Below are 115,343 nucleotides of genomic sequence, written 5' to 3' on the forward strand. Positions count from 1 at the left end.
GTTTGTCCTGACTGCGGTGCTACTGACCCCAGCACAGTTCCCGAGTGTTCTGGGCGACGACTTCCCTTCGGCGTGCCACTCGCTCGGGCTCGACCCGCGCCCCGACGGATACGGAATGGTCCTGGGGCAGGACGGGGGCGGTGCGAGGTGGACCGTGGTGATCGACGACGTGTCACTGGTGGCGGTGGCCATCGCGTCCTGGGACTGCGGTATGGAGTACGACCTGTCGCCCGACGACCGGTCGATCGTCGCCTCGCTGCCGGGATGGCCGCTCGACGTCGCTGTTGCAGCGCCGGGAGTACCCGCGCCGCACGACCCCCAGGGCCTGCCCGACGGCGGCCCCGCACCGCTCTCCCCACCCGGGTCCGACACCTGGGGCCCGGCACAGCGGCGCCTGGGGGCCGACGAGATCGCGTTGCAGTGGGCGCAGTGGCGCGAGCAGATCGGAGACGACGAAACGTTCGTACCCGTTGACTCGCAGGAACCCCGGGACAGCGGTGGTCCCGGGGACAGCGGTGGTCCCGGGGACACCGCAGCGAGGGCGCCCGGCCCGGCCCGCCGTGTCATCGACGAGCTGAAGGCCTATCTGGACGCACCGCCGCCGGTCGGCCGCATACGGTCGGCCTTCGCTCCGGGCGGCGCCCGTACGCTGCGCGCCGACGGCCCAGGCTGGTCGCTGGTCGCCAGGACCGACGACATCGCGTTCGTACTCCTCGACGACCACCCCGGCGACGTCGTACCGGTGGGGCGGGGGCCGGCGCTGCCCGCGCTGCTCGACGCACTGGAGAAGCTGGCCGTGCGTCCCGCCTGAGCGGGGCCGCACCCGGCCGCTGCACGGTCGGGCCACAGTGCGGCACCGCACCACCGCTCCTGTGACCGTGCGGCGCCGCACGGTCACAGGAGCGGCCTGGATCAGCGCCCTATCTCCTTGCGGGAGATCCTGCGCAGCCTCCTGCGCTGGCTGGGGTCGAGCAGCAGGTACGCCACGACGGGCACTCCGATCAGGACGAGCAGCGCCGGAAGAAACCCGATCAGCGGGATCAGGATGATGCCGGCGACCACGCCGCCGACGGCGATCATTGCGGGCTTGGACATCGACGCCTCCTCAGCGGCTGATGCCGCTCTCTGTCAGTGAAACGCACGAGCGTGCTCTGCGGTTCCGCTACGCCGTGCGCAGTGGCGCCCCGACCTCGTGCATGTGGGTCAGAGCCTGCCGGTAGGAGTCGACCAGGGACGTCTGGGCGTACGGCATTCCCAGCGAGCCGCAGTGCGCGCTCACCAGTGACTGGGCCAGCCGGAGGTGGGGCCGGGGCATGCTCGGGAAGAGATGGTGCTCGATCTGGTAGTTCAGTCCACCGAGGAGCCAGTCGGTGAGCACACCGCCACGCACGTTGCGCGAGGTCAGCACCTGGCGCTGCAGATGCCCCCAGCGCTCGCCGTCGGGGTCGGGCATCTCCATGCCCTTGTGGTTCGGGGCGAAGGTCATGCCGAGGTGCAGCCCGAACAGCGCGTGGTGCACCAGGGCGAAGACGACCGCCTTGCCGGGGGACATGACGGTCAGCAGGAGAGCGGCGTACCCGGCGAGGTGCACCAGGAGCAGCAGGCCTTCGACGGCGCGCTCACGGCCCTGCTGCCGGCAGCCGTCCTCCTCCGCACGGGAGAGCACCGTCTGGAATCCGTAGATCTTCAGGGCAATGCCCTCGAGGAGCAGCAGCGGGAAGAAGAGCCGCGCCTGATTGCGGGTGAGCCAGCGGGAGAGGCCTTCTCGTTCGGCCGCCTGCTTCTGCGTCCACACCATGACCCCGACGCCCACGTCCGGGTCCTTGTCGACGTGGTTGGGGTTCGCGTGATGGCGATTGTGCTTGTCGTTCCACCAGCCGTAACTCATACCGAGCAGCAGGTTGCTGTGGAAGAAACCGACGGCCCGGCTCACCCTGCGGTCGCCGGATATCTGCGCGTGTCCCGCGTCGTGCCCGAAGAAGGCGGTGCGTGACCAGAGGACGGCCAGCGGGAGGGCCAGCAGGAGGGTCCACCAGGAATCACCGACCAGGACCATGCCGGCGATCGTCGCAGCGAGGGTCAGCAGGTTGACGCCCATGCTGAGGATGTACCAGCCGGTGCGCCGTTCCAGGAGCCCCTGCGCCTTCACCGCCCTCAGGAGCGGGGCAAAGTCACTGCCCGTCTTCTGCTCGGGTTCCGCGAGCATCGAGGGGGTCTGTGGCATGTCGGTCTCCGGTCTGTTGGCCCATGCGCTGACCTCATGAAACGTACGGTTCCGGGGTTGCGGGGGCCATGGCGCCACCACCCGGCCGCCACAGGGGGACAGCCCCCCCCCCCCCGACGGCAAGGTGGTGCTACCTGTACCGTGCGCCGGAGCATGCCGCGCCGCGCGGTTACGGCGTTCACCGGCGGGCCTGCGATGAGGTACCCTCGGCGATCCCGACCCACAGTAGTCAAATTTGAGGAATGCGCTATCGCTGTGCAAGGACTCCCCACGGCAACGCTCTCCGAGATCGCCCAACTCTCCCGCTGCTCCGCGGTCTTCCTGCCTGCGGACCCGGCACGTACCGGGCGGGTCGCCTTCTGGCACCCCGGTGGCAGCGAGCCGCCCACGAGCCCCGGCTCCATGGAGGAGCTGCTCGTCGTCGGCGGCGACGCACGTCCGTACCGCGTACGGACGATGATGCTGACCGTACAGGAAGCCCTGCCTGTTCTCACCCGTGCCCGTACCGGGGCGCACACGTCAGCGGCGGTCGCTTTCTGGGGATCGGCCGCACTGCTCGCCCTCCAACTCGCCGCGCGCGGAAGGCTGCTGCCAGGGCTCAGCGCCGGCGGCTACGAGGCCTGGCGGGCCGGTCCACTCGACGGCGGTGACCTCACGCGGGTACGGGAACTCGCCGCCGCGATGCCGCCCACCGCCCACGCGGCGCCCCTGGACCCTGCCGCGGACCCCGTATGCCTGCCCGCGCCCGAGGAGTTGGTGCGTGATTTCCTCGACGCCGTCGCGGACGCCCTGCCCCGGACGCCCGCCGCCTCCTTCGCGGCGGGGAGTTCCGCTTTCGCCGCGGCCGAGCCGCGGAAACTCCCCGAACAGCGGGCCTGGGCAGCCGATGTGGCAGCAGGCCAGGACACGGGCGTGCGCATCTCCCTGCGTGTGGAGGTGACAGGACTGTCCACCGCGGCCACGGAAGCCGGCGACGGGCCCGCGTTCAGAGCCGTCCTCCAGATGCACGGCGCAAGCGATCCCGCCCTCACAGCCGACGCGTCGGACGTGTGGTCGGGCACGGCGGCCGGCTTCGGCCCGCGTGCCCGGATGGACGCCCTGCTCGCCCTGCGCCGGGCCGCCCGCGCCTGGGCGCCGCTCACACCACTCCTGACGGCCGCCGTGCCCGACTCGGTCGAGCTCGCCGACGAGGAAATCACCGAACTGCTCGGCGACGCGGCGCAGGCCCTCGCCGCCGGTGGAGTTCGGGTGCACTGGCCGAAGGAGTTCTCCCGCACGCTGACGGCGCGCGCTGTCATCGGCACCGACGATGGCCCTCAACCCCTCCCTGGCGGCGGCAGTCGCTCAGCACATGCGGAGGAGCGCCTCCCGAACGATCTGCCGTCCGTGCTGCAGGCCGATACCCTCCTCGCCTTCAACTGGCGTTTCACACTGGGTGGTCAGCAGCTGAGCCATGCCGAACTCGACCGGCTCGCCGAGGCGAGCAGACCCGCCGTACGGCTGCGCGACCGGTGGGTGCTCATCGACCCCGACGAGATGCGACGCGCCCGTGAAACCCGGGACACCCGGGGCCGCGCTGTCGCACCGATCGACGCACTGGGCGCGGTGCTCACCGGTACGACCGAAGTTGACGGCCGGCAGGTGGAAGTCACCGCGACAGGCCCGTTGGCGCACTTGCGGGACGAGCTCGGGCGCCCGGAGGACTCCGGACAGAAGGCGATCGGACAGCCCGCCGCGCTCGAAGCATCCCTGCGCGACTACCAGTTGCGCGGACTGAACTGGCTGCACCGGATGACCGCGCTCGGTCTCGGCGGCTGCCTCGCGGACGACATGGGACTCGGCAAGACCATCACACTGATCGCACTCCATCTCCACCGCCAGAGCGACAAGGAATCCGCAGGGCCCACCCTGGTCGTCTGTCCGGCCTCCCTGATGGGCAACTGGCAGCGGGAGATCGAAAAGTTCGCGCCCGGCACTCCCGTCCGCCGCTTCCACGGTGCCTCGCGGAGCCTGGAGCGCCTGGCCGACGGGGAGTTCGTACTCACCACCTACGGCACCATGCGGCTGGACGCCGGGCGGCTCGCCGGGACCTCCTGGGGGCTGGTCGTCGCCGACGAGGCCCAGCACGTGAAGAATCCGTACTCCGCCACGGCCCGGCAGCTGCGGACCATCGGCACACGCGCCCGTGTGGCGCTCACCGGTACCCCGGTGGAGAACAACCTCTCCGAGCTGTGGGCGATCCTCGACTGGACCACACCCGGCCTGCTGGGCAAGCTGGGCGGATTTCGCACACGCTACGCTCAGGCCGTCGAGGGCGGAAAGGATCCGGCGGCTGCCGAACGGCTGTCCCGCCTGGTCGCACCGTTCCTGCTGCGCCGTCGCAAATCCGATCCGGGTATCGCACCCGAACTGCCGCCGAAGACGGAGACCGACCGCACGGTGTCACTCACCCGGGAACAGACCGGCCTGTACGAGGCCGTGGTGCGGGAGACACTCGCGGAGATCTCCACCGCCGACGGCTTCTCCCGGCGCGGCCTCGTGGTGAAGCTGCTGACGGCGCTGAAGCAGATCTGCAACCACCCCGCGCAGTACCTCAGGGAGGAGGAGCCCCTCGTCGAGGGGCGCTCGGGGAAGGTGGAGCTGCTCGACGAACTGCTCGACACCATTCTCGCCGAAGGCGCGGGCGTACTCGTCTTCACCCAGTACGTGAGAATGGCACGGCTCATCGAACGGCATCTGGCAGCCCGCGGGGTACCCACTCTGCTGTTGCACGGGGGGACCCCGGTCGCCCGGCGACAGGAAATGGTGGACCGCTTCCAGGGCGGTGAAGTGCCCGTGTTTCTCCTGTCGTTGAAGGCGGCGGGTACCGGCCTCAACCTCACACGTGCGGGACACGTGGTGCACTTCGACCGCTGGTGGAACCCGGCGGTCGAGGCCCAGGCCACCGACCGGGCCTACCGCATCGGACAGACCCAGCCGGTCCAGGTGCACCGGCTGATCGCCGAAGGGACCATCGAGGACCGGATCGCGGACATGCTCGACCGCAAGCGCGAACTGGCCGACGCGGTACTCGGCGCCGGAGAGGCCGCGCTGACCGGGATGACCGACGCCGAACTGGCGGACCTGGTGGAACTGCGAGGGAGTGGACGATGAGCGGTATAGACGCACCGGAGCGCACCTTCGCCGCCCTGGCACCGGCACCGGGCCGCGGCTTCGCCGGGACCTGGTGGGGCCGGGCCTGGCTGAAAGCCCTGGAGGAGACGGCTCTCGACGGCCGCCAGCTGAAGAAGGGCCGCAGATACGCCCGCGACGGCGCCGTCGGCGCGGTGTCGGTACGGCCGGGCCGGATCACCGCGATCGTGCAGGATCCGGACTCGGCGCGGTACCGCAGCGATGTGCTGCTGCAGCAGCTGAACGATCCGGAGTGGGACAGATTCCTCGACATGGCGGTCGAGAGCGCGGGGCACATCGCGGCGCTGCTGGACCGCGAGATGCCACCGCACCTGGTGGAGGACGCGGCCGCGGCCGGGGTCTTCCTGCTGCCGGGGGCAGGTGATCTGGAGCCGGAGTGCTCCTGCGAGTCGTGGGACCACTGCCCGCACACCGCCGCGCTCTGCTACCAAGTGGCGCGCCTCCTCGACGAGGACCCGTTCGTGCTGCTGCTGATGCGCGGCCGGGCCGAGCCGGAACTGCTGGACGAACTGCAGCGGCGCAGCACGGGCCACGCGGCGGCGCCGGGCAGCGCCGGGGCGTGTGAGGAGGGGCGCGAGCCGGGGGGTGTGCGGGCCGACGAGGCGTTCGCCGCTGGGAACGCGCTGCCGCAGCTGCCCGCGCCACCGCCGGTGCCTGATACGCCGGGGCTCCCGCCCTCCCTCGAAACGGAGGCCGGTCCCGCACCGGGCCTCGATCCCGGCGCACTGGAGTTCCTGGCAGCGGACGCGGCCCGCAGGGCGGCGGCCCTGCTGACCGAAGCGCTTGCACCGGGCCATGAACAGAGCCCGGTGCAAGAGACGTTGACGCCGCAGCAGGACGCGGTCCGGCTGGCCGCAGCGGCCACCGACCCACGGATCTCGGTCCGCCTCGCCGTGGGATCGGGGCGTGAGCGCGCCGAGCTCGCGCTCGCCGTCCGGGCCTGGGAGTGCGGCGGCCCTGCGGCGCTGTCCGCACTGGAGGAGCGGTGGTCACCCGGCGCGCAGATGCTGGCACGGGCACGCGCACAGCTCGACCAGGCCTGGGAGCAAGGGACAGGGCCGCGATTCAGCATGGCGGGCAACCACTGGACCGTGGTGGGCTCCGATGCCCAGCTGCGCTACGGACGGGACGGCCGCTGGTGGCCCTACCGCAAGGAGAGGGGCCGCTGGACGCCTGCCGGACCTGCCGACCCCGATCCCGCCGCGGCGCTGGCCACGGTGACGGACGCGGAGTGACAGGCCACGAGGCCTGATCGGCACGTGGTACGGCGGGGCGCCGCACCACGGAGGGGGGCGGGCCCGCGGACACCGGCGCGCACGGGCATGATCGTTGCGCGCCGGGAACACGGTTCCGGGCACCCGCCCGACCGGGCGATTGAACAACCCTCCTGACCTGCGGCAACGTAGTTCAGGCCGGTTCAGGGGGAGGCGGACGGCGGCTGTACTCCACTCCCCTGTCCCGGCCACTGTTCCGCAGTTCGGTCCGCAGCGCCTGAACGGGAGAGAGACATGATCCGCAACGGAGCGAAACGCGCACTGGCCTTCGGCGGGGTGAGCGCCGCCCTGCTCGGCGCCACCGTACTGGGTGCGGCTCAAGCTCAACAGCGGCGGCATCGGGTACGTCAACGCGGTCTACCTCAAGGGCAACGTACCGAACCACTGCTGACAGGCACTGCCTCTCACCGCCCCTGAGACGACGACGGCGCCTCCCGTTCCGAAGGGAGGCGCCGTCGGGCGCGCGTCGCCCCGCTCTTCATTGCGCCGCTCCGGGCCTGTTTCGTCAGGCTGCTTGACAAATTAGTATCCAGGGCGCCGCCGGGATGCCGCCCGGCGGCGCCCCCTCAGAGCGGAGAAGCCCGATGACTGCACCCGAAGGCCCCCTGGTCGTGGGGGTGGACTCCTCAACGCAGTCGACCAAGGCGCTGGTCGTGGACTGCGCGACCGGGGACGTCGTCGCGCGGGGCCAGTCACCGCACACCGTCACCGGCACCGGCGGCGCGCGCGAGAGCGACCCCGAGCAGTGGTGGCAGGCGCTCTCCGAAGCACTCCAGCAGTGCGGGGCCGCCGCGGGACGGGCCAAGGCCATCGCGGTCGGGGGGCAGCAGCACGGCCTGGTGACACTGGATACGGCCGGCCGGCCGGTGCGGCCGGCGATGCTGTGGAACGACGTCCGCTCCGCGCCGCAGAGCGAGCGCCTCATCGGTCAACTGGGCGCCGACACCTGGGCCGAGCGCACCGGGAGTCTCCCCGGGCCTGCCATGACCGTCACCAAATGGGCCTGGCTGCTGGAGAACGAACCGGACGCCGCCCGTGCCACGGCGGCGGTCCGGCTGCCGCACGACTACCTCACGGAGCGGCTCACCGGACGGGGTACGACCGACCGGGGGGATGCTTCGGGCACCGGCTGGTGGGCGACCCGGACGCAGGCGTACGACGAGGAGATCCTGCGGCTGGCCGGCCTGTCCCCCGCCCTGCTGCCGGAGGTCGTGGACCCTTCGAAGGCAGCGGGCAGTGTCCGCCGGGTGCCCGGTCTGCCGCTCGCCCCGGGTATCGCGGTGGCACCGGGCACCGGCGACAACGCCGCCGCCGCGCTCGGCCTCGGGCTGCGCCCCGGCCGCCCGGTGCTCAGCCTCGGTACGTCGGGCACGGTGTACGCGGTGTCGCAGCGACGGCCGGTCGACCCCTCCGGCACGGTCTCCGGTTTCGCCGACGCACGGGGTGACTGGCTGCCGCTCGCCTGCACACTCAACTGCACGCTGGCCGTCGACCGGATCGCCGCGCTGCTCCACCTCGACCGGGACGCGGTCGAGCCGGGCGGGGACAGTGTGATGCTGCCCTTCCTCGGTGGCGAACGTACCCCCCATCTGCCGCACGCGGCAGGCCTGTTGTACGGCCTGCGTCATGACACTACGGGCGGGCAACTGCTCCAGGCCGCCTATGACGGCGCGGTCTACGCCCTGCTCGACGCCCTGGACCGGGTCCTGGACGAGGACGCCGCGCCCGACGAGCCTCTGCTGCTGATCGGCGGCGGGGCGCAGGGAACCGCATGGCGGGAGACCGTGCGACGGCTCTCGGGACGGCCCGTCAAGGTACCCCTCGCGAAGGAACTGGTCGCGATCGGCGCTGCCGCGCAGGCGGCCGGGCTGCTCCTCGGCGAGGACCCCATCGCGGTCGCACGTCGCTGGGACACCGCCCGGGGTCCCCGGTATGCGCCGCTGCCCCCGGACGAGCCGGCCCTGCAGCGGATCAGCACCACGCTCTCGGACGCGGGCTCGCTGTTGCGGCGCGAGGAGCACCGCGGGTGAGGCCCCGGGCCGCCGCGCGGAGCAACTGCCGTTCCCCACAGGCGTTACGGCCCCTTCCACCCCTGCCGCATCTGCCCGTACGGTATGGCCCGCGGGACTCGTGCCGGTCGACGGACACAGGGAGTCGGAGAATGCCGGGGGAATCGGATCCAGGACTGCGCCGCGACGCCGTAGGGCTGCGCGAGGTGCTCTTCCAGAGCATCACAGCCATGGCACCTGCGGCGGCGGTCGCGGCGTCCATTCCGTCCGGTGCCGCGTTCGCGGGCGGAAGCCTGCCGCTGTCCGTACTGGTGGCACTGGTGGCCTGCCTGTTCACCGCCTCGTGCGTGGCCGAACTGGCACGGCAGCTTCCCGCGGCTGGTTCGGTGGCGACGTACTCCGCACAGGGGCTCCACCCGGCGGTCGGGTTCCTGGTCGGCTGGGGTTATGTCTTCGTCGAGGCGCTGGTGCCCGCCCTGCTGCTCCTCCAGCTCGGCTTCACCACGGCGGGCACCCTGCACCAGGAGTGGGCTTCGTACCCGGCGGACCTGTGGTGGCCGTGGTCCCTGGCGGGAGCGGTGGTCATCGCGGTGGCCGGGTTCTACGGCGTCCGGGCCTCGGCCCGCTTCGGCACGGTGCTCGGCGTCTTCGAGGTGCTCGTCCTCCTGGTCTTCGCTGTGCTCCTGATCTGGAAGGCGGGGGACGCCAACACCCTCACGGTCTTCGGCACTTCCCACACCGCGCATGGATACACCGGGGCCGGCGGTGTCTTCGCGGGGTCCGTCTACACGGTGCTGGCCTTCTCCGGCTTCGAGGCGGCCGCACCCCTCGCCGAGGAGACACGCGACCCGGGGCGCACCATGCGGCGGGCGGTGCTCGGTGCGGCCCTGGCGATCGGCGTGTTCTACGTCCTGACCACCTACGCGATGTCCGTGTACTTCGGTCCGGACCGGTTCGCCGGGTTCGGAGTGTCGGGGGCGGCCTCCTGGGAGGGCGTGGCGCGCGCGTCGTTCGGACTCTTCTGGGTGCTCCTCTTCCTCGCCGTCGTCAACTCGACGATCGCCAACGCCAACGCGTGCTCGAACGTGTCGACACGGACCGCCTTCGCCCTCGGAAGGATCGGGGTGTTCCCCCGCCCGTTCGCCCGTGTCCATCCGCGCCACCGGTCCCCCGTCGTGGGCGTGGCCGCGCAGTTCGCCGTCGCGGTCGCCGCTGCGCTGGGGCTCGGTCTCGCCTACGGTCCGGTGACAGCATTCGCCCTGCTGGCCACGGTCATTGTGACGGTGGTCATCGGTGTGTACATCGTCGTGAACCTGGCCTGTGCCGGATACTTCCTGCGGCGCAGGCGCGATCTGTTCCGCCCGGTGCCCCATCTGCTCTTCCCCGTGCTGGGCACGGCCGCCTTCGTCCCCGCGCTCCTGACGGCCGCCGGCATACCCGCCTTCGACTTCGTCTCCCCGCTGAAGGCGCCCGTCTCGTACGCCGGGCCCGCCGTCGGCGGCTGGATGCTGACCGGTGCCGTGGTGCTGGCCGTGCTGGTGCGCAGATATCCCGGGCGGCTGGCGGAGACGGGCCGGGTCCACCTGGACGGACCACCGGAGCCTGCTGCCGGATCCCAGGACTCCGAACGGGTCAACTCCGTGAACACGACGGGCGACACGACCGATGAGACAGGAGAGGTACGGCGATGACTGATCCCCGCATCCTGACAGTGCGTCCCCGCGAGGGCGAGTACGCCTGGACGTTCGGCGGGGCGGCCCCGGTGGCGCGCGTCGCTCCGGGCACCGTCCTCGATCTGTTCACCGAGGACTGCTTCGCGGGGCGGGTGCGTTCCGCGAAGGACCTGGTGTCCGAGGTGTGCGAGTTCCCCTTTCTCAATCCGCAGACCGGCCCCTTCCATATCGAGGGCGCCGAGCCCGGCGACACGGTGGCCGTGCACTTCGTGTCGGTCGAGCCCGCCCGCGACTGGGCCGCGTCGACGACCGTGCCGCTCTTCGGCGCACTCACGTCCACCCACGCGACGGCCACGCTGCAGCCCCCGCTGCCCGAGGTCGTGTGGATGTGGGAGCTGGACCGGGAGCGGCGCACCTGTCTCTTCCGGGCGCGGGACAGCGATATCGAGATCCCACTGCCGATGGACCCGATGCACGGCACGGTGGGGGTCGCGCCGGCCAACCTCGAGGTGCGCTCGGCACTGGTGCCCGACGCGCACGGCGGGAACATGGACACCCCCGAGATGCGCGCCGGTGTCACCTGTTACCTCGGGGTGAATGTCGAGGGCGCGCTGCTCAGCCTCGGTGACGGGCACGCCCGGCAGGGCGAGGGCGAGACCTGCGGGGTGGCCGTGGAGTGCGCGATGAACACGGTCGTCGTGGTCGAGTTGCTGAAGGGCGTGACGACCCCGTGGCCGCGGCTGGAGTCGGACACCCATCTGATGTCGACCGGCTCGGCACGCCCACTGGAGGACGCCTTCCGGATATCGCAGCTGGATATGGTGCAGTGGCTGGTACGTGACTACGGGCTGTCCGAACTGGACGCGTACCAGCTGCTCTCGCAGGCGGGCGAGGCCCCGCTCGGCAATGTCTGCGACACCAACTACACCTGTGTCGCGAAGATCCGCAAGGAGTGGCTGCCGGCCGGCGAACCGCACCGCGGGCTGCACCGCCATCTCAGGGAGACCGCAGCGGTCCTTCCCCGGCCCTGAACCCACCGCGACCGCACAGCCGCAGACAGATCCCCCACGCGAGGAGAGCACCATGGCACACACCGGATCAGGCCCCAGCCGCAGACGGCTGCTGCAGAGCGCCGCGCTCGTCGCCACCGCGGGCGTCCTGCTGCCCGCGACCCGGGCGGACGCCGAGAGCGCGGCGGACACCGACTACCCGAGCGCGCACTGGACACCCGCTTCGACCGCCAACTACACGGTGTCCAAACGCCCCTCGGCATACACGGTAGACCGTGTGGTCGTCCACGTCACCCAGGAGACCTTCGACAACACGCTGAACATCTTCACGGATCCGGCGAAGGCCGTCACCGCCCACTACGTGGTGCGCTCGGCGGACGGGTACATCGCCCAGTGTGTACGGGAGCACGACATCGCCTGGCACGCCGGGAACTGGGACTACAACACCCGCAGTATCGGCATCGAACACGAGGGCTGGGTGGACAAGCCCGAGTACTTCACGGACGCCCTGTACGGGAAGTCCGCCGCGCTCACCGCGTCCGTCTGCGACCGGTACTCCATCCCGAAGGACCGCACCCACATCATCGGACACGTGGAGGTCCCGGGCACCGATCACACGGACCCCGGCCCCCACTGGGACTGGGTGCGCTACATCCGCCTGGTCAACCAGGCCTGACGGGACGCTTGCCCGGCACCGCCGCCGGGGTGACGATGGGCTGTGTCCCGCGTCCCGTGCACCGGGGCCGGGGAGGCCGAGTTGACCGACACATGGGTGGCTCTCGAGGCGGGCGCCGATCCGGCGCGGCGCCGCAGGGCGCTGCGGGGAGCGTACGAGTCGTTCGCCGCAGCTGGACGGGTCGAGCGCCCTGTGCGGGCCGTGGTGGCGGATTCCTGGCGGCGCTCGGCCCGCGCCCGGGTCAGCCGGGACGGGACGGCGCACGTCGAGCTGTCCGACGACGCTCTCGCCGCATACCGGGACAGCCATCCGCTGGCCCGGGTGATGCCGCTGTTCCGTGAGCTGATGGGCGCCTACGCGATGGACGGCCGGCACCTGCTGGCGGTGTGCGACGCGCACGGCCGGCTGCTCTGGGTGGAGGGGCACGCGACACCCCGCGGGCAGGCGGCCCGGATGAACTTCGTGCCCGGGGCACGCTGGGCGGAGGCGGCGACCGGGACCAACGCACCCGGCACCGCCCTCGCCCTCGACCACCCGGTCCAGGTCTTCGCGGCCGAACACTTCCAGCGCCCCGTCCACCCGTGGACCTGCGCGGCGGCCCCGGTCCACGATCCGGGTACCGGGCAGCTGCTGGGCGCCGTGGACGTCACCGGCGGCGACCGGCTGGCCCATCCGCACAGTCTGGCCTTCGTCGGTGCCGTCGCGCGAGCAGCCGAGTCCCAGCTCGCACTGCTGGCGCCGCCGCCCGCCGCGGGGGCCGTACAGCTGTCGGCGCTGGGGCGGGACACGGCCCTGCTCGTTGCGGACGGCCGCAAGTGGAGGCTCAGCCGGCGGCACAGTGAGATCCTCACGCTCCTCGCCCAGCGTCCGGACGGTATCAGCGGGGACGAACTGCTCGTCGAGCTGTACGAGGACGAGGCTGTCACCCCGGTCACCCTGCGCGCGGAGCTGTACCGGCTGCGCGGGCTGCTCGGTCCCGGGCTGCTGCGGTCGCGTCCGTACCGGCTGGCGGATCCCGTCGACACGGACTCCGCGGGAGTCGCACGCCTGCTCGCCTCCGGTGCGGTGGCCTCGGCGATGAACGCGTACGCCGGTCCGCTGCTGCCCCGGTCGCAGGCACCCGCGGTGGTCCGGCTTCGCCGCCGGCTCGCGGACCAGCTGCGGGCAGCGCTGATCGAACGCGGTGATCCGGGCCTGCTCGCGGACTGGGCTTACAGTCCCTGGGGCGAGGACGACCTTCCCGTCTGGCGTGCGCTCGTCACCGCGCTGCCCGCCCGGCAGCGGTCGTCCGCGCTGGCACGGGTGCACGAACTGGACTCCTGGCAGCGTTCCTGACCTGCCCACTCCCCCGGCTGCCTCGCCCGTACTGCGCGGACACCCCAGGCTCCTTACTCTCGGTTGATACAGCGACCGCATGGAGTGTCCGCTCGTGACCGGACGCCCGAGCCCGAGGAGTCCGTATGCCTGAGCTGTTCATCGGCGGGTCCTGGATGGCCGCCGCAGACGGGGGGCTCCGCGAGATCCGCTGCCCGGCCGACGGCACTCTGGTGGCGACCGTCGACGAAGGGGGAGGGCAGGACGCTTCGGCGGCGATCGCCGCGGCGCGCGATGCCTTCGACCACGGGCCCTGGCCCTCCACCCCGGCCGCCGAGCGGGGCGCGCTGCTTCTGCGGGTCGCGGCCCTGATCGAACGTGACCAGGACGCGCTCGCCCGCGCCGAGTCCCTGGACACCGGGAAGCGGCTCGTGGAGAGCGAGTACGACATGGCGGACATCGCCAACTGCTTCCGCTACTTCGGCAACCTGGTGGCGTCCGGGGGCTCCGACCGCATCGTCGACACCGGGGATCCCGGTATCGACAGCCGGGTCGTGCACGAACCGGTCGGCGTGTGCGCGCTGATCACCCCCTGGAACTATCCGCTGCTGCAGACCGCGTGGAAGGTCGCGCCCGCGCTCGGCGCGGGCAACACCTTCGTACTCAAACCGAGCGAGCTGACCCCGCACACGGCGGTCCTCCTGATGCGGCTGCTGGCCGAGGCCGGGCTGCCCGGCGGGGTCGCCAACCTCGTCCTGGGCACCGGGCCGGAGGTCGGCGCACCCCTCAGCGAGGACCCGAGGGTCGACATGGTGTCGTTCACCGGCGGGCTCGTCACCGGACGCCGCATCATGGCCGCCGCCGCCCCCACAGTGAAGAAGATCGCCCTGGAACTCGGCGGCAAGAACCCCAACATCGTCTTCGCCGACGCGGAGTACGAGAGCGCGGTCGACTACGCCCTGACCGCTATTTTCCTCCACTCGGGCCAGGTCTGCTCCGCCGGAGCACGGCTGCTCGTCCAGGACGAACTGCACGACAGGTTCGTGGAGGACGTGGTCGCCGGAGCGCGGGCGATCCCGCTGGGCGGCCCATTCGACGAGAGAGCGCGGACCGGCCCGCTGATCTCGGCGGCGCACCGCGAGAAAGTGGAGGCGTACGTGGAGGCGGGCATCGCCGAGGGCGCGGTCCTGCGGTGCGGGGGTGCGCGACCGGACGACCCGGCACTGGACCAGGGCTTCTACTACCTGCCGACGGTGCTGGACGAGTGCACCGCGGGGATGAGCGTGGTGCGCGACGAGTCGTTCGGCCCCGTCCTGACAGTCGAGCGGTTCCACGACGAGGACGAGGCGGTCGCCCTCGCCAACGACACGGTCTACGGGCTGTCGGGCGGGGTCTGGTCGCAGGATGTCGGCCGGGCGCACCGGGTGGCGTCCAGGATGCGGGCCGGCACCGTATGGATCAACGACTTCCAGCCGTATGTGCCGCAGGCCGAATGGGGCGGGATGAAGCAGTCCGGGTTCGGGCGTGAGCTGGGACCCGCCGGTCTCGCGGAGTACCAGGAGGCCAAGCACGTGTGGCGCAACCTGTCGCCGAGTCCGCTGAGGTGGTTCGAATGAGTGGCAACAGCACCGGAGGCGCGCCCGAGCCCGGCGGCCCGGCCAGGACACAGAGCCAGGACGACGACGACTCGCTGTCGGCGTTCGGCTACAAACCCGAACTCAAGCGCACTCTCGGCAACTTCCACACCTTCGCCGCCGGGATCAGCTACATCTCGATCCTGACCGGTACCTTCCAGCTGTTCTACTTCGGTATCAGCTTCGGCGGACCGGCCTACTGGTGGTCCTGGCCGATGGTCTTCATCGGCCAGCTGATGGTGGCCCTCTGCTTCTGCGAACTGGCCGCCCGGTACCCCGTCGCCGGCTCGGTCTACAACTGGGCGAAGAAGCTCGGCGGCCCGCACGTCGGGTGGCTCGGCGGCTGGATGATGCTGACGGCCACGATGGTGTCGCTGGCCGCCGTGGCCCTCGCCTACCAGATCACGCTGCCGCAGATCTCCTCGGTGTTCCAGTTCATCGGGGACGGCAGCGGCAAGACCGACGCGGCGAAGAACGCCGTTCTGCTGGGCAGCGTACTGATCCTCTTCACCACCCTGATCAACGCATTCGGCGTCAAGCTGATGGCCCGGATCAACTCCGCGGGTGTGATGGTCGAGCTGATCGCGGCCGTCGTCCTGGTCATCCTGCTCGCCGCGCACATCACCCGTGGCCCTTCCGCGATCACCCAGACGTACGGCATCGGCCACGGGCAGACCCTGGGCTACTTCCGCGCGTTCCTCACCGCTTCGCTCGCCTCCGCGTATGTGATGTACGGCTTCGACACGGCGTCCTCGCTGGGTGAGGAGAGCATGGACCCGAGCCGAAACGCCCCCAGGGCGATTCTGCGGGCCCTGTTCTTCTCGTTCCTGCTCGGCGGCCTGATCCTGCTGTTCGCGCTGCTGGCCGTGCCGGACCTGACCTCGAAGAAACTGGCAGCGGACGGACTGCAGTACGTGGTCCTCTCCACGCTCGGCTCGACCATCGGCCAGATCGTGCTGTGGTGCGTGGTCATCGCCATCACCGTCTGCGAACTGGCGGTGCAGGCCGCGGGCATCCGTCTGGCCTTCGCCATGGCGCGGGACAACTGCCTGCCGGCTTCCTCGCTCCTCGCCCGGGTCAGCCCACGCTTCAAGACTCCGGTCCTTCCGGCGATCATCATCGGGATCGTCGGCATCGTGATCCTGGTGATCAACATCAACCAGCCGCAGATCTTCTCCGTGATCACGAGCATCGCGATCATCATGATCTATGTGGCGTATCTGCTGGTCACCACGCCGATGCTGATCCGGCGTCTGCGCGGCACCTGGGAGCCGGCGGAAGGGCGCTTCTCACTCGGCCGGTTCGGGCTTCCCATCAACATCCTCGCGGTGCTGTGGGGCTTCGCCATGTCGCTCAACCTCGCGTGGCCGCGCAATCAGGTCTACAACGCGACGGGGCCGCACCACTGGTACCTCCAGTGGGGTGCCTTCGTCTTCATCGGCATCGTCGGCGGTGGCGGATTCGCCTACTACTGGTTCGTCCAGCGCAAGAAGACCGGCGTACTGGACGCGCACCGTGCCGTCATGGAAAGCCCTCAGCCGCCCACGGTATGACCCCGGACCCTCCCCGGCCCCTTTCACCGCCCCCGCGGTATCCCCTGATCTGGAGAGCAGCGATGTCCGAGCAAACGTCCGAGCGCGCATACGACTACGTAGTGGTGGGCGGCGGTACCGCGGGCGCGGTCATCGCCGCCCGGCTCAGTGAGGACCCGGCCGTCACCGTCTGCGTACTGGAGGCCGGGCCTTCGGACGCCGGCGACGACAACGTCCTGCGGCTGGACCGGTGGATGGCCCTGCTGGAGTCGGGATACGACTGGGACTACCCGGTGGAGCCACAGGAGAACGGCAACAGTTTCATGCGGCACGCCAGGGCCAAGGTGCTGGGCGGGTGCTCGTCGCACAACTCCTGTATCGCCTTCTGGGCCCCGGCCGAGGACCTCGACGAGTGGGGTGCGCTGGGGTGTTCGGGCTGGAGCGCGGCGGACTGCTTCCCGCTCTACAAACGGCTGGAGAGCAACGACGCGCCCGGTGACCACCACGGCCGTTCCGGGCCTGTGACCATCCGTACCGTCCCGCCGGACGACCCGTGCGGTACGGCGCTGCTCAACGCCTGCGCGGAGGCCGGTATCCCCCGCACGCCCTTCAACACGGGAACGACAGTCGTGCGCGGGGCACACTGGTTCCAGATCAACGCCCGCGCGGACGGCACCCGTTCGTCGGCCTCGGTCTCCTATCTGCACCCGGTGCTCGAAGGCCGGCCCAATCTGGAGATCCGGACGGGGCTCCAGGCCAAGCAGCTGCTCTTCGACGAGAACCAGCGGTGCACCGGCGTCGAGTACCTGGAGCCCGACACCGTGCACAGCGGCTCGGTGACGGCGCGCCGTGAGGTGATCGTCAGCTGCGGGGCCATCGACTCTCCGAAACTGCTGATGCTGTCGGGCATCGGCCCGGCCGGGCACCTGCGCGAGAACGGGATCGGCGTGCGGGTGGACTCCCCCGGCGTCGGCTCGCACCTCCAGGACCACCCGGAGGGCGTGATCATGTGGGAGGCCAAGCAGCCCATGGTCACGTCCTCCACCCAGTGGTGGGAGATCGGCATCTTCTCCGACACCGAAGCGGGCCTCGACCGGCCGGACCTGATGTTCCACTACGGCTCGGTGCCGTTCGACATGAACACCTACCGGCGGGGTTACCCGACGACGGACAATGCCTTCTGCCTCACGCCGAATGTCACCCGGGCCCGCTCCATGGGCACGGTGAGGCTGCGTACACGCGACTTCCGCGACAAACCCCGGGTCGATCCGCGCTACTTCACCGACGAGCACGACATCCGGGTGATGACCTACGGGCTGCGGCTCGCACGGAAGATCGTGGCCCAGCCCGCGATGGCCGGATGGGCGGGGGCCGAACTGGCGCCGGGGCCGGCCGCGCAGTCCGACGAAGAACTGTTCGCGTACATCCGCGACACCCACAACACCGTCTACCACCCGGCGGGCACCGTCCGGATGGGAGCGGAGGCCGACCCGGACTCTCCGCTCGATCCGCAGCTGCGGGTGAAGGGTGTCACCGGACTGCGGGTGGCCGACGCGTCGGTCATGCCGTTCCTGCCGACCGTCAATCCCTGCATCACCACCATGATGATCGGCGAGAAGTGCGCCGACATGATCAAGGGGGGCTGAACCGGCGGGCCCGGTGCCCTGCGGGCGCAACGTGGTTGCAACGTCAAGGTCCCTAGCCTCGGCTCCGAGCGCCGTCCAACGGCGGGCGGCGCGGATTCCGGGAGGCCACTGACATGACCCGTTACGCAGCGCCGGGCACCGAGGGTGCGATCGTCTCGTACGAGTCGCGCTACGACCACTGGATCGGCGGGGAGTTCGTCCCGCCCGCCCGAGGGCAGTACTTCGAGAACCCGAGCCCGGTCAATGGCAAACCGTTCACCGAGATCGCCCGTGGCACCGCCGAGGACGTCGAACTGGCCCTGGACGCAGCACATGCGGCCGCCCCGGCGTGGGGCCGGACTTCGGCAGGCGACCGTGCCACCGTCCTCAACAGGATCGCCGACCGGATGGAAGCCCATCTGGAGGAGCTCGCGGTTGCCGAGACCTGGGAGAACGGCAAGCCTGTGCGGGAGACACTGGCCGCCGACATCCCACTCGCCGTCGACCACTTCCGCTACTTCGCGGGCGCGCTGCGGGCTCAGGAGGGCACCCTCAGCCAAATCGACGATGACACGGTCGCCTATCACTTCCATGAGCCCCTCGGCGTGGTGGGCCAGATCATCCCGTGGAACTTCCCCATCCTGATGGCCACTTGGAAGCTCGCTCCGGCACTCGCCGCGGGCAATACGGTGGTACTCAAGCCGGCCGAACAGACCCCGGCCTCCATCCACGTCTGGATGAGCCTGATCTCCGATCTGCTTCCCGCCGGTGTGGTCAACATCGTCAACGGCTTCGGCTCGGAAGCCGGCAAGCCCCTGGCGTCCAGTCCGCGCGTCGCGAAGATCGCGTTCACGGGCGAGACCACGACCGGGCGGCTGATCATGCAGTACGCCTCCGAGAACATCAAGCCGGTCACGCTCGAACTCGGCGGCAAGTCGCCGAACATCTTCTTCGACGACGTCTGGTCGGCGGACGACGACTTCCGCGACAAGGCGCTCGAAGGCTTCACGATGTTCGCGCTCAACCAGGGCGAGGTGTGCACCTGCCCGTCGCGCGCGCTGATCCAGCATGGCCACTACAGCGAATTCCTGGAGGCAGGCATCGCCCGGACCCGGCAGATCCTTCCGGGGCACCCGCTGGACACGGACACGATGATCGGCGCGCAGGCCTCCAACGACCAGCTCCAGAAGATTCTTTCGTATCTGGACATCGGCAGGCAGGAGGGCGCCAAGATCCTCACCGGCGGGCAGCGGATCGACTACGACGGTGAGCTGGCCGGCGGATACTACGTACAGCCGACGATCTTCGAGGGCGACAACAGGATGCGGGTCTTCCAGGAGGAGATCTTCGGCCCGGTCGTCGCCGTCACGTCCTTCTCGGACTTCGACGACGCCGTCAGCACAGCGAACGACACGCTCTACGGACTGGGCGCGGGCGTCTGGACACGGGACATGAACACCGCCTACCGGGCGGGCCGTGCCATCCAGGCGGGCCGGGTCTGGACGAACTGCTACCACGCCTACCCCGCGCACGCGGCCTTCGGCGGGTACAAGCAGTCCGGGATCGGACGGGAGAACCACCGGATGATGCTCGACCACTACCAGCAGACGAAGAATCTCCTCGTGTCGTACTCGGCGAAGAAGCTGGGATTCTTCTAGACACCAGAAGAGGGCGCCTGCCCCGGCGTCTCACCCGTCAGGCGCCCTCCCTGGAGCACAGATCCAGCCACGGGGTGGAGTACGTGGTAACTCTCGATTCCTCCCACCGCTACCCCAGCTCTGACCGCCTGTTCCGGGGCATTTCCGGGCCAAGACCTGCCTCAGGTGTCCTCTGCACTGCGGTCCTGCCCCTCCCACCCTCGCATCGACTCCTCAATCACGCTGTTGGCGTGCCGAGCATGCACGCTTCCACTGTCGCTACGTCAGCCGCGGCTTGAGCGGCTCGATGAACGGCGCGCCGTCCTTGTCGGTCATGAGGTCGCGGTGAGCCGCCCTCTTGTCCCCCGGCTTCGGGGAGGTTCGGGCACGCGATGCCGTCGCCATCCCGGTCGAGTGTGTCCGCTCGCAGCACCGCCTGGGCGTCGGCCTGGGTCTTGAACGCGTCGCAGGTGACCACGTGACCCTGGTGCAACTACGCAGCGACGTCGAACGTGAGCTTCGGGGTCCGTTGTCACTGCACGCGGTCAGCATGATCGAAGCGATCATACTGACCGCCACGGTGGAAGTACGACGCCCCGGTCGTAGCCGGCTGTCCGGGCCCTTGTGGATGGTGCGTGGCTGGTCTGGCACGGTCGTAAGCCGATCATGTCCGAAACACCGCGACCGTTCCGTTCGCCGGATCGACCGCATACACCTTCCCCGTAGTGTTGTTCGCGGCCAGCGCCCCGAACTGGCGACCCGTGCCGAGCGAAGCTCGACCCAGCAGCGTGCTGCCGTCGGCCACCCCGAGGCCGCCCGGCGCTCCTACCTTCTGGTTTTGTTGTGCGACGAAGATCCTGTTGAAGTTTCTCAGCACGGTGAGCGTGTGCCCATGGTTCCCGGGGGCCTTTGAACTTCCGCAAACTGGTGCTTGCCCCGTGGCCTTCGTCCCGACGATCCGGTCGATGCGGGCCCCCGCACCGCCGCAGTTCGCTCCATTTCCACCGTCCAAGTAGACGTAGACCGACCCTGCAGCGGGGTTGTAGACCACGGAGTCGGGAGTGTAGGGCGTTCCCCACGGGTCGTCGATCGCTGTTGAACTGTCGTCGCTCAGGTTGATGGCGATCGTTGTTGCGACGCCTTGCCACTGGCCCGATGGATTCGCAGGGTTCGGCACGCACCTCCTGGCGAGGAGGTAGACGAGGTTGCGGCCGGGATCGACAGCGGTGATGCCAACAGCGGAGAATTGAACGAGGAAGTTCCCGGCGTTGGTGCCGCAGGTTCCCTTCGTCGCGAAATCCGCTGCGATCTTGGCCTCGTGGGTCTGCGACGAGATGGCGAAGATGCCGGTGGTCGCATTCTCACCGCTGCCGAAACCCTGCTTCACGAGATATACCGCGTGGTGCACGGAGTCAAAGGAAAAGGAGGGAGTGGCTGCAACTCCCAGAGCGGGCAGGGTGATTGCCTTCGCCGACGAGCTTCCGGCTGCGATGTAGGCGACCGCCGAGGTACTTCCGGCACCTCCGGCGACATAGACCTCGCCGTTCTCGGGAGAGACGGCCAGACCAGTGACGGTCGTCGCAAAGCCGCTGACGTGGGTCACTTGATCGGCGTTCTTCGTTTCGATGATCGCGACGCCGCCCGCACCCCCGACGTAGACCCTCCCCGAGTCGGGGTCGACGCCGATGCGGGTCGGGCTCGACACAGCGCTGGACACATCAATCGGTTCACCGATCACAGCATCGGTCTTGCCGTCGATCACGGTCACGTCGTTGCTGCCTTCAGCTACGACATATACGCGATTGGCCTTCTCATCGACCGTGAGATCGGTCGGATTCGCGCCCACCTTGATGGCATCCGGTCCGCTCTCCGTCGGCGTGGAAATATCATTCAGCGTGAACGACGATTTTTCACCTCGACCGCACTTGTTCTCCTCGCCGACCACCACCGTGTTGTAGCCCGGTGCGCCGGAGAGGAACCCATCGTCTTGCAGGTCATCGGCTGTCCCGTAGTGCCCGTGCTTCGCACAGAAGGACTCTTCCGCTGTGCGCAGGGTAGCCGCGTCCGCGGCGACCGCGCTCTTGTGGCCCTTGTCGCCGATGCCCCTGACGGAGAACACCACGATGGCGGCGAGGACGCCAAGGATCACGATGACCACGAGCAACTCGATGAGTGTGAAGCCGTCCTGGCTTCTGACGCGCAGTGAGAACCGGCGATGGTCCGATGGCATGGCAGTCGGGGCTTCCTTCAATCGATGGGTCACGTTCAGCCCGAGCACACGCGCGAGCCCTTGCCGCGTCACGGTGTTCCCCGTCGCACGGGTTTGACGTCCTTCGGTCCCGGCAGGTCCGGGCACGCGATGCCCTTGCCGTCGCCGTCGAGGTGATTCGGGTCGACCGGTTCGAAACGCAGGACGGCCTGCGCGTCCGCTTGGCTGGCGAAATCCGAGCAATCGTAGGCGTCATTGCCGTAGCGCAGGAAGATGCGAGCGTCGAAGGGCCGCTTCCGCTGCGGGCAGAGCGCGCTGCGCGTGTCGCCAGGACCGCAAGTGAAATGCTGTGCGGTTTTGCGTACCGGCTTGGTGTCGCGCGGCTCCGGCAGTCCACGGCACGCGACGCCGCCTCCGTCATCAAGGTGGTTCGGATCGCTGGGGTTGGTCCGCAGCACCGCCTGGGCATCCGCCTGACTGGCGAAACTGATGCACGTGAAGGCGTCGCCGTGGATGGCGTACTCCTTGGGGTCGAACACCTTGCTGTGCGGGCAGAGCGCGGTGCGCTGGGTGCCCGGCGTGCACCACGCGGGGTCGGACTTCTGGGCTGAGGCGGTTCCATCCGACCCACCGCGCACAAGGGCCACGACGACGAGCGTCACCGCGACCACCGCCAGCCCCAGCCCGCCCCACCTGATCGTGCGCGAGCGCGTAAGTCTGCTCAACAGTGCCATTGCATGCCTCTGCCCATCGTGCCTGCCAGCCCCTCCCATGCGTCCCGCAGCGGGCCGACGACACTGGCCGTCGGCCCGCTGCGGGCTGGATACGTGCATTACATCCACAGCGGGCATGGTTGTCAATCATTGACTACTGGGTCGTCAAGTGCGCACCATCTAGGCGTGCGAGGCACCGTCACGCCGGGAAACCACGGCAGATGCCCAGGAGTTCCAGGACACCTGCCCCCTCCACCGGCAAGGTGCCCGTGCGGCAGTCGCCGCCAACCGAATCTACGAGGAGTAGCAGATGCAACTCAGATCCAGACGCACTCGGAGTATCCCGAACTCCGGCTTCACCGCGATGCGCCGGGTACGGAACGTGTTCGCGGTGGGTGCCCTCGCCACGGCACTCATCGCCGCCACCGCACCAACCGTGTTCGCCTCGACGGACTCGCAGGTCGGCATCGCGAACAACATGTACCCCGCGGTGAAGGACATGAAGGGCGCGATCGAGTCGGGCGGGTCGTTCACGCCGTTCACGGCGAATGGCGCGTCGCAGGTCGGTGGGTTCTGGAACAAGCCGGCGATCGATACGTCGACGATGCGGGGGATCACGTCGGGAAGCCTGCGTCAGCAGCTGAAGGGCGCCGGCCCCTACACGACGTGCGATCCGTCGTCGTCGAACAACTGCGTCAATGGGCCGCTGCACATTGACGCGTTCCTGTCGGCGGACGAGACCAACGTCGACGCGGTCATCCCGACGGCGGATGGCGGGACGTGCGCAACGGGCGGGAGCGTCGAGTGCAACGGCGCGATCTTGAGCAAGCACCCGGTGGCCATCGGGCACCTGTCGATCTACAGCTGCAGCGGCAGCTGGGCGGGGTCGACTCACGGTGATGACCCGTCCAACAGCGGGACGCCGCCGCTGGCGTCCGGCGCGGACGCCAATGGCAGCGGTAACGGCAAGGCCCAGTCGCCCCGGTGTGATGCGTCGCCCGTCTCCGGCGGCGCGCCCACGACGATACCGGGGGTGGTGAGCTGGCTCGCGACGAGTGGGCACCGGATCGCGGTCGCCGACCCGGCTTCCGCGCCGTTCGGCGCGGCGTCCAAGCAGGCGTTGATCCAGAACGGGTTCTCGTGGACCACCAGCGGGGCGGGTCAGAACGTGTTCACCGGAAGCGCGTGCGACAGCGCGGGTACGGCGTGCAAGGTGCGCCTGGAGTCAGGAATCAGTCAGGTGCGTGGCGCAGTGACGGCGAATGCCGGCGGGAACACCCAGCTGGGTCTTGTCGCGAAGTCGAACGTCATGCACGTGAGCTGGACGTCGAGTTCACTGAACGGCACCACAGGCAATGACCCCAACACGTGGACCGACGTCGACCCGAGCGCGTACTCCGCCTACGGAGACATCGAGCAGTACGGCGTCGCCCTGACCGGCGGCAAGGCGGGCGCAGCGACCGCCTGGGGCGACCTGTTCAACAACACGTGGGACAACGACACCACCATCCAGTCGACTCTCGCCGCCTACGGCTACTAGGCGGTCCGGAGCACTGGGCAACGGACCGTCGGCCAGGCGCACATCGCTCGCCGGCGGTCCCGGCTCACCGATCCGTGGCGGCGGTCCCGCTGTCAATCGGCGGCAGAGCCGTGGAGGTGCGCATCCAGCGGCGACGCCTACTCCCGGTCATCTCCCGTCCAGGCGCAGAAGTCGTCAACCGCTGACCACTGGAGTACTATCTCGGCACCTCGGCATGCAAAGTACCCAAGAGGGGCACCACGCAGCTGCGCAGGCATTCCGGGACATGTGCATACTCCCACCAGCAGGAAGCTCTCACGGCAGCCGCCAAACTGACGTCGGTCTACGCCACGCCACCCGGCCATGAATGCCGACCGGACCGGCAACTACCCGCACAGCACCTTGCCCATCGGCGGTCGTACTGCCGAAGTGCGTTACGCGCGGCGGTCACGTGGACGCCGAGGGGAGGGTGACGCGAGCGTGACGTCAGCCGGTCTTGACCGCCGGCCGCGCCGAGTCGACGTCGACGGCGTCGAGAAACCGCCGCGCGGCGCGGACGTGTTCCAGCCGCCAGGCATAGATCGCGCCGGTGAGGTAGTCGCCGGTATGCTCCTTGGCGCACAGCGACTGCTCGATCTCGTCGATGACGACCCGTTGACGCTCGACCAGGCGAGCCGGGCTGGTGTCGCGACGCCGGAGCAGCAGAAGCTTGCTCGTGAGCTCGGCGCGGACGTCGAACAGCTGGACCACGGGTTCGCTGAGCCACCGGCTGACCGCCGTCTTCGCCGAGCGGGTGGTGGCGTAGATCATGCGCTGCGGTCCGCGATCGCTTTCCTCGGCGCCGACCGGCGTGATCAGTCCGCGCTCGACCAGCCGCGTGATCGACCGGTAGACCATGGGTCGCGATACGTACCAGAACTCACCGATTTCTGCGCCCTCCGCGGTGAGGGCTGCGATGGCGAAGCCGTGGCTGGGGCGTTCGGCCATGAGTGCGAGCACGATCCACTCGGCGAGTGGCAGATCAGGTTGTCCCATGGTCACCAGGGTAGAGGGTCGTCGGTGATGGTTGCGATGCGCCCGAGCCTGGAGCCGGAAGGGCTGAAATAGTGACCGGATCCCAGGTGGACAGACCGATCTGTCCGGCAGGCGGTCGCGCGATGGAACAGTCTGCGGTGCCCACGCGGCTCGCGGCGCTGTGGGCCCCGGAGCGCCATTGCGGGTTCGCCGGTTGCCCGCAACCGGCCCGCGACTGACGTCCGGCCCGGGTGATTATGGTCGGTGGCGGACCGTTGTGAGCGGCGCACCCATCGCGTACAGATCACTCACGCTCTCGTACCAGTGGACGACAGGAGCGCCGACGAGGATGGCGGCGATGGCGCCGGCGGCGAGGAACACGCCGAAGGGGAGGCGGGTGTGCCGGGTCGCTCGCCCGGCCACCATGAGGGCGATGCCCACCAGCAACCCGGCGACGCTGCCGGCCAGCAGCGCGAAGACGAGATACCACGGACCGAGCCAGCCCAGCCCGGTGCCGAGCAAGCCGGCCAGGCGCACGTCGCCGAATCCGAGCCAGGCCGGCCGCACCCAGTGCAGGGCGAAGAAAACAGCGAATGCGCCCACTCCGCATGCCGCGGTCACGCCGAGCCGGTGCCACTGGCCGGTAGCCGCCGCGGCCGCGAGCAGACAAGCGGCGGTGAGCCCGAGAGTCGGGTATATCAGCCGCCGAGGGAGCAGGAACTGTTCGGCATCGCAGGCGGCCAGGGCCAGCAGCCCCGCGGTGAAGACGAGTTCGGCCGGCAGCGCTTCCGAACAGCCGAAGCGCAGTGCCTCGGCGAAGAACAGAATCGCGGTGAGCGCTTCGATGAGCGGGTAGCGCGCGGGGATGGGAACCTGGCAGGCGCGGCAACGCCGGCCCAGCAGGAGCCAGGAGACGACAGGGATGTTGTCGCGGGCCGCGATCGGCGTGGCGCATCGTGGACAGGCGGAGCGGGGCCGCACGACCGAGCGGCCGGACGGCACCCGGGAGACCGCGACATTGAGGAACGACCCCACCGCGAGCCCCAGTAGACCGATAATCATGACAAATATGGATGGCATGGCCGCAATGGTGCCGTACCGCGCATGCCGGTCGCTACCGGCATCCTGCGCGTGGTCCGGACTGGAACTCCAGGCCTCTGCGACCCTCCCCGCGACCGACTCCACAGCCCCCAAGGCGGTTCAGGCCCAAGGGAGTTCCGGCGATGCCACAGGCCGCCGACTGCGGTTCGTCAGGTGGCGCTTGCGATGCCACCTGACGAACCCGGCCGCAGACGGCCGCCAGGCGGGGGCGTCCGGCGAGAGTCGCCCCATTAGGGGTCCTTGCAGTACGCCCGCCCGGGTCGCGCGGCCTGACACCGCGTCTCGCGGCGTCGCCGAAAAGCCCAGGCAATTCCTCCCCCAAGGCCTTGAGGGTCAGATGGGACCCCCATCCTGGGCTCTCCTGCGCCTTGCGATACACGGCACCGGCCCACGCGACCTCACCGGACGCTCATAGCGCAAGGCCCCCTCAGGCGCAGGGCTTGCCGGGCGTCGCCGTGATGTCATACCCGGCGCCACCGTCCTTCAGGGTGACGGTGTACAAGGTGGAAGCGGTGGACAGGAACCCACCGCTCACCAGCTCGTCCATGGTGCCGTACCCGGTGTGCCCGCCGGCGAGGTACGCCTCTTCCGCAGTCTGGACCGTGGACTTGTCGGTCTTGCACGCCGAGGCCTGACCCTTGTCGTTGATGCCGCGGACGGAGAAGACGACAACGGCGGCCAGGATGCCGAGGATCACGATGACGACGAGAAGCTCGATCAGGGTGAAGCCGGCTTCCGCCGTCTCGTTGGGTGCACGCATTCGCTGGCGCAACCTGCCTTGCAGATACGTGAACATCTCTCTCCTTCTACGGCGTGCGGCGCAAGCAACTCTAAGCAGTAGTAACAACTTGAGTAATCAGCAGCAGACTACCCAGTGAGCGGTGGGCTCACAAGGGGCGAGTGTCCGACGCCTGCCGCGGAGATGACGCGGAGGCGGCGCAGTGGCGTGCTGTAGTATCCGGCTGACTAATCAGCAGCTGACAGTACTGCGGGATGCACTCGTGGCGAATGATCAGCCGTTGTTCTGGATGCGAAAGGGTGGGTTCCTTGGCGAATCGCCGGCTTCTCCGGCGCCGCACGGCGGCGACAAGCCCTGCTGGCGAGGACGGCACCCTGCACGACGGGGCGCGAAGCGCGGCGCATTCTCCGGCCCCGGCGGACGAACCGGTCCGGGCCGAGACGTCCGGCGCGGAGCAGTCGTCGCCCGCGGGTAAGGAGCGACCCCGCATTGGGGAACTCCTGGTGCAGCGCGGGCTGCTCACCCCTGCGCAGGTGGACGAGGCGCTCCTGCAGCAGTCGACGTCGGGCAAGCGACTCGGCGCGCTGCTGGTCGAGCTCGGCATGGTCGACGAGCGGTCACTGATCGAGGCGCTTTCGATTCAACTCGGCTTCCCAGTAGCTGACTTGCACCAGAGCGAACCTGATCCCGAGGCGGCCGCCCGGGTGCCGGAGGCGCTGGCCCGCTCGCTGGGCGTCGTCGCGGTGCGGCGGGCCGATGGCACGCTGCTGATCGCAGCGGGCGACCCGGGTGACCCGCGCGTACTCGACGAGGTCGGCCGGGCCGTCGCGCCGGATCGGGTTCAGTTGGCGATCGCGGCTCCCTCGGACATCCGGCGCTCGATCGACAGCACCTACCGGGCGTTGGCCGGAGTCAGCAGCCTGGTCGAGGCCTTCGAGGCGACCGAGACCGGCCGCAACGCCAACTCCGGTGCCAGGGTGGTGAGCGAGGACGCGCCGGTCGTACACCTGGTCAACCTCATGCTGACCCAGGGCCTGCGCGACCGGGCCTCGGACATTCACGTCGAACCGCACGCCGACCGGGTCCGGGTCCGCTACCGCATCGACGGCGCGCTGCACGACGTGCTGAGCCTGCCGGAGAACATGGGCCCGTCCCTGGTAAGCCGGATCAAGATCATGGCCAACATGAACATCGTCGACCGGCGGCGCCCCCAGGACGGCCAGATCGCCACCGAGATCGACGGCAGGTCGGTCGACATCCGGGTCGCTACCACCCCCACCATCTGGGGCGAGAAGGCAGTACTGCGGCTGCTCGACAGCAACCGCACACTGCTGCGGCTGGCCGAGCTCGGCATGCCCGCCGCCACCTACGAACGGTTCTCGTCGCTGCTCCGCTCCCCCTACGGCATGGTCGCCTGCGGCGGACCGACCGGCAGCGGCAAGACGACCACCCTGTACGCCACGCTCGGTGAGCTGAACCAGAGCGAGCGCAACATCACCACCATCGAGGACCCGGTGGAGTACGTGGTCCCCTCGGTCAACCAGATCCAGATCAACGACCAGGCGGGCGTCTCGTTCGCGACCGGGCTGCGCTCGATCCTCCGACAGGACCCGGACGTGATCCTGGTCGGCGAGATCCGAGACGCCGAGACCGCGCGGATCGCGGTCGAGTCCGCTCTCACCGGCCACTTCGTCCTGTCGTCCATCCATGCCGCCGACGCCTGCTCCGCGCTGCACCGGTTCGCCGACATGGGCATCGAGCCGTTCCTGATCACCTCCACGGTCGCCGGGGTGGTCAGCCAGCGGCTGGTGCGGCGGATCTGCGACCAGTGCCGCGAGCCCTACCAGCCGGGCGTCGACGAACTGGCCTTCTTCGCCAAGGCCGGCGGGTCGACCGACACGGGGTTCTGGCAGGGCCGGGGCTGCAACTTCTGCTCCCGGACCGGCTACCAGGAGCGGATCGGCGTCTTCGAACTGCTCGTGATGAGCGACACGGTCAAGCGGCTGCTCGTCGAGCAGGCCCCGATCGACAGCCTGCGCAGGGCCGCCCGCGAGCAGCACATGGACAGCCTCCTGGACGGAGGCGTCCGACTGGTGGAAGAGGGGACCACGACCATCGCGGAGATCATGTCCAGCGTCTACGTGGTCTAGGCCGTGTCCGTAAAGTCGCGCCTGGCGTGCGACGGGCAACGACGCGACTTTGCGGACACGGCCTAGACCCGGCTGCTGGATACCGCTCCCCCACACTGACGACGCGAACCTCTGACACCGGAATCCCAGGAGGGCACCGGCATGGCCACCTTCAAGTACGTCGCCGTCGGCCCGGACGGGAAGCGGGCCACCGGCGTGCTCACGGGCTCCAGTGTCGACGGCGTGACCGACAGTCTGACCCGGCAGGGCTACGACGTGCAGTCGGTCAAAGCCGCAGGCCGCAACCTGCTGCAACTCGAACTCACCGCGGCGAAGGTCAACCTGGTCGAGCTGAGCAACTTCTCCCGTCAGATGGGCGCCTTCATCAAGGCCGGAGTGCCCATCCTGGACGCCCTGGAAATCATCCGCGCCGAGACCAAGGACAAGAAGCTGGGCAGGATGCTCGCGGACGTCATGGACTCGCTGCGGTTCGGCGAAAGCTTCGCCGCCGCGATGGCCGCGCATACCGCGGCGCTCCCGCCGTTCTACATCTCCGTCCTCCGCTCGGCAGAGGCGACCGGTGAACTCGACGTAGTGATGGCCCAGTTGGCCCGCTACATCGAACGCGACGTCGAGGGCCGGCGCAGTATCCGCTCCGCCCTGACCTATCCGATCCTGGTGATGGGACTCGCCGTCGCCGTCGTCCTCGTCCTCGTCATCTTCGTACTGCCCCGATTCAAGGTGTTCTTCGAGTCCTTCCACGCGGAACTGCCGCTGCCGACCCGGATTCTGCTGAGCTTCACCGACTTCGTCACGGCCTGGTATCCGGTCATCGTCGGCGTACTTGTCGTGCTCGTCGCGGCAGTGCTCGCCGGTTTGCGGACCGAGCGGGGGCGGGTACTGCGCGACCGCTTCCTGCTGGCGACGCCGGTGGTCGGCGACGTGGTCCGCTTCATGGTCATCGAGCGGTTCTGCCGCATCCTGACCTCGATGATCAAGGCCGGGGTGCCCATCACGGAAGCGCTCAGCCTGGCCGGCTCGGGCGCCAACAACCGGGTGTACGAACGGTCCATCGGGACGGCCCGGACGGAGATGCTCGAAGGCGGCGGCATCTCCCGGCCGATCGCCCGCACCAAGCTGTTCCCCGGAGCGGTCACCCAGATGATGCGCGTGGGGGAAGAGACCGGGACCCTCGACGACCAGCTCGAGAACGTGTCGGAATTCTACGAGAAGGAACTGCAGCACAAACTCAAGCGGCTCACCAGCCTGTTCGAGCCGACCGTGGTGATCATGATCGGGGTTGTCGTGGGATTCGTGGCGGTCGCCCTCATCTCGGCGATCTACGGCGTCTACAACCAGGTGAACGTCCAATGACGGGCCTGGTACGCCAGCCACGGCGCCGCCGCGGCGAAGAGGGCGAGACCTTGGTGGAGGTTCTCGTCGCCGTGGTGCTCATGGGTGTTGCCTTCGTGGCCATCCTCGGAGGCATGGGCACCGCGATCATCAGCTCGGTGACGCAGCACAAGGTGACCAGCGCCGACTCGGTCATCCGCAGCGCCGCCGAGAAGGTCGTCAGCGACCCGTACGTGTCCTGTGCCCATGATTACGAGACTCCGACGCCGCCGTCCGGATACACCGTGAGCGTCTCGATCGAGTACTGGGACGGGGTGGGTGCGTTCGGCCGTCCCTGCCCGACGGCCGATACGGGGGTGCAGAAGGTGACGCTCACCGTGCACCAGACCGGCCCACACCCCGTCAGGGACGCCACCCTCGAGGTGGTCAAGCGGGAGTCGATGCTGTCATGACGACTCAACGACCCACCGTACGCTCGGAGTCGGGGTTCACCCTGACCGAATTGCTGGTCACGATCGTCATCGTGGGCATCATCGGGGCGCTGCTGCCCAAGGCGATCATCCTCGGACTGCAGTTCACGGCGGGCACCGAGAAGCGGGTGGCCGCCACCAGCGCGCTGGGCACGCTCAACCGCTACTTCTACGGCGACGTGCAGAGCGCGGATACCGTCACGACCGACCCCGCGTGCGGCATTGCCGACGTGATCGTGCACCTGAGCCGGCCCGGCACCGACGTCGTCTACACCTTCGACCAGCCGACCGGCTCCCTCAACCGGGTGAAGTGCACCGACAGAGGCGTCGTCACCACATTGCTGGGCCGGTTCGACAACACCACATCGACCCATCCCGTGGTTCTGAGCTGCGGTGCCGACACCTCGTGCACCGCGCCCATGGAGGTAACGCTTACCGTGCAGAGCGACCCCACTGCGCCCCCGACGGCGCTCACCGCCGTGCGACGATCGAGCTCGTCATGACCGGCCGCCTGAATCCGCGCCGCCTGCGCGACGACGAACAGGGCGCGACACTGATCCTCGCGCTGGCCTTCGTCGTCGTCTTCAGCCTGGTCACCGTGTCGGTCCTGTCCTTCGCCGGAACGGGGCTGAAAGCCGCGAGCGTGTACGTCGGCCAGGGCAAGCGGGGCTACAGCGCCGACGGTGCCACACAGCTCGCGATCAAGAACTTCTCGCAGGGCAGCCCGTGCGCCGACTACACCGCCCCGCCGATCAACGGTCAGCAGATGATCGTCCACTGCGACCCCCTCAACGCGTCCCCCGCAACCACACGCGCGACCCAACCGCAGGACGCGCTGCGCAGCCTGGGCCAGGGGACGGGGGACGGCATCAACGTGACCACACACGGCCTGCGCGTGCAGGGCAGCGTGTTCTCCCACTCGAACGTCACCGCCGGCGACGGCGCATCGATGACGGTGTCGGGCGATGTGTCCGCGGCCGGCGACTGCTCCCGTGCCGTGTCACAGACCCAGCTGCCCCCGGCCCAGGCGCCGTATGTGCACGACTGCGCCAACGACACGCCGCCGGCTCCCGCCGACGAGGCCGTGGGCGCCGACCCGGACTACCCCCCGCCCGCCACGGCCGTCCCGGTCCGGCAGACGGTACCCGCGTGCCCCGACTCAGGTTCCTGGCTGGTGCGGTTGCGGCCCGGATACTACGACGACGCCCGCGCCCTCACCCACCTCACCGGTGGTGATTGCCCCGGCGTCGTCGTTTGGCTGCAACCCGGTATCTATTACTTCGACTTCACCTTCACCGGCGGCACAGCGGTCTGGACGGTCGACGACCCCACGGTCAGCGTGGTCGGCGGCACGCGGGCAGGCTGGGATCCCGGCGCCTCGGCCCGCCCGGCCATCCCAGACCCGGGCGGTTGCGACAGAACACGGCCCGAAGGTGTCGAGGTCATGATGGGCGGCGGCAGCCGATTCCAGGTCGACCGCGGACACGCCGAACTGTGCGCCCCGGTGACCCCGGACGCACAGCAGGTGGCGGTGTACGGGGTCCAGCCGCCGAAGCCGTCACACACGCTGAAGCCGACAGCGATGGTCACGAACACCGGCTTCGCCAACCCGGACCATGCTCTGACCGGTGGCGAACAGCCGACTCTGCCCGGGTGTTCGCAGCCGACGGCCACCGCGGGCTGCACAGCCGACGCTGTCCTCGACCCGACGAAACGTCAGTCGGCCTCGATGCAGCTCGCCGGCTTCACCCCGCAGGTGCCGCCCGGTTCGGTCATCACCAGTGCGAAGCTGCGTGTCAGCCACGAGGACGACGGTGACCTGACAGCGCCCGGCGCGGTGAAGGTCACCACCGCCGTCGGCGCAGACACCTGCCGCACCGACAACCTGCCTCGGCACTCGGCGCTCTCCACGGATCCCCCGATCGACCTGCTGGGCGCCTGCGGGCTCACCAACCCGGCGCGGCTCACCGGACTGACAGTGAGCTACGCCGCCACCCTGGACACCGACGGCACCACCGCCAAGGAACGTCTGGACGGTGTCTGGCTGGAGGTCGCCTACCGCACACCGACCACGTTCAAGCCGACCGCCGTGACCGCATCGACCGGGTTCACCGCGACCGGCACCGATCCCCACGACGCCCTGGAGATCGGCGAACAGCCGACTCCGCTGCTGGCCGCTGCCGATCTGACCACGGCAGCCCAGTCCGCGTCGATTTCCCTGGCCGGCTTCGGCCGGCCGCCCTTGCCGCCGGGGTCGACGATCGACTCCGCCGTGCTGCGGGTGGCCCACCGGGAGACCGGCGACGCGGCGGCACCCAGAATCAGCGTCACTCCCGGAAACGGCGGTGGCGGTTGTACCGCCCTGCCGCTCACCGCGCGGGCCGGCCTGGGCGACGACCGCGTCGACCTGAAGACATGCGGCATCACCGACCCCGCACAGCTGACCGGACTGACCGTGACCTACGCCGCCGGGCTGAAGGCGGACGGCACCGCTGGCGCCGATTCCCTGGACGGCATATGGCTCGAAGTCGTCTACGACCCGCCGCCGCCCCGACCGGCGACGAGCGCGGAGTCGACGACGTTCACCCCCGCGAGCAGCGCCAAGACGATCGACGGCGCCAGCACGGCCCACGTCGCACTCGACTCGGCCACACGGCCGACCGCCACCATCGACCTCGGCGGCTACGACTCCCCTGCGGTGACGCCCGGGTCGGTCCTGGACGGGGCGCTGCTGCACGTCGCCCATCGCGACGATCCCGGGGCGCGCGGAGGACCGCCGCCGAAGGCCACGGTCACCCTGACCGGGTCCGGCATACCCCACTCCTGCACCGCCTCGCAGAAGCTCTCCGCGCACCCGGGCGCCCTGACCACCGACACCCTGGACCTGGTCGCCGCCTGCGGACTCACCGACCCCGCCCAGCTGACCGGCCTGGTCGTGACCTACACCGCCACCCTCGACGACGGCAGCACCAGCGCCACCGATCAGCTCGACGGCGTCACCCTGGAGCTGGCCTACCGACCCCCGGTCTCGGTACGGCCCACCAAGGCGATCAGCGCCGCGACGCCCACCGCCGCGGCGTTCCTCGACCCCAAGAACGCGCAAGCGATCGACACCACCACCTCGGCCTCGACGCTTGCCACGGACACCCCGTCGGCGTCGATCCGGCTCGGCGTGTTCGCGATGCTGCCGCTGCCTGCGGGGGCGGTGATCGACAAGGCCGTGCTGCGCGTATCGCACCAGGACGACGACACCACCCCGGCGCCGCCCTCCCCGAAGGAACCACCCAAGACCGCGCTGACCGTCTCCGGCACCAGCACCGCCTGCGACACGAACCATGCCCTGACCCCCCATGAAGGAAAACTCGGCGTCGACGTGGTCGACCTCGGCGCCTGCGGGGTCACGAAGGACGACCAGTTGTCCAAGCTGGCTGTCGACTATGCGGCGAGGTTGGGCACGGGCAGCACCAGCGCGGCCGACCAGCTCGACGGCGTGGAGCTCGACATCGTGTTCCGGGCCCCGTCGATCAGAGCCCTGTCCGGCTGCCTCACCGCGGGCAGCCGCTGCGCGGTGCTGAAGTCGACCGACGGCGCCGACACGACCACCGAGCACAGCCGCCTGGTGCTCAACGGCACCGTCTACGCGCCGACCGCTGCCGTCGATCTGTCGATGAGCCAGGTCGGCTCGCAGGTCGTCACCCGCGGCATCATCGCCCGGACCATCGGTCTCGGTATCAGTCCGGCCACCGGATACCTCCGCCCGGTGATCGGAATCCCACCGGAGCCGGTCCTGTTCACGACCTATCCGGCCGTGACCGCGAAACCCGCGTCGGTCACCGCGATCACCAGGTTCACTCCCCCGGCTCCCGGCGCGCCCGTCGACGTCACGGACGCCACCATCCCCGGCGGTGGCCGGGCGTCCCTCACGTTCGGCGGCTACGCCCGGCCGGCACCGGCCACGGCCGGACCGCTCGACCACGTCGCCCTGCAGGTGACGCACCACGACGAAGGCGACGTGGAGTCGGTGAAGATGTCGGTGGACTTCACCGGCAGCACCTGCACCGGCGTCAGCAACTCACTGGACGTGCCGGTCCATCTCGGCTCGGGCGGCCCGGTGACCGACCAGGTCGACCTGGCACCGTGTGGCCTGACCACAGCCTCCCAGCTGGCCGGACTGACCGTGACCTACACCGTCACCGCCGGTAGCGGTGGCGCGACCGAGCACCTCGGCGGCACCCGGATCGACCTGTTGTCCGGCCCGCTCGTCCAGGCCGCCGTGTCCTTCGACGGCCACACCAGCACCGTCAAGCAGTGGACCGTCCTGCCATGAGCGAACACGCCCCCTTGGAGGCCACCATGACCGGGCCACGTGCCACGATCATCGACCACCTGCTCGGTGAGCTGTGGGAGCGGGGCGGCAGCGACCTGCTGCTCACCGCCCGATCGGCGCCGTTCCTCCGCGTCGACGGCGCCCTGCGGCCGGTCGAGGGGGCCGCGCTGACCGAGCCGGAGGTCGATCGCCTGGTGACCGGGGTGCTGGGCGAGGAACTCACGGAACGGTTCCGCCGGGAGAAGCAGGTCGATTTCGCGTTCAGCTGGGGGGAGAGGGCCAGGTTGCGCGGGAACGCTTTCGTCCAGCGCGGCGCGTCGGCGCTGGCGCTGCGGATCATCCCGTTCGACGTACCGTCGTCCGAGCAGCTCGGGCTCCCCCCGGTCGTCGTCGGATGGGCCGGCATGCCGCGCGGGTTCGTGCTGGTCACCGGGCCGACCGGGTCGGGGAAGTCGACGAGCCTGGCGGCGCTCCTCGACTACGTCAACACGCACCGGTCGGTGCACATCCTCACCATCGAGGACCCGATCGAGTATCTGCACCGGCACAAGCGCTCGGCGGTCAACCAGCGCGAGGTCGGCACCGACACCGACTCGTTCCCTGCCGCGCTGCGCTCGGCCCTGCGCGAGGATCCCGACGTCCTGCTCCTCGGCGAGATGCGCGACCCGGAGAGCATCTCAGCGGCCCTGACCATCGCCGAGACCGGGCACCTGGTGTTCGCCACCCTGCATACCAACGACACGTCGCAGACGCTGGACCGCATCGTCGACGTGTTCCCGGCCGAGCAACAGCCCCAGATCCGGCTGCAATTGGCGCACACTCTGGTCGGCATCCTCAACCAGACGCTCATCCCCCGGACCGGTGGGGGCCGGGTGGCCGCCTTCGAGGTGCTGGTGGGCACGTCGGCGATCCGCAACCTGATCCGCGAGGGCAAGACCCGCCAGATCCGGAACATGGTCTCGACCGGCCACCGTGACGGCATGCAGACCCTGGAGACCAGCATCAACGCCCTCGTCTCGGCAGGCACCATCGCCTACGAAGAGGCCGTGCTGTCCACGGCCTACCCGGAGGACATCCAGCGGCCCCACGTCCCGGTCGGCCGCACCTGACCGTCCCTTGTGTGCGGTCTGGCGCTGTCACCGGCAACGCCGCTTCGGACGCCAGTTGGGATTTGAAGTACAGCTGAGAATGCCGCAGTCGGGTGCGGTGGTACGGATTGCCGGGGGTGCCGCCCCGGTAGGTACTCGCGGACCCGGAGCAGTTCGCGGAGTTCCTGTTTCACATTTCGTGGGCCTCCGCGGGGTATGGCCAAAGCCGGGCACAAGGCACTGTGGAGTGGTGCTGGAACCGAAGGGACGGTGGCGGGCCGGCCAAAAGCGGCAGTTCGCCCATGTTTTGGGAAGGGGGCGTTCGTGAGGTACGGATCCGTGAAGCGGCCCAACCGTGTGGCTGTCATCGGAGTGGGCATCATCGGCGCCTGCGTGGGCTGGAACCTGACCCGGCGCGGGGCCAAGGTGGTCTTCATTGATGCAGGCCAGCCAGGCGAAGGCGTCACGAACTGGTCATTCTCGTGGGTAAACGCCAGTAACAAGACCGTGCGCAAGTCGTACTTCGACCTGAACGTCGCGGGCTTGGCGACTTACCGTGAGCTTGCGGCGGCCATCGGGCCAGGCTCATGGTGGCATCCCAGCGGTCACCTGCGCTGGGCAGACGATCCCGCAGCCGAGGCGAAGGACCTGAAAAACTCTGAACTGCTGGCCGCCTGGGACTACCGGGTTGAGGTGTGCACGGGAGCAGAGGTGCGTAGCCGCTTCGAACCCGCTCTCACGATGCCCGGCGAGGTTCCAGTCTGGTTCTACCCCGACGAAGCCTGGGTGCACGGACGACATCTTGTCGGCCGCCTGGTCGGCCAGGCCGTCGCGTCCGGCGCCGAGCTCTACTCCGGCATCGCAGTCCGTGACATCGGCACGGGTGCCGACGGGCGTATCCGGACCGTTGCTCTGGCCGACGGCAGCCGTCTCGACGTCGACACCGTCGTGAACGCGGCAGGCCCCCATGCCTCCCAGGTCGCCGGGCTCATCGCACGGCACTTGCCGATGCGCCGGGAACCCGGCGCTGTCACCCGGCTCGACTGTGCTCGGGTCCCGGTCCACCGGGCCATGCACGCCCCTCACATCGAGATCCGTCCTGACGGAGACGCGTCGGTGGTCCTCCACAGCCGCGAGATCGACGCACTCATCGGCACAGGCCAAGATCCAGCGGAACTCGGACGGCTGCTCCGGGAATCGGCGCGGCGGGTTGTGCCCGAACTAGGCAGTGCCCGCGTCACGGAGACACGGGTAAGCAACCGCCCCATCCCTGCCGACGGGTTTCCCTCGGTGGGAGCGCTGCCATCTGTACCGGGCTACTACGAGGCCGTTTCTCACAGCGGCATCACGCTCGGACCGGTCATCGGCCGGCTGCTTGCTGCAGAGATTCTCAGCGGGAAGAGGGATGAGATGCTCGCGGACTTCCGCCCGGAGCGGTTCTCCCTGTGACAGCCCGAGTCTCGGGTGTCAGTACGCAGGCGATGTGTCGTCGGAACCGGCGTCTTGGTCGGCGAGCGATGTGGCGGTCGTGCCGGCTTTCGGGTGGGGCGCCGAGGGTCAGCGCGACTTCGGCGGCTTCTGCGTGTCGAACGCGAAGAGGGTGTTCTTGGCCGCGGCCACGATCACCGCACGCCCCGCAACGGTCACGCGCGGGCTGGCGCCCTGCTCACCCGTCAAACCCTCGGACTGCGGATCGGTGGTCCACAGGGGTTTCCCGTCATGCGGCGCCAGCGCGACCACCCGGCCGGTGGCCGAGCTGAAGTACAGTGCGCCGGATCCGGCGACGGGACCCGAAGCGCCCTCCACGCCCGTCTGCCGCGACCATTCGTTCCGCCCGGTCGCCGGGTCGAGCGCAGTGACGAGACCGGTCTGTCCGCTCACGTAGACGGTGCCGTCCGCCATGCCGGGCGTCCCCTCGTACGGCCTGGCCAGCCGGGAGTACGTGACCTTCCGCGACGCCGGGTCGAAACGTGCCACCCCGTCGTAGCCGGCCAGCGCCGTTCCCTCCATGTGCTCATGGAGGAGTACGAGCCGTCCGTCGGCGACACCCATCGGCACCGCTGGGCCGTTGACCTCGACGGGCCCGCCCAGTGTCCCCGAGGCACGGTCGACCGCGTACAGAGTGGAGTGGCGCACTGCCGAGGCATCCACCTCCGCGTTCGTCGCGCACATCGCGAAGAGCTGTGGTCCCACCGGGACAGGAGCACACTGCGAACCCGCGGGGAACGGTGTCGTCCAGGCGATCTTCCCGCTGTGTGCGTCCCGGGCCTCGAAGCGGGAGTTGGAAGCATCGACGGTCACGACGGCGGAGCCGACCACCAGAGCGTCCTGTGTCCGGCCCGTGACGGCCTGCGACTGGGCGCCGGACGGTACGGACCAGAGCTCCCGGCCAGTGTTCGCGTCGACGGCCACCACCTCGCTGGGAGGATCCTGCGGGGCGTCCTGGGCGGCGAAGCGGTAACCGAGCACCGTGTCGTCGGTCGCGCCCACCAGGTGCATTCCCTGTACGGGGACGCCTGGGCTCTTCGCCGTCCACACCCGCGACCCGTCCGAGGCCCTGATACGGGCCGCGACAACACCGCCGCCCCCGCAGAACAGCGCGTCGTCACGGGCGATACACCGCAGCTCGTCCGGGATGTCCGCCTGACCTCCCGGCACGGCCTTGCGCCACGGCGCGAAGCCGGCCGGAAGCACGCCACCCGGCGCCGCGACGCTGTTGCCCTTGCCGCCGCCGCCGCTGCCCTTGTCGCCGCCGCCCTCGATCGCGGCTACGCCCCCGCCGATCGCTGCCACCGTGACCGCGGCCGCGAGTACGGGACGCCACCTGCGCCGCAGACGACGACCGATGAGGGTGCCGGTGCTCCCGGTACCGGGACCGGCCGGGGCAGCAGGCGCAGGGGTGTCCCGCGTCGCGAAGTGGTGCTGGGTGATCATGTCGCGGGTGCGGCCCGTGCCGGCCTCGTCCGCTTCCGTCTCTCCGAGATCGGCCGGCAGGTCCCGCAGCAGCACGAGTAGCTCGTCCGCCGATGGGCGCCCCTCGGGCTCCTTCTCCAGGCACGATTCGACGACTGCGCGCAAAGCCCCCGGGACCGCATCCAGTGACGGCTCGTCGTGGACCACCTGATATGCCGTCATGTACGGGCTGTCCGCGTCGAAGGGCCCATGGCCCGTCGCTGCGTACACCAGCAGCGTCCCCAGCGAGAACACGTCGGAACGCGGCCCCACACCACGCGGCGCCTGCAACTGCTCCGGCGACATGAAGGGTGGCGTGCCGATGACCCGCCCCGTCATCGTCAGCGTCTGCTGGTCGGCGGCGCGTGAGATGCCGAAGTCGATGACGCGCGGGCCTTCGGGCGACAGCACGACGTTCGAGGGCTTCAGGTCACGGTGCACGACCCCCACCCGGTGGATATCGCGCAGCGCCTCCGCCAGCCCGATGGCCAGCCTTCTCAGCTCCGCTCCGTTCAGCGGGCCCTTCGTAGCGATATGCTGGGCGAGCGTGTGCCCCTCGATATAGGCCGTCGCCATCCACGGCTGCTCGGCCTCCGGGGCGGCATCGACCACGGCGGCTGTGAACGCGCCGCTCACGCGCCTCGCCGCCGCCACCTCCTGCCGGAAACGGATACGGAACTCGTCGTCCCCCGCGAAGTGCTGGTGGATCAGTTTGATGGCGACGGGGCGCCCCGAACTCGTACGGGCCAGAAAGACCGTGCCCATGCCACCCGAGCCGAGCCGCGCCTCAAGCGGATAACCGCCGATCTCCGCTGGATCGCCTCCGCGCAGCGACACTCTTCCCGCCCTCCGTCCCCCGTGCACCTCTGCCACCACGGGCCTGCGTATCCGTCCTGCACACAAACTAGCCGCAAGCCAGTACGGCAGAGGGAAGCGGGTGGCGAACAGCGCACCTGCACCGCGCGGGAACTCCTTCTCGCTCGCTTCGGGAATCGATCGGTGAGCGCATCCGATGGAGGCACCAGGGCGGCTGTGGCCGGACCGGGCGTTACCCTGCACGAAGGCAGTCCAGGCCGGGCCTCGGGTGTCACCGTACGGCCAGGACGGCGTACGGGTCACCATCGGAGAACGGCAGGCCAACGACGCGGTACTGATCGCGGCCGATCGCTCCCGGCTTCAGCTCCGCGCCGTGTGACGGGCGCCCGGTGACAAGCGATTCGCGGCTGATGAGCCGCTCTCCGCTGTGGAGCGTTTCGCGGAACGACGGCAGCACCGCATCATCCGCACCGGCGGCAACCACTCGTCGCCGCTGCGGCTTCCGGTCAAGCCCGATTGACCCGGGGGAGGCCGGCGCTGCCGCCCCGTTCTAAGGCCGGACGGACGGCACTGCGGGCGTGGCCGCACCGACCCCGTACACGGCTCACGCCCCCGCCGCCCGGCCGGAGGAACTGACGAACGCGCGGACGGGGCCTCCGATTTCGTCGGGCCGGCTGAGCGTCACCACGTCCACTTCGGCGGCCATGCCGCGCAGGGGCCGGTAGACGATGTCCGGCAGCCCGATACGTTCCGCGGCGGCCGGAACCACGGCCACGCCGACGCCCGCCGAGGCGAGCGCGAGCACGCCGAGTGTGCCGGTCACCAGGTGGACGTGCCCGCGGCGTTCGGCCTGCCCGGCCTCGAACCGGTCCAGCACGCTCTCGTCGTCCTGATCGGCCGCGTACACGATGAGGTTCTCGCCTTCCAGGTCGGCGGGGGCCACCGAGACCGCGGAGGCCAGTTCGTGGTCGTGGCGTACGGCGATCGACAGCTTCGTCCGCGCCCTGCGCCTCACCACGAGGTCGTCCACGTCCCCCAGCCCGTTGTCGGGGCTGTACCCGATGTCGAGCGTCCCGTCACGGATGCCCTGCGCCTGCGCGGCAGGCGGGAGTTCGGTCACGTGGAGCTCCACTCGGGGGTGCGCCGTGTGGAAGCGACGCAGGTCCGTGGACAGGGTGCCTTCCAGCACGGCGATTCCGGAGAATCCGATCCGAACCGCCCCTGTCTCTCCTCTGACGGACTGCCGGGCGACATCCAAAGCGCGCCCGGCCTGCGCCAGCGTCCGCCGCGCCTCGACGAGCAGCAGCTTCCCCGCCTCCGTCAGTTCGACCCGGCGGCTGGTGCGGACGAAGACCTGGCCGCCCACCTCGCGTTCGAGCGCCTTGACCTGGGTGCTCAGCGTCGACTGGGTCACGTGCAGTCGCACGGCAGCTCGGCCGAAGTGGCACTCCTCGGCGACGGCCACGAAATAGCGCAGATGGCGAAGTTCCACGCGAAATCTCCGATCGTTTTCAGCGAACAATAGATCAGATCTATCAATTTGCACGATCGAAAGTGCGGTCGGAGACTGTGGATATGCCGATTTCGACAACGCTTCAGGACCGCCAGGACATCGCCGACCTCATGACCGGATGGATCCACCGTGATCAGGGCCGGTGGGACCGGCTCCGGGAGCTGTTCCACCCGGACGCCCGGATCGAGATCACCTGGTTCGATGGCGCGGCCTCGGACTTCGTCGACGCGTCCGCGCGGATGGCCACTACCGATCTGCGCACCAAGCACCTCATCACGTCTCCTGCCGTGACGTTCTCGGCCGACGGCACCCGCGCGGTCAGCGAGACCAACGCGGTCATCATCGCCGAGAACAGCAGCCTCGGCCTGGGCTGCAACGGCCACAATCGGTTCATCGACCGGTTGGAGCGCCGGAACGGCGTCTGGCGCATCGCCGACCGCAAGAGTGTGTACGACTTCGCCACCTTCACCTTCCCGGCCGGGATCGCCGAAATCGACCCCGAGGTGGTGGCCAGGTACCCCCGCGAGTACGGCGCGCTGGCTTACGTGCTCGACAGGAGCGGGTTCCCCCTTCTGCGCACCTTCGCGACCAAGGGCAGTGAACTGGAACGCGTCATCGTGGACTCCGCGTTCGACTGGCTGGGCGGAGATCCGCGGGCCTGACGGCCACCGCGGCCGCCTCGGTGAACGGCGTCGTGCACTTCGGTACTACCGGGGAGCTCGCGGTAGTGGCCCGGTCGGGCATGACCGCAACGCCGGACAGTACGGGAATGCGACCGGCGCAGTTCTTCGCGGCTCTGTGCACCCACCCCACCCGCCCGGACATCCCAGCTCCGGCGCGCAGCTCGCCAGGCCCGGTGGCCCGCAGGCTCACGTGCCGGGGCCTGCAGCCCGGAATCTGATCACGGCCCAGGGGGCAGACCCTTGTTCGGCCGCACTCACGCCGATGTCCGCTCAGGGGCCGACGAGGGCCTGGTGGATCGCGCCGAGGAAGTCGTCGAGGTCCTTGGGTGTCCGGGATGTCACCAGGGTGTAGCCGCCTTCGGAGTCACTCACGACCGGTTCGTCCACCCAGGCCTTCGCTCCCGCGTTGCGGATGTCCGTCCGCAGGGAGGGGTAGGACGTCAGTGTCTTGTCCCGGAGGACATCTGCTTCCACCAGGGCCCAGGGTCCGTGACAGATGGCCGCGACAGGGCGGCCCGACGCCGCGAACGCCTTGACCATGGCGACGGCCCTCTCATCCAGCCGGAGGTTGTCAGCGTTGAGGGTGCCGCCTGGGATCAGCAGCAATTGGTGGGCGAGGGGGTCCACCGTCTCGAAGGTGGCAGAGGGCCGTACGGTCTCGCCGGAGTCCTTGTCTCCCACCAGGGTCTGGATGAGGTCCGCCGTGGCAGCGGCCACTGTGACGTCCGCGCCGTCCTCGCTGAGCCGCCTGAGCGGAACAAGCAGCTCGTCCTGCTCGACACCGTAATTGGTGACGAGCGCGAGGACCCGGTGCCCATTGAGTGGCTTGTCGGTCATGGTGCGCCTTTCCCTGTGTGTGATTCGCCAAATGGATCGGGGACCCGAAAGGACCGCTCTACGGGAAGAGCGCGATGCCGGCCGCGATCAGCACGATGATCGCGACAACGATCCCCGCCACGGCCCAGGCACTCCGGTGCTGCAAAGGCTTCCGGGGCTGCCCTCCGCGGGGTCGGTCCTCCGGCAGCACGGGGTTTTCGGGACGATCGCGTGCATAGAAATCGTCGTCGTCATCCTGGGCGTTGACCATAGGGAAACCTCATCCTCATAGTGCGGGAAATTCAAATTCTGGATACCCGCGAAACAGCGACAATATGCTGACGTTCCCGCATATGCCGCAGGGCCCGCGGCACCGCGGAAATTCACCGAAGGATTTCATCTCGCGTCGACGCAGAGGGCGGGCGGTACAGGCACCAGCGCCGAGGCACAGACAGCTGGGATCCGGCTTGCACGAGACAGACCCGCGAAAGGCGCGAGAAAGGCACGGCGGAACTCGTCTCGAAGTGTGCCGGGTCATTGCGTGTCCGGTCCGGTGGGTGCGGCGCATGAACGCGCGTCTCCTGGGCAAGCGGGCCACCAGTCCGTCGGCTCTCCGCGTTTGCGCGCCTACTCCGTGCGCGTCAGGGTCGGCATGACGCATCGTTCTGTCTCGTCGAACTGGAGGGTGAGCATCATGGTGTCCATCGGCTACACGATGATGACCGAGCAGGCCGGCCCGCGTGAGCTTGTGGACCATGTGGTCGGTGCGGAACGAGCCGGCTTCGATTTCTCCGTCACCTCGGACCACTACTTCCCCTGGCTCGAAAGCCAGGGCCACGCGCCGTACGCCTGGAGCGTGCTCGGCGCAGCCGCACAGGCGACCACGCGTATCCCGCTGATGACGTATGTGACGTGCCCGACCACCCGCTACCACCCCGCGGTTGTCGCTCAGAAGGCCGCGACGATGCAACTCCTGTCGGAGGGGCGCTTCCGCCTGGGGCTGGGTTCCGGCGAGAACCTCAACGAGCATGTGGTCGGCCGGGGCTGGCCCGCCGCTCACGTACGCCTGGAGATGCTGGAGGAGGCTGTGGGAATCATCCGGGCCCTCTTCTCCGGTGAGAACGTCAGCCACCACGGGGACCACTTCGACGTCGAGAACGCCAAGCTCTGGGACCTCCCCGACACACCTGTGCCCATCGGCGTCGCGGTATCCGGGAAACTGTCCTGCGCCATCGCGGGACGCATCGCCGACCTGATGATCGCCACCGAGCCCAAGAGTGATCTCGTCGCAGGATTCGAACGGGACGGCGGCGCGGGCAAACCCAGGGTCGGACAAGTACCGCTCTGTTTCGACACCGACAGGGACACGGCGATCGCGCGGGCACACGACCAGTTCCGGTGGTTCGCCGGCGGCTGGAAGGTCAACGCCGAACTCCCCGGCACGGAGGGGTTCGCCGGGGCGACCCAGTTCGTGACGCCCGAGGATGTGGCCGATGCGATCCCCTGCGGCGACGACGTCGACTCGTTCGTCGAAGCCGTACGGCCCTACGTCGACGCCGGCTTCACGGAAGTGGCCCTCGTCCAGATCGGCGGGGACCAGCAGAAGCCGTATCTGGAATGGGCCGAGCGCAAGTTGCTGCCGGCTCTTCGTGACATCCGGCCCAGCTGACCCCGACCGCGCCGTACGAGTACGGGTGGCGGCGACGGCAGCGTGAGCGCGGGCCGAGCGGTGGAAGAACTCTGCGCTCGGCCGGCCAGGGCAGCTCTTGAGCTGGAAACCTGCGGACCGTCCGGCATGGGGGTATCGCCGTGCAATGGGAGTGCACGGGAGGACCTCAGTAGCCGCTGAGCAGCGCGCGCACCGCACGGAGAGTCTGTGGCCCCGCGTCACTGTGCCAGCGCGTGGGGTCGCAGGGGCGCCGGCCCCACAGGAGCAGGTTGCGCACAGCGGCATCGCTCTCGATGGTCGCCGGCCCCTCGGGCGGGGCGAAACCGATACTCGTCCCGTCCGCGTCGGCGGTGATCAGGACGTCGTCGGTACCAGGTGTCCGCAGCCGGCCTTCGATCCGGCCTGAGCGGCCGAGGTCCACATCTGCCGAACCTCTGGCCAGCAGTGGCTGGCCGACGGAGTTCACGCTGTGCTCGGTCATCCACGACGCGGTCAGTGCCTCGACCGCGGTGCTGTCGTCCCCCGTCAGGTCCCAACGGTGCAGGATCAGTTCCTCGCGCATGTGCTCGGCGAAGAAAGGGACCGTCACAGCCCGGCCCGTCCACATCACGATGGTCTCCGGTGGCAGCTCCCGCTCCGCGGCCCCGGTGATCTCGGTGAGCTGCTCGCACCGCCTGGTGAATGCCGCCCACAGCTCGGTTTCGGACAGCACCCGGTAGGGATTCTCCCGGTCGAAGTTCCGGGTCTCGACCGGCTCCCCCGCCATGTACGCGGCGAGCACACGAGCCAGCTCCTCGGCGTTACCGCTCTGATGGATCAGAACATCACGGACCGTCCATGCCTCGCACCAGGTGCCGTCATAGGGACGTCTCGCTCGAACGGCATGGGCAAACGGCTCCCACTCCGGCAGTACCTCAAGAACTCGGGATGCAACCACGAGGCTTGCACTAACCCGCCCGGCCGGCCTTGAAACCCCGGGCCGGCCGACGAAGCCTCCCCGACGGGGTCTTCCCCGCTGCTGGGGTCTGCCCGCCCGGCCCACGTGGTCCTACGGTCCTGGGCCCCGACGGCGCCCTGCACACCGTAGGGGTGAGGGAGCGGAGAGCGCCCGTCCTCATCACTGGAACACGCCCCTGGAGGCGGTGCCTTCCGGCTGGGTCACGAGGCGTGGTGGGGCGCTCTGCCGTGAGGCTGCAGGGGCGCGGGCCGTGGGGTGAGGCGCGGAATATGGCGGACTTCCGGTGTCCCGCAGGACACGGTGACCAGTTCACCGTGGTGCCGCAACTCCAGGGGCTCTCCCTCCACCAGGGTGTAGGTGGCCTGGGAGCTCCTGATCTCCACTCGCAGGCACTGCTCCATGACCTTCACCTTGAAGGCGAGGCGGCTGAACTTCTCCGGGAGCCTCGGAGCGAACTCCAACGACCGGCCCCGGTGGCGCATGCCGCCGAAACCCGCGACCAGAGCTGTCCAGGTGCCCGCGAGTGAGGCGATGTGCAATCCGTCGCGGGTGTTGTTCTCACGGTCTTCGAGGTCCATCAGGGCCGTTTCGACCAAGTAGTCGTAGGCAAGACGCAGATGGCCGACCTCGGCGGCCATGACTGCCTGAGGTCCCGCCGACAGCGACGAGTCCCGGACGGTCAGCGGTTCGTAGTAGTCGAAATTCCGGGCCTTCTGCTCCGCGCTGAAGTAGTCGCCCCGCACATACATGGCCAGAACGAGGTCGGCCTGCTTCACGACCTGCCTGCGGTACAGGTCGAAGTACGGATGATGAAGCATCAGCGGATACGCCTCGGGAGGTGTGCCGTCGAAGTCCCAGGTCTGGTGGCCGGTGAATCCGGCATGCTGCTCGTGCACCTCCAGTTCCTTGTTGTACGGCACCGACATGGCCTCTGCGGCATCCCGCCAGGTGGCGCTCTCCTCGTCGTCGGCGCCGAGCAGTGCGGCCTCCTGAGGGTGCTGCTCCACCACGTCGGCTGCGGCGTGCAGATTCGCCTGAGCCATCAGGTTGGTGTACGCGTTGTCGTCCATGACGGCGCTGTACTCGTCCGGACCGGTGACACCGTCGATGTGGAATCGGCCGTGGTGGTCATGGTGCCCGAGCGAGCTCCACAGACGTGCTGTCTCCACCAGAATGCCCACACCCACCTCGCGTTCGAACTCCGTGTCGCCGGTCGCTGACACATACCGTACGACCGCGTCGGCGATGTCGGCGTTCACGTGGAACGCCGCGGTCCCCGCAGGCCAGTAGGCCGAGCACTCGGCCCCGTCGATGGTGCGCCAGGGGAACGCGGCCCCTTGAAGACCCAGCTGGCTCGCACGCTCCCGTGCGGCAGGCAGGGTCTCGTGGCGCCATCGCAAGGCCTCCTGCACGGCGTGCGGCGACGTGTAGGTCAGCAACGGCAGCACGAAGGCCTCGGTGTCCCAGAACGAATGGCCGTCGTAGCCGGAGCCGGTCAGCCCCTTGGCCGGGATGGCGCGTTTCTCCGCTCGGGCCCCGGCCTGCAGTACGTGGAAGAGAGCGAACCGGACCGCTTGCTGAATCTCGCCGTCACCCTCCACCTCCACGTCCGCGCCCGCCCAGAACTCGTCGAGGTAGGCCCGCTGCTCGTGGACCAGCCCCTCCCATCCGGTACTGCGCGCCGCGGCCAGCGCCGCGTCGACCTGATCGCGCAGAGCGGGGAGCGAGCGGGTCCCCGACCATCCGTAGGAGACCGTCTTCTCCATCCGCAGGGACTCTCCCGGGGCGAGCACCGAAGTGACGGTCAGCCGGCTGACGTCCGCGCTGCTCTCACTGCTCGTACGGACGGAGTCGGGCCCGTGCACGACATGATCGGCCGCCGCTGCGATCCGCAGCCCGCTGCGGGACGTGCAGTGCACCAACCGCAGACGCAGCCCGTCGGCGAAGTCCTCCTCCGCGGTCAGGGTGGAATCCGGGCCGACGGCTCCGCGCGGGTCTCCGTTGTTCTGCGGCAGCTGCTCGTTCGCGACGAGCTCGGACTGCACGACGACACGCACCGTGTCATCGACCGGCTCCACCTCGTAGAGCACTGCGGCGATGGCACGCTGTGTGAAGGAGACGAGCCGGGTCGAGCGGACCCGTACCGTCCCACCCGCCGGTGAGGTCCACTCGCACGTCCTGCGCAGCAGCCCGCTTCGCAGGTCAAGGACACGTTCGTGGGAGTGCAGCTTGCCGTAGCGAAGATCGAACGGCTCGTCATTGACCAGGAGCCTGATGATCTTCCCATTGGTGACGTTGATGACCGTCTGGCCGGACTCGGGGTAGCCGTAGCCCGCCTCCGCGTAGGGCAGCGCGTGCAGTTCGTGCACACCGTTCAGATAGGAGCCCGGCAGCCCGTACGGCTCCCCCTCGTCGAGGTTTCCCCGCCAGCCGATATGCCCGTTCGACAGTGCGAACACCGATTCGCTCTGCGGGAGCACGTCGAGACCCAGTGCGCTTTCGCGCAGTTGCCACGGCTCGACGGCATAGGAGGAGTGTGTGATCACGAGTTGCTCTCCAGGTCGGCGAGGTCTTCGACGACACGGTCGGCCCCGTGGGCGCGCAGCGCCTCGGCCTGGCCGACCCGGTCGACGCCGACGACGTAACCGAAGCGGCCGGCCTTTCCGGCATCCATTCCGGCGAGGGCGTCCTCGAAGACGGCTGCTTCGGAGGCTGCCACTCCCAGCTCGCGCGCGGCCTCGAGGAACGTGTCGGGTGCGGGCTTGCCCGGGATGTTCCGTTCGGCGGCGACCACACCGTCGATGCGTACCTCGAAGAGTTCCTCCGCGCCGACCGCCGCAAGAATCGTGCGGCAGTTGGCGCTGGAGGAGACGACAGCTGTACGCAGGCCGCTCGCTCTGACGGCGTCGATGTACTTCAGGGATCCCGGGTAGGCGTCGACTCCCTGGGTGCGGATCTTCTCAAGGACCAGGATGTTCTTCCGGCGGCCGAGGCCGTGCACCGTGTTGTCCTCGGGTGCGTCGTCCGGGCTTCCCTCGGGGAGCGAGATGCCGCGGGATGCCAGGAACGTGCGCACACCGTCCTCACGGGGCCGCCCGTCGACGTACTCGTCGTAGTCGGACGCCGAGTCGAACGGCCGGAAGCCGGGGCCGTCGCACTCCTGGAGGAACGCGTCGAACATTTCCTTCCACGCGGCCGCGTGCACGACCGCCGTCTTGGTGATGACACCGTCGAGATCGAACAGGCAGGCTCTGATTTCATCCGGCAGTCCAAGTTTCATGGAGGGCGCCTTCCCCGCCCGGCCCCTCGCCCATGCCTGCCGGGACTTATTCCGCCCGCACGCCGCCACTCGATACACCGTCAGCCGTCAGCCGACGACGAGCATCCGTTCCGGATCCGTGAACGGTTCGCCCGCTGGGAGGCCGAAGCCCTCCCGTCGGCGGAGACACCGGGGCGGAGTGTCTGTGCCTCCCGTGCTCAGTAGCCAGGTGTCCAGCGGGTGTCACGGACCGCGGCGCGCAGCTCATCGTCCGAGGCATCCGGGGCTACGCCGTCAGCGACAGCCTGCCGGGCCACAGCCAGCGCGATACCGTCGGCGACGTCACGGACGTTCGCCCACTCCGGGAGCAGCGGGGCCTCGGCATCCGACAGTGCGGGAGAGGCATCACCGAGCGCGCGGGCAGCCGCCCGCATCATCGCGTTGGTCACCCGATTCGCCCGCGCCGCCGTCACAGCCAGCCCTACGGCCGGGAAGACGTAGACGTTGTTGCACTGCGCGACCGGGACGTCGGCACCGTCCCGTCGCAGGGGTGGGAACGGCGAACCCGTGGCGATCAGAACCTTGCCGTCGGTCCAGCTGTCCAGATCCGCGGGCCGGGCCTCCGCGTTCGCGGTCGGATTGGACAGCGGGAAGATGATCGGGCGGTCCACCTTCCCGGCCATGGTCCGGACGATTTCCTCGGTGAACGCGCCCTGCGCCGTGGAGAGCCCGAGCAATACCCCCACTCGCAGGTTCTCGATGACATCCGTCAGCTGCACGAGACCGCGGACACCCCACTCCTCGACGTCGGCGGGATCGTGCGCGAACGCACGCTGGTCCTCGGCAAGATCGTCGCGGTCGGTGGTGAGCAGACCATGGACGTCGAGGATCCAGCAGCGGGCGCGGGCCTCCCTGTCCGAGAGGCCCTCGTCGACCATCTCCTGACGAACCATGTCCATCACCCCGATGCCCGCGGACCCGGCACCGAGCATCACCACCCGCTGTTCCTTCAGCGGAAGCCCGGCAACCCTGGTCGCCCCGCGCAGCGCGCCCAGCGCAACGGCGGCCGTGCCCTGAATGTCGTCGTTGAAGGTGAGCAGCCGGTCCCGGTAGCGATCGAGAATCGGCGCGGCGTGCGGGGTGGCGAAGTCCTCCCACTGCAACAGGACGTCCGGCAGTTCGGCCCGCACCGCATCCACGAACGCGTCCACGAACGCGAAGTAGTCGTCGTCGCCGATGCGCCGGTGACGCCACCCCAGGTAGAAGGGATCGTCAAGCAGATCGGCGTTGTCCGTACCGACGTCGAGCAGTACCGGCAGGGTGCGCGCCGGGTCGATGCCCCCGATCAGGGTGTAGAGCGAGAGCTTGCCTACCGGGATTCCCATCCCGCCGACGCCTTGGTCCCCGATGCCGAGGATGCGCTGCCCGTCGGTGACGACGATGACGTCCACGTCTTCGTGCGGGCGGTTGCGCAGCATCTCCCCCAAGTGCTCCCGGTCGGGCCAGGAGAGGTACAGCCCGCGCGGACGCCGCCACAGCTCGGAGAACCGCCTGCACCCCTCCGCGACCGTCGGGGTGTACACCAACGGAAGCGATCCCGGCACGTCATGGGCGAGCACCGCGTAGAAGAGGTTCTCGTTGCGGTCCTGCAGGGACCGCAGGTACACGTAGCGCTGGAGGTCATCGGCCTGCCGATGGATCTCGCCCCACGACCGGCGGACCTGCTCGTCCAGGGTGGTCACTGAGTACGGGAGCAGTCCGCGCAGTCCCTGTTGGGCGCGCTCGGCGGCGCTGAACGCGGTGCCCTTCGTACGCAAGGGGTCGGACAGCAGGCCGGAGCCGGAGAGATCGTTCATACGGCCATGTTCACGGAGAACCGGCGCCTGCCGCACCCCCAACACGCCACCCTGATCGGCCGGCTGCCGTCTCCTCGGCCAGGCCGCCGCCGCTCCTGGCGGTGGCAGTCCCGATGCGCCAGGTACCGCGCCGGACTCCACGAGCTGGTCCACGTAGACCGACCGGACAGCTCTCAGCCGCTTCGACAAGGAGTCCCGGCAGCTCCGCTGCCGGGACTCCTCGGATGCGATCAGCCGAACCGTGCCTATCCGGAGAACCGGCCGCAGAGCCAGTTGCCCGGCTCCACCGGATCGTCGCTGAGCCAGAACTGACGCCAGAGCAGAGCGAATTCCTCGCGGCTGAGGTGACCGTCACCGTTCAGGTCGAGCAGCTCGAAGACACCCGTCATGTCGACGGACCGCCCGTTCCACGTCTCGACGAGACTGCGGTGTTCCTCCGGGGAGATGACGCCGTCGCCATTGGCGTCCACGGCGTCGAAGATGGTGTCGGCCGTCGCCTCGACGTCCGCGACCATGGCGGGCAACTTGTCCACCAGGGCGAGGAGTTCACTCATGTCGATCGCCCCGTCGCCATTGGCGTCACCGGTCTCCAGCAGCGCCGCCCACCACCCCATCAGCAGCGTTTCCACCCGCACACCGAGTTCCGTCCCGGGTCGGGCTGCCGGCAGCCGGCTCCACCGGGCGACAAGCGCCCGGAAATCGTCCTCACGCAGGAGACCGTCGCCGTCCGCGTCGAACGCGGTGAACATCCCCCTGAGCTTGCGCTCCTGAAACGCACTGGCCACGAGCAGCCTCCCTCGACGCAGACGCGAACCATGGGCCATCGCCGTACGGGACGACTGCCGACGTGTAACTCTAGGACGGGACGCGCCCTCCGCCCCACGGGCACATACGCACGAACACTCACCCACCCTCGGGCCACCACCCGGAACCGCTGATGGAGCGTCGCCCACCGGGGCGTCATCCCCGTTGGACCCTCGTCAGCGTCGGGTCGCCGAAGGCTTCACCTGACCGTCCAGCGCCTCATCGACCTGAGGGCGCCGGGTGAGCACGAGCGGGCCGGTCTCGGTGATGGCAACCGTGTGCTCGGAATGAGCTGTGCGCGAGCCGTCGGCCGAGCGGATCGTCCAGCCGTCCGGGTCAAAGACGATCTTGTTGGTTCCGGCGGCGAACCAGGGCTCGATGGCGATCGTCAGTCCGGGCCGCAGCTTCCAACCACGTCCGGCACGGCCGTCGTTGGGAATGTGGAGGTCCTCGTGCATCGTGCGGCCGATACCGTGTCCGCCGAACTCCAGATTGACCGGGTAACCGTACTCGGCGGCGACCGCGCCGATGGCCGCCGAGATGTCGCCGAGCTTGTTGCCCGGCCGGGCAACCTTGATCGCGGCCTCCAGGGCGACCTCTGTCGCCTCGATCAGCCTCAGGTCCTCCTCTGCCGGGGTGCCGACGATGACGGAGCGGGCCGAGTCGGCGGCCCAGCCGTCGACCCTCACCGCCATGTCCATACTCAGCAGGTCTCCGTCGCGCAGCTTGTAGCTGTGCGGCAGCCCGTGCAGCACAGCATCATTGACCGAGAGGCACACCACGTTGCGGAACGGGCCCTTGCCGAACGAGGGCTCGTAGTCCCAGTAGCAGGACTCCGCGCCGCGCTCCTTGATCCGGCGGCGAGCATGATGTTCCAGGTCCAGCAGGTTGACCCCCACTGCGGCGAGGTCACCGAGCTCGGCCAGCACTTGGCCGACGAACTGGCCAGTGACATGCATGCGCGCGATGTCTTTGGGAGATTTGTGCTCGATCACTGCGGTCCTCGATTCCCCAGGGCGTCCGACAGGTATATTTATACCAGGTGGTTGCCGCCGGACACCCTCGCCCCTAGCATGTGTGGATGGTTCGCTATCCGCTCGCCCCCGAACAGATCGAGGCGGGCCGACGCCTCGGGGCCGCGTTGCGCTCCGCCCGCGCCGGACGCAGCCCCGCAGAAGTGGCCTTGGCGGCAGAGATCTCGCCGGAGACCCTCCGCAAGATCGAGACCGGTCGGCTGCCGACGCCCGCTTTCGGCACCATCGTCCGGCTCAGCGAGGTGCTTGGCGTACCACTGGCCGAGCTCGCCGTCATCTGGCGTACAGATCCCCTCCTGAGCAGGGCCTCCTGAGTACGGCCTCCTGAGGGCTGCACACCCAGGCGCAGACCACCCGGGGGTGCACGGATCGCCGCGCCCGTTCCGGTGCGCCTCCCGGACGCGGGCCGGAACGCGCGGGGGCGTCCGCGGTCAGGGCGTGACGATGGGGAAATCGGGGTCGGGGGTGTCGAGCAGGCCCACGAGGGCGGCGAGGACCTGAGGGTCGCCCTGGACATGAACGCCGTCCAGCCCCTTGCCAGCCAGTACCGCGAGGAGCTGCGGTTTCGTGAGGGTCAAGGTCAGGTCGGCGGCCGGGCCACTGACCTCCGGGGCGGCATCGGTGCTGCGGTACGTGAGGGCTCCGTTGGACAGCAGCAGGTGCCAGGTGCCGCCCTCGTCGGTGAGGTGCCAGGTCATGGTGAGCTTCTCGTCCCACGCGCGCGGGCCGTCGACGCGGATGGCGAGTGAGTCGATGAGCATGTCGACGGTGAGTGCCATCGCCATCTCGGGGTTGGTCGTCTCCAGCGAGGTGTGCGCGACGGTGCCACGCAGTTCCTGGGCACCCATCAGGTAGAAGTTGCGCCAGGTGCCGTTCTCCGAGCCGTGACCGAGCGTTTCGTACACCGAGGCCAGGGCCTCCTTGGCGTCCTTGTTGCCGGGGTCGGCGAAGACCGCGTGCCCCAGTAGTGTCGCGGCGAAGCGCAGGTCCCCCGATGCGGCGTACTCCTCGCCCTTGGCGACCAGTGCGGCCACACCGCCGTAGTCGGCGGCGAACCGCTTCGCCTGCTCGGTCGGCGGGTGCTCCCACAGGTGCGCGGGGTTGCCGTCGAACCATCCCATGTAGCGCTGGTAGATGGCCTTGGCGTTGTGACTGACAGAACCGTAGTAACCGCGGTTGGCCCACCGGTTCGCGATGGCCGGGGGCAGTTCGATCCGCTCGGCGATCTCCGCGCCGGTCAGTCCCTGGTTGGTCATGCGCAGGGTCTGGTCGTGCAGGTACGCCCACATGTCCCGCTGGCCGGCCAGGTGCTCGACGACACGGTCCTGGCCCCAGGTGGGCCAGTGGTGGGAGGCGAACGCGACCTCGGCCCGGTCACCGAACAGTGTGATCGTCTCACCCAGGTAGTGCGCCCAGATACGCGTGTCGCGGACCACCGCGCCGCGCAGGGTCAGGATGTTGTGCATGTTGTGGGTCGCGTTCTCCGCCATGCACAGCGCGCGCCGGTCGGGGAAGTAGAAGTTCATCTCGGAGGGCGCCTCGGTGTCCGGCGTCATCTGGAAGATGATCCGCACACCGTCGACGGTCTCCTCCTGACCGGTGCGGGTGATGTCCAGCGTCGGCGGTACGAGAGTGATCGTGCCCTTGGACGTAGTCATGCCCAGCCCCGCGCTGATGTGACCGGCAGGCCCCCGCTCCAGTTCGGCGCCGTACATGTACACGGCACGGCGTGTCATCGCACCGCCCGCGTACACGTTCTCCGCCACCGCGTGCTCCAGGAACCCAGCCGGGGCGATCACCGGCACCGGGGGGTGACCGTGCGGCAGAACCCCGCGGGACCCCCCGAAGTGGTCTCCGTGTGAATGCGTGTAGATCAGCCCGGTGACCGGCCGTTCGCCACGGTGCTCGCGGTACAGCGCGAGCGCGGCCGCCGCGGTCTCGGCGGAGATCAGCGGGTCGATGACGACGACACCCGCGTCGCCCTCGACCAGCGTCATGTTCGACAGGTCCAGGTTCCGTACCTGGTAGATCCCCTCGGTCACCTCGAACAAGCCCTGCTTGTTGCACAGTTGACTCTGCCGCCACAGGCTGGGGTGCGCACTGTCGGGGCAGTCCTCGTCCAGGAACGCGTACGTGTCACCGTCCCAGACCACCCGGCCGTCATCCATCCGGATGACCGCGGGTGAGAGCGCGGCGACGAAGCCGCGCTCTGCGTCGTCGAAGTCGGACCTGTCGGCGTAGTCGAGTTCACTCATAGGCAACGAATAGCCTACAAAAGGGCTGCTTGCCCATCACCGCAACGCGCGCCCAGCGATGTAGCCTCCCGGAATCCGGGCTCTCCGCGCCCCGCACAGGCGACTGACGGCCCCCGAACGTCGCGAACATTCCGGAAGCCCGGATTCAGCCCCGTGCTTCACGGAACCGCTTCAGCACCTCGCCCGCGCCCACTGCCAGGACCCCCAGTACCACCACGGTATAGAAGGAGTCCGGGGCCTGCCAGCTACCGTTGGCGTCGGACAGGAAGGCCGGGTTGAAGAATTCCCGCCGGTGCACGACCCACGCGAGCGGCAGCGTGAAAGCCACTTCGGCGGCGATGCTCCAGACCGCGAGCGAACGCGCCGGTACCCGCACCGCCCGGATCACGTCGAGCGCCACGAGACCGGCGAGGCCAGCCAGGATCGGCCAGATCCAGCCCGACCACAGACCCGGGTCGAGCACGTCGAGACGTTTCCCGTGGGCCGTCCGGTACGGCTGCACGGTGTGCTGCCAGACGATCAGGGCGACCAGCAGCGCGTGCCACGCCGTCGCGGCGCACGCCGCCGCGCCGCGCCTGTTCGGCGTGCGGGGCGCGGGGAGGTCATCGGGCGTCCAGGTTCTGCCGATCGGACCGGACCGCTTACCGGACCCGAACCGCTCAACCAGGGCGAAGACCACGGTCAGCCAGGCGATCATCTGCGCGCCGACGGAGAACACCGCCCCGACGGCCCCACCGATCACCTCGGCGGCCCCCTGGCCGTCCAGGACGTCGAGCACCACCCCCAGGGCGGTGACCACCGGCAGGACAGCGCACAGCAGGACCGTGAGGAGACGCACGTATGCCGGGTAGGACCCTGCCCCGATCAGGGCGAGCGGTCTGTCCGCGTACTGGGCGGCGAGCCTGATCGGGTCGCCCATCTCGGTGAGAACGTCGCGTTCGGCGGCATCCAGGCCGTCGGGACCGCGGGCCTCAACAGTGTCAGCGATCGTGGCACGCAACTCGTCGGCCACATCGCCTCGCTGGCCGGCCGGGATACGCCGGACGACCTCCGTCACGTAGCGGTCGGTCAGCGCACCGGCGCCGGACCCCCGCAACACCCCATGCGACATACTCAACAGTCCCCCTTGGTCAGTCGTGATATCGAGGCGCCCAGGGCCTGCCACTCGCGAAGGAGCCCGGCGCGGACCCGAGCCCCCTCGGGGCTGACCCGATAGAACTTGCGCGGCCTCGACTGGTCGGTGTTCCACTCGCTGATGAGCAGCCCCTGTTTCTCCAGGCGGCGCAGCAGCGGGTAGAGGGTGTTCCCATCGACGGCGATTCCGGCGCCGCCGAGCGTTTCCAGGAGTGCGTAGCCGTACTGCGGCTCCTCCAGGAGTGCCAGGCACGCCAGGACTACCGTGCCGCGGCGTAGCTCCTGGGCCTGGCCCAGGATCAGTTCATCGGTTCCCACGCTCAACACAATACTGTGTGCCGCACACTAATGTCACCCCCGCGAAGGCTCCTCGATTCCGGCGTAGCGGGGAGGGCGCCCGAGGTGGTGAGGACGCGAGAGACCGGCCATTTCGGATCGAGGTGCTCTCCGTAAAGCAGGATCGACTGTGAAAACGCCGGACGGAGAAGCCCTCGGGTACGCCGACGTCCCCCGGTGGTTCCAGCTGCGGAACTGCCGGGGGACGCTGTTTTCGGTCAGGCCCGCGATGACGCGGGGCAGTCGGTCAGTGTTTCGTGATCGCGGCCTGCGCTGCCGGCAGCGTCCACTTCTGGGCGGCCGTGCCGTTGCACGAGTAGATCTGCAGCCGGGTGCCCTCGGTCGTGGCGGAGTTGGGATCGTCCAGACACAGGTTGGACGCGGGATTCACGAGGGAGCCGTTGGCGCCGGCCTTCCACTGCTGAGCGCCGCTGCCGTTGCAGTGGTACAGCTGCACGAGCGTTCCGTTGGTGGTGCCACTGCTGGTCACGTCAAGGCATTTGCCGAGCGTGCGCAGGGAGCCGTCGCCCGCGACCGTCCAGTCCTGGGCGTAAGTACCGTCGCAGCCCCAGAGCTGGATGTGGGTGCCGTCGGCGGTCCCCGAGGTGGCATCGTCGAGGCACAGGCTCTTGTCGACGCCCGAAGTGACGGCTCCCACGCGCGGTGACGCCGGCGCGGTCACGCCTCCCGCATAGGAGGGCGGGGCGGCGGCACTCGCGCTCGCCCACGCGGTGTTCGCGCTGGTGCCGAGCGTGTAGGTGAGCGTACCGCCCGAGGTGAGGGCCGCGGTCGGCGCGTAGGCGTTGTTCCAGGCTCCGCCGTTCCAGGCTGCCGACTGCACGTACGGGGCGTTGTCGGCGGCGCCGGCGCCGTTGATGTTCAACGTCTTGCCCGACGGCAGGGTGACGACAGCCTGGGGGAACAGCGGGGAACCCAGGGCGAGGTCGGCGGTGCCGGGCGTCTCCGGGTACATCCCGAGCGCCGACCACACGTACCAGGCGCTCATCGCGCCGAGGTCGTCGTTGCCGTCCGCGAGACCGCCCGGGGTGTTGGACCAGATCTGGTCCTGGATCGCTCGGACCGCACCCTGGGTCTTGTAGGGAGCACCGGTGTAGTCGTACTCCCAGGGCAGTTCGATGCTGGGCTCGTTGCCGACCCAGGCGTACCCGTTTGCGCCTGTGTAGCTGCGCAGAACATTGTCGAGGTAGTGGTTCATCGCCGTGCGGCCGCCCTTGGCATCGGCGAGGCCGGCGACATTGAACGGCACCATACCGGTATAGATCCAGGAGTCGGCCTCGACCATGTCGGTGCCGCTGGTGGGGTCGAATCCACCGGTCCAGGTCCCGTCCGCGTTGCGGGGCTCCACAAAGCCGGACGCGGGGTTGAGCACGTTGCGCCAGTCCTGCGCCCGTGCGGCATACGTCTTCTGGCCGGCGGTGTCGCCGAGCGACCCCGCCAGGGCGGACAGGGCGAAGTCAGCGCTGTTGTACTCCAGGGTGGTGGCTACCGGGCCATAGAAATTGCAGCATCCGTAGCTGCCGTCGTGCGGCATGTAGCCTGGCGAGTCCAGGTAGTTCAGCCCTGGACGGTCGTTGTTGGTCTTGGATGCCTCAGCGACGAGACCCCGGAGCGTCTCAGCGGTGTCGAACTGCTTTGCCCCGAAGGCGTAGTAGTCGGCGATGATGGGCGCGGCGGGGTCTCCCACCATCACGTACGACTCACCGTTGTCCTCGGACCACTTGGGGAAGATTCCGGTCTGCCGGTAGTCGTCGAGCATGGACTGCGCGGTGTCGGAGGCGGCTTGTGGGTCGACAAGAGCCTCCAGCTGCGCCTGTGAGCGGTAGATGTCCCAGCCCGAGTAGTTCCCGTAGACAGCCTTGTGGCCCGAGTCGACGGTGTGTGGCTTGCCGTCGAAGCCGCTGTACTGGCCGTTGGTGTCACTGACGACGTTGGGGTGGAGCAGGGAGTGGTAGAGCGCGGTGTAGAAGTTCTGCTGCTGCGCGGCCGTACCGCCGCCGATCTGCACCTTGCCGAGCTCGGTGTTCCAGGCGTCCTGAGCCGCGGTACGCGTGGCGTTGAAGTCCCACCCGGAGTTCTCGGCGGCGCGGTTGGCGACTGCGTTTGCGGTGGACACGTACGAGACGCCGACCTTGGCCTGCACGACCGGGTGCGCGGTGGCGTCGAACGTCACGTACCCATTGGAGGCGGCGGCCTGGGGTTTGGCCCCGTCGGATTCCACGCCCGTACTGGTGGCGGCCGTCTTCCCGTGCAGGACGGGCTTGTTGGCCTTCTCCGCGGTGCTGGTGCCGGCCCCTCGGCCGGTCTGCTTCTTGAGCGTCGGCTTCGCCGTTGGGGTGCCCTGGGAGGTGAAGGGCTGGTCGAAGACCATGTCGAAGTACACGGTGTAGGTGTTGCCGGCCCCGCAGAAGTGACCGCTGGTCACCTGACCGCTGACTTCGGTGTCGGAAACGACGTTGAACTGCGTCGCGCTGTCGCCGTTCTGACTGCCGTTGAGCTTGAAGACCAGGTTGGCCTGCTTACTTGAGGGAAACGTGAAACGCGCCATGCCGCTGCGCTTGGTCGCGGTCAGCTCGGTGGTCACCTTGTTGTCCAGAGCCACCTTGTAGCTGCCGGCCGACGCGCTCTCGTTGGCGTGCGAGAAGCCGTCGTTCGCAGAGGTATTCACCGCACCGACCGTCGGCAGCACCGGGACATCGCCGCCCGCACCGCATCCCGGCCCGGCAATATGGGTCAGGCTGAAGCCGGTGATCGAGTTGTCGTTGTACTCATAACCGCCGCCGGCCGGCCGGGAGGGCGTGTCGGGGCTCCACTGCACCATGCCGAAGGGCGCGTCCGCGCCGGGGAAGTCGTTGGCCGCGTTCGAGGTCCCGATGAACGGGTTGACCACACCGGCTGGATCGGCGACCAGGGCTGCCGGGCGCGGAGCCGCCGCGGCCGGAGCGGAGAGCCCCGCCGCGGCCAGCGCGGCAGCAGCAAGGAGACCGATGCCCAAGGCGGCGGGAGGTCTGGAGATGCGTCTCATGTCCGTCGTGCTCCTCATGCTCGTGCCCGCCGGCCCCGGTGGTCACCGGAGGACGGAGGGAAAGGCTTGCGCGGGCACCTCTGGCAACGTTGTCAAAGACCACGTCGGTAACGAAGTACGAAAGGGGCGGGCGGACGTACGAGAACCCCTCGCGTGCCGGGCGCAGGGAGGTACCGGCGAGAACGGGCGTACCCGAACAACGTAACGAGCAGTCAGGTGCACGTCAACGATGAGGGATGATACGGGCGCCGAGGGACGGCGTCGGCGGCTCCTCCCGGCCGGAACCCGGCGTCCTGGTAACTGGCCGATCCGCATCCGACAGCTCGACGGACCGAGCCGGGCGCCGGCCCGGTGCTCCCCCATCACCCAGGATCCGGCCGCCCGACACATCCCTTGCGAACACACCGGGACCGCCGTCGGCCACACCACAGCCATCGCCGACGGCGGCTACCGGAGCGGGACTTCGCCCGGGACGGTCCAGCCACGCCGCTCGACCGGCCGTCCCCTGGATCACCGCATGACAGCCATCAGGGGTGGTAGATCTCCTGCATGGCGGTGATCTGGCTCTGACCGTTGACGCGGAAGTAGAAGTGCGGGCTGTTGGCGAGCTTGTGGCTCACCAGCCACTTCGGGGTGACCTTCACGGTCTTGGTGTCGCTGAGGACCTTGACGGAGGCTCCTGAGGCGAAGACGAACGAGCGGGCCGCTCCGCTCGGGGTGTAGACGACGTCCTCGTCGTTCTTCGAGTTCACCCGGCACGTCTCCGGTGTGACGCGTACGACGGTGTTGCCCTGGAAACTCTTGGCGGAGTCCAGTTCGAAGAAGTGCTTGTACCCCGCGGGCAGGTGACACGGCTGCCAGCCGCTGCCCGCGCTTTCGGCCGCGACCACAGAGGTGGCCCGAACTGCTGCGGTGGACGCGGCCCGGGTGCTCGTCGCTGTGCTCGGGCTGGCCCCGGAGGTCCCGCACGCGGTGGCGACGAGCGCGGCGGCGGAGGCGAGAACGACGGCGGCGGATACGTAACGGTTGTTCATGAACATCCTCTGGGAAGGAGATCGGCTGACACCAGGGGAGATAACGGACCGCACGGGCGCGTTTCACCACATCGCCCGTTGTGACCGGACAGTGACAACCGGCACGCCCCGGTAACGTTCGGCCGACCCGGTGCCCTCGCCTGCCGCCCTGGCCGGGCCACACCTTCGGACCGGCCCCCACCTCCACCACCGCTGCGCCTGACGGACCGTGACGATGTCCCCTGCCCGGACCGATGGCTTCCGCCGCCACCGCCGTCGAGCTCCGCTCGACCTCGGGCGGGCGACAGGACCACTGACGGGGCGGCGCGGCGCCCCTCTCCGGCTGCGCCGAGGGAGCGTCCACGACCGACCGCCGCGGGCCTTGCCCCACCGGTTGCTATGCGCGCTCCATCAGCTGCTTGAGTACGGTGAGGTCTGCGGCTACCGCTTCCCCGTCCCGCTGGAGGTCGTCGTCGCTCATACCCGGCCGTCGGCGGACGGTGAATACCACCTCGCACCCGGCGCCGTCGGCGATCACTCGCACCGGGTTGTAGACGATCTCGCCCGAGGGCAGGGTGACATCGTGATCGAGGACGCCGAACTCATTCCTTTTCGCGAAGGAAACCTCGACGCTCCCCATGGGCGAGGACTCCGCGACCCATTTCCCATCGATTTCGGCGATGGAGCCTCCCAGCCCCTGGGCCCATGCGGGCAAGTTTGAGGGGTCCGACGCGTAGTCGTAGACCTCATGGGCGGGGCGATCGATGTGTGTGCTGATGTGACGCGATTTTGAAGCAGTGGTCTCCATGGCCGTCATGATACGAAGCCGGTGCCGGCCCTGCCTTGAACGAATCGGTCACGGTCACGTTGTGGCAACTCCGTTCCTGACCTGCGCTGAAAAGTCAGCAGCGTCCGCGCCCTCGCCTGGAGCGCTGTCTCGAAGGCGCTCCCCCGGGTGCGTCGTCCGGACCGGCCGGACGGTGCCGCGGAGGGACGGCAGGGACCTCGATGGCGTTCGCGATGTCCTCGACGGTCAGCTTGAACTCGTCGGGGTAGGCGTCGCGCTGCGTGCGGCGGGCGGGTTCGCCGGTCCGCCAGATGTAGAGGCAGCGCGTGCACTGAAGGACGTCCCAGGCTCCCTGGACGGGCGATTCAGCGAGGTTTTCGATGGTCTCGTGGGCGCAGCGGGGACAGATCATGGGGAGGCCTTCCTCTCGGAGGTACGGGGTCGTGCGGGAGTCGGTCAGTCACGGGCCGCGATCAGCCGCTGGAGCTTCGCCGTCCACTCCTTGGTCTCGGGCAGGTCCTTGACGGGGGTGGCGAAGTTGCCGCGGTCGTCAGGAGGGACCGGGGTCGTCGCATCGATGATCATCTTGCTCGTCATCCCGGCCGGATCCGATGCGGGCGCCAGTTCCAGGACGGAGAGGTTCGGGATGATGACGACGTCCTCCTTCGGGTTTACCTTGGCCGACATGGCCCACAGCACTTGCGGCAGGTTGAAGGGGTCGACGTCCTCGTCGACGAGCACGACCTGACTGACGTAACCGAGGCCGTGCGGGGTGGTCATGGCGCGCATACCGACCGCCTTCGCGAAGCCGCCGTACCGCTTCCCGGTGGAGATGATGACCATCAGACCGTGTGTGTACATGGCGTTGACCGCCTGCACCTCGGGGTACTCGGCGCGCAGTTGCTTGAGCAGCGGGACGCAGGTGTTGGGGCCGACGAGGTAGTCGACCTCGGTCCACGGCATGCCCAGGTACAGGGACTCGAAGACCGGGTTGCTGCGGTAGGAGACGCGGTCGATGCGGACGACCGGCATCCGGCGGCCGCCCGAGTAGTGACCGGTGAACTCGCCGAACGGCCCCTCGATCTGACGCACCCGTGACTCGATGACACCCTCGATGACGACCTCGCTGCCCCAGGGCACATCGAAGCCGGTGAGCGGCGCGGTCGCGATGGGGGCAGGCGCGCCGCGCAGAGCGCCTGCCATCTCGTACTCACTCTGGTCGTAGGCCATCGGCATACCTGCCACGATCGATATCACCGGATCGTTGCCGAGGGTGATCGCAATCGGCAGGTCGTCCCCGGCCTCCTCGGCCTTGCGCAGGTGCTGGGCGACGTCATGCATCGGGACGGGCTGGAACGCCAGGCGGTTCCTGCCCATGACTTCGATGCGGTAGATCCCGACGTTCTGCTTGCCGAAGTTGTCAGGGTCCTCGGGGTCGCGGGAGACCACGGCGGCCTTGTCGAGGTAGAAACCGCCGTCGCCGTCGTTGAGGCGGAAGAGGGGCAGGATGGAGAAGAGATCGACATCCCCGCCCTCCACGGTGTTCTCGCGCCAGGGGGCCCCGGCCCGGCGCTCCGGGGTGACGGGGAAGTCGTCCCAGCGTGCGGCGAACGTTTCCACCTGCTCCTTGACCGGAGTGTTCTTTGGCAGTCCGAGGGCGAGTGCGTGGTTGGCCCAGGAGCCGTGCACGTTCATCGTGATACGGGCGTCGTCGAAGCCGGTGACATTGTCGAAGTAGAGAGCGGGAGCGCCCTCGCCGATGCGGCCGGCGGCGTTCGCGGCGGCGGCCAGGTCCGGCTCCGGCAGGACCTCCTCCGTGATGCGGAGCAACTGCCCTTCACCTTCGAGTGTGTTGAGGAAGGAACGGAGGTCGTCGTGGGGCATGCGGGTTCCCTTCGGGGGTGTTCCGGTGGGACGGACGTCAAAGGTCAGGCCGAGGGGCGGAGTTCACGCGTGGCCCGCATGCCCTCCCAGCGCCTGGCGGCCGCTGCCGGCAGCTCGAACTGATCGAGAACGCGGGCAGTGACGTGGTCGACGATGTCGTCGACCGACCGGGGGCGGTTGTAGAAGGCGGGCACGGGCGGCACCAGCTGGACGCCCATCCGGGCGAGGGCAAGCATGTTCTCCAGGTGGATCTCGCTGAGCGGAGTCTCACGCGGTACGAGCACCAGCTTGCGGCGTTCTTTGATGACGACGTCCGCCGCACGGGCCACCAGGCCATCGGCGTATCCGGTGCGTATCCCCGCGAGAGTCTTCATCGAGCACGGCACGATCACCATGCCGTCCGTCCTGAAGGAGCCCGAGGAGATCGTGGCGCCCTGGTCGCCGGGGTTGTGGACCTCGTCCGCGAGAGCAGCCACCTCACGTACCGAAAGGCCGGTCTCCAGCTCGATCGTGGTGCGCGCCCAGCGGGAGAGCACCAGATGGGTCTCCACCTCCGGCAGCTTCCGCAGATTCTCCAGGAGCCGGACCCCGAAGGGCGCGCCGGTCGCTCCGGTCATTCCCACGATCAGTCGCACGCCGCCACTCCTCATACGCTGCCTGACCTGCACTGTTTGTGCGGCGCTCGGCATCCTTCACGCTAGGGGGCGAAACGGGGCGGACAACGGTACGCTCGGGACTCACGATGGGGAAAAATGGACATGCTGTCCGCGGACAACCTGTAGTCCGGGACCTGGAATACCGTCCGGCGGCAGGTGCTCCGCCCGGCGTCGAGGTGCTTCCGCTCAGCGGTCTCCTCCCGCGCTCCCACGGCCATGGCAACGATCCGTACGGGCTGCTGCGGCCCGCCTTTCATCAGCTGGTCTCGGTGCGCTCCGGGAGGCTGCGGCCGTCGGTGGACTTCGTCGATCACGAACTGGGGGCCGGGAGCTGGCTGTGGATCCGGCCCGGCCAGGTTCAGCGGTTCAGCGACGACCTGGCAGCGGCGGACGGGACGATGGTGCTGTTCCTGCCAGGATTCCTGCCACCGGCCACTGCCGCGGCCGCGCGGCTGGATCCGCCGTACACACAGAGACCTCTGCGTCCGACCGGTACTGATGCGGAGGGGCTGCGCCAGGCTCTCGACCACCTGGTGTACGAGTCCGGGAACATGGCGTCCCTGCCGCTGGAATCGCACGTCGAGGTGATGCGGAATCTGGTGTCCGTACTGACGCTGCGCCTGGCTGGAGCGCACACCGTGCACGGTCCCGCCTCACGCCGGACCCCGGCGGGCGAGACATTCCGTCGCTTCCATGAGGCGGTGGAGCGCGACCACGCGGTGACCCGGCGGGTCGAGGACTATGCGGCGGCGCTCGGGTACAGCCCTCGCACGCTGTCCCGCGTCACTCTGGCCGCCACCGGTGTGACTCCGAAGAAATACATCGACGGCCGGGTCCTGCTGGAGGCCAAACGGCTGCTGCAGCACAGTGGGCTGCCCGCCAACGCTGTTGCCGAACGTCTCGGTTTCATGGACGCCAGTGATTTCAACAAGTTCTTCCGGCGCCGGGAGGGGACGACGCCGGGAGCATTCCGCTTCCAGGCACTGGGGGCCGGACGTTAGCCCTCCCCGCCTCGGAGCCCAACATCGTGGGTCAGCCCGATCGGCCGTGTACTCACGCCGCGTACCGGGTCGGCATGGGTGATTCCGGCCAGACCGGGATGCCGCCGGATATGGACCGCGCCGTCGTGACACCTGGGGAAGCGCGGGTGTATCCGCCGCCGGCAGCCGGGTGTCAGGGACCACCGCCCCGCCCCGGGTGGCCACCAGCGGTTGTGCCCATCCCGGGAACAGCGGATTCTGTAGGGGATGAATGGGGCTGATGTGGCGCCATGACTGCATGGAACGCGGAGCAGAGTGCCGACTTCCGTGGCCCCCTCGACGTCACCAGGGCGGCCACGGCGGTCATCGATGCCCAGGACACGGTCATCGGGTGGAGCCCGGCCGCGGAGCGGCTTCTCGGTTACCGGCCGCACGAGATCGTCGGCCGGTCCGTGGCGACATTCCTGTGGTCCGAGCCGACGCCCGCTGTGTTCCCTCTTCCTGCCGAGGTCCGCGGAAACGAGATCCGCATCGCCCGGCACCGGGACGGGCACGAGCTGATCGTCGCCACCGCGGTGTGCCCGCTGCCGGGCGCCGGCACAGCGGAGCGCATCCTCGTCGCCACCGAACTGAATGATCTCCGTCTGTGGGAGTCGCAGCTGGCCCTGTTGCACGGACTGGCTACCCAGTCACCCGTCGGCCTGGCCATCTACGACACCGCCCTGCGCCTCACCTGGTGCAACGCCGCGTACGAACAGGAGATCGGGCAACCGTTCGCCGAGTTCCGCGGCCGACGGGCCGATGACCTGTACTCCGGGGGAAAGTTCGTCACCAAGGGGCATCCGTCCACGCTCGACGCGGTCATGCACCAGGTGCTGGATACTGGAAAGCCCTTTCTGGACCTGCACTTCCAGGGCCGGCCGCCCAGCGACCCGGAAACGGACCACCTCTGGACCTGCGCCTACTACCGGCTCCAGGATGCCGACGGGAACGTACTCGGAGTGTGCGAGGACGCGTTCGACATCACCGACCGCTACAGAGCTCAGCGGCGGCTGGCCCTGCTCGTCGAGGCAGGCCGCGGAATCGGTACCGCCCTCGACGTCATGGCCACTGCCGAGAAGATCACCGAGGTGGCGGTCCCGGAGTTCGCCGCGGCAGTCACGGTCGACCTTTCCCGGGTGGTGCTGGAAGGAGAGGTGCCTGCCACCAGCGATCCCGCGGTGATATCGCTCATCCGGGTCGCCAGCCACACCGCCGAGGAAAGCGACCAGGACGGGACGCACCGGCAGCAGCCTCCCACTCGTGTCGCGAGCCAGTCCCCCGTGCGGTATCCACCTGGTTCGCCGCAGGACCGCAGCCTCTCCTCGGGCGGGCTCGTGCTCGACGACACTGTCCTGGTCGTGCCGCTGCGGGCCGGCAACAGCGCGCTGGGCCTCGTGACCTTCATCCGCGGCGCCGGTTCGGCCGTCTTCGACAGCGACGAACTGGCGCTGGCCGACGAGTTGGTCGCCCGTACCGCCGTGTCCATCGACAACGCCCGCCGCTTCACCCGCGAACGCACCGCCGCTCTGGCGCTCCAGCGTCAGCTGCTGCCGCAACACGTGCCGGAACAGTCAGCCGTGGACCTGGCCTACCGCTACCTGCCCACGGACGACGTGACAGGGGTCGGTGGCGACTGGTTCGACGTGATCCCGCTGTCCGGCACCAGGGTCGGGCTCGTGGTCGGGGACGTGGTCGGCCACGGATTGCAGGCAGCCGCCACCATGGGCCGGCTGCGTACGACCGTGCGCGCCTTCGCCCAGCTGGACCTGGAACCCGTCGAGCTGCTGTCGCGTCTCGACGACCTGGTGGGGCAATCGGCGGAGGAACAGCGGGGCGACCCGGGCGCGTCCGACGGCACCTACACCGACGTGACCACCGGCGCGACCTGCCTCTACGCGACCTACGACCCGGTATCGCGACGCTGCGTCATGGCCAGGGCGGGACACCTGCCCCCGGCGATCGTCGACCCGGACGGCAGACTGTCCTTCCCGGATCTTCCGGCCGGGCCGCCCCTGGGGCTCGGCGGCCTGCCGTTCGAGTCCATGGAGATCGAGCTGCCGGTGGGGAGTCTTCTGGCCCTCTTCACCGACGGTCTGGTCGAGTCCCGCGACCGCGACATCGATCACGGTCTCGACACCCTGGGACGTGTACTGAGCGACCGGCACGCGACGCTCGAAGAGCTGTGCGACCGCGCGGTGGCGGAGCTCCTGCCGGACGGAACAACAGCCGACGACACGGCACTGCTGCTCGTCCGCACCCGCGAACTCGACACTTCGCAGGTCTCCGAATGGGAGTTGCCCGCAGAACCGGCCGCGGTCGGCCGTGCACGTGATCTGGCCATCGAACAGCTCAATCAGTGGGGTCTCGATGAGCTGTCGTTCGCGACCGAACTAGTCGTCAGCGAACTCGTGACGAACGCGGTCAGGTACGCCGATGGCCCCATTCAGGTACGCCTCATCCGTGACCGCACCCTCCTGTGCGAGGTCGCGGATACGGGCCATACCTCACCGCACCTGCGCCACAGCGGCGAGGAGGACGAGGGCGGGCGCGGCCTGTTCATCGTCGCGCAGCTCGTCCAGCGGTGGGGGACGCGCTACACGCGCTCCGGCAAAACCATTTGGACCGAGCAGGCCTTCCCCACTACGGGATGAGTTGCCCGCGGCTGCCGTTCAGGCTCTGTGGCACCACAGCGCTACTCGCATATCTCCGCACACTGCGAGCAGGCCGTCGTATCCCGGCGCACGAGGGGGCAGACTCGTGCTCGCCCGGAACGGACAGGACCAGTTGGTCCGCGACGGGCAAACCTCTATGCTCTCGGCATGGCATGTCGCATCAGCGAGCTCATCATCGATGCCGCTGACCCCGCCCGGCTGGCCGCATTCTGGCGTGAGGTCCTCGGCTACGTCGAGCTGGAACCAGAGGGTGACGGCAGCGTCGGAATCGGCCCGCCGGACGTTGGATTCGGCGGACCACAGCCGACCCTCCTCTTCAGCCCGAGCGATGCCCCTCGGCTCGGCAAGCTCCCGCTGCACATCGATGTCAATGCCACCGATCGCGACCAGGACGCCGAACTGGACCGATTGCTCGCCCTCGGCGCCGTACCCGTGGACGTCGGCCAGACCGGGGCAGAGAGCTGGCATGTCCTGGCCGACCCGGAGGGCAACGAGTTCTGCCTCTTGCGCACCCGGCTGAAGCCCCTCTGACTCACCCGGCACGAAGCTCCGTGCTCGGCCGGCACGACGGCCGATGGTCAGTGCACGACGGAACGAGCGATGCGGAACCCTACGTCGTCAACCTGGAAGCTCGGATGGCTGCGACGCCGCGCCGAGGCCCGGCAGCTCCAGTGCTCGTCGAACCAACCACCGCCGCGCAGCACACGGTAGGTACCGTAGACCTCTGCGTCATAGACGTCCCAGCACCAGTTCCAGACGTTGCCGAGCATGTCGTGCAGACCCCACGGGTTGGACCGCTTGCCGCCCACGTCGTGGATACGCTCGTGCGAGTTGCCCCGGTACCAAGCGATCTCGTCGAGCGGACCGTATTGCGGTCCTGTCGTACCGGCACGGCAGGCGTGCTCCCACTCGGCCTCGGTCGGGAGCCGGTACCCGTCGGCGGACACGTCCCACTCGACATCATCGGCGTCGGCCCCAACGTGGTAGACGGGGGTGTGCCCGTCACGCTGGGACAGCGCGTTGCAGAACCGGATGGCGTCCCACCAGGAAACACCCTCGACCGGCAGCTTGTCGCCTTCGGCAGAGCTCGGCCGGCGGCCGGTGATCTGTGCGTACAGCCCCTGGGTCACCGGAAATCGTGCGAGCTGGTACGGCGCCAGTTCGACCGGCCAACTGCGCTGCGTCCGGCGGTCCGACAGCGTGATCCGCCCCGACGGGATAGCGACCATCTCGTTCTCTGAGCGCGTGTCCATGAACACGTGATCTTACGGGCGCCGGTCCCGGCCGCCAACCGAGCATGGTCGAGGGGCATCGGAGCAGCTCTGCTCCGAGCAGTTCGGGGCAGTGTGGGCACGGCGCCAGGACGGTGTCGGGAAAAAGGGGGGACGGCCGACGGCTCAGGCGGCCGCGCCCTGCATCGCAGCGGACATGTTCGAGGCCCACTCCCAGGGGGCAGCTGTGCCACCCGGATCCGAATTGAAGTACTCCCACCCTGCCACTCCACCGAAGTCACCGTACTTCGACGACAATTGGGAGACAGTTCCCCTGAGGGTGTCCATGGGCACGTATCCGCTACCGCAGTTGGCCGGGTTGGTGATGGTGCCCGCCACGACCTTCCCGGCGGGGACGACTCCGTGGTTCACGATGCCCTCGTACCCGCTGGTGTTGTCCAGCGATCCCCAGCCGCAGTAGAACTGGGCGTTGAACCAGCTGATGGAAGACGCCCTGTCGCGATAGAGGGCGTCGTAGCCGAACCCGGAGAGGTTGCCTCCGCCGTTCAGAGCGGTGGCCACGGGCGCCAGCGTGACGAGGAAGCCGTCACCGAAGTCGCTGTGCAGCTGATCGATTACGCGTTCCACGCCGGCGAGGGACATTCCCTCCTCCACGTCGAGGTCCAGACCGTCCAGATGATGGGTGGAGACAACGCTCTTCAGCTTGGGATAATACGTGTCGAAGTCACTGTCCAGCCTCTGGAAACTGCCCACCGCGGCGCCGCCGACCATCCCCAGTACGTTGACGCCCTTGCTCTGCATCGCCGCCAGGTCATTCCACATCGGGTCGAACTTGGCATCGTCGGGGGACGTGTCATTGAGCGAGACGCTGCCGTCGCCGTTGAGGTGGATCGCGCCCACGATCAGATCCGTGACACCCGTGTCATGGTCGGTCAGCCCTTTCGGGGAGACATACGAACCGTTGGCGAACTGGGTCTGGTAGTAGACGACGACGTGGTGATCCGTCGCCGCCTCCGCAGGCGCCGCTGTCACCAATGGTGCAGCCAGACCGACGGCCATGGCACAGGACAACGTTGTCAGCAACTTACGCAAGCGCATTGCCCGTCTCCTCATGTGGGGGGCTGCCATGAAAGCGTCTTTCCCGCCGGTTCACAAGGTCACCAATCGGACTTGTTCACTGGTGACTTGAGCCCGGCCGGCACGACGCAGGGGTCCCCCGGGTACCGGGGCCCCACAGCGACGGCCCCGGGGGGAACTCTTCGACCAGGACCGTCGCCCCTGGTCGAAGAGTTCCCCCGGCCGCGTACCGAAGCGACCCACTCCGTCCGGGGCCCCGCAGGGGCCCCGGAGTTGTTCAGTTCAGCCGGATGTCGGGCTTGTGCTGGTCGAACCAGGTGGCCATGTCCAGAGCCCTCTCCAGGTGGGAGCGCTGGCGAGTGGTGATCGTCGTCCGTTCGGCCCCGACGGCCTCCTGAAGCCGTGTGCGGTGGAACAGATCCAGTGCGGGGTGGCCGGAGGCAAGCAGGTCGGAGGTCTGCGCCTGAATAGCGGATACGTAGTTCGGGTCGAAGCTTCCGGGATAGCCGCTCTTCTTGCGCTGCACCACCGAGTCCGGCAGCAGGTCGCGGGTGGCCTCTCGCAGGATGCTCTTCTCCCGTCCGTCGAATGTCTTCATCGACCAGGGAGTATTGAAGACGTACTGCACCAGCCTGTGGTCGCAGAACGGCACCCGCACCTCAAGCCCCACCGCCATGCTCATCCTGTCCTTTCGGTCCAGAAGGGACTGCACCATGCGGCTCAGGTGCAGATAGCACACCTGCCGCATGCGCTTCTCCAGACCGCTCTCCCCCTCCTTGAGAGGGACCTCCGCCAGCGCGGAGGTGTAGCTGTCGTGCAGGTAGGAGTCGAGTTGCAGGCTGTTGGCGAGCTCGTCGGACAGGGCTCCCGTCAAGTCGATCGGGGAGTCTCCGGCCAGCCAGGGAAAGGTCTGCGCCTCACGCCGCTTGTCGTGGAACCACGGATAGCCGCCGAAGACCTCGTCGGCGGACTCTCCCGACAAGGCGACGGTGGACTGTTCGCGGACCGCCGCGAACAGCAGGTAAAGGGAGTTGTCACGGTCCCCGAGCCCGATCGGCAGATCACGCGCGCCGACGGCCGCACGCCGTACGGCCGGATCCGACAGAGCCGCACCGTCCAGCATGATGTCGCTGTGGTGGCAGTCGATGTGCTCCTTGACCGCGTGCACGAAGGGAGTGTCCTGCGTCGGACTGATATCCATCGCGCGGAAGTTCTTCGCCTGGTCCGGGAAATCGACGGCGAAACTGCGTACTGTTTCGCCCTGTTCACCGAGTTGCTTGGCGGCCAGAGCGGTCATCGCTGATGAGTCGAGTCCACCGGAGAGCAAGGAGCAGCGGGGCACGTCCGCGACGAGCTGACGGGCGATGATGTCCTCGAGCAGTTCCCGCACATGCGTGACGGTCGCCTGCCGGCTGTCGGTGTGCTCGGTGGCCTCCAGCTGCCAGTAGGCATGTTCGCGCAGGCCATTGCGGTCCAGAACCGCCACATGTCCGGGCTTCAGCTCCCGCATGCCCTCCCATATCGCGAACCCGGGAGTCTTGGCGAACGAGAAGATCTCCCGCAGCCCGTCCTGCCCGACGACAGCCGGGGCCAGCGGGTTGGCCAGAATGGCCTTGGGCTCCGAGCCGAACAGCACGCCGTCGTCGGTCTCGTAGAAGTAGAAGGGTTTGATGCCCATCCGGTCGCGGATCATGACCAGCTTCTCCGTGCGCGGATCCCAGATCGCGAAGGCGTACATGCCGTTGAGTTTTCCGGCCACCTCCTCACCCCACTCAAGGTAGCCGCGCAGTACGACCTCGGTGTCGGAATCCGTCTCGAAGCGGTGCCCCTGACGGCGCAACTCCTCGCGCAACTCCACGTAGTTGTACGCCTCGCCGGAGTACACCATCGCAACCGTGCCGTTCTCGGTCCGCGCCTCCATCGGCTGGGCGCCTCCGGGAAGGTCGATGACGGCGAGCCGACGGTGTCCGAGAGCGGCCCTCGGCGTCAGCCAGGCCCCCTGGGCGTCAGGGCCACGGCAGGACATCGTTTCGGTCATGGCATCGACGGTCTCGCGGTGGGCCGTCAGGTCGCGTCGATAGGAAACCCATCCAGTTATGCCGCACACAGGGGACAACCTCTCCGTGGGGGGAATTAGGTGTAGCAACCATCTCTCTTCCAGTACCGACTCCACCACCCGGAGCAATCGCCCGTCGGAGTGTGGTTTCTCACCGGTAAACTCTTGTTAAGTTCGTGTTTCGGGCGCGGTGTTGCCAACCGCGCTTCCCAACTGCCCAGTACGCCGCAGCGCAAGCCGCCCGATCCCCTTCGGGCCTGCGGCCACACAGCCCCAGCACAATTCCGAACGCCTGACTCCGCTCCGTACGCGCTCAGAAGCACACCCGCGGAGCACCGGAGTCGTACCGTGGGGCGGTGGGCAACGTATTCAGAGCCGGGACACAGTGTCTGCACCTGTCCAACGCGGCACCGACGCGTTCATCGACGTACCGACGCCGGCGGTTTCCGATCTGGCTGCCGACGGGTGGGACTATCGCTCGCGGCTCTGCTGACGCTGCAGGACCAGGAGGTGATGGGCGGGGAGCTGTCGGGTTCGACTGTCAAGAGATCGCATGGGGCACTACACCCCAAGACCGTTGCCGGTCGGAGGAGTTCGTCCTGCGCGACATCGCATTCGCGTTGCGCCGCCACCGCTGGAGCGGGCTCGGAGACGAACCGCCCTACGTCCCGTGACAACCTGCACCAGTTCAAGGCGATGGTCGAGTCCTTCGTACCGACCGACGGCTCCTCTCGTGCGGGAGAATTCCCCGGCCCGGAGGACCGTGCGGTGGCCTCAAGCGCACACCACCGAGTTCTGAGCGCGCTCCCCTACTGGGAGGGGTGGTTCCTCTGCGTACGGCAGCCCTGACTTCCAGCGTCTCAGCCCCGGCCGTCTGCGCGCCGACAAGCCCGCCGCCCGCGGCGCGGGCCAGGAGAACGGCGCGTCCCAGCCGCAAGTGGTGGGAGGTACGGGAATGCGGTCACTGCCCTGCCGCGTCGAGGAGGATCTGCGCCAGTTCGCATGGCCGAGAGAACATCGGCAAGTGGCCGGTTTTTAATGGGGTCAGAGGATTTCCAGCGGCTGCTTCCGCCCAGGAGGAGGGAAAGCGGCGTCCAGAGCCGACAGGTCGTCGTCGGTGAGGCGCAGATCGAGGGCCGCCCGGTTCTCCTCCACGTGCGCCACCGTGGACGCCTTGGGAATGGCGATGACGTCCTCGTGCCGCAGCACCCACGCGAGCGCCACCTGGGCCGGCGTCGCCCCGTGGGCGGAAGCCACCGCACGCAGCGCGTCGTGTCCCAGCAACCGGCCCTGCTCGACCGGCGAGTACGCCATGACCGGGACCGACAGGTCCCTGCACCGGGGGAAGAGATCGTACTCGGGGCCGCGCCTGGAGAGGTTGTAGAGGACCTGGTCCGTCTGGGGGCGGGCCCCACCGGGCAGGTCGTCCAGGTCATCCACATCGAGATTGCTGACGCCCCAGGAGCCGATACTGCCGTCCGCCACCAGCGCTTCGAAGGCCTCGACCGTCTCGGCCAGCGGTACTCCGCCGCGCCAGTGCAGCAGGTACAGGTCGATCCGGTCGGTACCCAGGCGTCGCAGGCTCGCACGGCAGGCGTCCGCCGTGCCCCGCGCGTCCGCGTTCGACGGCAGCACCTTGCTCACCAGGAAAACCTCGTCACGCCGACCGCGGATCGCCTCACCGACGAGATCCTCGGCGGCGCCGCTCCCGTACATCTCAGCCGTGTCGATCAGCGTCATTCCCAGATCAAGGCCTCTGCGCAGCGCGGCGAGTTCACCGGAGCGCCGTGCGCGGTCGTCCCCCATGTGCCACGTGCCCTGCCCCAGAGCAGGCACCTCAGCCCCGGATGGGAATGTCACTGTCCGAACCGCTGTCATCGTGTATCTCTCTCCCTCGGTGCGCGCTTCACGGCCTGGCTCCGTACCAGGATGTACGGGGAGGTGTGGAAGGCTCCCCCAGGATCGCAGCCCACCGGGTGAGATGCCCACCGGCCTCGCGTACGGGTCCGGTCCGCATTTCGCACGCAGCGGGGTGCCCGGCCCGATGGCGGCAGCTCACGGCGGCAGGCCGGGCACCCCTCTCCTGTCACTCGGTCGTGGTCGGCTCCACCGCCGAGTGGTGCAGCAGCCAGCCGCCCACCACCGCGGCGAGTGCCACCACGCATACGGAGAAGACGAGCCCGGCATCGCGCAGGCCGAGCGGGAGGGAGAGCGCGCCGACTCCGATGACCGGCAGTGAGATTCCCAGGTAGGCGACCACGAAGAAGGCAGAGGTCGTCTCGCCGCGCCGGTCCTTCGGCGTCCGGCCGGTCACCGCGGCCATCCCCGCACGGAACGACAGGCCCTGGCCGAGCCCGGACACCACCGCGCCCGCCACGAGCAGAGCGAGCGAGGTGAACAGCAGCGAGCAGCCGATGAGCACCATGCCGGCCACCAGGACGAAGCACCCTGCGGGCAGGGCCCGCCCCACACCGACCCGGTTCATCGCCAGCTGCCCCACTGTGGAGGCCGCGAAGGCCGCGAAGACCACCGCTCCGGAGACCGCCAGATCGTGCACCCCCAGCGTCTTGGCCATGAAACTGGGCGCGACGGAGGTGAACAGACCGAACATGGAAAAGCCGGCGAATGCCGCCAGTGCGGCGGGCACGAACACCCCGCGTACCTCCTGCGGTACGTGGGGGAGCCGGGGCCGCAGCGCGGGTCGCGGCTCCCGGCGCGGGACTGTCTCGGGCAGCGGCAGGGTCAGTGCGATGGCAACCATCAGCAGGCCCAGGTGGACGAGGTACGGCAGCCGGAGCGGCCAGGGGGCGTAGGCCGCCAGGATGCCGGCCAGCAGCGGGCCGCATCCGAGGCCGCCCATGTTCGCCGCGGTCGCCGCGAACCCGGCCCGGCCGCGGCTCTCCTCCGGTGCCAGCTCCATGACGGCGACGGTGGCGGTGCCGGTGAACAGTCCCGCGGACAGTCCGGACACCACCCTGCCGATGAACAGCAGCGGCAGGCCGTCCTCGAAGACGAAGCACACTGCGCTCGCCACGGAGAACCCCAGCGCCGCGAGGAGTACCGGACGGCGGCCGAGCAGATCGGAGAAGTTGCTCGCCAGGGTGAGCACCGCGATGACCCCGGCCGCGTACGTCGCGAAGATGATCGTCACCATCAGGGACGAGAAACCGATGTGCTCCTGATAGAGCCCGTACAGCGGGGTGGGCAGAGTGGTGCCGGCCATGCCGACCGCGAAGGTGAAAGCGGCAGCCTTGTAGTGCCAGGGGCGTCCGGGCGTCGAGATCTTCAGTCCGCTGTGCATAGCGAACACCGTAGCGACCGCGACTGCGTGGCGCGGGCGGGCGGGCCGTCGGCACGCTCGGCTCGGTCCAGCGGAGGCAACGCCTGGCGCCGCCGGACTCGTCGTCACGCACGTCCGTGAAGCGGGGTATGCCGAATCCCCCTGCCGGGCCGCGCTCGGAGCAGGCAGGCGGAGGCCGGTTCGGTGGCAGTGCTGGTCAGGCAGGGCCTTCGTGCTATAAACGGGCATGGCATTGAAGGCCGTACGAAGTGATGCACGCACATGGCCCGTTGAGCACATGCGGGAGCTCTTCAGTGAGGGTTTCCCGGATTTCATCACGGCTGACCGGCTGGTGAAGGAGTACATAGGCAGGGTCGGCGAGTGGTTCGCCGATCTGGACCTCATGATGGTCGATCAGCACGAGGTGCCGGTCGCGGCGGGCTGGGGAGTGCCGATCCGCTGGGACGGCCTGGCCGAGACCCTTCCCACCGGATACACGCAGGCGCTTGTTCGCGCTGTCGAGGGCTGTGAGAACGGGGCGGAGCCCAACACTCTGGTGATCTGCGGTGCAGTCGTCACCCCGGCGCTCAAAGGGCAGGGGCTCGCGGGCGAAACCCTCAAGGCTCTGCGTCGGACAGCGAAGGACCGTGGCTGGCCGAAGGTCGTGGCGCCGGTCCGCCCGACGACGAAGGCCCAGTACCCGTTGACACCGATAGAGAACTTCATGAGGTGGCGCCGGGACGACGGGATGGCTCTCGACCCCTGGGTACGGACCCACCAGCGCCTTGGTGCCGAGATCCTTTCGGCGGCCCCTGCCTCACAGACGATGACCGGCACGGTCACCGAGTGGGAGTGCTGGACCGGCATGCTCTTTCCCGAGTCGGGTGACTATGTGATCCCCGAAGGGCTGAGTCTGCTGAGGATCGACCGGTCTGCCGATGAGGGGGTGTACCGGGAGCCCAACATCTGGATGCGGCACAGCTGAACAGGACACCACCTCACGAGTCGCAGTCAGCGGCGTGCGGACACCATCTCACCGAGAGTCCCGCCACGCAGCGACCCCGGGGACGCCCGCCTGACTCGTATCGCGCCCCACCTCCTTCGGCGCCGGTCGCGGCCTGACGCGCCGACACACTTCCTTGCCCGGCGGGCGGATCAAACGGCGGGCGCCGCGCCCGCCCCAGCAGCTCCGGCCACCGATACGGCGCCGACCGGGGCAGGAAGTTTCCGGTGCGTTCCTCTTGACGGTGGCAAGAGCACGGCCAATTATCTAAAGCATCTTAAGTAAAGACACTTTAGGAAGCAGCCTCGCTCCATGACCGAATCCGCCACCCCTCCCACCGGGCCCCGCCGTCCGCAGCGCAGTCTGCTTCAAGTCCCCGCAACGCAGCGGCGGCCCCCGGAGCGGACCAAGGCCAGCACGCTGGACAGCCGGGTGCACAACCGGTCGCTCGTGCTGGCGACGCTCTACCACGAGGGCCCCAGGAGCCGCTCCGAGATCGCGCGGGCGTCCGGACTCACCGCCCCCACGATCTCCGCGCTCGTCGCGGATCTGGAGGAGGACGGGCTCGTCGCCGATATCGGCCCCCGGCAGGGCGCTGCACGGCTCGGCAAACCCGCCAGCCTTGTCCGCATCGAGGACAACTCGGTGCACCTCGTGGTGCTCGACCTGTCGCACAACGACCGCTTCAGTGGTGCGGTGCTCAACCTGCGGGGCGAGGTCGTCGCGCGCCGGGATGTGCCCCTCGGCGACGCCCTGGGTGCCGCCGCCCACGCACTGGTGATCCGGCTCGCCGCCGACCTGATCGACGCGGCTCCGCGCCGGGTGCTCGGCATCGGGGTCGGCTCGCCCGGCATCATCGACGACGCCGGGATCATCCGCCTCGCGGCCCATCTCGGCTGGACCGACCTGCCGTTGGCAGCCGAGCTGACCGACCGCTTCGGCATTCCGGCGTACGTCGGCAACGACGTGAATCTCGCGGCCCTGGGGGTGCTTCATTTCCGGGAGGCGCGGACCCAGAACCTCATGGTGATCTCGATCGAGCACGGAGTCGGGGCGGGGCTGATCGTCGGTGGCGAGCGCGTCGAGGGAGAGCAGTTCGCAGCAGGCGAGATCGGACACGTCACAGTCGACGAGCACGGTGAACTGTGTATGTGCGGACGGCGCGGCTGCCTCGATCTGGCCATCGACGCGGGCCACTTGAGCAGACGCCTCGCGCTGGCCGCCGAGGAGCGGCGGCCGGCCCTGCGGGCCGAGGCGGGCCGGGCGCTCGGCACCGTACTCGCCCCGATCATCAGCGTCCTCAACCTGAACGAGATTGTGCTGACAGGCCCTCCCGAACTGGTCGAGGGCGAGTTCCTCAGAGCCGCGAGGGAGGTCGTGCGGGCACGCACGCTGGGGCCGGTCAACGTCGCTCTCGACATTCGTTCCCTCGCCGGGGACACCGACCTGATCCTGCTCGGCGGTGCCTGCCTGGTGCTCGCCGCGGAGCTCGGGGTGCTGTGAAAGGGGGCTGCCCCCACTCCTCGCCGTACTTGATCCTTCCCCTTACTCACAGGAGTTGCGATGAAACACTCACGGTCTGCCACGGTCTGCGCCATCGGCCTGGCATCGGTTCTCACGCTGACCGCCTGCAACGGCTCCGGCACCGGCGGCTCAGGTGGCGGGGAGCAGAAGGTCACCGGCGCGAAGGGCGGGGGCAAGGGAAGGACGCTGACCGTCTGGGTCATGCAGGACGACTACTCCCCCGAGTCGCTCAAGGCGATGAAACAGGAGTTCACCGACAGGACCGGCGCCAAGGTCACGATGGAGACCCAGAGCTGGGACGGCATCGCCACCAAGCTCACGACAGCGCTGGCCACCGCGAACCCACCGGACGTCCTGGACCTCGGCAACACCCAGGTGGCGAGCTACGCCTCAAGTGGTGGCCTGATGGACCTGACCTCGTACGCCAAGGACCTGAAGCAGGGCCAGGATTGGCTGCCCGGCCTGGAGGACCCCTCCACGGTGGATGGCCGGCTGTACGCCGTACCGGGCTTCGCGGCCGCGCGCGCGGTGATCTACAACCGGACGATGTGGCAGAAAGCCGGCGTCAACAAGCCACCGAAGACGTACGCCGAGCTGGGATCGGCGCTCAGGAAGGTCAAGGCCGCGAACAGAGCTGCGGACTTCTCGGCGTTCTACCTGCCCGGCCAGCACTGGGCCACCGGCCTGCAGTTCATATGGGACGCGGGCGGCGAGGCAGCCACCAAGAAGGGCGGCAAGTGGACGGGCGGCTTCGGGTCCGCCAGGGCGCAGGCCGGTCTGGCCGAGTTCAAGAAGTTCCAGAACGCGTACTCGGCGCCCGCGTCCCGCACGGTCGACCCCCTCAATCCGGACCAGCTCCAGGTGTTCGCCGACGGCAAGGCAGGCGCCATCACCGCGACCAGCGGGCAGATCGCCCAGATCCAGAAGGCCAACCCCGGCCTCACGGACGCCGACCTGGGCTCCTTCCCGCTTCCTGGCACGTCCGGCACGGCGCAGCCGGTGATGCTGGGCGGCGCTGTGTGGGGCGTGGCGGCCAAGAGCAAACAGCAGGATCTGGCGCTTCAGTGGATGAAGATCGCCGCGAGCCCCGGCATCCAGGCCAAGTGGGTCGTCGGGCACGACGGCTGGAATCCGAACAGCTCCGAAGCGAACGAGAAGGCCATGTCGAAAGCCGCTCCGCTCAAGAAGGGCTTCTTCCAGGCAGCACTGAACTCCCGTGCCACGCCAGCGAGTCCGAAGTGGGCGTCCCTGGAGGCCGACAAGTCCATCAACCAGCTGTTCTCGGCCGTCGCTTCCGGCAAGAAGACCCCGGCGGACGCTGCCCGCGTGTTCGACGCGGCGGTGGGCAAGGCCCTCAATGCGACGGGCTGACGAAGTGAGCCGCCCCCGCGCTTCCGACGTCGGCGGGCTGCCCGCCGGGGACCGGGACCCGGCGATACGGGCGGCTCATATGAAGCGTGTGGTCATGCCCCGTACGGGAGACCGCCACCGACGGCCGGTGCGACCTCGGCGGCAGTGGGCGGTGGTGTGGCTGCTCTCGCCGGCCGGGCTGGTGATGGCTGCCTTCAGCCTCGCGCCCCTTCTGTTCCTCGTCTTCACCTCATTCACTGACTACGACCAGCGCACGTTGTTCACCGGCGAGTTCAGCATGGTCGGCACTCAGCAGTACGCCGCCATGTTCTCCGACCCGGAGTTCTGGACGTCTCTGGTGCGCAGCGTGCTGTTCACGGTGGCGATGGTGGCGGGCAGTATCGCGGTCGGGGTGGCCATGTCCCAGTTGCTCACCCGCCTGCGCGCCGGGATGCGTATGACGGTGACCGTCGTACTGATCCTCGCGTGGGCCATGCCGAACGTCGCTTCGTCGCTGGTCTGGAAGTGGCTCTTCCAGCCCGGCTACGGGGTGGTCAACTGGCTGCTCACCCAGGTGCACGTATTCGGCGACATGACCAACACCGACTGGGGGCAGAGCGCCTCTCTCGCATACCTCTCGATCTGGTTGCTGGTGGTGTGGCAGGCGGTGCCGTTCATCGCGCTGACCCTGTACGCGGCGCTCACGCAGATGCCGGTGGAGCTGCCTGAGGCCGCACGGCTGGACGGGGCGGGCGAGTGGCGGGTGTGGTGGTCGGTGACGCTGCCCTTCCTGCGGCCGACGCTGCTGCTCGTCACGATCATGTCGGTGATCTGGGACTTCAATGTCTTCAACCAGATCTGGCTGGTCTCGGCGGGTGGCCCCGACTCGGCGACGAGCACGCTGGGGATCTTCGCGTACAAGACAGCTTTCGTGTCCTTCCGGATCGGCCAGGGCGCGGCCCTGTCGGTCATCACCACCGCGATCCTCCTGGGGATCACGGCCATGTACATCCGCAGTCTGCTGCGCTCGGGGGAGGACCTGTGACGAACCGGCGTTACCGAGCGGGGAGCCCCCGGGGCGGGTGGCTGAACAACACCCTCGCCGTGGCCTTCTGCCTCGTGTGGATCTTCCCCGTCTACTGGATGGTCAACACGGCCTTCAAGCCGCGCTCCGAGGCGATGACCCCGACCCCGCACTTCTGGCCGGACTCTCCCACACTGCGCAACTTCGGCGCGGCGATCAACCAGACCAGCTTCCTGACGAACCTGCGCAACAGCCTGATCGTGGTGGGCGGCGCTGTACTGCTCGCCGTGGTCATCGGGACGTTCGCCGCGGCAGCACTCTCCCGGTTCCGCTTCCGTGGCAGGCGCGCCATCATGGTGTCGATCCTGATCGTGCAGATGCTGCCGATCACGGCGCTGCTCATCCCGACCTTCCTGATCTTCAACGAGATCGGGCTGGTCGGCACGTACACAGGTCTGATCTTCGCGTACGTGGCCACCGTGCTGCCGTTCTCCATCTGGGTCATGCGCGGGTTCTTCATCACGATTCCGGCCGAGATCGAGGAGGCCGCGCGCCTCGACGGCGCGACCACCTGGCAGACCCTCACCCGGATCCTCTTCCCCCTGGTCGCACCCGGCGTGATCGCGTCCAGCATCTTCGCGTTCATCACGGCGTGGAACGACTATCTGGTCGCCTACACCTTCATGAAGGACCAGGACCACTACACGCTGCCCGTATGGCTGGCGTCGTTCAGCACACCGGCCACCGGCACCGACTTCGGCGGCCAGATGGCCGGCTCGGTGATCTTCTCCCTGCCGGTCGTCGTCTTCTTCCTGATCATCCAACGCAAACTGGTTTCCGGCATGTCCGCCGGCGCCGTGAAGGGATGACCCACGTCATGCTCCTCCCCCGCCCCACATCGGCCGCGCCCGGCGACGGCACGTTCCCGCTGGCCGCCTCCACCCGGATCACCGCGCCCGGTGAACTGGCGCAGACGGCGCACTGGCTCCAGTCGGTGCTGCGTCCGGCCACGGGGCTGCCGCTGCCGGTGAACGGCACGTCAGGTCCCGCCCTGGCACTCGCCCTTGATGCCCGGATACCCGCCGAGGGCTTCCGTCTGACCTGCGGCCCGGCCGGAGTCACCCTCACGGGCGGTGACACCGCAGGAGTCTTCTACGGCTGCCAGGCGCTGCGCCAGCTGCTGCCGCCTCAGATCTATCGCGCGGCGCCGGTGTCCGGGGTGCGCTGGGAAGTGCCGTACGGGGTCATCGAGGACTCCCCGAGGTTCCGCTGGCGAGGCACGATGCTGGACGTTGCCCGGCATTTCATGCCCAAGCACGACGTACTGCGTTTCATCGACCTGCTGGCGGTGCACCGCTTCAACACGCTCCACTTGCACCTGACGGACGACCAGGGCTGGCGGGTGGAGATCCTGCGCCACCCCCGGCTGACCGAGGCGGGATCCTGGCGCCGCGAATCCCAGCTCGGCGCGGCGGCGGACGCCCCTGCCGACGGCCGCCCGCACGGCGGTTACTACACGCAGGACGATGTACGCGAGATCGTCGCGTACGCCACGCAGCGGCACATCACCGTCATGCCGGAGATCGACGTCCCGGGCCACTCACAGGCCGCTATCGCCGCCTATCCCGAACTGGGCGTACGCGGCGAGAGGCTGGAGACGAGCCCTCGGTGGGGCATCAACACGAACATCCTCAACGCGGAGGAGTCGACACTCGACTTCTTCCTGGGCGTGTTCGACGAGGTGATGGACCTCTTTCCGGGCCGGTTCATCGGCATCGGCGGCGACGAGTGCCCGAAAGACCAGTGGGACACCGATCCGCGCACCCAGGAGCTGATGCGGGAGCGAGGGCTCGGCGGGTCGAAGGAGCTCCAGTCGTGGTTCCTCGGCAGGATCGCCGCGCACGTCGCAGGTCGCGGGCGCCGGGTCTTCGGGTGGGACGAGATCCTGGAGGGCGCCGTCCCCGAGGGCGTGGCGGTCGCCTCCTGGCGCGGCATGACCGGTGCCCGTACTGCGGCTCGCCGGGGGTACGACGTGATCTCGTGCCCCGACGACCAGGTGTACCTGGACTACCGGCAGTCGGATCTGGACAGCGAGCCGATCCCGTTCGCGGTGCCGCTGACGCTTGCTGACGCGTACAGCTTCGATCCGGTGCCCGACGGGCTCACCGAACAGGAGACCACCCGGATTCTTGGTGGGCAGGCCAACATCTGGACCGAACACATGGATTCGCCGCGGACCGTCGACTACTACGTCTTCCCACGCCTGTGCGCGATCGCGGAGGCGCTGTGGAGCCGGGGCGAACGGGACTTCGACGAGTTCCGCGTACGGCTCGCCGCGCACCTGGCCCGGCTCGACGCCCTCGGCGTCGAGTACCGGCGCGAGGCCGGCCCGCTGCCGTGGCAGCGCCGGCCCGGTGTGCCGGGCAAACCGGCCACACGCGCCGACTGGGCCGAGTTCATCGACGGACTCGTGGCCGACATCAAGTCCTGAATGCCCGCGCCCTCATCCGGCGTCAGAAGGGCTCTCCAGAGTACCTGCGGTTCCGTGTCACCCAAGGGAGGAACAGTGAAGCAAGGAAGAGGACGACGGGCCGGCCTCGCTGCCGTGTCCGCGCTCACCATGGCGGTGGCCGGAGCGGTGGGCCTGCCCGCCGCGAACGCCGCCGCGGCCACCGGCACAGTGACCATCGGCGGCAAGTGTCTCGACGTCGCCGACGGCAGCACGGCCGACGGAACCGCTCTCCGGTTGACCGACTGCGACGGCGGCACAGCACAGCAGTTCAGCTGGTCGGACGACGGAACCGTCAAGGTGCTCGGCAAGTGCCTCGACGTGACCGGCGGTTCGGATGCCAATGGCTCGCTCGTCCAGCTGTACGACTGCGCGCACGTGAACCAGCAGAAGTTCGATTACCTGCCCGACGGCACGATCTACAGCGCCAAGTCCGGCAAGTGTGCTGCCGTCCAGGGGGAGATCGCCGACAACTCACGCGTGGGGCTCGCCCCGTGCGACCCGAAGCAGAAGGCGCAGAAGTGGACCGCCGGTTCGGCCCCCGGCCCCGCGTACAGCCTCTCGGCCGGCGCCCCGGTCGAGTACCGCAACCCCGACGACACACCGGCCGGAGTGTTCACCGCGAAGGACGGCCGGTTCTACTACCAGCAGGCACACTCGCTGTACGGCGCGAGCGACTCGCGCCAGTGGAACTTCTACAGCGGCGCCGACTTCGATTCCGCACAACCCGACCCGATATCCGGCGCGGTGAACCCCGGCAACTCGAAGGACCGCAACGACGACACCACCTGGCGCTGCGACAACAGCCCCACCGGCAAGGACGCCACCCCGGCACCGGACACCACGAGCTACGCCCATGCCAACTACTGCGACCTGGCCGGTGTGTGGGTCGACCCGGAGAGCGGCGACTGGTACGGCCTCGTACACAACGAGTTCACGCCGGCCCCCTTCGGGGACGGCATGCACTACGACGGCATCGACTACGCCGTCTCCAGGGACCAGGGCAAGACCTGGTCGATCAAGGACCACGTCATCACGTCGCCGTACAGCACGGAGCGCGGCGACACCGGCCGGTTCCCGAAGGAGACGTACGACTACGGCGACGGTGACCCCCGCCTCTACGTCGACAACGCCTCGGGATACTTCTATGTCTTCTACGCCTCCCGGGTACTGAACAAGTCCGGCGGCGGCAACATCTGGCACCAGCACGTGGCGCGCGCTCCCATCGCGCTGAAGATGGCGCCCTCCTCCTGGAAGAAGTGGCACGACGGCACATGGGAGTCACCGGGCGCCGGCGGAGCCGAGTCCAACATCATTCCGTCGGACGGCGACGGCACCGGCTACACCGCGCCCGGTGACGACTACAAGCCATCGACCGGCGGCAGCGCCGCTGACCAGGTCGCACAGGGTGCCATGCCGGACAACTCACAGCTCGCCGTCATGAACATCACCTGGAACGCCTATCTGGGCAAGTACATCGGCACACCGCAGAACAACATCGCCCAGGCCACCGACACCAAGACCCCGCTGCACTTCTATGCGACGGACGACCTGGCCACCCAGAAGTGGGTGGACATAGGCAGCGTCGCGGACAATCAGAACGCCTCGTGGTATCGCTGGTTCCTCGACTCGGAGACCCGGACCACATCGAGCGTGGTGGGCAGGACGTTCCGGTCGTACTGCTCGTTCTCCTGCGACACCTATACGGGTGAGTACGCCGACATCACCATCGAACCCACGTCGAGGACGGCGCTGCCTGCCTTTCCGGTCAGCGGCAGGGCCAGGGAGATCAAGGCCGCGGACGGCGGCGCGCTCTCGCTGGGCAGCGGCGAAGCCCTCCGCTGGAAGGTCACGAGTACCGGCGACGGGTTCTTCACGGTCGCCGACGCCCACGGGCGGCCGCTGCGCGTCGCGGACGGTACGAAGGGGCGCGCCTGGGGCGCCGCTGTCTCACTCGGCAGGGCGGGAGCCGGCACAGCGGCCACTTCGCAGTGGTACCTCCAGGAGATCGTGAAGTCCCCTGACACAAAGGGCCCTTCGAAGGCCACAGGAAAATACCGGCTGGTCAACCGCTACAGCGGGCTCGCTCTGAGTCTCGGCGGCCACGGCTCGGCCACGACCGAGCCACCACACGCGGATACGGCCCAGATGCTGACGTTCAGCCCCTGACAGTCGAGGACGGCACGGCGGCGCCCGGCGCCCGCAGGCCGTCCGGATACAACGGGAGAGTGGCCCTTCCCCTCGTGTTCGACGAAGTGGCGGCAGGCATCGGCGGGGTGGTGGTTCTGGCCGCCCGGCAACACCTCGGTGTCGCCGGGCGGCCAGAGCGGCCCGGCCCGGACTCCGGTGTGTCGCGCTCCCCCGGCCCGAGCTCGACACGTCCGGCACGCGACTTCCCTCAATGACGCGGATGACCGCCCGTAGCAGCGTTCCGTGGCTCACGTCACCGTCCGGAATGTGAGCCGATGCCTCCACGAAGACACGTCTCCCCCTAGGCTGGGCCGTGCAACTGGTTCGCCCCGTCCGCCAGGCGGGAGGCGTCGTAAGAGGGAACCCGGTGGAAATCCGGGACTGCCCCGCAGCGGTGAGTGGGAACGACCGCCGTCATACGCACTGGGCCCGGCCGGGTCTGGGAAGCGACGGCCAGTAGATGGACGCCCTTTCGGGGGGTGACCGTGCCCACGAGTCCGAAGACCTGCCCGTTGCCCGTGCGCGACCCATCGCGCACGGACATCCCGGTGACCTCGTGGGCGGGTCGGCGCGCATACGGCGGACAACCGCGCCTCATGGCACGGGCCGACCGCCGCATTCGTCTACCCTTCGCGCTCGCGTCCCGTCCCGGGATTTCAACGAGTCATCTCGCGAAGGAGATTTCCGTGACAGCGAAGCCCGCAGCCGCGGCAGCACGGGCCACCGTGTACGGCTACCCCCGCCAGGGCCCGAACCGGGAACTGAAGAAGGCCATCGAGGGCTACTGGAAGGGCCGGACCAGCTCGGACGCCCTCCAGGAGACCGCAGCCGGCCTGCGCAGGTCGAACTGGCTGCGTCTGGCGGAGGCCGGCATCCATGAGGTACCCACCGGCGACTTCTCGTACTACGACCATGTCCTCGACACCAGCGTCATGGTCGGCGCGGTCCCCGCGCGGCACCGGCAGGTGGTCGAAGACGGCGCACTCGACGGTTACTTCGCGATGGCCCGCGGCACCCAGGAACTGGCGCCGCTCGAGATGACCAAGTGGTTCGACACCAACTACCACTACCTGGTGCCCGAACTCGGACCGGACACGGTGTTCACAGCCGACTCCACCAAGCAGACCGGGGAGCTCATCGAGGCGATCGCCCTCGGCCTCGCCGCCCGCCCCGTACTCGTCGGCCCCGTCACCTATCTCCTGCTGGCCAAGCCGGCCCCCGGCGTCGCCGCGGACTTCGAACCGCTGACTCTGCTGGACCGGTTGCTGCCCGTCTACGCCGAGGTACTCGCCGACCTGCGGGCGGCGGGCGCCGACTGGGTCCAGCTGGACGAGCCGGCGCTGGTCCAGGACCGTTCCCCCGCCGAGCTGAACGCGGCCGCTCGCGCCTACCGTGACCTGGGTTCACTGACCGGCCGTCCGAAGCTGCTCGTCGCCTCCTACTTCGACCGGCTGGGCGACGCGCTGCCGGTGCTGGCAAAGGCTCCGGTGGAGGGGCTCGCACTCGACTTCACCGATTCCGCGGCAGCCAACCTCGCAGCGCTCGCCGCCGTCGGCGGGCTCCCCGGCAAGCGGCTCGTCGCCGGTGTGGTCAACGGGCGCAATATCTGGGTCAACGACCTGGAGAGGTCGCTCGCGACACTCGGCACCCTGCTGGGGCTCGCCGATCAGGTGGACGTCTCCGCCTCCTGCTCGCTCCTGCACGTGCCGCTCGACACTGCCGCCGAACGGGATGCCGACCCGCAGATCCTGCGCTGGCTCGCCTTCGCCCGCCAGAAGACCACGGAGATCGCCACTCTCGCCAAGGGCCTCGCCCAGGGTGCCGGTGCCATCACGGCCGAACTGGCCGCCAACCGCGCCGTCCTCGCGTCCCGGGAGAGCTCGGCGATCACCCGCGACCCTGCCGTACGGGCCAGGGCCGCCGCGGTCACGGGGGCGGACGCACGCCGCTCCCAGCAGTACCCGGAGCGGGTCCACGCCCAGCGCGCCCATCTCGGGCTGCCGCTCCTGCCGACCACCACCATCGGTTCCTTCCCGCAGACCGGAGAGTTGCGGGCCGCCCGCGCCGACCTGCGAACCCGCCGCATCGATACCGCGGGATACGAGGAGCGTGTCAGGGCCGAGATCCGGCAAGTGATCGCCTTCCAGGAGAAGACCGGACTCGACGTCCTGGTACACGGCGAACCCGAGCGCAACGACATGGTGCAGTACTTCGCCGAGCAGCTCACCGGCTATCTGGCCACCCAGCAGGGGTGGGTCCAGTCGTACGGGACCCGTTACGTCCGCCCCCCGATCCTGGCCGGGGACATCTCCCGGCCCGAGCCGATGACGGTGCGGTGGACGACGTACGCCCAGTCCCTCACCAGCAGCCCCGTCAAGGGCATGCTCACCGGCCCCGTCACCATGCTGGCCTGGTCCTTCGTCCGCGACGACCAGCCGCTCGGCGACACGGCACGCCAGGTCGCCCTCGCCCTGCGCGACGAGGTCGGCGACCTGGAGACGGCCGGTACGTCCGTCATCCAGGTCGATGAGCCCGCCCTGCGCGAGACACTGCCGCTGCGCACAGCCGACAGGCCCGCGTACCTGGACTGGGCCACCGAGTCCTTCCGGCTCACGACGAGTGGCGTGCGCCCGGACACCCAGATCCACACCCACATGTGCTACGCGGAGTTCGGCGACATCGTCCAGGCCATCGACGACCTCGACGCCGATGTCATCAGTCTCGAAGCAGCCCGCTCCCACATGCAGGTCGCCCGCGAACTCGCCGCGCACAGCTACCCTCGCGAGGCCGGTCCCGGCGTGTATGACATCCACTCCCCGCGTGTGCCGAGCGCCCAAGAAACAGCAGCCCTGCTCCGCAAGGGACTTGAGGCCATTCCGGCCGAGCGGCTCTGGGTCAACCCGGACTGCGGCCTGAAGACCCGCGGCTGGCCCGAGACCCGTGCCTCCCTGGAGAACCTCGTCACGGCTGCCCGCGAGGTCCGCTCCGAACTCGCCACCGGGGGTTCCTGACCGGCCGGCGGGGCCGGGCCGGAGGTGCTGCCGGCCCGGCCCCGATCCGGGCTCCGCCTGGCGGGACACGCGGAGCGTGCTCGCCGGCCGGGCGGCCGGCGAACGCCCGTAACGGGTCTTCCTGAGCGAAGCTCACCCACGAGCCTTCGCGACTACCCGAACGTGAACGAGTACGCCTGGATACCGATGGCCGGCCGGATCTCCACGGTCGCCTGCCCGGCAGCGTGGTCGTCCACAAGCTTGAAGAGGGTGGGGGCTCCATGGACCTGCAGGGTCTTGGTGAGCTTGCCGTCGACGTACACCGGCGCGCTGGATCGCGTCGGTAACGTTGAAGGCGAGGGCCAGCGCCAGGACGATCGTCAGCGCTCCAGCGGCAATGCGGAGCTTACGGGCCCGCGTCCGGAACGCACTGACCCGCTCAGCGACCCCGCCGGCGGCCAGCGCAAAGATCAGCAGGGGACTCGCGGTCCCGACGGCGAACGACACCGTCAGGGCGACGATGTCGGCATTGATCTGCCCGCGTGCGCGGGCCCCGTGATCGCCGCGAGCACGGGGCCCGCGCACGGGACGTACAGCAGGCCAAGTCCCAGATCCGGGATCCCAGGAGTCCATGGACGGCGCACCGGACAGCTTGGACTCTCGCACTTCCCGGTGCCTGGTGGAACGGTGAGGGGGAAGCTGGTTGCGGGCCGCGTCACTTGGTTCCGGTGAGGTGGGCGTAGACGACGACATTGCCGAGGTACCGCTGGTGCTTCTTGTCGAATCCGCCCCCGCAGGTGATGAGACGCAGTTCGGGCCGGGTGGCCGCGCCGTAGACCTTCTTGTTGGGGAACGCCCTGGCGCTGTAGACCTCGACCGCGTCGATGGTGAAGACAGCGGTCGCCCCACCGGTACGGTCGATCCGGACGGTGTTGCCCTTTTTCAGGGATCCCAGGCCATAGAAGACGGCCGGCCCTTTCCGGTTGTCCACGTGGCCGGCTACGACGGCTGTGCCCGTGGAACCGGGGCTGGTGCCGCCCTTGTACCACCCCGCGAGATTGGGGTCATTGTCCGGCGGCGCCGCCAGGCTGCCGTCCTCCTGCAGACTCAGCGGCATCAGCGGCGCGTTGACCCGCAGGGCCGGGATGCGCACGCGTTCGGGCACGGATGGAGCCAGCGGAGCGACGGCCGACGGCGCGGAGGCCTCCGGGGCGGACGGGTGACCGGGAGCGGCGAAACCCTGGGCCGCTCCGGGCTGCGGTGGCGGCATCCGTGCCCACAGGCCATTACTGATCAGCGCGGCAGCCAGACCGGCCACCATGGTCATCAGCATCGCGACGACTGCGCGGCGCGCAATGCCGGTAGTGGCCACGGGTGCGGGACGGGCCCTCGCCGGGACGTGACGGTCCATGGATTCCTGCCTGGCATACGGGCCGGGGCAGGCCACGCCCTTGCGCCCGGGACAGCGCCCGGGGCGCAAGGGGGGGCGACGTCCGGCGTACGGACTTCTGTCAGGCGCGGCTGTCGCCGCGGCGGCGGCGCAGGACCAGCGAACCGGCCGCGACGGCGGCGAGGAGGCCGGCGCCCAGCGCGATGTCGGTGCTGTTGACGCCCTGGCTGGTGCTGCCGATGCCGGTGTGCACGGTGCCCGACGGCACCTTGGAGTCGGGGCAGATACGAGCGGCGTCCGATGCCAGTGCGTTCGCGTTCGACTGGAGCTTGTCGACGTTGTCCTGCTCGGCCTTGCCCGGGTGGCCACCCTGGGCGACCTGATCCTTGTAGTCCTTGACTGCGGCCCGGTAATCCGCCTCGGCCTTCTGGGCGTCCGAGGTGGCCTTCGAACAGGCCGCAGTCGTCTGCGGAGCCTGCACCACCGCGGCGTGAGCCGAGGGGGCGGTCAGTACGACAGTCGCACCAAGTGCTGCCGTACCCAGAAGCGCATGTATAGGACGCATGATCCAACCTTCCGCGAGCGCGGATGCAGCACCTGTGTGCCGCGAACGATCGAGTCCGTACTCACAGGATCGATCAGAGCGCAGTCCCGGCCCCCGGGCTTCCCGACGGCTTGTCAGCGGCAGCCGAACTCCGCATCAGGTATCGAGCCATCAGGTCGATCGCCGCAGCTCAGATGGGCTAGTGGCAGCACGGAGCGGGGCGCTCCCGGCAACCCCGCCGAACGAGTGACCAGCGGGCCTTCCAGACAGGGACCCGGACCTCCGGAGCCCCGGGACGCACCGCAGGCAGGCGGCTCGGCATGCCCCAATACGGACACGTCGGCCCGAGCCGTCGGCGGCTCGCAGGCGGAGCCGGAACCCGCGGGTCCTCCCCCGGCGCCGGACCACACGCGACGACGGTGCCTGCGGGCTCAAACAGCCGGGTGGCGCCTGACGCCCGGTCGCAACGGCTACCCGGTGGCCGTGCCCCTGGCCCGTGCCGCTTGCGCCAGGATTCGTGCGTTGCGCTCGCGCACTTCGGAGGGCAGCCGCCCCACAACATCCTGGACGGTTGTCGAGCGGAACGACTCGCGCCACGCCTCGTGCGCGTCAGCCATCACCGACGCGAATCCGCACAGCCCTGGGCACTGATCGGGGGCGATGGCCCCGGTGCCACGCCGGCGGATCTCCTGGCAGCGGAACGGTGAGGCCGAACCCTCGACGGCCTCCAGGATGTCCAGCACCGTGATCCGCTCAGCCGGGCGTCCATCTGCGGGCCCACACCGCACCCCTGCGACAGGCGGACCATGCTGCAGGTGGCGCGTTCGACGCAGGATGGGATGCCCTGGTGACGCAGATCCGCGCCGACGAAGCCGACCCGGACCAGGCGGCCGGGCCCCGTGCCGCTTGCCTCGGTCACGCCGGGTTTCTGCTGCTCTGAGAGATCGTCGCCCGCCGCAGTGGTGTGCTCTTCGGTGAATTCCTGGAGGCCCACGTCACCCGGCCGCTCGGCCTGGCGTCCGCGCTCGGTGGCCCCCCTGGGGTGCGGGTGGTCGACGTACCCTTCCTCGGGCCCAGCGAACTGGCCGCCCGCGTCGGGAAGTTCGACGTGTCGCGGGGCTGTCCGAGCCCGTGCGTGGCCGGGGCCGATCGCGGACGCGGCCCTCGTGGCCGAACTCCTGCGCCGGGGAGGGACACTGGGCGAGGTGACTGTTCTTCGCCCGGACACCTGCGCACAGCTGACTCGCGACCATCGCGCTCCCGGGCAGGTCGACGCCGCCTTCGGCGTCCCCATGCGATGGGAGCTGGGCCTCATGATCGACACCTTCGACTTCGGCCGCCACTGCTCACCACACACCTTCGGCCACAGCTGCGGAAGCGCCTGCCTCGTCCTCGCCGACCCCGATGTCCGGCTCGCCCGTCGCGGTCCACTTCCATGGCAATACGGTGCTGGCTGATCGCGTCCGGCGGGACCACGCGAGCTGCACCGCCATCTACCGCGACCTCGGCCTGGCACGCGAGGACGCTCCCGACCGCGACCACATCGCACCTGTGCTGGGCTCGATCTGACAGCTCCGGCCGCTTTTGACGGGCAGATCCTGACCGGCAATGGAGGTTCTGACCCCACTGGTGGCGCTCCGCGCACCCAGGAGAAGGTGCACCCTCCCGGCAGGCCGGACGGAACGCCGTGGCGGGCAACCAGTCGTCGGCCGGGGGTTCCGTCCCCGGGTCCGCCGACCGCGTAGGCTCGACGGATGGCCAAGTATTTTGACGTGCACCCCGACAATCCACAGCGACGCACCATCAGCACGGTGGCAGAAAGCCTCCGGTCCGGAGCGCTCATCGCGTACCCGACGGACTCCTGTTACGCACTGGGATGCCAGCTCGGCAACCGTGAGGGCATCGGCCGGATCCGTTCGATCCGCAACCTCGACGATCGCCACCACTTCACCCTCGTGTGCCAGGACTTCGCCCAGCTGGGGCAGTTCGTGCACATCGACAACGACGTGTTCCGCGCGATCAAGGCAGCGACCCCCGGCAGTTACACCTTCATCCTCCCCGCGACGAAGGAGGTACCGCGCCAGCTGCTGCACCCGAAGAAGAAGACAGTGGGGGTCCGGATTCCGGATCACATCGTCGCCCAGGCCCTGGTCACCGAACTCGGCGAGCCGCTGCTCTCGAGCACCCTGCTCCTGCCCGACGAGGAGGAGCCCATGACGCAGGGCTGGGAGATCAAGGAACGGCTCGACCACTCACTGGACGCCGTGGTCGACTCGGGTGACTGCGGCACCGCTCCGACCACGGTGATCGACTTCTCCGACGGCGAGCCCGAGATCGTACGCCGGGGAGCGGGCGACACCACGCGGTTCGAGTGAGCGCTCTCTCGTCGACCTGGAACACCCAGGACATACACCTGGAGTTGTCCACGGCGAACATCGTGTTCGCGGTCCGGTTGACCATCAAGGGGATCCTGGACCGGACTCCGTTCGGTCCGATGCCCCGTACCGGGACCCGGTCCTGACCCGGACGACGGTGGAGCGGGTCAGGAAGCCGGGTGGAGTTGCCCGACCGGGTACCCGGCGGGACGCTCACTGAAGCGGTCGGCCTCACCTGAGCCGGACCAGCCGTGCGGGCCCCGGCGTACCCCCCGAAGTGGGCGCTCGGCGGCGAACAGGCGCAGGGGGCGGGCGGCATGCGACCGAGGGGGCGCCGGGTCACGGTCGACGCGCGGCCCACACAGCACGTTCGGTCCGTACGACGAGGTCACTGCGGCGCAGAATGCTGTGCGAGCTGCCGGTGTCGAGCAGTTGGTCGAGTGCGGCGAGGTCCTCGGGTGACAGGACGCCGGTGGCGGTACCGCGCAGGCGCTGCAGGCTGGCGAGGGCATAGCGGCCGATCGCCGGAGAGCGGGAGCCTTCGATGTTCACTGTGACGGTGCGTTCGCCCTCCACATTGAATCCGGCGCCGGTCAGCTTCGGGCCCCAGTCGGCGCCACGGTGTGGGACATGCTCGGCGTGGTACCGGTCGCCGGCCGCATGGCAGCGCTCCTCAAGACCCGGCCACTCTTGCGGAGCGCCTTCGGGCAGGAAGCGGGGGAAGCCGGCCAGCTCGACGACGGCGAGGAGGCCGCCCGGACCGAGCGCGTCATGGACCTGGCGCAGGGTGCGGTCGGGGTCGGCCATGTGGTGCATGGACGCCGATGCCCACACCAGATCGACCGTGCCCAGGTCCGGCCAGGTGCTGTCGAGGTCGGCCTGAACTGTGTGTACGCGATCACCGACGCCCTGGGCGCGCGCCTTGTCCTGCAGGCGCTGCAGGTGGTCGGCCGATGCGTCGACCGCGGTGACGTGCGCCTCTGGGAATCGGCCGAGCAGGGCGAAGGTGCCGGCGCCGGTACCGCAGCCCAGGTCGACGATCCGGCGAGGGCTCCCTTCCAGCGGCAGCCAGTTGATGATGGACGCGATGTGTTCGGCGAGGACTTCGGCGTCCAGGTCCAGCATCTCCGCCTGACCACCCGAGTCGTCGGCGTGCCCATGGTCATGTCCCTGTTGGTGGGAACGGTGCGCCTCGTGGCTATGTGCGGTGTGGGTCATGCCGTCACGGTAGATACACCATGCGCCACGTGCACGAGTGCTTGCCGATATGGCAAAGCGATACCCTCTCCGACTGCTGGAGAGGCATAAAACCCACCCGGCGCGCCGACTGCTCGGTCATGGCCATGGCTGCTCCTCTTTCGGAGTGTCCTTGTCACGCTGGTGGCCGCGCCGGGCGTCCCGGTCGAAGATTCCCAGGAGCTCGCACGGGCCGCCTTCGGCGCCGATCGCATGCGGGAGCATGGTGGGAAACTCGGCCGCCTGGTTGGTCTCCATGCGAAACCGGCGATTGCCCAGCAGCAGGACGGCGGTGCCTGAGAGGACGACGAGCCATTCGCGGCCCGGGTGCGCGCGCAGGCGTGAAGGGCTGTCGGGCGGCGGGTCGGTCATACGCTGGCGCACGACGGTCATGCCGGGATCGGCCTTGATGGGCCAGCGCAGCACCCCACGAGCACCGTCGATCATCGGGCTGGAGATCACGTCGTCGGCGGCGGTCTCGACCAGCTGGTCAAGTGGGGTGTCCAGGGCGCGCGCGATGGTGACGAGCTGGTCCAGGGCCAGGCGGCGCTGCCCGTTCTCGATCCGGCTGAGCGAGGACTGACTCATCCGGGCACGTGTCGCCAGCTCCTCGAGCGACCAGCCCTGCGCCACTCGCAGCGCACGGATGCGCTTGCGCACCAGGCTCTCCAGCTCACCATCATTTTGCGTCATAGGCATCAGCGTATGCCTTGGCCGCAAACTGCGCTTACGTTCATGGTGTGCGGCCCCGCAGCCGGGGTCCGCCGAGCTCGACGAAAGGACCGCCATGCCTGTGACCAGTACTGAGAACGCGACCGGCATACTGCCCGATGGAACGGTCGACGCCGTGGTGATCGGCGGCGGCGCCGCGGGCTTGAACGGCGCGTTGATGCTCGCCCGCTCCCGCCGCTCGGTCGTCGTGATCGACAGCGGCACGCCTCGCAACGCCCCGGCTGAGGGCGTGCACGGTCTGCTCGGTCTGGACGGCATTCCACCCGGCGAGCTCCTGGCACGCGGTCGAGAGGAGGTACGCCGTTACGGTGGACGGGTGGTGACCGGTGAAGTGGTCGCCACCGCCCCCGCCTCGCGGTCCCCCGAGGGCGATCTGCGTTTCACCGTCACACTGGCCGGCGGCGGCTCACTGCGGACCCGGCGGGTGCTGGTCGCGACCGGGCTGCGGGACGCCCTGCCGGACATCCCCGGGCTGGCCCGGCACTGGGGACACGACGTGGTGCACTGCCCCTACTGCCACGGCTGGGAAGTACGTGACGAACCCATCGGGGTCCTGGCCACCGGCCCCGCCTCCGTCCACCACGCGCTGTTGTTCCGCCAGTTGACCGCGGACCTGGTCTACTTCTCCCGGGGCGGCGGCCTGGATGACGACACCCGGGCCCGGTTCGCAGCCCGTGACATCAGGGTCTTCGATACGCCGGTGGCCGGAGTCGAGTCCGACGCGAGCGGCATCACCGCCGTGCGGCTCAGCGACGGCCGTGCAGTCCCGCGGCGCGTCCTCGCCGTGGCGGCGGGCCTGCTGGCCCGAACCGACGGGCTGGACGGCCTCCGGCTGCCGATGGAGGACCTGCCGAACGGGATGGGCCGCTGCTTCACGTCCGGCGTGGCAGGCATCACCGACGTGCCGGGGGTGTGGGTGGCCGGCAACGCCACCGACCTGGCCGCGCAGGTCGGCGCTTCGGCTGCGGCAGGTGCCCTGGCGGGGGCCCGTATGAACGCCGACCTCGTAACCGCCGACACCGACGCGGCCCTCACGGCCGCGCTCTCCGACGCCGTTCAGGTCTGAAACACCGCGCCGTACGACGAGGTGCGCCGCGGACCCCCGAATCGCCGTCCGTAACGCCACAGCCACCTGCTCGGATGCTGACCCCGCATGCGTGCTTGGCATGCGACGGGCCGGCCGGATCTCATGGTCACCTCCGTACCGGTCAGCGGATACCTCTCGATCCTGCCGGCACGGTCGCCGTGGGTATCGGGACGGTTCTGCCGATGACGCCGTCCACCCGCGGCGCCCAAGACGATCTCCACGTCGCTCGTGGAAGCGAAAAATGAAGGCGGATCCGGCGGCAGGTTGGCAGGATGTACACGCTCAACTCCCGCAGAGAAAGGGGCCCGACGATCGTGTCTCGTGCCATCACTTTGATTCGCTCCGCCGCCCTGTCCGACGTAGCCGAGTACGCGTATGCGGCCACGGCACCCGCCGGGGCACGCCTGGTCTTCCTCGCCGGGGCATGCCCGCTGAACCATGACGGCTCGACAGCCGCGGTCGGGGACTACGCGGGCCAGGCGGCGAAAGCCATGGAGAACATGCGGATCGCCCTCTCCGCCTCAGGCGCCTCGCTGGAGGACGTCATCAGTACACGGGTCCTTGTCGCATCGACCCGGCGCGAGGACCTGGTGGCTGCCTGGGAGGTAGTCCGGGACTCGTTCGGCGACCATGACGCCCCGAGTACCTTGATGGGCGTCACCGTGCTCGGATACGAGGACCAGCTGGTCGAGATCGAGGCGGTCGCCGCCGTGATCGACTCCTGAGTTCCCTCAAGGGCCCGCACGACCGCGACACGGCAGGCGTCGGGACGGGCAGCTCGGGGCCGGACCCCTCCACCGAGGACGATTGCCCGTTGGACGACTGGGTGTTGAGCCAGGTGCACGCTGGTCGGGCCAACGTGCGCTTCGTCCCCACAGCCAGTGGCCACTCCCCCACGGGAACGTCGAGCGATTCTTCTCCGCGTTCCAGCCACGCACGTGCGGGCCAAGTGTTCGTCGCTGTCTCCGTGGGGCCGATGGCCATGGCGGACAGCCGGGAGCCACTGCGACCGACGGCAGCCCGCGCGGCCGGGAAGCGGAGGAGCACCCTCAGGGTATGCGCCCAGAACATCCCCCCGGTCCACCCCGGAGATGCCATGCCCCTGCAGATGAAGTTGGATGCGATTACTCTCGATTGCTCTGACCCACTGGCTCTGGCATCGTTCTATCAGCGGCGACCGGGCTCGAACCGTGCTGGAGAGTCCGGCAGAGGGTGCGGCCCGACTACGCTGGTTGCCGGATGAAACTGTCTCTCTTCCCACCGGCGCCGGCGTGGGGCATGCGACGCCGATTGACCCTTGTATTCGCGCCGGGCCCAGGAAGAGTCGTTTCGAACTCTCACTTCGAGAAGGGCACAGTCGTCCTCGACCGCACCTGGATCAACCTCTACGAGCCTCGAACGGTCCGGCGATTGATCGACGCCGTGACACCCGATCTGGAGGCCCGGCCGGCGGTACGGAATCCCGAACTCGACGGCTGGCCCTACTGCACGGAAGTCATGGACCACACGGAGCTACCATTTCTTGGCGATGAACTCACGGTGACCGGTGGCGAGTTGTAACGACATCGCCAAGGCTTCAGCACGCCCCGTCGCGCATTACTTTGCACAGAACGGGGCGCTGCGGGCAGGGGTCAGCCAACGGTGCATCACACATCCCTTCAACTCAACACCGCCACATGACCCACCGAGGGCAGAAAGGAGTTGTTCCACGACCGACGAACCAGCCCGTCCACTCAGCGACCTACACGCGGGCGAGCGAATCCGAGCCACCATCACCAGCCACCAGCCGTGGGGCATGACAGCGAAGATCCACGGATACGAAGCGGTCGGTGCCTCACTGGACGTCATCCGGCGCGGCAGCGAACCCGGAGTGAGCCGACTCGCCCAGAACCTGCCCGCCGTGGGCACCACCACCGAGCTCGTTGTCGGCAGAATCCGCCAATGGCACCACGCGCCCTGGGTGTGGGTGGACCTGACGAGTGACTGATGCTCCCGCTGCAAGTCGGCAGAGGCGCACTGTCCCACTGGAGAGCATTGGCGCCACAGGACTCATCGCCCGCTCCGCTGCCAGGGACCATACGTTTCTCATGCTGAGGACTCAGCTGTACACAAGAAGGTGGTCACACGTATTCGTGCCGTCGTGGAGCGAAGGGTCGCTGTTGAGGACGTAGAAAGCCCCGGCGAATCCCGTAGCCGTCATCTTCGGCACCACGATCAGCGTCTGGTCCGCCATGTTCAGCCCGTTCGGCTTCACTACGTACTGTTGCAACTGCGCGAAGAGATTCATCCCGAGACTGGGCAGCCTGAGGACTCGGTACGTACGGTCCCCCGTCCCGTCCGAGCCCGTGACCGGTGCCCGGTACTTCACGGCGTCCCACTGCGCGGGGTTGGTGGCCATCCGTCCCGTCATCTCCAGCTCCTGCAGCCGCCGTTGCGTGCTCGCCCGGACCCCGGCCATGTGAATGTGCAACTGGTTGAGGAACCGGGCGCTCTGCGAGTTGATCCCCAAACCGATATTGGGATACTGCACGGGGACGCTCCCTCCGCTCCGGGCGTTCTCCCATGCGTCATTCCAGTAGTTTGGCGCGCCCGAGGTCTCGATGAACGGGCATTCGATACCGGTGATCCGGCAACTGGGGGTCAGGAGATAGTTGTGCTGGCTCGACGGCCTGCCGTGCAGTACGACGTAGTCCGAGGTCACCTTCAGGCAGGCGGGAGGGTTCTGCCCGGGGGGCAGGGGCTTTCCTTGCGTGCAGTACTGGACGTCCCGCCACAGCGGATCGTTGTCGGAAGGGCTTCCGCACAGGGGTTGGAGCTGAGCAGGAGGGCAGGTCGGGGTCCCCCCGGGAGGTGGAGTGGGGCACGCGTCGGGGACGACGGGGTCTGCGTGCATCGGGTCGGCTGCCGAAGCTGTGTCTCCGGCCGCCGCTCCCACGCCGGTCACGAGCGTCGCCGCACCGATGGCACCGGAGAACGCAACGAACCGACGCCGAGGCAGCTGGTTCGAAGTCTTGTCGTCATTCATGCGTGCTCTCCGATGGTGATGTCCACTGCATGGACTTCCCGGACACGAGTCAGAAAGGGCGGGATCGCCCAATTCTGGACTCGCGGATTCGCTCACAGGGTAGGGAGCGACGAGCGGGTTGCCTATCGACCGACCCGGCCAGTGTCACGTGTTCCACCATTCAGCGGCCATCCCGTTCAGGCCTCTCCTTCGCAGTGGACTACCGCAGGAGACATCGCCGAAGGATCAGTGTCGGCGACTGTCCTCGTGGCGCGGCCCAGCTACTACGACACCGCGGCCGGAGCCGAGGAACGACTGGGAGCTGTCCTGGCGATCATGTGCCCGTCAACCGATGTGCCCCTTGTTCCGGGTATGGGGCGGAGAACGTGGTGATCTGCCGGACGTGGAGTGGGAGCGGTTACGGCCGTTCCTGCCGGTGAGCAATGGGCGATGCGGGCGGTGGCGTGATCACCGGCAGGTGATCGACGGGATCTCGCACCGGGCACGGACCGGGGTGCAGTGGCAGAGATCTGCCGGTGCGGTTCGGTCCTTGGAAGACGCTATGAGCACCATCGACTGTGGTCGGCGGACGGCACATGGGAGCGCCTCCTGCAGCAGGCCCAGACCGCGGCCGCCGCGATGGGCCGGATTGACTTGGACATCTCAGTGGGTTTCCACCATCGTCCGTGCCCACCAACACGCGGCAGGCGCCCTCACCACCCCACCGCCCGTTCCAAAGGCGGTACAAGAAGCGCAAAGCCGTCGAACGGGCCATCAGCAGACTCAAGAACTCCCGGGCCGTCGCGACGCGACACGAAAAGTGCCGCTACGTCTTCCTCGGCACCGTCAGCGTCGTCGTGCTCGTCATCTGGCTACGTTCATGATTGGTGCCCGTCAGACCCAGCCCCCTCGGATTCGGGCGTGCAGATGCATGTCGTGCCTGCCGTCGTCATGCATGGCCGCACTGCGCTGGGTTCCTTCGAGCAGGTAGCCCGACTTGGCGGCAACCCCGCAGGAGGCATGGTTGCGCGTCGAATGCTCGAGGTACAGACGGTAGAAGCCGATCTCATCCAGCGCCCAGGCTGAGAGTGCTGCCATCGCCGAGGTCGCCACACCGCGGCCGCGGGCCGTCGGGAGAATCCAGTAACTGACTTCGGCGACACCGTCGTTGAAGTCGAAGCCGCGCAGCGCGATTCGGCCGAGAACCTCACCGTCCTCGCAGGCGACAGCCCAGTGACCGCCCTTCTCGCTTCCCCAGTCCTGGCGGTAGGCATCGAACCACTCCAGGACGCGCGTCTCCGTCCGAGGGCGGCGCGTGTGCCAGCGGCAGATCTCATCGTCCTGGTAGGCAGAGAGGAACACCGGAGCGTCAGCCGGTTCCCAAGGCCGCAGTAACAGACCTTGAGCGGCGGGCAGTACGGGCTGAGAGGAGCCCGAGAGCAGACCGAAGGGAAGCGCGGGCGGCGTCGACAATTCGCGAGTCACGGGCCATGATCGCCCGACAGCGACGATACAAGTCAAGGCCAGCCGAATCCCCACCGGGCGAAGCGTCGACAGTGATCGCCGGGGCAACTCCCGGAGCAGACCCCTGATCCACGCCACACCCTCGACACGACACGGTGGAGCCGTCGAGACTCGGGCTCTGGCTCGCATTCCGTGAAGGAAACACGAAGAGGCACACGGAGTAGCGAGGGCTTTGCTCATCTCCCTGACACCTCCGGGGTTCACTGGGCAAGCTGGGTGCATGGATCAAGGTGTGGCGGCTGTGATTGCTGCCGGAGCGGGCCTGGTTGGCGCTATGGGCGGAGCAGCTGTGGCAGGAATCGCTGCGGTCCGTGGGGCGCGCGTGGGAGCGGAGAAGACGGCGCGGGCCATGCAGAACCAGGTCGATGCCCAGGCTCGGCACGTGCGCGAGGATTGGCTCTTGCAGCAGCGGGTGGACGCCTCTCTGCAATTCCTTTCTGCCTACGACCACTACATCCCCGCTGTCCGAGCGTTCCAGGCTGCCTTGTCCAATCCCGACGGAGACAGCCGGGAGCCAAGGCGTGATGCCGTGCGCACCACCGGCCACGGTCTCACTGTGGCCTACTTCCGTCTGCGCGTCTTTGGTCCGCAGGAGATCCAGGCGTCGGCGGGAGACCTTCGCGCTGCCGTGAGCACTCTCTCGGACAGCCTCGTTGAATGGGAACTATCCCTCGCCACCCAGGAGGCGGAGGCGTGGCGAAGTGAGGAGGTGGTGACGCAGCGAATCGTGGATGCCGCGACCGCCCACGACGCTTTCGCGTCTCGCATCAACGAGATCGTTGGCACCGTGGATGGCTTTGTTCGCGAGTGATGGCTCCGGCTCACTTCGACACACTGAGCGGAAGATTCTTCAACCTGCGCTGATAGCAGTCACGCACCCCGTCCGACAAACAGCCACAGTCCGGGCAGTCCGCCCCGGTCGCGCGGCCTCCTGCCACACATCGACCGCGCCGAAGGCAGCGGACACCGCCTCGACGTCCACGTCGTCGATCCCGTCGAACACCAGCGAGTCCCAGAACGATATACCGGTTTGCATGGCCAGTACCGTCACAGCCCACAACCGGGACAACCAGGAACCTGATGGAACGCCACTCCTGGTCGGCAGACGGCAAGGCGTACGCGGTCTCACGGGAACCCACCGCCTCACAACCGAAGTCCGGGGTGACGCTCCGCGACCGCTGCCCAAGATCTGCGCCAGAACCCGAAAAACATGGACAAACGCCGCGGCTAGGCGAGGATGGCGGCAAGGATCTTGTCGGTCAGCCTGTCCAGGTAGTCGGGCGCGGTCGGCGCGTGCGCCACCGCCAGCCGCCAGTAGAGCGGGCCAACCAGCAGGTCCAGTGCGAGGTCGCGATCGACGTCAGCCGGCAACTCGCCGCGCTCGATCGCCCGTTCCAGCATGCCTACCGCCCTGGCCCGGCGGGGATCGCGCACTGCGGCGAGGAGGGCCTGCGCCAGTTCGGGGTTGCGGGTGCTCTCTGCGAGCAGGTCGGGAGCGATCATCGCGGGGAGCCGGTGGCGCAGCGCCGCGGCGGCGTCAGTGACGAACTCGAGTACGTCCCCGCGCAGGGTGCCGCTGTCGCTGATCACGACTGCGCTCGACACGACCTGCGAGATCAGGGCAATGGTCATCGCCAGTTTGGACGGCCAGCGCCGGTAGATGGCGGCCTTGCCCGCTCCGGCGCGCTTGGCGACAGCCTCCAGGGAGAGCTTGGCGTAACCGACCTGGGCCAGTTCCTCGAAGAAGGCGGCCGCGATCGCCTCGGTCACCGAGTCCTGGAGGACCGGTCCTCCAGGGAGTCTGCGTTCGGGGGTCGGCGGTGCGGGTGGGCTCGGCATGCTCCGAAACTATCACGAGACGGAACGGTTGCGTCTCGGCTGGGCGACCGCTAACGTCTCCCCCATAGTCGAGACGCAACCGTTCCGTCTCGCCAGGGTTCCGGGAGAGCACCATGAAGTTCCTGTTCGACGACGAGTCATTCTCCTTCGAGACGCTGCGGGCGGCGGGGTTCGCCAACGACGGCGGCTCCGACCTGGGCGAAGTCCTGGCCACCGCCCGCAACATCGGCGAGGGCGACGAGGATGCCTGGCTTCGGGAGTGGAAGGCCACCGCGCAGCGCGTCCACGCCATCGGCAGCCGCGCCCTGGCCGCCGGGCACCGGGTCAGTGCCCGTGAGGCCCTGCTGCGCGCCTCGAACTACTACCGCACCGCCGAGTTCTACCGCCGCGACGATCCCGCCAACGACCCCGAGGTCAAGCTTCTGTCCACCCTCTCCCGCGAGACCTTCGCCCAAGCCGCCGCCCTCATGGACACCCCCGTCGAGGCCGTGCGCATCCCCTACCAGGACACCAGCCTGCCCGGCTACCTCTTCCTCGTCGACGACTCCGGCACCCCCCGGCCGACCGTCATCTTCACCAGCGGCTTCGACTCAACCCTGGAGGAGGTCTACTTCGTCATCGCCGCGGCCGCGCTGCGCCGCGGTTACAACGTGCTGGCCTACGACGGTCCCGGCCAGGGCGCGGCACTGCGCGAACAGGCACTGGTCTTCCGCCCCGACTGGGAGGCCGTGGTGACCCCCGTCGTCGACTACGCCCTGACCCGCCCCGAGATCGCCGCCGACCGGATCGTCCTGATGGGCTACAGCCTCGGCGGCTACCTCACCGCCCGCGCCGCCGCCCACGAACACCGCCTGGCCGCCCTGGTCCTGGACGACGGCCTCTACAGCTACCACGACGCCAACACCCAGATCATGCCCCCCTTCCTGCGCGAGTGGGTCGAGACCGGGCGCGACGACCTCGCCAACCCCGTGGCCGGCCTGCTCATGACGAGCAGCACCCAAGCTCGCTGGGCGCTGCGCAACGGGGTGTGGACCTTCGGAGCCACCTCGGTGGCGGATTACATCCGCCGCACCACCGACTACACGCTCGACGGCGTCGCCCACCTCATCGACTGCACCACTCTCATCCTGGACGCCGAGAACGACCAGTTCTTCCGCGGCCAGCCCCAGCGCGTCGCAGCTGCCCTGACCTGCCCGTACACCCTGATCACCCTCCCCGAGGCCGAAGGCGCCGGCGAGCACTGCCACATGGGAGCGATGTCCCGCTTCCAGCAGACCACCTTCGACTGGCTCGACACCACCCTGCCCACCGGCTGACCGACGGCGCCGACCACGAGGAACGCAGCGAATACTCAGTCGCCGCACGACTGGGCGGGCTGGATCCCGCGGGCAGCGGTGTGACCGGGCTCGCGGACCGGATCACCGCTCTCGACGGCCGCGGCATGGTGTCGACCATGCGGGTCGCCTATCCGGCCGGTGCGGCGCTGAAGGTCGCGGGCCAGACGATCGTCACGCCGGAAGGTACTCCCGGCAACACCGACGAGGTCGTCGCGGACAACCCCGCGGGCAAGGCGGCGCTGCCGACCCGGGCCTTCGTGGAGACGAAGCACGGCAAGAACAGCACCGTCCTGGATGTCCTGGGCAGCCGGGACGCGAGGTGGGACAAGCAGGGCGAGGCGGTACTCGGCGAGAAGACGGCCGGCGACCTGGGGCTGAAGCAGGGCCAGGAGGTCCCGGTCCGGTTCGCGGACGGCACCACCGTCACCCTCCGCGTCTCCCGGGTGCTGCCCGACGACCCGGCCCGCGGTGACTTCGTGGTCGCCCGTGACCTGGTCCGCGCCCACGACCCGGCCGCGCTCACCGACGACATCTTCGTCCCGGGCAACGCCAGGGCGTCGGCCGCGGCCCCCGGAGTCGCGCTGCACGACGCCGCCGAGTACGCCCTGGCCGACTACAACACCGATGCCAAGCTCACCGACTCGCTCGCCATGATGCTGATCGTCATCGCCGTCGGCTACAGCGTGATCGCCGTAGCCAACTCCATGGCCATGGCCGCCCACGGCCGTCGCCGCGACTTCGGGGTGATGAAGTCGGCCGGCGGCACCGTCCGCCAGCTCCTGTTCACCTCGGCCGGCGAGACCGCCCTGGTCATCATCACCGGCGCCGCCCTCGGTGTGCTGGTGACCCTGCCCCCGCTGGCCGGCATGGCCGCCGGTCTCTCCGAGGCCACCTCGTCGGACGTGGGCCTGCACCTGAACTCGGGTGTCATCGTTGTCGCGGTCATCGGCACCCTGGTGGCGGCGCTGTTCGCGGGGGTCGCCGTCACGTCGAGGACACTGAAGAGGCCGGCGGTCTGAGGCGGACACGGACCACGCGAGGTCAGCACAGCCCGCCGTCGTCCACCGCACCGCCGTCGTCCAGCGCACCGGCGGCGCCTCTGCCCGAATGTGCTGCGACCTCGCCCGGCCCCTGCGGGACCCGTACATACGTGACCGTTTCACCGGTCGGAATCCGCCGGCTCAGCGGGCGGCGGCCGCGAGCAGCTCGGGGAGTCCGCGCATGTCGTCGAACACAACGGTGCCAAGTCCCTCCAGGCGTGAGGCGGGTGTCATGCCGCCGCAGTATCCGAACGCCCGCATTCCGGCGGCTCGGGCGGCCTGAACCCCGTAGGCACTGTCCTCGATCACCACGCACTTGCCGGGCTCCACTCCCATGGAGCGGGCCGCGTAGAGAAAGAGGTCGGGGGCGGGCTTGCCTTTGGCGACGTCGTCGGCGCTGAAGATGCGCCCCTCGAAGTGGTTGGTCAGCCCGACGATCTCCAGACTTCGCCGGATGGCGCCGTGATCCCCGTTCGATGCGACACAGCTGGGTGTCGCGAGGCCGCCCAGGACCTCCGCGATGCCGTCGACAGCGGCCAGTTCGGCCGCGAAGGCGGCGTCGTACAGATGCTCGTACTTCTGCTGCCAGTCCTTCTCCAGGCTCCGTCCGAGCCGTTCCTCCACGGCAGCCGTGTAGACCTCCGTGGACGAGCCTACGAACCGCTCGATGATTTCGGCCTCAGTGAACGAACACCCCAGGTCCGCCATGATCACAGCGTCCACTTCGACGCATATCCGCTCGCTGTCCACGAGCACACCGTCACAGTCGAAGATCACCAGTTCAACGGGGTTGCGAGTCATGACCGGCAGTGTAGAGGGCCCGCTGGTCAGCGCCTCAACTGCGTATCAGGGACGCCGGATTCGCCGGAGCACCGATCCGCGGCGTGAGCCGGCCCCCAAGTTCCCTGCCGCGCCGACGACTTGGCGTCCGCGGTTGAACCGTTCATGGGTGTTCACCACTGATCCCCCGTCGGACGCGGTCGAAGTGATACGTATCCAGAGCACGTACGCTCCCCTGCCGGTCGCCCTTGGCCCAGGGACCAGGCCGGCGCAGTGTGCCGCCCCGGCCATTGTTCCGGCGCCCGGCGATGGGCGCCCGGCCCCGCACCGGAAACCGGCGCACTGCCCAGGGCCCGCCATCCGACCTGCGGGGATGCCGTTTCGGTCTGGACCCAGCGAGATCAGGTCTTTCCCTTCTCCGATACCCGCTCACTAGTGTTCAAGCCATCGGAAGCCCGTACGAGAAAGGTCCCGGACATGGCGACACAAGACCTCACCGCCAGCAGCAAGGCCGTCGTCGAGAAGTACATGGAAGCCCTCATGAACGGCGATTTCGCGACGGCGCGCAGTCTCTACCAGCCGGATGCGACCTGGACTCTGGCCGGCGATCTGCCACTGTCCGGAACCTGGACCGGTCCCGATGAGATCCTCGGCGAATTCGTGCCGGCCATGCGCGACCGGCTGGTGATGGAGTCGCTGGAATTCGAGTTCGAGGGAGTGCTCGGCGAAGGCGAACGGATCCTCGCGGAGTGGAACACTCGCGGTCTGTCCAGGTCCGGTCGCCCCTACGACCAGCACTGCCTGGCCGTCTTCACCATCCGCGACGGGCGCATCGCCGCCGTCCGCGAGCACATCGACACCCTCCGAGCCCACACCGCCCTCTTCGCCTGAACCACGCCCATGGACAGGAGCACCACCACCATGACCACAGCCCGGCAGACCGTACTGCGCTACTTCGACGCCCTGGCCTCCGGCGACCGGCCGGCCATCTGGGACAGCTGGGCCGAGGACGGCACCTGCTGGTACGGCGGCGACCTCCCGATATCCGGCACCTGGCAGGGCCGGGATCAGGTCATCAACGGTTTCCTGGACACGGCCTTCGCCCACCTGGATCCGGAGCAGGAGATCGGCCTCAAGGTCACCAACGTCTTCGGCGAGGGCGAACAGGTACTCGTCGAGTGGGACTCCTGGGCCACGGGCAGGACCGGCCGTGCGTACCGGGAGAAGAACATCGGCGTCTTCGTCGTCCGCAACGGGAAGATCCACGCGATGCGTGAATACGCCGACACCCAGCACTGGGAACGGGCTCTCGTCAGTCCGGTGTGAGGACCGTCGTCGAACCCCACCGGCAGTGCCGTCCCACCTGAGCCACCTGAGCCGGTGCCCGTGATCGCTGCTGCCCGGGTAGCTGCCACCGCCGGCCGCACGTGTCGTACGCCGGCTCAGGGGTCCGTGCACTATGAGCGTCCGATGAGGTCGCGTGGCCTGGTGCCGTGTATCGCGGCGTCGCCAGGCCACGCGCCCCGGACGGGCACAGTGCAGGACCCTTACACCGACGGAGCCCCGGCCGCCGGGCGCTGGTAGGTCTCGCCCGTCATCGACTCCAGTTCCACCTGCTTCGTCTCCGGGACCTTGCGGCGTACGAAGAAGAACGAGGCGAGGGCGAAGAAGGCGAACGCACCGTACAGCCAGGAGAGTCCCACCTGCCGGGTCATCGGCTCGAAAGCGAAGGTGACGATGAAGTTGAAGATCCAGTTCGACGCGGTTCCGATGGCCAGCGCCATCGCACGCATCCGGTTCGGGAACATCTCGGCGAGCATGATCCAGAGAATCGGGCCCCACGAGAGTGCGAAGAACACCACGAAGGCATTGGCTCCGACGAGTGCCAGCGGACCGTAGGGGCTCGGCAGACTCACATGAGTGCCGGTGCCGTGTTGCTGGGAGAAGGCCACCGCGGTGAGCAGCAGCGACACGAACATGCCGATGGATCCGATGGTGAGCAGCCTGCGGCGGCCGACCCGGTCCACGAAGAGCATCGCGACCACGGTCATGACCACATTGATCCCTGCTGTGATCACCGAGGTGGTGAACGAGCTGGACTCGCTGAAGCCGACCGACTTCCAGAGGGTGGTGGAGTAGTAGAAGATCGCGTTGATACCGACCAGCTGCTGGAACGCGGCCATGATGATGCCGACCCATACCAGCGGGTGCAGGCCGAACCGGTGGCCGCGGATGTCGTTGAACGAGCTGCGGTGCTCCTTGTGCAGCGTCTCCCGGATCTGTGCGACCTTCCCCTGCGGGTCGCTCTCGCCGGTCACCCGCTCCAGGACACCTGCTGCCTTGTCGTACTCGCCCTTCAGCACCAGGTAGCGCGGGGATTCGGGGATCAGCATGGCCAGGAGGCCGTACACCAGCGCCGGGATGACACCGACCAGGAACATCCAGCGCCAGGCAGCCATGCCGAACCACAGGTCCTGCGAGGCGCCACCCGCGGCACCGGCCAGCCCCTTGTTGGAGCTGAGCACCACCAGCTGGCCAACGGTGATCGCCAACTGCTGCAGGGACCCCAGTGCGCCACGCCCCTTCGCGGGCGCCACCTCGGAGATGTACGCCGGCGCGATCACGGAGGCGATGCCGATGGCGAGCCCGCCGACGACCCGCCACACCATGAGGTCCGGTACGGAGAACGCGGTCGCCGATCCCACGGAGCTGATGATGAACATCACAGCGCCCAGCACCATGACCCGCCGACGGCCCCAGCTGTCCGCCAGCCGGCCGGCATACCAGGCTCCGACCGCGCAGCCCAGCAGGGCGATGGAGACGACGAAACCGGAGAGGAACGAGCCGAGGTGGAAATGCGACCCCAGCGCATCCACCGCACCGTTGATCACGGAGGAGTCGAAGCCGAAGAGAAAACCGCCGACCGCGGCGGCAATGGAGATGCCTACAGCTTTACCGCCGCGGTGCGGCGCATCTGTGGGAGAAGGCGTCTCGGCCATGAACACAATCACCTGACTGACATCGATGTCTGGAACCGCTTCCGCTACTGGCGAAGCGCAATCATTACCTCAGTGTATGGAACACCTTTACGGCGCTCGCGTACCCACCATGAGAGATAACACTCTTCCGAATCCGATGTCTCTGATCACGCGGGGGCGGGCCGATGAGCCGTGCACCGTCGGCCCGCCCGAAGACACGGACCACCGCCTGCCGTGCAGGCGGCGCGGTCCGGTACTTCGCCCCCCGCGTCTCGCCGGGCCGGTCACCGCACCGGCCTGACCTGGGCAGTAGCGACTTTCTCGGCGTGACACGTGGCCGGGGCCCGCCCCCGGCGGTCAGCTTCCGCAGAGTTCGGCGAACCGCCGAGCACCAATGTTGCCGCCGGAAATGATCACGCCGACCCGGCGCGGGAGGTCGTCGACCCGGCCTGCGAGCAGCGCGGCCAGCGCGGTGGCACCGCTGGGTTCGACGACGATCTTCAGGCGTTCGAAAGCGAACCGCATGGCATCACGGATCTGGTCGTCGGTCACCAGGGCGATGCCGTCGACCAGGCGCTGATTGACGGAGAAGGTCAGCTCGCCGGGGATGGCGGCCGCCTGGCCGTCGGCGATGGTGCGCGGGACGGGAACGGAAACGCGCCTGCCCTCCGCCAGGGACCGCTTGGTGTCGTCCCCGGCCTCCGGCTCAACGCCGATCACACGGGTGCGGTCCCGCAGCCCCTTGGCCGCGATGGCACTGCCCGCGAGCAGTCCACCGCCGCCGACCGGCACCACCAGCGCGTCCAGCTCGCCCGTTTCCTCGATCAGCTCCAGCGCGGCGGTGCCCTGGCCCGCGATGACGTGCGGATGCTCGTACGGGGGGATGAGCGCGAGGCCCCGCTCGGCGGCCAGCGCCTCACCGATGGCGACGCGGTCACCGGTGTAGCGGTCGTAGGTGACGATCTCCGCGCCGTATCCGGCGGTGGCGTCCATCTTCGACTGCGGGGTGTCCTCCGGCATCAGGATCACCGCGGTGGTGCCCAGTTCCTTCGCGGCCAGGGCTACCGCCTGCGCGTGATTACCCGACGAGTACGCGGCGATGCCCTTGGCCACCTGCTCCGGTGACAGACGGGAGGCAGCGTTGTAGGCGCCGCGGAACTTGAAGGCCCCGATTCGTTGGAAGTTCTCGCACTTGAGGAGAACCTCCGCGCCGACAAGCCTGTCCAGCGTGCGTGAGCGCAGTACAGGGGTGCGGTGTGCGACACCCTTGATCTGCGCGGCGGCGTCGCGGACGTCGTCGAGGGTGACGGGCAAAGGGTGCGTCATGCGGTGCTCCATCGGATCTTGCGGTGTCGGGGCGGGCCGTCCGTCCGGCGATGCGGCGGACGTGGCTCCACCCTAGGAGGGACGGAGGAGCCGTTCGCGGGCGGAGGCCGGGAGAGGTCCGGTCAGGGTTTGCGCGCCACGCCTGCGTACATGTTCGTCGCAGCAACGGGCGAGGTGTCACCGTCGGCCGGTCGCCACGAAGTCATCGGCGTCACACCGGGCTCCACCAGGTCGAGACCGGCGAACAGGGCGTCCACCTCGGCGCGGGTGCGCAAGTACATGGGGATGCCCTGCTGAGTGTATTCGCGCGCCAGCGCCCCGGATTCGGGCGCGAGGTCGCCGGTGGCGAGGGTGAGCGCCAGATAACTGCCCGGCGCCAGGGGCTCCATCAACGTCTCGACAAGGCCCTGTGCGTCCTTGACGAACTGCAGCATGGCGATGACGGTCAGGGCCACCGGTTCGTTCAGGTCGAGAGTCTCCCGGAGGGCGGGTTCGGTGAGGAGCGAGCCCGGCGTGGTCATGTCCGCCTGGATATAGGCGGTCCGGCCCTCGGGGGTGCTGCGCATCAGCGCGTCGGCGTGGGCAAGGACGATCGGGTCGTTGTCCACGTAGACGATCCGCGATTCCGGAGCCTGCCGCTGCACAACCTGGTGCAGGTTGGGCTCCGTCGGGATGCCTGTGCCGATGTCCAGAAACTGCCGTATCCCGGCCTCCGCGGTCAGCCAGTGGGCCATCCTCCGCATCGTCGCCCGGTTCGCCAGCATGCTCGCCCGCAGGCCGGGCCAGGCGCGGAGCGACGCCTCGGCCGTCTCCCGGTCGACGGCGTAGTGGTCCTTCCCGCCCAGGATGTAGTCGTACACCCGCGCCGAGTTCGCCCGGTTGCCGCGTACGGCACCGCGGTCGTTCCGCTCGCTCATCCCCTGCCGCCCTTTTCACTTCTCGATGCGCTGGTCCGGCAGTCGCCCGGCATGCCGAGAGCATAGACGGTGACTCGCCCAAAATGATCTCTCCGGGCCCATTTGCCTTACGAACAAGTGGAGTTGGACATTCCTTTGAGCAGAGGCCCCGTGACACACGGAATGCACAGCCGGGCCGGAATTCCGCGCCGCCCGGGGCGCGTTGGAGGACGGGCCGACATTCTGCGCATTCCGCCGGGGCTGAACGTACAATTGAGTGCGAAGGTCACTACGGAAGGACCTCTCCCATGACTGTCGATCTGCAGGACAAGGAGTTTTACGCCCGGGACAGGCCCGCACATCCGGTACTGCCGGAGGACCGGCCCCGAGGCGGCGGCCCGAGAGCGCCGTTGAAACACCGGGGCGCCTGGACCGGTGCCGCCATGATCGTCGGAATCATCGTCCTGATCATGGTGGGTGTGGCGCTCTTCCCCTGAGGGCGCCGAGACCGGATCCGGGACCCGCGTCGGCCGCGTGACGACTCCCGCGGCAGGCCGGATGACGTGCGCCCCGAAGTGACGGGCCCGCTCGCGGCAGGCCCGGAAAGCACCTGCCGTGAAGGTCGCGGCAGGCCCGGAAAAGCACTTGCCGTGAAGGGCTTGGGCCCGCCCGCTGCGCGCCTGAGCCGACGCGGCCTCGCCCACCGCGCTTCCGGATCGGGCCTCAGACACGACGCAAGGGCACATCCGCCGCACATGACCGCACCACGAGGTCACCCCCGAGGGCAGCGGGCAAGGAGCGGACTGCGGTCAGCAGTCCGCCCTTTGGCGTTTGTCGCGCGCACCTTTCTCACACGGTCAGCCTGCGCGCGATCCGGGAGAGGCGGGGCGCGCGTCGCGTCGCCGGTGGCCTTCGTCCCGCAGGGCGACCCGGACTCGGCCGGCCGTGACGAGACGGGGCACCGGATCCCTCGTACGTGCTTTGACCCGGATCGCACCCTTCCAGCCCCGCGGTAACGGCCACGAATGCGCATGGGCCCTCCCGCCGCCACCCCGTCGGACCACGCCCGATGGCGGACCACCGGAGCCCCCTCCAGCACCCCGGAATGTGACTGGGGTCACTTTGACGAGGCGCACCACATGGGGACTATCCTGACCCGTAAGACATAGGACATCTGATGTCTCATGTCGTCTCCGCACCCCCACTTGCACCAGGAGTAGCGCCATGGCTCTGACCGCCCCCCTTCGCGGGGTCGTACCGCCCGTCTGCACCCCGCTCGACGACGCCGGCGAGATCGACACCGCCTCCCTCTCCCGGCTGGTCGAGCACCTCATCGGCGGAGGCGTACACGGACTGTTCGCCCTGGGGTCGACCAGCGAAGTCGCCTATCTCACCGACGCGCAGCGCGCGACGGTCCTGGAGACTGTGGTCCGCACGGCCGCCGGGCGGGTCCCGGTGCTCGCCGGTGTCATCGACACCACCACCGCCCGGGTCGTGGACCACGCACGGGTCGCGGCCCGGCTCGGGGCGGACGCGATCGTCGCCACTGCGCCCTTCTACACCCGCACCCACCCCAAGGAGATCGCCGGTCACTTCCGGCGTATCCGGGCGAGCGTCGACCTGCCGCTGTTCGCATACGACCTTCCGGTGTCCGTGCACAGCAAGCTCTCCGCTTCCCTCGTCCGGGAACTCGCCGAGGACGGCACCCTGGCGGGGCTCAAGGACAGCAGCGGGGACGAGGGCGGGCTGCGCCGCCTGCTCGTCGAACTCGGCGGCCGCGAGGGCCGCGGCCGGGGCCCTGTCCCTCGTTTCAGCATCCTCACGGGCTCCGAACTCACCGTCGACGCAGCGCTTCTGGCCGGCGCCGACGGCGTCGTGCCGGGTATCGGCAATGTCGACCCGGCTGGGTACGTACGGCTCTACGAGGCCGCCCGCGCCGGGGACTGGACGCTGGCCGCCATGGAGCAGGAACGGCTCGTCCCGCTCTTCGACATGGTGGACGTGGGTCCCGACGCGGACATGGGGCGCAGTTCTTCGGCACTCGGTTCGTTCAAGAGCGCCCTGCGGCTCCTCGGTGTCATCGCGTGCGGCGACACCGCCTTCCCGCAGATCCAGCTCAGCACCGATTCCGTCGCCCGCATAGCCGTGCGGCTGCGCGCGGCCGGGCTGATCCCGTCCTGATGGCGACGTACACGGTTCGTCCGCCGGCGACCGGTCCCTTCATCGGGCTCGACCTGGGCGGCACGAAGATCGCCGCTGCACTCGTCGGGCCGGACGGGTCGGTACTCGCCCGGCGCAGCCTGGCCACCCCGGCGAGCGAGGGAGCCGAGGCGGTGCTCGACGCGCTGCGCGATGCCGCCCGCGCTGTCGGCCGCGGTGCGACGGCGATCGGTGTCGCCGCGGCCGGTGTGGTCGACCCGCGCTCGGGCACGGTCACCAGCGCGACGCGTTCGATCCGCGGCTGGGCGGGGACCGCGCTGGGCTCCGGCCTCGCGGATCGCACGGGACTGCCGGTCGCCTGTGACAACGACGTACGGGCCGCCGCTGGGCCCGAGCTCGCCTCGATCGACGGCGGCCGTGCGTCCCTGCTGTTCGCGGCCGTCGGCACCGGCGTCGGCGGCGCGCTCGCCTGCGACGGGCGGATGCTGCACGGAGCGGCGGGCATCGCCGGCCATCTCGGGCATCTGCCGAGCCCCGAGGCCGCAGGGCTGGAGTGCACCTGCGGTGGCGTCGGCCACCTGGAAGCGGTCGCCTCGGGGCCGGGCATCACCGCCCTGTACGAGCGACTCAGCGGGCAGGCAGTGGACCGGCTGCAGACCGTCGCCGAACGGGCGGCGTCGGGTGACGGCGGTGCGATGCGCGCCATCATCACCGGCGCGCGGGCGATGGGCCGGGCACTGGGCGGACTCGCCAACACGCTGGGGCCCGACCGTGTCGTCGTCGGCGGGGGTGTGCCGGGAATCGGACCGCTCTACCAGGACGCGCTGGCGGACTCCTTCGCGCGCGAGCTGATGCCACCCCTGCGCGGACTGCGCCCCGTGGCCCCGTTGCACGGCGCAGATGCTGCCGTACTCGGCGCCGCCGCCCTGATCACGACCGTCCCCCTGCACGGACCGGGAGCCCTCCTGTGAGTACACCGTCGAACACACTGCCCTCAGCACTGGCCCGGACGCTCCGGGGCCGGCTCATCGTGTCCTGCCAGGCGCCGCCGGGTGACCCGATGCGGGAGACCGGCACCCTGACCCGGCTGGCACAGGCAGCCGCCGCCGGTGGAGCGGCAGCCGTACGTGCCAACGAGCCCGAAGTCGTGGCGGCGATACGGGAATGCGTGGATCTCCCCCTGATCGGGCTGTGGAAGGACGGCGAGAGCGGTGTGTACATCACGCCGACCGTGCGCCACGCCCTGGCGCTCGTGGAAGCGGGGGCCGATGTGGTCGCGGCCGACGCCACCGCCCGCCCCCGTCCCGACGGCAGCACCTTCTCCTCTCTCGCGGACGCGGTCCACACGGCGGGCGCACTGGTCATGGCCGACGTGTCCAACCTCAGCGAGGGTGTCGCCGCAGCGGCCCAGGGCGCGGACCTGGTGTCGACCACTCTGTCGGGGTACGTTCCCGGCTCCCCGCAGCAGAAGGGCCCCGACCTCGCTCTGGTGGCCGCACTGTCCCGTGCGGTCGGTGTCCCCGTCATCGCCGAGGGCCGTATCCGCAGTCCGCAGGAGGCTGCCGAAGCGCTCGCCCACGGTGCCCACAGCGTCGTCGTCGGTACCGCCATCACCGCGCCGACCGCCCTGACCGCCACGTTCGTCGCGGAACTGGCCGAGCGATAGCGCGTCGCCGCCTGCCCGGCGGCTCACCGTCGAACCAGTCCGGCATTCTGGAGGCACCGTGCACAACAAAGCTCAAGCCCCGCCCCGCTGGTACCGCGAAGTGTCCCGGACCCAGTGGAAGTCGTTCTTCGCCGCGTGGATCGGCTACGTCCTGGACGGTTTCGACTTCGTCGTGATCACCCTGGTCCTCACCGAGATCAGCGCCGACTTCCATCTGAGCACGGTGCAGGCTGCCAGCCTGGTGTCCGCGGCGTTCATCACCCGCTGGCTCGGCGGCGCGGTACTCGGCGCGCTGGGCGACCGGTACGGGCGCAAGCTGTCGATGATCGTGAGCATCCTCCTCTACTCGCTCGGCACCTTCGCCTGCGGTCTGTCGTGGGACTACACCAGTCTGTTCGTCGCCCGCCTGGCGATCGGCATGGGGATGGCCGGTGAGTACAGCGCCAGTGCCACGTACGCCATGGAGAGCTGGCCCGCACGGCTGCGCAACCGGGCGAGCGGTTTCCTGATCTCCGGCTTCTCGGTGGGTTCGGTGCTGGCGGCCCAGGCGTACAAGTGGATCGTCCCGGCCCTGGGGTGGCGGTGGATGTTCTACATCGGCCTGATACCGATCGTGGTCGCCCTGTGGCTGCGGCGGGCCCTGCCCGAGGCTCCCGAGTGGAGCGAGTCGCTCAAGGAGAAGGGCGTCAGGCCGAATCCGTTCCGTCCGCTCTTCCGTACTCCGGTACGGGCCACGGTCAACACCGTGCTGGCAGCCGTCGCGGCAGGCACCCTGTTCGCAGTCTTCACCCCGGCCGGTGCGGGGTTCGTGCCGGTGTTCTCGGTCCTGGCGGGGATCTGCCTGCTCGCTCTCTCCGTCCAACTGGGCGGACGGCGCAGCTGGCTGCTGTACGTGTCCATGATCGTGACCGTCTTCTTCGCCTTCCTCTACACCTGGCCCATCCAGGCGCTGCTGCCCACGTACCTCAAGACCGAGCTGGGCTATTCGCCCGACCAGGTCAGTGACGCACTGTTCTTCGCCGGATTCGGCACGATGGCCGGCTGCTGGCTCGCCGGGTTCGTCGGTGACTGGATCGGTACGAAGAGGGCGTACGCGTTCACGCTGCTGGCCTCGATGGTCTTCGTGTTCCCGGTGTTCGCCGTACGCGACAACATGCTGCTGCTCGGCGGACTGCTGTTCGTGCTGCAGGCCTTGAGTTTCGGTATCTCCGGCCTGTTGCCGCGCTACATCGGCGGCCACTTCCCGACCGGGAACCGTGCGGCGGCCCTCGGCTTCACGTACAACGTCGGAGCGCTCGGCGGCGCGGTGGCTCCGGTCCTGGGTGCGCATCTGGCTTCGGGCATGCCGCTGGGGCGCGCCCTCGCCGTACTGACGTTCGCGGGAACGGTCCTGGTCGTTCTGCTGGTCGGCTTCGACGTCCCGGCGCGACTCAACCGGCTGACGGACCCGGACGGCATCCGGGACCACCTGGCGGAGGAGCTGCCCGGTCCGGCGTCCCCAGTACCGCTTGAGCACCAGAAGTCCCGGGCGTGCCCCCCGTACGCGTAACGCCCCTGCTGGGCCGCCGGG

At 68.9% G+C, this 115,343-nt stretch carries 98 protein-coding genes, 2 pseudogenes and 1 riboswitch (1 of these 101 running past the window's edge); of the genes and pseudogenes, 54 read left to right on the forward strand and 46 right to left on the reverse strand.

Translation table 11 applies throughout. From position 1 onward, the window contains the following. A protein-coding gene (locus OG584_RS01315; RefSeq protein WP_405774093.1) for a hypothetical protein crosses the window boundary here: on the forward strand, positions 1–811 show its 3' portion. 35 nt of this gene lie to the left of the window's left edge; only the last 811 of its 846 coding nucleotides appear in the window; its start codon lies beyond the left edge, outside the window; the stop codon is at positions 809–811. A 101-nt stretch (positions 812–912) separates the two neighbouring features. On the opposite strand, the gene OG584_RS01320 is transcribed toward OG584_RS01315, so the two are convergent. Both OG584_RS01320 and OG584_RS01325 read right to left on the reverse strand, forming a co-directional pair. Continuing rightward, a complete protein-coding gene (locus OG584_RS01320) occupies positions 913–1,095 on the reverse strand; it encodes a hypothetical protein (RefSeq protein ID WP_405774095.1) in 183 nt (60 codons plus the stop codon). Between the two features lie 67 nt (positions 1,096–1,162). Then, on the reverse strand, positions 1,163–2,224 hold the full coding sequence (locus OG584_RS01325) for a fatty acid desaturase family protein (RefSeq protein WP_405774096.1): 1,062 nt from the start codon (positions 2,222–2,224) through the stop codon (positions 1,163–1,165). Positions 2,225–2,419: 195 nt separating this feature from the next. Between OG584_RS01325 and OG584_RS01330 the strand changes: the two genes are divergently transcribed. From OG584_RS01330 to OG584_RS01380, 11 genes are all read left to right on the forward strand, one after another. After that, positions 2,420–5,377 carry a DEAD/DEAH box helicase gene (locus tag OG584_RS01330; RefSeq protein WP_405774098.1) on the forward strand — a complete coding sequence of 986 codons (2,958 nt, stop codon included), beginning with the start codon at positions 2,420–2,422 and terminating at the stop codon, positions 5,375–5,377. After that, entirely contained in the window at positions 5,374–6,651 is a 1,278-nt protein-coding gene (locus OG584_RS01335) for an SWF or SNF family helicase (protein ID WP_405774100.1), read from the forward strand. Before OG584_RS01330 ends, OG584_RS01335 begins: the two co-directional genes overlap by 4 nt. A gap of 623 nt (positions 6,652–7,274) precedes the next feature. Next, positions 7,275–8,720 carry a xylulokinase gene (gene xylB, locus OG584_RS01340; protein ID WP_405774102.1) on the forward strand — a complete coding sequence of 482 codons (1,446 nt, stop codon included), beginning with the start codon at positions 7,275–7,277 and terminating at the stop codon, positions 8,718–8,720. A 131-nt stretch (positions 8,721–8,851) separates the two neighbouring features. Further along, positions 8,852–10,390 carry an APC family permease gene (locus tag OG584_RS01345; RefSeq protein ID WP_405774104.1) on the forward strand — a complete coding sequence of 513 codons (1,539 nt, stop codon included), beginning with the start codon at positions 8,852–8,854 and terminating at the stop codon, positions 10,388–10,390. Then, positions 10,387–11,403 (forward strand): acetamidase/formamidase family protein, encoded by a 1,017-nt coding sequence (locus OG584_RS01350; RefSeq protein WP_405774106.1) that lies wholly within the window; start codon positions 10,387–10,389, stop codon positions 11,401–11,403. Before OG584_RS01345 ends, OG584_RS01350 begins: the two co-directional genes overlap by 4 nt. A gap of 52 nt (positions 11,404–11,455) precedes the next feature. Further along, positions 11,456–12,058 carry an N-acetylmuramoyl-L-alanine amidase gene (locus OG584_RS01355; protein WP_405774108.1) on the forward strand — a complete coding sequence of 201 codons (603 nt, stop codon included), beginning with the start codon at positions 11,456–11,458 and terminating at the stop codon, positions 12,056–12,058. 81 nt (positions 12,059–12,139) lie between these two features. Next, a complete protein-coding gene (locus OG584_RS01360; protein WP_405774110.1) occupies positions 12,140–13,393 on the forward strand; it encodes a GAF domain-containing protein in 1,254 nt (417 codons plus the stop codon). A gap of 125 nt (positions 13,394–13,518) precedes the next feature. After that, positions 13,519–14,988 carry an aldehyde dehydrogenase family protein gene (locus OG584_RS01365; protein ID WP_405774112.1) on the forward strand — a complete coding sequence of 490 codons (1,470 nt, stop codon included), beginning with the start codon at positions 13,519–13,521 and terminating at the stop codon, positions 14,986–14,988. After that, positions 14,985–16,559 carry an APC family permease gene (locus OG584_RS01370; protein WP_405774113.1) on the forward strand — a complete coding sequence of 525 codons (1,575 nt, stop codon included), beginning with the start codon at positions 14,985–14,987 and terminating at the stop codon, positions 16,557–16,559. Before OG584_RS01365 ends, OG584_RS01370 begins: the two co-directional genes overlap by 4 nt. A 62-nt stretch (positions 16,560–16,621) precedes the next feature. Continuing rightward, positions 16,622–18,184, forward strand: coding sequence for a GMC family oxidoreductase (locus tag OG584_RS01375; protein WP_405774115.1), 1,563 nt, complete (start codon positions 16,622–16,624; stop codon positions 18,182–18,184). 113 nt (positions 18,185–18,297) lie between these two features. Next, entirely contained in the window at positions 18,298–19,821 is a 1,524-nt protein-coding gene (locus OG584_RS01380; RefSeq protein WP_405774117.1) for an aldehyde dehydrogenase family protein, read from the forward strand. Between the two features lie 258 nt (positions 19,822–20,079). Here OG584_RS01380 and OG584_RS01385 read toward each other — a convergent pair whose 3' ends face one another. From OG584_RS01385 to OG584_RS01400, 4 genes and pseudogenes are all read right to left on the reverse strand, one after another. After that, positions 20,080–20,205, reverse strand: a complete 126-nt coding sequence (locus OG584_RS01385; RefSeq protein ID WP_405784435.1) for a hypothetical protein — start codon at positions 20,203–20,205, stop codon at positions 20,080–20,082. A gap of 19 nt (positions 20,206–20,224) precedes the next feature. Beyond that, positions 20,225–20,278 (reverse strand): annotated as a pseudogene (locus OG584_RS01390) (hypothetical protein); the annotation flags it as partial. 186 nt (positions 20,279–20,464) lie between these two features. Next, positions 20,465–22,078 carry a prepilin-type N-terminal cleavage/methylation domain-containing protein gene (locus OG584_RS01395; protein ID WP_405774119.1) on the reverse strand — a complete coding sequence of 538 codons (1,614 nt, stop codon included), beginning with the start codon at positions 22,076–22,078 and terminating at the stop codon, positions 20,465–20,467. A gap of 20 nt (positions 22,079–22,098) precedes the next feature. Further along, positions 22,099–22,743 carry a hypothetical protein gene (locus OG584_RS01400; protein ID WP_405774121.1) on the reverse strand — a complete coding sequence of 215 codons (645 nt, stop codon included), beginning with the start codon at positions 22,741–22,743 and terminating at the stop codon, positions 22,099–22,101. A 289-nt stretch (positions 22,744–23,032) separates the two neighbouring features. Between OG584_RS01400 and OG584_RS01405 the strand changes: the two genes are divergently transcribed. Then, complete coding sequence (locus OG584_RS01405; RefSeq protein ID WP_405774123.1) at positions 23,033–24,262, forward strand: hypothetical protein; 1,230 nt, start codon at positions 23,033–23,035, stop codon at positions 24,260–24,262. A gap of 465 nt (positions 24,263–24,727) precedes the next feature. Here OG584_RS01405 and OG584_RS01410 read toward each other — a convergent pair whose 3' ends face one another. From OG584_RS01410 to OG584_RS01420, 3 genes are all read right to left on the reverse strand, one after another. Then, positions 24,728–25,276, reverse strand: a complete 549-nt coding sequence (locus OG584_RS01410; RefSeq protein WP_405774125.1) for a PadR family transcriptional regulator — start codon at positions 25,274–25,276, stop codon at positions 24,728–24,730. Positions 25,277–25,510: 234 nt separating this feature from the next. After that, positions 25,511–26,317, reverse strand: coding sequence for a prepilin peptidase (locus OG584_RS01415; RefSeq protein ID WP_405774127.1), 807 nt, complete (start codon positions 26,315–26,317; stop codon positions 25,511–25,513). 466 nt (positions 26,318–26,783) lie between these two features. Continuing rightward, the gene (locus OG584_RS01420; RefSeq protein WP_405774129.1) at positions 26,784–27,116 is read right to left on the reverse strand and encodes a type IV pilin protein; all 333 of its coding nucleotides are present in this window, start codon (positions 27,114–27,116) and stop codon (positions 26,784–26,786) included. A gap of 287 nt (positions 27,117–27,403) precedes the next feature. On the opposite strand from OG584_RS01420, the gene OG584_RS01425 reads away from it, so the two are divergent. The 7 genes from OG584_RS01425 to OG584_RS01455 all read left to right on the forward strand — a co-directional run bounded on the left by OG584_RS01425 (position 27,404) and on the right by OG584_RS01455 (position 37,911). Continuing rightward, positions 27,404–29,245, forward strand: coding sequence for a GspE/PulE family protein (locus OG584_RS01425; protein ID WP_405774131.1), 1,842 nt, complete (start codon positions 27,404–27,406; stop codon positions 29,243–29,245). Between the two features lie 141 nt (positions 29,246–29,386). Further along, on the forward strand, positions 29,387–30,598 hold the full coding sequence (locus OG584_RS01430) for a type II secretion system F family protein (RefSeq protein ID WP_405774133.1): 1,212 nt from the start codon (positions 29,387–29,389) through the stop codon (positions 30,596–30,598). Continuing rightward, positions 30,595–31,029, forward strand: a complete 435-nt coding sequence (locus tag OG584_RS01435; protein ID WP_405774135.1) for a prepilin-type N-terminal cleavage/methylation domain-containing protein — start codon at positions 30,595–30,597, stop codon at positions 31,027–31,029. The genes OG584_RS01430 and OG584_RS01435 overlap by 4 nt, the downstream gene beginning before the upstream one ends. Continuing rightward, complete coding sequence (locus OG584_RS01440; RefSeq protein WP_405774137.1) at positions 31,026–31,550, forward strand: type II secretion system protein; 525 nt, start codon at positions 31,026–31,028, stop codon at positions 31,548–31,550. Before OG584_RS01435 ends, OG584_RS01440 begins: the two co-directional genes overlap by 4 nt. After that, positions 31,547–35,374: a hypothetical protein gene (locus tag OG584_RS01445; protein WP_405774139.1), complete on the forward strand. Its 3,828-nt coding sequence runs from the start codon at positions 31,547–31,549 to the stop codon at positions 35,372–35,374. Before OG584_RS01440 ends, OG584_RS01445 begins: the two co-directional genes overlap by 4 nt. Next, entirely contained in the window at positions 35,371–36,483 is a 1,113-nt protein-coding gene (locus OG584_RS01450) for a type IV pilus twitching motility protein PilT (RefSeq protein ID WP_405774141.1), read from the forward strand. The genes OG584_RS01445 and OG584_RS01450 overlap by 4 nt, the downstream gene beginning before the upstream one ends. A gap of 318 nt (positions 36,484–36,801) precedes the next feature. Next, complete coding sequence (locus OG584_RS01455) at positions 36,802–37,911, forward strand: NAD(P)/FAD-dependent oxidoreductase (RefSeq protein WP_405774142.1); 1,110 nt, start codon at positions 36,802–36,804, stop codon at positions 37,909–37,911. 108 nt (positions 37,912–38,019) lie between these two features. On the opposite strand, the gene OG584_RS01460 is transcribed toward OG584_RS01455, so the two are convergent. Further along, positions 38,020–40,251, reverse strand: coding sequence for a serine/threonine-protein kinase (locus tag OG584_RS01460; RefSeq protein ID WP_405774144.1), 2,232 nt, complete (start codon positions 40,249–40,251; stop codon positions 38,020–38,022). 583 nt (positions 40,252–40,834) lie between these two features. After that, entirely contained in the window at positions 40,835–41,722 is an 888-nt protein-coding gene (locus OG584_RS01465; RefSeq protein WP_405774146.1) for a LysR substrate-binding domain-containing protein, read from the reverse strand. An 83-nt stretch (positions 41,723–41,805) separates the two neighbouring features. On the opposite strand from OG584_RS01465, the gene OG584_RS01470 reads away from it, so the two are divergent. Then, complete coding sequence (locus OG584_RS01470) at positions 41,806–42,405, forward strand: nuclear transport factor 2 family protein (RefSeq protein ID WP_405774147.1); 600 nt, start codon at positions 41,806–41,808, stop codon at positions 42,403–42,405. A gap of 291 nt (positions 42,406–42,696) precedes the next feature. Here OG584_RS01470 and OG584_RS01475 read toward each other — a convergent pair whose 3' ends face one another. Both OG584_RS01475 and OG584_RS01480 read right to left on the reverse strand, forming a co-directional pair. Then, a complete protein-coding gene (locus OG584_RS01475; protein WP_405774149.1) occupies positions 42,697–43,263 on the reverse strand; it encodes a DJ-1/PfpI/YhbO family deglycase/protease in 567 nt (188 codons plus the stop codon). 58 nt (positions 43,264–43,321) lie between these two features. Further along, positions 43,322–43,513: a hypothetical protein gene (locus tag OG584_RS01480; protein WP_405774151.1), complete on the reverse strand. Its 192-nt coding sequence runs from the start codon at positions 43,511–43,513 to the stop codon at positions 43,322–43,324. Positions 43,514–43,936: 423 nt separating this feature from the next. On the opposite strand from OG584_RS01480, the gene OG584_RS01485 reads away from it, so the two are divergent. Further along, complete coding sequence (locus tag OG584_RS01485; RefSeq protein WP_405783810.1) at positions 43,937–44,911, forward strand: LLM class F420-dependent oxidoreductase; 975 nt, start codon at positions 43,937–43,939, stop codon at positions 44,909–44,911. 166 nt (positions 44,912–45,077) lie between these two features. Here the strand turns inward: OG584_RS01485 and OG584_RS01490 are convergent, their stop codons facing one another. The 6 genes from OG584_RS01490 to map all read right to left on the reverse strand — a co-directional run bounded on the left by OG584_RS01490 (position 45,078) and on the right by map (position 52,783). Continuing rightward, positions 45,078–45,848, reverse strand: coding sequence for a maleylpyruvate isomerase N-terminal domain-containing protein (locus tag OG584_RS01490; protein WP_405774153.1), 771 nt, complete (start codon positions 45,846–45,848; stop codon positions 45,078–45,080). Positions 45,849–46,069: 221 nt separating this feature from the next. Beyond that, the gene (locus OG584_RS01495; protein WP_405774154.1) at positions 46,070–48,415 is read right to left on the reverse strand and encodes a glycoside hydrolase family 65 protein; all 2,346 of its coding nucleotides are present in this window, start codon (positions 48,413–48,415) and stop codon (positions 46,070–46,072) included. Next, positions 48,412–49,149 (reverse strand): HAD family hydrolase, encoded by a 738-nt coding sequence (locus OG584_RS01500; RefSeq protein WP_405774156.1) that lies wholly within the window; start codon positions 49,147–49,149, stop codon positions 48,412–48,414. Before OG584_RS01500 ends, OG584_RS01495 begins: the two co-directional genes overlap by 4 nt. A gap of 197 nt (positions 49,150–49,346) precedes the next feature. Continuing rightward, positions 49,347–50,984 carry an NAD-dependent malic enzyme gene (locus OG584_RS01505; RefSeq protein WP_405774158.1) on the reverse strand — a complete coding sequence of 546 codons (1,638 nt, stop codon included), beginning with the start codon at positions 50,982–50,984 and terminating at the stop codon, positions 49,347–49,349. A 245-nt stretch (positions 50,985–51,229) separates the two neighbouring features. Then, positions 51,230–51,769: an EF-hand domain-containing protein gene (locus OG584_RS01510; RefSeq protein ID WP_405774160.1), complete on the reverse strand. Its 540-nt coding sequence runs from the start codon at positions 51,767–51,769 to the stop codon at positions 51,230–51,232. Positions 51,770–51,964: 195 nt separating this feature from the next. Further along, positions 51,965–52,783: a type I methionyl aminopeptidase gene (gene map / locus OG584_RS01515; protein ID WP_405774162.1), complete on the reverse strand. Its 819-nt coding sequence runs from the start codon at positions 52,781–52,783 to the stop codon at positions 51,965–51,967. A gap of 86 nt (positions 52,784–52,869) precedes the next feature. Between map and OG584_RS01520 the strand changes: the two genes are divergently transcribed. After that, entirely contained in the window at positions 52,870–53,136 is a 267-nt protein-coding gene (locus OG584_RS01520; RefSeq protein WP_405774164.1) for a helix-turn-helix domain-containing protein, read from the forward strand. 117 nt (positions 53,137–53,253) lie between these two features. Here OG584_RS01520 and OG584_RS01525 read toward each other — a convergent pair whose 3' ends face one another. From OG584_RS01525 to OG584_RS01565, 9 genes are all read right to left on the reverse strand, one after another. Beyond that, a complete protein-coding gene (locus tag OG584_RS01525) occupies positions 53,254–55,077 on the reverse strand; it encodes an alkyl/aryl-sulfatase (protein WP_405774166.1) in 1,824 nt (607 codons plus the stop codon). Positions 55,078–55,222: 145 nt separating this feature from the next. Then, the gene (locus tag OG584_RS01530) at positions 55,223–56,188 is read right to left on the reverse strand and encodes an HAAS signaling domain-containing protein (protein WP_405783812.1); all 966 of its coding nucleotides are present in this window, start codon (positions 56,186–56,188) and stop codon (positions 55,223–55,225) included. A 2-nt stretch (positions 56,189–56,190) separates the two neighbouring features. Then, positions 56,191–56,529 (reverse strand): PadR family transcriptional regulator, encoded by a 339-nt coding sequence (locus OG584_RS01535; protein ID WP_405774168.1) that lies wholly within the window; start codon positions 56,527–56,529, stop codon positions 56,191–56,193. 265 nt (positions 56,530–56,794) lie between these two features. Next, positions 56,795–59,590, reverse strand: coding sequence for a lectin (locus tag OG584_RS01540; RefSeq protein ID WP_405774170.1), 2,796 nt, complete (start codon positions 59,588–59,590; stop codon positions 56,795–56,797). A 527-nt stretch (positions 59,591–60,117) separates the two neighbouring features. Then, on the reverse strand, positions 60,118–60,624 hold the full coding sequence (locus OG584_RS01545) for a hypothetical protein (protein ID WP_405774172.1): 507 nt from the start codon (positions 60,622–60,624) through the stop codon (positions 60,118–60,120). 376 nt (positions 60,625–61,000) lie between these two features. After that, positions 61,001–61,411 (reverse strand): SRPBCC family protein, encoded by a 411-nt coding sequence (locus tag OG584_RS01550; protein ID WP_405774174.1) that lies wholly within the window; start codon positions 61,409–61,411, stop codon positions 61,001–61,003. A 94-nt stretch (positions 61,412–61,505) separates the two neighbouring features. Beyond that, entirely contained in the window at positions 61,506–61,802 is a 297-nt protein-coding gene (locus OG584_RS01555) for a non-oxidative hydroxyarylic acid decarboxylases subunit D (protein WP_405774176.1), read from the reverse strand. A 44-nt stretch (positions 61,803–61,846) separates the two neighbouring features. Continuing rightward, a complete protein-coding gene (locus tag OG584_RS01560; protein WP_405774178.1) occupies positions 61,847–63,274 on the reverse strand; it encodes a non-oxidative hydroxyarylic acid decarboxylases subunit C in 1,428 nt (475 codons plus the stop codon). Positions 63,275–63,318: 44 nt separating this feature from the next. After that, entirely contained in the window at positions 63,319–63,909 is a 591-nt protein-coding gene (locus tag OG584_RS01565) for a non-oxidative hydroxyarylic acid decarboxylases subunit B (protein ID WP_405774180.1), read from the reverse strand. 197 nt (positions 63,910–64,106) lie between these two features. On the opposite strand from OG584_RS01565, the gene OG584_RS01570 reads away from it, so the two are divergent. The 3 genes from OG584_RS01570 to OG584_RS01580 all read left to right on the forward strand — a co-directional run bounded on the left by OG584_RS01570 (position 64,107) and on the right by OG584_RS01580 (position 68,155). Next, positions 64,107–64,931: a helix-turn-helix transcriptional regulator gene (locus OG584_RS01570; RefSeq protein ID WP_405774182.1), complete on the forward strand. Its 825-nt coding sequence runs from the start codon at positions 64,107–64,109 to the stop codon at positions 64,929–64,931. 269 nt (positions 64,932–65,200) lie between these two features. Beyond that, the gene (locus tag OG584_RS01575) at positions 65,201–67,603 is read left to right on the forward strand and encodes a SpoIIE family protein phosphatase (protein ID WP_405774184.1); all 2,403 of its coding nucleotides are present in this window, start codon (positions 65,201–65,203) and stop codon (positions 67,601–67,603) included. Positions 67,604–67,771: 168 nt separating this feature from the next. Next, positions 67,772–68,155, forward strand: a complete 384-nt coding sequence (locus OG584_RS01580) for a VOC family protein (protein ID WP_405774186.1) — start codon at positions 67,772–67,774, stop codon at positions 68,153–68,155. 47 nt (positions 68,156–68,202) lie between these two features. Here the strand turns inward: OG584_RS01580 and OG584_RS01585 are convergent, their stop codons facing one another. The 5 genes from OG584_RS01585 to OG584_RS01605 all read right to left on the reverse strand — a co-directional run bounded on the left by OG584_RS01585 (position 68,203) and on the right by OG584_RS01605 (position 75,290). Next, positions 68,203–68,877, reverse strand: a complete 675-nt coding sequence (locus OG584_RS01585) for a formylglycine-generating enzyme family protein (protein ID WP_405774188.1) — start codon at positions 68,875–68,877, stop codon at positions 68,203–68,205. 144 nt (positions 68,878–69,021) lie between these two features. Then, a complete protein-coding gene (locus tag OG584_RS01590; protein WP_405774190.1) occupies positions 69,022–69,954 on the reverse strand; it encodes a glycosyl hydrolase family 18 protein in 933 nt (310 codons plus the stop codon). 256 nt (positions 69,955–70,210) lie between these two features. Continuing rightward, entirely contained in the window at positions 70,211–72,040 is a 1,830-nt protein-coding gene (gene asnB / locus OG584_RS01595) for an asparagine synthase (glutamine-hydrolyzing) (protein ID WP_405774192.1), read from the reverse strand. A gap of 993 nt (positions 72,041–73,033) precedes the next feature. After that, positions 73,034–73,867 (reverse strand): aldo/keto reductase, encoded by an 834-nt coding sequence (locus OG584_RS01600; protein ID WP_405774193.1) that lies wholly within the window; start codon positions 73,865–73,867, stop codon positions 73,034–73,036. A 208-nt stretch (positions 73,868–74,075) separates the two neighbouring features. Beyond that, positions 74,076–75,290: an MFS transporter gene (locus tag OG584_RS01605; RefSeq protein ID WP_405774195.1), complete on the reverse strand. Its 1,215-nt coding sequence runs from the start codon at positions 75,288–75,290 to the stop codon at positions 74,076–74,078. 277 nt (positions 75,291–75,567) lie between these two features. Here OG584_RS01605 and OG584_RS01610 point away from each other — a divergent pair, with 277 nt between their 5' ends. The 8 genes from OG584_RS01610 to metE all read left to right on the forward strand — a co-directional run bounded on the left by OG584_RS01610 (position 75,568) and on the right by metE (position 87,880). Continuing rightward, positions 75,568–76,254, forward strand: a complete 687-nt coding sequence (locus tag OG584_RS01610; protein WP_405774197.1) for a hypothetical protein — start codon at positions 75,568–75,570, stop codon at positions 76,252–76,254. Positions 76,255–76,584: 330 nt separating this feature from the next. Beyond that, complete coding sequence (locus OG584_RS01615; RefSeq protein ID WP_405774199.1) at positions 76,585–77,775, forward strand: ROK family protein; 1,191 nt, start codon at positions 76,585–76,587, stop codon at positions 77,773–77,775. Between the two features lie 60 nt (positions 77,776–77,835). Further along, on the forward strand, positions 77,836–79,167 hold the full coding sequence (locus tag OG584_RS01620) for an extracellular solute-binding protein (protein ID WP_405774201.1): 1,332 nt from the start codon (positions 77,836–77,838) through the stop codon (positions 79,165–79,167). A 127-nt stretch (positions 79,168–79,294) separates the two neighbouring features. Then, the gene (locus tag OG584_RS01625; protein WP_405774203.1) at positions 79,295–80,191 is read left to right on the forward strand and encodes a carbohydrate ABC transporter permease; all 897 of its coding nucleotides are present in this window, start codon (positions 79,295–79,297) and stop codon (positions 80,189–80,191) included. Next, positions 80,188–81,039 carry a carbohydrate ABC transporter permease gene (locus OG584_RS01630; protein ID WP_405774205.1) on the forward strand — a complete coding sequence of 284 codons (852 nt, stop codon included), beginning with the start codon at positions 80,188–80,190 and terminating at the stop codon, positions 81,037–81,039. The genes OG584_RS01625 and OG584_RS01630 overlap by 4 nt, the downstream gene beginning before the upstream one ends. 8 nt (positions 81,040–81,047) lie before the next feature. Then, positions 81,048–82,661, forward strand: a complete 1,614-nt coding sequence (locus OG584_RS01635; RefSeq protein ID WP_405774207.1) for a beta-N-acetylhexosaminidase — start codon at positions 81,048–81,050, stop codon at positions 82,659–82,661. 75 nt (positions 82,662–82,736) lie between these two features. Then, a complete protein-coding gene (locus OG584_RS01640; protein ID WP_405774209.1) occupies positions 82,737–84,848 on the forward strand; it encodes a ricin-type beta-trefoil lectin domain protein in 2,112 nt (703 codons plus the stop codon). A 324-nt stretch (positions 84,849–85,172) separates the two neighbouring features. Next, positions 85,173–85,397: riboswitch (cobalamin riboswitch) on the forward strand. A 158-nt stretch (positions 85,398–85,555) separates the two neighbouring features. Beyond that, complete coding sequence (gene metE, locus OG584_RS01645; RefSeq protein ID WP_405774211.1) at positions 85,556–87,880, forward strand: 5-methyltetrahydropteroyltriglutamate--homocysteine S-methyltransferase; 2,325 nt, start codon at positions 85,556–85,558, stop codon at positions 87,878–87,880. Between the two features lie 152 nt (positions 87,881–88,032). Here the strand turns inward: metE and OG584_RS01650 are convergent, their stop codons facing one another. The 4 genes from OG584_RS01650 to OG584_RS01665 all read right to left on the reverse strand — a co-directional run bounded on the left by OG584_RS01650 (position 88,033) and on the right by OG584_RS01665 (position 90,581). Further along, positions 88,033–88,182 carry a hypothetical protein gene (locus OG584_RS01650; protein ID WP_405774213.1) on the reverse strand — a complete coding sequence of 50 codons (150 nt, stop codon included), beginning with the start codon at positions 88,180–88,182 and terminating at the stop codon, positions 88,033–88,035. 392 nt (positions 88,183–88,574) lie between these two features. Further along, positions 88,575–89,192 carry a class F sortase gene (locus OG584_RS01655; RefSeq protein WP_405783813.1) on the reverse strand — a complete coding sequence of 206 codons (618 nt, stop codon included), beginning with the start codon at positions 89,190–89,192 and terminating at the stop codon, positions 88,575–88,577. Positions 89,193–89,370: 178 nt separating this feature from the next. Next, a complete protein-coding gene (locus OG584_RS01660) occupies positions 89,371–89,814 on the reverse strand; it encodes a hypothetical protein (RefSeq protein ID WP_405774215.1) in 444 nt (147 codons plus the stop codon). A 449-nt stretch (positions 89,815–90,263) separates the two neighbouring features. Beyond that, positions 90,264–90,581 (reverse strand): Rrf2 family transcriptional regulator, encoded by a 318-nt coding sequence (locus OG584_RS01665; RefSeq protein ID WP_405774216.1) that lies wholly within the window; start codon positions 90,579–90,581, stop codon positions 90,264–90,266. Positions 90,582–90,998: 417 nt separating this feature from the next. Between OG584_RS01665 and OG584_RS01670 the strand changes: the two genes are divergently transcribed. The 4 genes from OG584_RS01670 to OG584_RS01685 all read left to right on the forward strand — a co-directional run bounded on the left by OG584_RS01670 (position 90,999) and on the right by OG584_RS01685 (position 92,314). Beyond that, positions 90,999–91,250 carry a hypothetical protein gene (locus tag OG584_RS01670; RefSeq protein ID WP_405774218.1) on the forward strand — a complete coding sequence of 84 codons (252 nt, stop codon included), beginning with the start codon at positions 90,999–91,001 and terminating at the stop codon, positions 91,248–91,250. Then, positions 91,240–91,362: a hypothetical protein gene (locus tag OG584_RS01675; RefSeq protein ID WP_405774220.1), complete on the forward strand. Its 123-nt coding sequence runs from the start codon at positions 91,240–91,242 to the stop codon at positions 91,360–91,362. Before OG584_RS01670 ends, OG584_RS01675 begins: the two co-directional genes overlap by 11 nt. Before the next feature lie 185 nt (positions 91,363–91,547). Continuing rightward, a complete protein-coding gene (locus OG584_RS01680) occupies positions 91,548–92,168 on the forward strand; it encodes an L-threonylcarbamoyladenylate synthase (RefSeq protein ID WP_405774222.1) in 621 nt (206 codons plus the stop codon). Beyond that, positions 92,165–92,314 (forward strand): hypothetical protein, encoded by a 150-nt coding sequence (locus OG584_RS01685; protein ID WP_405774223.1) that lies wholly within the window; start codon positions 92,165–92,167, stop codon positions 92,312–92,314. Before OG584_RS01680 ends, OG584_RS01685 begins: the two co-directional genes overlap by 4 nt. Before the next feature lie 193 nt (positions 92,315–92,507). Here OG584_RS01685 and OG584_RS01690 read toward each other — a convergent pair whose 3' ends face one another. Then, positions 92,508–93,386, reverse strand: coding sequence for a methyltransferase domain-containing protein (locus tag OG584_RS01690; protein ID WP_405774225.1), 879 nt, complete (start codon positions 93,384–93,386; stop codon positions 92,508–92,510). A 117-nt stretch (positions 93,387–93,503) separates the two neighbouring features. Continuing rightward, a complete protein-coding gene (locus tag OG584_RS01695) occupies positions 93,504–94,097 on the reverse strand; it encodes a helix-turn-helix domain-containing protein (RefSeq protein ID WP_405774227.1) in 594 nt (197 codons plus the stop codon). Between the two features lie 94 nt (positions 94,098–94,191). Between OG584_RS01695 and OG584_RS01700 the strand changes: the two genes are divergently transcribed. From OG584_RS01700 to OG584_RS01715, 4 genes are all read left to right on the forward strand, one after another. Further along, positions 94,192–95,202 (forward strand): NAD(P)/FAD-dependent oxidoreductase, encoded by a 1,011-nt coding sequence (locus tag OG584_RS01700; protein ID WP_405774229.1) that lies wholly within the window; start codon positions 94,192–94,194, stop codon positions 95,200–95,202. A 335-nt stretch (positions 95,203–95,537) separates the two neighbouring features. Next, positions 95,538–95,948: a RidA family protein gene (locus OG584_RS01705; protein WP_405774231.1), complete on the forward strand. Its 411-nt coding sequence runs from the start codon at positions 95,538–95,540 to the stop codon at positions 95,946–95,948. A gap of 565 nt (positions 95,949–96,513) precedes the next feature. Continuing rightward, positions 96,514–96,783 carry a hypothetical protein gene (locus tag OG584_RS01710; RefSeq protein ID WP_405774233.1) on the forward strand — a complete coding sequence of 90 codons (270 nt, stop codon included), beginning with the start codon at positions 96,514–96,516 and terminating at the stop codon, positions 96,781–96,783. 235 nt (positions 96,784–97,018) lie between these two features. After that, positions 97,019–97,210, forward strand: a complete 192-nt coding sequence (locus OG584_RS01715) for a hypothetical protein (RefSeq protein WP_405774235.1) — start codon at positions 97,019–97,021, stop codon at positions 97,208–97,210. A 111-nt stretch (positions 97,211–97,321) separates the two neighbouring features. Here the strand turns inward: OG584_RS01715 and OG584_RS01720 are convergent, their stop codons facing one another. Then, the gene (locus tag OG584_RS01720) at positions 97,322–98,116 is read right to left on the reverse strand and encodes a CDP-diacylglycerol diphosphatase (RefSeq protein WP_405783815.1); all 795 of its coding nucleotides are present in this window, start codon (positions 98,114–98,116) and stop codon (positions 97,322–97,324) included. A gap of 463 nt (positions 98,117–98,579) precedes the next feature. Between OG584_RS01720 and OG584_RS01725 the strand changes: the two are divergent. After that, a pseudogene (locus tag OG584_RS01725) lies at positions 98,580–98,966 on the forward strand (IS5 family transposase); the annotation flags it as partial. Beyond that, positions 98,914–99,111, forward strand: a complete 198-nt coding sequence (locus OG584_RS01730) for a hypothetical protein (RefSeq protein ID WP_405784437.1) — start codon at positions 98,914–98,916, stop codon at positions 99,109–99,111. The pseudogene OG584_RS01725 and the gene OG584_RS01730, both read left to right, overlap by 53 nt. Positions 99,112–99,121: 10 nt before the next feature. Here OG584_RS01730 and OG584_RS01735 read toward each other — a convergent pair whose 3' ends face one another. Continuing rightward, a complete protein-coding gene (locus OG584_RS01735; protein ID WP_405774237.1) occupies positions 99,122–99,712 on the reverse strand; it encodes a GNAT family N-acetyltransferase in 591 nt (196 codons plus the stop codon). A gap of 388 nt (positions 99,713–100,100) precedes the next feature. Between OG584_RS01735 and OG584_RS01740 the strand changes: the two genes are divergently transcribed. Further along, positions 100,101–100,562, forward strand: coding sequence for a hypothetical protein (locus tag OG584_RS01740; protein ID WP_405774239.1), 462 nt, complete (start codon positions 100,101–100,103; stop codon positions 100,560–100,562). A gap of 416 nt (positions 100,563–100,978) precedes the next feature. On the opposite strand, the gene OG584_RS01745 is transcribed toward OG584_RS01740, so the two are convergent. After that, entirely contained in the window at positions 100,979–101,590 is a 612-nt protein-coding gene (locus OG584_RS01745) for a TetR-like C-terminal domain-containing protein (RefSeq protein WP_405774241.1), read from the reverse strand. Positions 101,591–101,703: 113 nt separating this feature from the next. Here OG584_RS01745 and OG584_RS01750 point away from each other — a divergent pair, with 113 nt between their 5' ends. Beyond that, a complete protein-coding gene (locus OG584_RS01750; RefSeq protein WP_405774243.1) occupies positions 101,704–102,906 on the forward strand; it encodes an alpha/beta hydrolase family protein in 1,203 nt (400 codons plus the stop codon). Positions 102,907–102,986: 80 nt separating this feature from the next. Beyond that, positions 102,987–103,946: an ABC transporter permease gene (locus OG584_RS01755; protein WP_405774245.1), complete on the forward strand. Its 960-nt coding sequence runs from the start codon at positions 102,987–102,989 to the stop codon at positions 103,944–103,946. A 162-nt stretch (positions 103,947–104,108) separates the two neighbouring features. Here OG584_RS01755 and OG584_RS01760 read toward each other — a convergent pair whose 3' ends face one another. Continuing rightward, complete coding sequence (locus OG584_RS01760; RefSeq protein ID WP_405774247.1) at positions 104,109–104,768, reverse strand: HAD family hydrolase; 660 nt, start codon at positions 104,766–104,768, stop codon at positions 104,109–104,111. 456 nt (positions 104,769–105,224) lie between these two features. On the opposite strand from OG584_RS01760, the gene OG584_RS01765 reads away from it, so the two are divergent. Together OG584_RS01765 and OG584_RS01770 are read left to right on the forward strand one after the other, a co-directional pair. Next, a complete protein-coding gene (locus OG584_RS01765; protein ID WP_405774249.1) occupies positions 105,225–105,638 on the forward strand; it encodes a nuclear transport factor 2 family protein in 414 nt (137 codons plus the stop codon). Between the two features lie 30 nt (positions 105,639–105,668). Next, the gene (locus OG584_RS01770) at positions 105,669–106,073 is read left to right on the forward strand and encodes a nuclear transport factor 2 family protein (protein WP_405774251.1); all 405 of its coding nucleotides are present in this window, start codon (positions 105,669–105,671) and stop codon (positions 106,071–106,073) included. Between the two features lie 221 nt (positions 106,074–106,294). Here OG584_RS01770 and OG584_RS01775 read toward each other — a convergent pair whose 3' ends face one another. From OG584_RS01775 to OG584_RS01785, 3 genes are all read right to left on the reverse strand, one after another. Beyond that, positions 106,295–107,746: a sugar porter family MFS transporter gene (locus OG584_RS01775; protein WP_405774253.1), complete on the reverse strand. Its 1,452-nt coding sequence runs from the start codon at positions 107,744–107,746 to the stop codon at positions 106,295–106,297. Positions 107,747–108,082: 336 nt separating this feature from the next. Continuing rightward, positions 108,083–109,051: a threo-3-hydroxy-L-aspartate ammonia-lyase gene (locus OG584_RS01780; RefSeq protein ID WP_405774255.1), complete on the reverse strand. Its 969-nt coding sequence runs from the start codon at positions 109,049–109,051 to the stop codon at positions 108,083–108,085. A gap of 122 nt (positions 109,052–109,173) precedes the next feature. After that, positions 109,174–109,968, reverse strand: coding sequence for an SAM-dependent methyltransferase (locus OG584_RS01785; RefSeq protein ID WP_405774257.1), 795 nt, complete (start codon positions 109,966–109,968; stop codon positions 109,174–109,176). A gap of 287 nt (positions 109,969–110,255) precedes the next feature. Between OG584_RS01785 and OG584_RS01790 the strand changes: the two genes are divergently transcribed. The 5 genes from OG584_RS01790 to OG584_RS01810 all read left to right on the forward strand — a co-directional run bounded on the left by OG584_RS01790 (position 110,256) and on the right by OG584_RS01810 (position 115,322). Continuing rightward, on the forward strand, positions 110,256–110,444 hold the full coding sequence (locus OG584_RS01790) for a hypothetical protein (protein ID WP_405774259.1): 189 nt from the start codon (positions 110,256–110,258) through the stop codon (positions 110,442–110,444). Positions 110,445–111,171: 727 nt separating this feature from the next. Next, positions 111,172–112,128: a dihydrodipicolinate synthase family protein gene (locus tag OG584_RS01795; protein WP_405774261.1), complete on the forward strand. Its 957-nt coding sequence runs from the start codon at positions 111,172–111,174 to the stop codon at positions 112,126–112,128. Then, positions 112,128–113,078 carry an ROK family protein gene (locus tag OG584_RS01800; protein WP_405774263.1) on the forward strand — a complete coding sequence of 317 codons (951 nt, stop codon included), beginning with the start codon at positions 112,128–112,130 and terminating at the stop codon, positions 113,076–113,078. Before OG584_RS01795 ends, OG584_RS01800 begins: the two co-directional genes overlap by 1 nt. Then, the gene (locus OG584_RS01805; RefSeq protein ID WP_405774265.1) at positions 113,075–113,773 is read left to right on the forward strand and encodes an N-acetylmannosamine-6-phosphate 2-epimerase; all 699 of its coding nucleotides are present in this window, start codon (positions 113,075–113,077) and stop codon (positions 113,771–113,773) included. Before OG584_RS01800 ends, OG584_RS01805 begins: the two co-directional genes overlap by 4 nt. Before the next feature lie 58 nt (positions 113,774–113,831). Then, a complete protein-coding gene (locus tag OG584_RS01810) occupies positions 113,832–115,322 on the forward strand; it encodes a sialate:H+ symport family MFS transporter (protein WP_405774266.1) in 1,491 nt (496 codons plus the stop codon). The last annotated feature ends 21 nt before the right edge of the window (positions 115,323–115,343 follow it).

It is taken from the genome of Streptomyces sp. NBC_00859 (genome assembly GCF_045161865.1).
Taxonomy (GTDB): Bacteria; Actinomycetota; Actinomycetes; order Streptomycetales; family Streptomycetaceae; genus Streptomyces.

Bases quoted from the DNA above. Each gene is read 5' to 3' on its own strand.
- OG584_RS01505 (WP_405774158.1), bottom strand. From the start codon at position 50,984: ATGAACGATCTCTCCGGCTCCGGCCTGCTGTCCGACCCCTTGCGTACG.
- OG584_RS01385 (WP_405784435.1), bottom strand. From the start codon at position 20,205: ATGGCGACGGCATCGCGTGCCCGAACCTCCCCGAAGCCGGGGGACAAG.
- OG584_RS01720 (WP_405783815.1), bottom strand. From the start codon at position 98,116: ATGCACGCAGACCCCGTCGTCCCCGACGCGTGCCCCACTCCACCTCCC.
- OG584_RS01715 (WP_405774235.1), top strand. From the start codon at position 97,019: ATGACAGCGAAGATCCACGGATACGAAGCGGTCGGTGCCTCACTGGAC.
- OG584_RS01420 (WP_405774129.1), bottom strand. From the start codon at position 27,116: ATGCGTGCACCCAACGAGACGGCGGAAGCCGGCTTCACCCTGATCGAG.
- OG584_RS01410 (WP_405774125.1), bottom strand. From the start codon at position 25,276: ATGGGACAACCTGATCTGCCACTCGCCGAGTGGATCGTGCTCGCACTC.
- OG584_RS01345 (WP_405774104.1), top strand. From the start codon at position 8,852: ATGCCGGGGGAATCGGATCCAGGACTGCGCCGCGACGCCGTAGGGCTG.
- OG584_RS01555 (WP_405774176.1), bottom strand. From the start codon at position 61,802: ATGATCTGTCCCCGCTGCGCCCACGAGACCATCGAAAACCTCGCTGAA.
- OG584_RS01365 (WP_405774112.1), top strand. From the start codon at position 13,519: ATGCCTGAGCTGTTCATCGGCGGGTCCTGGATGGCCGCCGCAGACGGG.
- OG584_RS01445 (WP_405774139.1), top strand. From the start codon at position 31,547: ATGACCGGCCGCCTGAATCCGCGCCGCCTGCGCGACGACGAACAGGGC.
- OG584_RS01600 (WP_405774193.1), bottom strand. From the start codon at position 73,867: ATGACAGCGGTTCGGACAGTGACATTCCCATCCGGGGCTGAGGTGCCT.
- OG584_RS01525 (WP_405774166.1), bottom strand. From the start codon at position 55,077: ATGAGTGAACTCGACTACGCCGACAGGTCCGACTTCGACGACGCAGAG.
- OG584_RS01765 (WP_405774249.1), top strand. From the start codon at position 105,225: ATGGCGACACAAGACCTCACCGCCAGCAGCAAGGCCGTCGTCGAGAAG.
- OG584_RS01745 (WP_405774241.1), bottom strand. From the start codon at position 101,590: ATGCCGAGCCCACCCGCACCGCCGACCCCCGAACGCAGACTCCCTGGA.
- OG584_RS01740 (WP_405774239.1), top strand. From the start codon at position 100,101: ATGCAGAACCAGGTCGATGCCCAGGCTCGGCACGTGCGCGAGGATTGG.
- OG584_RS01610 (WP_405774197.1), top strand. From the start codon at position 75,568: ATGCGGGAGCTCTTCAGTGAGGGTTTCCCGGATTTCATCACGGCTGAC.
- OG584_RS01320 (WP_405774095.1), bottom strand. From the start codon at position 1,095: ATGTCCAAGCCCGCAATGATCGCCGTCGGCGGCGTGGTCGCCGGCATC.
- OG584_RS01470 (WP_405774147.1), top strand. From the start codon at position 41,806: ATGCCGATTTCGACAACGCTTCAGGACCGCCAGGACATCGCCGACCTC.
- OG584_RS01785 (WP_405774257.1), bottom strand. From the start codon at position 109,968: ATGAGCGAGCGGAACGACCGCGGTGCCGTACGCGGCAACCGGGCGAAC.
- OG584_RS01680 (WP_405774222.1), top strand. From the start codon at position 91,548: ATGGCCAAGTATTTTGACGTGCACCCCGACAATCCACAGCGACGCACC.
- OG584_RS01795 (WP_405774261.1), top strand. From the start codon at position 111,172: ATGGCTCTGACCGCCCCCCTTCGCGGGGTCGTACCGCCCGTCTGCACC.
- OG584_RS01375 (WP_405774115.1), top strand. From the start codon at position 16,622: ATGTCCGAGCAAACGTCCGAGCGCGCATACGACTACGTAGTGGTGGGC.
- OG584_RS01530 (WP_405783812.1), bottom strand. From the start codon at position 56,188: ATGTCGCATGGGGTGTTGCGGGGGTCCGGCGCCGGTGCGCTGACCGAC.
- OG584_RS01350 (WP_405774106.1), top strand. From the start codon at position 10,387: ATGACTGATCCCCGCATCCTGACAGTGCGTCCCCGCGAGGGCGAGTAC.
- OG584_RS01605 (WP_405774195.1), bottom strand. From the start codon at position 75,290: ATGCACAGCGGACTGAAGATCTCGACGCCCGGACGCCCCTGGCACTAC.
- OG584_RS01440 (WP_405774137.1), top strand. From the start codon at position 31,026: ATGACGACTCAACGACCCACCGTACGCTCGGAGTCGGGGTTCACCCTG.
- OG584_RS01620 (WP_405774201.1), top strand. From the start codon at position 77,836: ATGAAACACTCACGGTCTGCCACGGTCTGCGCCATCGGCCTGGCATCG.
- OG584_RS01550 (WP_405774174.1), bottom strand. From the start codon at position 61,411: ATGGAGACCACTGCTTCAAAATCGCGTCACATCAGCACACACATCGAT.
- OG584_RS01325 (WP_405774096.1), bottom strand. From the start codon at position 2,224: ATGCCACAGACCCCCTCGATGCTCGCGGAACCCGAGCAGAAGACGGGC.
- OG584_RS01655 (WP_405783813.1), bottom strand. From the start codon at position 89,192: ATGCTGATGACCATGGTGGCCGGTCTGGCTGCCGCGCTGATCAGTAAT.
- OG584_RS01700 (WP_405774229.1), top strand. From the start codon at position 94,192: ATGCCTGTGACCAGTACTGAGAACGCGACCGGCATACTGCCCGATGGA.
- OG584_RS01660 (WP_405774215.1), bottom strand. From the start codon at position 89,814: ATGCGTCCTATACATGCGCTTCTGGGTACGGCAGCACTTGGTGCGACT.
- OG584_RS01380 (WP_405774117.1), top strand. From the start codon at position 18,298: ATGACCCGTTACGCAGCGCCGGGCACCGAGGGTGCGATCGTCTCGTAC.
- OG584_RS01780 (WP_405774255.1), bottom strand. From the start codon at position 109,051: ATGACGCACCCTTTGCCCGTCACCCTCGACGACGTCCGCGACGCCGCC.
- OG584_RS01520 (WP_405774164.1), top strand. From the start codon at position 52,870: ATGGTTCGCTATCCGCTCGCCCCCGAACAGATCGAGGCGGGCCGACGC.
- OG584_RS01560 (WP_405774178.1), bottom strand. From the start codon at position 63,274: ATGCCCCACGACGACCTCCGTTCCTTCCTCAACACACTCGAAGGTGAA.
- OG584_RS01430 (WP_405774133.1), top strand. From the start codon at position 29,387: ATGGCCACCTTCAAGTACGTCGCCGTCGGCCCGGACGGGAAGCGGGCC.
- OG584_RS01695 (WP_405774227.1), bottom strand. From the start codon at position 94,097: ATGACGCAAAATGATGGTGAGCTGGAGAGCCTGGTGCGCAAGCGCATC.
- OG584_RS01355 (WP_405774108.1), top strand. From the start codon at position 11,456: ATGGCACACACCGGATCAGGCCCCAGCCGCAGACGGCTGCTGCAGAGC.
- OG584_RS01775 (WP_405774253.1), bottom strand. From the start codon at position 107,746: ATGGCCGAGACGCCTTCTCCCACAGATGCGCCGCACCGCGGCGGTAAA.
- OG584_RS01370 (WP_405774113.1), top strand. From the start codon at position 14,985: ATGAGTGGCAACAGCACCGGAGGCGCGCCCGAGCCCGGCGGCCCGGCC.
- xylB (WP_405774102.1), top strand. From the start codon at position 7,275: ATGACTGCACCCGAAGGCCCCCTGGTCGTGGGGGTGGACTCCTCAACG.
- OG584_RS01435 (WP_405774135.1), top strand. From the start codon at position 30,595: ATGACGGGCCTGGTACGCCAGCCACGGCGCCGCCGCGGCGAAGAGGGC.
- OG584_RS01800 (WP_405774263.1), top strand. From the start codon at position 112,128: ATGGCGACGTACACGGTTCGTCCGCCGGCGACCGGTCCCTTCATCGGG.
- OG584_RS01405 (WP_405774123.1), top strand. From the start codon at position 23,033: ATGCAACTCAGATCCAGACGCACTCGGAGTATCCCGAACTCCGGCTTC.
- OG584_RS01415 (WP_405774127.1), bottom strand. From the start codon at position 26,317: ATGATTATCGGTCTACTGGGGCTCGCGGTGGGGTCGTTCCTCAATGTC.
- OG584_RS01540 (WP_405774170.1), bottom strand. From the start codon at position 59,590: ATGAGACGCATCTCCAGACCTCCCGCCGCCTTGGGCATCGGTCTCCTT.
- OG584_RS01580 (WP_405774186.1), top strand. From the start codon at position 67,772: ATGGCATGTCGCATCAGCGAGCTCATCATCGATGCCGCTGACCCCGCC.
- OG584_RS01500 (WP_405774156.1), bottom strand. From the start codon at position 49,149: ATGAAACTTGGACTGCCGGATGAAATCAGAGCCTGCCTGTTCGATCTC.
- OG584_RS01545 (WP_405774172.1), bottom strand. From the start codon at position 60,624: ATGAACAACCGTTACGTATCCGCCGCCGTCGTTCTCGCCTCCGCCGCC.
- OG584_RS01450 (WP_405774141.1), top strand. From the start codon at position 35,371: ATGAGCGAACACGCCCCCTTGGAGGCCACCATGACCGGGCCACGTGCC.
- OG584_RS01575 (WP_405774184.1), top strand. From the start codon at position 65,201: ATGACTGCATGGAACGCGGAGCAGAGTGCCGACTTCCGTGGCCCCCTC.
- OG584_RS01750 (WP_405774243.1), top strand. From the start codon at position 101,704: ATGAAGTTCCTGTTCGACGACGAGTCATTCTCCTTCGAGACGCTGCGG.
- OG584_RS01690 (WP_405774225.1), bottom strand. From the start codon at position 93,386: ATGACCCACACCGCACATAGCCACGAGGCGCACCGTTCCCACCAACAG.
- OG584_RS01330 (WP_405774098.1), top strand. From the start codon at position 2,420: ATGAGGTACCCTCGGCGATCCCGACCCACAGTAGTCAAATTTGAGGAA.
- OG584_RS01615 (WP_405774199.1), top strand. From the start codon at position 76,585: ATGACCGAATCCGCCACCCCTCCCACCGGGCCCCGCCGTCCGCAGCGC.
- OG584_RS01770 (WP_405774251.1), top strand. From the start codon at position 105,669: ATGACCACAGCCCGGCAGACCGTACTGCGCTACTTCGACGCCCTGGCC.
- OG584_RS01475 (WP_405774149.1), bottom strand. From the start codon at position 43,263: ATGACCGACAAGCCACTCAATGGGCACCGGGTCCTCGCGCTCGTCACC.
- OG584_RS01400 (WP_405774121.1), bottom strand. From the start codon at position 22,743: ATGGCACTGTTGAGCAGACTTACGCGCTCGCGCACGATCAGGTGGGGC.
- OG584_RS01585 (WP_405774188.1), bottom strand. From the start codon at position 68,877: ATGGACACGCGCTCAGAGAACGAGATGGTCGCTATCCCGTCGGGGCGG.
- OG584_RS01790 (WP_405774259.1), top strand. From the start codon at position 110,256: ATGACTGTCGATCTGCAGGACAAGGAGTTTTACGCCCGGGACAGGCCC.
- OG584_RS01480 (WP_405774151.1), bottom strand. From the start codon at position 43,513: ATGGTCAACGCCCAGGATGACGACGACGATTTCTATGCACGCGATCGT.
- OG584_RS01590 (WP_405774190.1), bottom strand. From the start codon at position 69,954: ATGCGCTTGCGTAAGTTGCTGACAACGTTGTCCTGTGCCATGGCCGTC.
- OG584_RS01485 (WP_405783810.1), top strand. From the start codon at position 43,937: ATGGTGTCCATCGGCTACACGATGATGACCGAGCAGGCCGGCCCGCGT.
- OG584_RS01635 (WP_405774207.1), top strand. From the start codon at position 81,048: ATGCTCCTCCCCCGCCCCACATCGGCCGCGCCCGGCGACGGCACGTTC.
- OG584_RS01760 (WP_405774247.1), bottom strand. From the start codon at position 104,768: ATGACTCGCAACCCCGTTGAACTGGTGATCTTCGACTGTGACGGTGTG.
- OG584_RS01335 (WP_405774100.1), top strand. From the start codon at position 5,374: ATGAGCGGTATAGACGCACCGGAGCGCACCTTCGCCGCCCTGGCACCG.